Genomic DNA, 109,404 nt, shown 5'->3' with positions numbered 1-109,404 from the left:
CTCCGCCTGGGCCGGGTCGCCGCATGAGGGGCGCATGATCGCGGCTGGCCTTCTGGCGCTCCTGTCCCACTGGCGCCGCCACAAGCTCCAGCTCTTCACCCTCATCGCGGGCCTCGCGCTCGCCACCGCGCTCTGGTCCGGCGTGCAGGCCATCAACGGCGAGGCCCGCGCCTCCTACACCGAAGCCAGCGAGACGCTGGGCGAGGGGCGCCTGTCGCGCCTCCTCCCGCCCGAGGGCGCGACCATCCCCGAGGCGACCTGGGTCGCCCTGCGCCGCGCGGGCTGGCTCGCGAGCCCCGTGGTCGAGGGGCGCTTGGGCCGCGCCCGCCTCCTGGGCATCGACCCCCTGACGACGCCCGTGGACACCGGCCCCATCGAGGAGGCCGACACCGCCGACCTCCAGGCCTTCCTCGCGCCGCAGGGCGCGCTCCTGGGGCGCGAGGAGGTGCTGGCCCAGCTTCCCGACACGGGCGCCACGCTCCTGGCCTCCGAGGAGGCCGCGCCCGGCACGGTCCTGACCGACATCGTGACCGCCCAGCGCGTCCTGGAAATCGACGGCTTCACGAGCCTCCTGCTCGCCCCCGTCCAGCCCCTGCGGCAGGTCCCGCTGGCTGAGGTCGCCCCCGGCCTCCGCCTCCAGGCTCCCGATCAGGGGACCGACCCGGCGGCGCTCACGGACAGCTTCCACCTCAACCTCACCGCCTTCGGGCTCCTGTCCTTCGCGGTCGGGCTCTTCATCGTCCATGGCGCGGTGGGCCTCGCCTTCGAGCAGCGCCGCGCCACCGTCCGCACGCTGCGCGCCATGGGGATGCCGCTCGGCCTCCTGATCGCGCTCATGGCGGCGGAACTGGCGCTTCTCGCCCTCGTCGCCGGGGGGATCGGGCTCCTGCTGGGCTACCTCATCGCCGCCGCGCTCCTGCCGGACGTGGCGGGCACCCTCCAGGGCCTCTATGGCGCCGAGGTCGCGGGCACGCTCCGCTTCCGGCCGCTCTGGGCGCTCTCCGGCATGGCCATCGCGCTGGTGGGCACCGCGGCGGCGGCGGCCAGCGCCTTCCGCCGCCTCGCCACCACGCCGCTCCTCGCCGGAGGCACCCGCCGTGCCGGCGCCCGCTGGGCCGCGCGCCGCGCCATCCGGCAGGGTGTCGCGGGCCTCGTCCTCCTCCTTGTCGCGCTTCTCGTCGGCCTCTGGGGCGGCGGGCTCGTCGGCGGCTTCGTCACGCTCGGCTGCCTGATGATCGGCGGCGCGCTTCTCCTCCCGCTCCTCCTCGACCGCGTCCTCGCGCTGGGCAGCCGCTTCGCCCGCGAGGCGCTGCCCCAGTGGATCTGGGCCGACTCCCGCGCCGAGCTTCCCGGCCTCTCCCTCGCCCTGATGGCGCTGCTCCTCGCCATGGCCGCCAACGTCGGCGTCTCGACCATGGTCAGCAGCTTCCGCCAGACCTTCGTGGACTTCCTCGACCAGCGCCTCGCGCCCGAGCTTTATGTCGGCGTCTCCTCCCCCGACCGCGTGAACGCCTTCCTCGCCGCGCTGCCCTCGGGCACCCGCGTCCTCCCCATCGCCGAGATCGAGCGCCCCCTCGCGGGCCTGCCCGCGCAGGTCCAGATCCTGCGCGACGACCCCACCTACCGCGAGAACTGGCGCTTCCTGTCCGCCGTCCCCGACGCCTGGGACCGGCTCGCGGCGGGGCAGGGGCTCCTCGTCAACGAGCAGCTCGCCCGCCGTGCGGGCCTGTCGGTGGGCGACGATCTCCAGGTCACTGGCGCCGTCACCCTCCCGATCCTCGGCATCTACGGCGACTACGGCAATCCGGTGGGCGAGGCGATCCTGACCGAGGCGCTGTTCCGCCAGACCTTCCCCGAGGTGGTCCCCGTCAATTTCGGCCTGCGCCTGCCCGCCGAAGGGGTCCCGGCGCTGGCCGAGCGGCTGGTGACCGACCTGGGCCTCGACCCAGATCAGGTGGTGAACCAGTCGAACCTCAAGGCCATCTCGCTCGGCATCTTCGAGCGCACCTTCGCGGTCACCGCCGCGCTGAACGTCCTCACGCTCGCCGTCGCGGGCTTCGCGCTCCTCATGTCGCTCCTGACGCTGGCCTCGATCCGCCTGCCGCAGCTCGCCCCCGTCTGGGCGTTGGGCACGCGGCGCGCGACCTTGGGCCGGCTGGAGCTGATCCGCGCCGTGGGCCTGTCGACCCTGACCGCGCTGGCCGCGCTTCCCCTGGGCCTCGCGCTGGCCTGGGTGCTTCTGGCGGTCGTCAACGTCGAGGCCTTCGGCTGGCGGCTGCCGATGTTCCTCTTCCCTTGGGACTGGCTGCGCCTCTTCGCGCTGGCGCTGCTGGCCGCCGCGCTCGCCGCCCTCTGGCCCGCGATCCGCCTCGCCCGCGTGCCGCCGTCGATCCTCCTCAAGGTGTTCTCGGATGAACGCTAGGACCCTCGTCCTTGCCCTCTGCCCCCTGGCCGCCCAGGCGCAGGGCTTCGCGGGCCTTGGCACCTCGGCCGAAGGCTACGCCCTCCCGCAGCCCGGATACGGGTTCGCCTTTCCACGGGACCACGGGGCGCATCCCACCTTCCGCATCGAATGGTGGTACATCACGGCGAACCTGACAGGCCCCGACGGCACCCCCTACGGCTTCCAGTGGACGCTCTTCCGCTCGGCCCTCGCGCCCGGAGGCGCGCCCGAAGCCCAGGTCTGGATGGGCCACGCCGCCGTCACCACGCCCGAGGCGCATTTCGTCACCGAGCGCCTCGCCCGCGGCGCCACAGGCCAGGCGGGCGTCACGGCCGACCCGTTCGAGGCCTGGATCGACGAATGGCGTCTCGCCGGCCCCAACTTCGACACCGCGACCCTCACCGCGCAGGGCCCCGACTGGGGCTACGACGTGACGCTCACCGCCCAGGGCCCCATCGTCTTGCAAGGCGACCAGGGCTACAGCGTCAAGTCCGAGGACGGGCAGGCCAGCCACTACTACTCCCAGCCCTTCTTCGCCGTCGACGGCACCCTGACCCTCCCCGACGGCGAGATCCCCGTGACCGGCACCGCCTGGCTTGACCGTGAATGGTCCTCCCAGCCGCTCGCCGACCGGCAGGTGGGCTGGGACTGGTTCTCGCTGTCCTTCGACACCGGGGAAAAGCTCATGGCCTTCCGGTTGAACGAGGAGGGCGGCGACGCCTTCACCGCCGCCACCTGGATCGCGCCCGATGGCACGCCCACGCCCTTCCCGAACGGCGCCTTCGCCGCCGAGCCGCTGGCGACCTCGGACGTGACCGACGGCGAGGGGGCCCAACGCGAGATCCCCACCCGCTGGCGCGTCCGGCTGCCCGACCGCGGCCTCGACGCGACGGTCGAGGCGCTGAACCCCCAGGCCTGGATGGCGACCTCCGTCCCTTACTGGGAGGGGCCCGTGACCGTCACCGGCTCCCACGCGGGCGTGGGCTACCTGGAAATGACCGGCTACTGACGAAGCGGGGGGTCCTTGGACCTCCCGCTCCGCATCACGCCATGTCGAACTGCAGCGCCTTGACCTGCTGGAACATCCCCGTCCCGCGCAACTGGTCAAGGATCGGCTCGGGCACCGGATCGTCCACGTAGAGTATCGCGATGGCCTCGCCGCCCCGGTGGCTGCGGCCCAGCGTGAAGTTGGCGATATTCACGCCGTTCTCGCCCATGGTCTGCCCCAGCGCGCCGATGATGCCCGGCACGTCCTCGTTGGTGGTGTAGACCATGTTCGCCCCGATCTCGGCGTCCACCGTGATGCCCTTGATCTGGATGAACCGAGGCTTGCCGTCCGAGAACACGGTCCCCGCCACCGACCGCTCGCGCAGTTCGGTCACGACCGTGACCTTGATGTAGCCCTCGAACATGCCCGACTGGTCCTGCCGGGTGGTCGAGATGTGGATGCCCCGCTCCCGCGCGATCACCGGCGCGCTGACGAGGTTCACGTCCGGGTTCGCCCGCCGCATGATCCCCGCGATCACCGCGCAGTTCAGCGCCGCGAGGTTCATCGTGCTCGTGATCCCGTCATACAGCACGTTGATCGCCGTGATGGGCTCGTCCGTCATCTGCCCCACGAAGTTGCCCAGATGCCCCGCAAGCCGGATCCACGGCCCCATCACCCTGGCTTCTTCGGCGGTCACCGACGGCATGTTGAGCGCGTTGCTCACCGCGCCCGTCAGCAGGTAGTCGGCCATCTGCTCGGCCACCTGCAGGGCCACGTTCTCCTGCGCCTCGGTGGTGCTGGCGCCCAGATGCGGCGTCACCACCACGTTGGGCAGCCCGAACAGCGGCGAATCCGTCGCGGGCTCGACGGCGAAGACGTCGAAGGCCGCCCCCGCCACATGGCCGCTCTTCAGCGCCTCGGCCAGCGCCTCCTCATCGACCAGCCCGCCCCGCGCGCAGTTCACGATCCGCACGCCCGGCTTCAGCTTCTGAATCGCCTCGCGGCTCAGGATGTTGCGGGTCTGGTCGGTCAGCGGCACATGGAGCGTGATGAAGTCGGCGCGGCGGAACAGCTCGTCCAACTCCACCTTCTCCACGCCCATCTGGTCGGCCCGCTCCTCGCCCAGGAAGGGGTCGTAGGCCACGACCTTCATCTTGAGCCCCCGTGCCCGGTCGCAGACGATGGAGCCGATGTTGCCCGCGCCGATGACACCCAGCGTCTTGCCGGTCAGCTCCACCCCCATGAAGCGCGACTTCTCCCACTTCCCCGCATGGGTGGAGGCATTCGCCTCCGGGATCTGCCGCGCCACGGCCAGCATCATCGCGATGGCGTGCTCGGCGGTGGTGATGCTGTTCCCGAAGGGCGTGTTCATCACGATGATGCCCTTCTTGGACGCGGCCGGGATGTCCACGTTGTCCACGCCGATGCCCGCGCGCCCGATCACCTTGAGGTTCGTGGCGGCGGCGAGCAGCTTCTCCGTCGCCTTGGTCGCGGACCGGATCGCCAAGCCGTCGTAGTTGCCGATGATCGCCAGCAGGGCGTCCTTGTCCTTGCCGAGCTTGGGTTGGTAGTCGACCTCCACGCCGCGATCCTTGAAGATCTGAACGGCGGCGGTCGAGAGTTCGTCCGAGATGAGCACGCGGGGGGCCATGAGGGGCTCCATGAATGAAATCTGAGGGGGTGGCGGGCCGAATGCCCGCCATGGGATGGGGCAGGGCGGGGTCGCCCCCCGCCGCCGGATCACGCCGCCTGAGCGACCTTGGCGATCTCCTCGTGGAACGCCCAGTCGAGCCAGGGCAGCATCGCCTCGATGTCCGCCCGCTCCACCGTCGCCCCGCACCAGACCCGCAGGCCGGGGGGCGCGTCGCGATAGGCGCCCACGTCCAGCGCCGCGCCCGCCTGCTCCAGCCGCTTCGCCACGGCCTTTGCGAAGGCCGCGCCGTCGGTGATGCGCGGATCGGTGAACTTCAGGCAGACGGAGGTGTTCGACCGCGTGGCCTCGTCCTCGGCGAGGTTCACGATCCAGGGCCGCGCCGCGCAGAAGTCCCACACGGCCTGCGCATTGGCGTCGGCGCGGGCGATCAGCGCCGGCAGCCCGCCGATGGCCTGGCCCCACTCCATTGCCACGATCCAGTCCTCGACGCAGAGCATCGACGGCGTGTTGATCGTCTCGCCCTGGAAGATGCCCTCGATCAGCTTGCCCTTGCTGGTCAGCCGGAAGATCTTCGGCAGCGGCCGGTCCGGCGTGAACGACTCCAGCCGCTCCACCGCGCGGGGCCCGAGGATCAGGACACCATGCGCCGCCTCCCCGCCCATGACCTTCTGCCAGGAGAAGGTCACCACATCGAGCTTGTCGAAGGGCAGCTCCTGCGCGAAGGCCGCCGAGGTCGCGTCGCAGATCGTCAGCCCCTTGCGGTCGGCCGGGATCACGTCACCCGAAGGCACCCGCACGCCCGAGGTCGTGCCGTTCCAGGTGAAGACCACGTCGCGGTCGTAGTCCAGCGCCGCCATGTCCACGATGCGCCCGTAATCGGCGCGATGCACCCGCGCATCGAGCCGGAGCTGCTTCACCGCATCCGTGACCCAGCCTTCGCCGAACGACTCCCAGGCAACCATCTCCACCGGCCGCTCGCCCAGCAGGGTCCACATGGCCATCTCGACGGCCCCGGTGTCGGACGCCGGCACGATGCCGATGCGATGGGTGTCGGGGACCTGCAGGACCTCGCGCGTCAGGTCGATGGCGCGCTTCAGCCGCGCCTTGCCTTCGGCGGCGCGGTGCGACCGGCCAAGGCTCGCGCCGGACAGCGTATCGAGGCTCCAGGTGGGGGGTTTGGCGCAGGGGCCCGAGGAGAAACGGGGGTTCGCAGGCTTGGCCTGCGGCGTCTCGCGCGTCATGATCTACCCTTCCAGGTATATGGCCCCTCGTTGGGGAGGGGTGTCCCAAGGACGCCCCTACGGAACCCCAGTAAAAAAAGCAAGAGACCAGCGGTTCGCCCCTGCTGAACCGTGCTCCAATGTGCAGAACGATGTACCGACCTCGCGGCATCAGCGGCACAAATCTGACACACGCACGTCAGTGCAGGTCGAGCGGCTCAGGCAGATGTCACGGGTCCAGACAAGCAAAAACCCCGGCGCGCTGGCGGGCGCAACCGGGGCTGTTAGCAAGACTGCTGGTCTTCATCATCTGTATGCCCGACCAGGGCGCCTCCGGGCAAGCCTCTTCTTTTGGGATCGTGAGTCCAACAGCGTCGAACGGGTCTACAAATCCGGGGCGGTGCTCGCATGACCATGCATCAACCAATCCTCAGCCTGCGCAATTTGGCGGCTGCTCTGGACGGTGATGTGACCGGTCCCGAGAGCATCAATGCGCCTGGACCCGGTCACAGCCCCAAGGACCGCAGCCTGTCGGTCAAGCTGGCGCCCGACAACCCGGACGGCTTCGTCGTGCACAGTCACGCAGGCGACGACTGGCAGAAATGCCGCGACCACGTGCTCCAGTGCCTTGGCCGGGCGCCTTGGACCCCTCGGGGAGACAAGGAGCGGCAGGGTGGCCCGGGACGGCCGCAGCGCAAAGTCGCGGAATACGTCTACCATCTCGAAGACGGCACGCCCTACCTCAAGGTGACCCGCCTTAAGGACCCCAAGAGCTTCCCGCAGGAGCACTGGACAGGCACAGGCTGGGCCAAGGGCAAGCCCAAAGGTCCGAAGGTGCCCTACAGGTTGCCGGAGCTCCTGGCGTCCCCCCATGCACCTGTGCTGATTGCAGAAGGCGAGAAGGACGCAGACGCGCTGGACCGCCTTGGGCTGGTCGCCACGACCGCCTCAGAGGGGGCTGGCAAGTGGACCTCCGACCTCAACCGGTGGTTCACCGGCCGCATCGTCTATATCCTGCCTGACAACGATGAGGCTGGCCGGGCGCACGCGCGTCAGGTTGCGGAGAGTCTGCTAGAGACCGCAGCCGAGGTGCGGATTGTGGCTCTCCCGGGCCTCCCTGAGAAGGGCGACGTGTCGGACTGGATCGCGTCAGATGGCGACATCGAGGAGCTGCTGAGGCTCTGCCAAGAGACCCAGCCGTGGCGGCCTCAGGAGACGGCGCACAACGAGGCGGCTTCACGGGCCTCGCGCTTCTACTCGGCGGCGAGCCTCAAGGGCAGGCCGGTGCCCGAGCGCCCCTGGCTGGTGCCCGGCCTTGTGCCCGATCGAACCGTGACTCTGTTCTCGGGCGACGGAGGGACCGGCAAGTCACTCTTGGCGCATCAGCTTGGCATCGCCGTGGCCTCAGGCTGCGGCTGGCTCGGGATGGATGTCGCGCAAGGACGGGTCATCTACCTTTCAGCCGAGGATGACGACGACGAGCTGCATCGCCGCACCGACGACATCCTCCGGGCCATCGGACGAACCTATGACGACATCGAGGGTCTGACGCTTCGCAGCCTTGCGGGCGAGGACGCGCTTCTGGCAGTGGAGAGCGGACTGGCCTTGATGGCCTCGGCGCTCTTCCAGGAACTGGAGGCCCGCGCCGCCGACGAGCAGCCGGCTCTTGTCGTGATAGACACGCTCGCGGACGTGTATCCAGCCAACGAGAACGATCGCATGAAGGTGCGCCAGTTCATCGGGATCCTGCGGGGACTCGCGATCCGGCAGCGCTGCGCCGTAATGCTGCTGGGGCACCCGTCGCTCACAGGCCTAACCTCCGGCTCGGGTTCGTCGGGATCTACGGCCTGGAACAACTCGGTGCGCTCGCGGCTCTACTTGTCCCGCATCATCCAGGACGGGCATGAGCCTGAGCCGGACAAGCGGGTGCTCACGACCAAGAAGGCGAACTACAGCCGGGTCGGAGGCGAGATCGGCATGACGTGGCGCGGCGGGGTCTTCGTGGCCGACGTGGCGCCGTCGGGCCTCGACAAGATGGCGGCAGGAGCCAAGGCCGAGCGGGTGTTTCTGAAGCTCTTGGACGAGTTCACGAGCCAGGGACGCCGGGTGAACCATGCAGGCGCCTCGACCTATGCCCCCTCGCAATTCGCCAAGCACCCAAAGTCCGAAGGTGTTACCAAGAACGCTTTCGCGGCTGCGATGAACAGCCTTCTGAGCAACGGCACCCTTGCAATCGGAGAGGAAGGCCCGCCCTCGCGGCGCGTAAAGTTCCTGATGAGAGCGATCCGATGATGCTCACGCGGGCCGCTTCAACCCCCTTCAACCCCAGTTCAACCCACCCTACGGAAGTGGCTTCAACCCTCCCTGCAAACCCCCTTCAACCCCCTAGCCACACACACCCCCATACCCCCTATAGCGCTGCACCCGCCCTGAGAGGCGGGGTGCACGCCTTTCTACTGTTGCCCGAGGGGCTGAGGCCCCGGTGACCGTCATGGCTCTTGGTCGATGCGGACGCCTCTGCCGCGTGCATCAAGAGCCAACATGAATGACGGCGCACCTCTTCCTCGATCTCTGCAACGCCTTCTTGGAGTCACCTATGATTGACGACGCCCCTAGCGATCCCCTTGCGCCCTCTTCGCCATCGCACGCGTTCAGGACGAAGACGTGCCGCTTGGCGTGGCGGAGGCCTGGAAGGAGGCCTACGAGGCCCTTCTGGAGGCAATAGACGAGCGCAAGGCCTTCATGGCCGTCACTGGCGCTGCCATGACGCTGGTCGATGTCTTGGACGCCTATGAGGACGCCCTTGAGGAGGGCAATCAGGAGCGGATTGCCGAGTTGGCTGAAGCCGGCGCTGAGGCCGAGGATACCTTGGTTGATGCACTGAACCAGGTTCACACGCTCATGCAGGATCCACTGGAAACCGCCACCACGGGCGATGGCATGGAGGATGCCCAAGGATGAACGTCGAGGTTCTCAGGCAACTCTACCACGAGATGCAGATTCCCTATGGGAACGCTCTACGACCAACCGGCGGCTTGGCACCAATCGAGTTCGTTTCTGAAGCTGCACAGGGACGGAGGCTTTACCTGGGATCCACATGGCCCAGAGAGCATCTCTCGGAAGAAGAGTTGCTACTCTCCAGTCTCCAATACGCGTGCTCGGTTGTCGCCAGATATGCCGCCGACCGGGGGGTCTACGTGCTCCAACTAGATCCTGCCATGGAGATGCTGGAGAAAGAGGTGGTGCCGTTTCGGATTGAGGGTGGGATTCCTGGAAAGCGCGGATCCTTTGGATACCACTTCCGCGAGTCCCGTGAAGGAGTTTTGACCGAGCTCTTCGACTCAAGCCCCAAAGTGGCTCGTGAGCTTCTCAAGAGGATTGGCCTTAACCTCTGGGAAGGGATCGAAACGCCGGAGGAAGCCAAAAGCTTGGCGTGCGGCGTTCTCTGGGAGTTGGACAAGGTTCGCCGGGAGCCAGCCAACCGGCCGAGCAATGCTCATCGAGACACCCTTCTGGTCGGCATAGCGGATCGGCTCAAGATGGTTGCCGGTTATCCAACGGGCGGTGAGAAGGCTCAGTACTTCCGGGGTGAGAAGCCACCAGTCTGCGGATGCACGATAGCAGCGGCTGCTCTCGATGCTTTCGGTGTCGATGTGGACGCCATACGCGCATTCAAGATTAACCAGGCGGCAAAGACCTACCTGCAGAACGTTCGCGATATTGATGAGCTCTTGCGCCCAAATGGGATGACGGTCTTGAACGCGCAGCAGGGATCGGCATCAGATGATCACGCTGATCCGGTGCTTGCAGCACTCGCCTACTTCTTCGAGAGCATTCCTGGTGGCACCCCCAAAAAGCGCCGAGCTTAATGGGGTTTCCTTTCCGATTCACCGTCAAATAGCGTCGGCCTCACGCAACCAAGCGCGAGACTGATCAAATGACCTTCACCGATCCTCTGATCCGCGACAAGGATGGTGCCGCCATGATCGGCGCATCCGTTGCGACGTTCCGGCGCCGAGTTGCGGATGGCACCATCGCTCCGCCAATCAAGATTGGCGGAATGAGCCGCTGGCGCCGCTCCGACATCGAGGCCGTCATTGCCCGAGCCGAAGCCCGGCGTGAAACGAACGCTGCATAGAAAAACACCCGCAGACCGGATCGGCCTTGCGGGTGTCTGTCTATTTTCGGGTGCTTCGGAATAGATAGCGCATTCGGGTCGATCCTTCAACAAGGATCCCTCTGCCGTGCTTTCTCCCCTTCTCTCCTCCCTCTGGCCTGATGCTCCTGACGGGCACGCCGGGCGTGGGCTCCTTTGCCTGTGCGCCGCCATCCTGCGCCGCCGCTGCGGTCTCGATGACGCCACCGCCCGCTTCCTTGCACCCCTGGTCTTCGGAGACGTCTGCCTGTGAGCGACCCCATCAATCCGACCGTTCTTCCTCCTCGGAAACCCACGCGACAGGAAGCTTGGCGGGAGCGGAACCCGCAGAAGTACTGGGCTCACTCGGCGCTTCGCTCCGGGCTCAAGCGCGGCCTCGTTCAACAGAAGCCCTGCGAGGTTTGCGGTGACCCGAGGAGCGAGGCCCATCACCCTTCTTACGACACGCCCCTTGTCGTCCAGTGGCTCTGCCGGACGCACCACAAGGCGCTTCACGCGATGGAAAAGAAGGACAAGGCGGCATGAACGCCCGCGCCTTCGATCTCGCCGTCAGCAGCCTGCCCTCTGAGATGGCTCGCCTCCATGGCGCTGGCTTCAGCCTCCTGCCACTTGGCCGGGGGGCAGACGGCAAGGCGCCGCTCCTTGGTTTCTCAGGAACGGCGCGGCTGCCCTTGAAGCGTGTCCTCGCGCCGATGCACCGGACTGGCTCGACCTGCTACGGCATCCGGCTGGGTGGCCTCGCCGTTATCGACTGCGACAGTGACGACCCGGCTCTGGTCTCGGTCATGGAGGCGCGGTTTGGCGCGTCACCGGTCCACATTCGGACCCCGAGGGGACGGCACCTTTTCTATCGCGCGCCCAACATCGAGCGACCGGTCTATCCCAACCTCCGCGGCGAAGGGCATGCGGTGGATCTCAAGCGGGGAGCCACAAGCTACGTCATGGGGCCAGGCTCCGTCCGACCTGACGGTGGGGCTTACTTCACGGCCAAGGGCGTGCTCGGCCAGGACGAGTTGCCCGTCATTGCGCTCTCCCGCTCGAAGTCGGCCGCACGACTTCTCGGGGCAGGAGAGCCAGTGCCGGAAGGCGGGCGGCATGATGCACTCCTCAAGGCTGCCATTGCTACGGTCGGGTCGGTCAACAGCCTGATCGAAATGCAGGAGGCGCTGACATCAGTTCGCGATCATCTCTGCGTATCGCCGACCACCCTGCCCGAGGAGGAGGTGCGACGGATCGGCGAATGGGCGTGGCGCTGCCGATTGGAGGGGCATGTGTACTGCGGTCGTGCGAGCGCCTTCAGGGTGGAGCGTCAGGCGCTGGATGCGCTCAAAGGAGCCCCCAACCGCTCTGATGCAGTCGCCCTCTTCATCACGCTCCAGGACCAGCATGGGCATCGGCCGGGCTACGCCTTCGCGCTTGACCACACAGGCATGCTTGAGGCCGGGCACACCGACCTGACGCGTCGTCGCTTCGCTGCTGCCCGCGACATGCTTCTGAGCCGAGGTCTGCTTCAGGTAGCTGCGAACCACTGCGCAGGACGACGGGCCCGGACTTATCGCTTGGCTCGCCCGCTGACCCCCAGCGCGAACGTCACGCCGCTCCATGGGGGCGGGGGGGCAGGGGGAGAGGTCTAATGGTTACATATGTTGACCAGATCTGGCGCGACAGACGGACCTTCGCGCCCGAGGGGCCCAGCAGCGGGGCTGACACATGCGCTGCCGCGGGGCATCCGAGGGCGGAGAGTTCTGCAACCAATACGCGCGCGCGCGAGGCGGAGGCGCCCGAACCGCAAGGTTTGCACAAGGGTCGCGCTCCTGGTGCTGCCTTTGCCACCCTCGCGCGATCCTTTGCGGAGCAGCAGGCCTTTCCGCTGCGGCGCCTCGCGACCCTCCGGGACGCCGCTCTGACCAGTGCCATAGCCTGCACGCTCCATGCCCATAAGGAAGCGGAAGCTGCCCTGTCGGCCGGTGCCATGCTCTGGGAGGCCAAGAAGTTCTGCCCGTCCGCGGCGTGGGGCGATCTGCTGGAGGGCGTCGGGGTGACGGTGTCGGCGGCGGAGGCTTTCGTACATCTGCACCGTGTCGGCCTCGATGCGAACTCCGTCGTGGGGCTGGGCGGATCGAACGCCGCCGCGAACTGGGCGGCCCAGGTCTGCCTGCCAAGCTGGGGTGAGATCCTGGCCATCGCTCCGGCGGGCTATCAGGGCGGACGTCTCGTCTACGTCTGGCGTCAGCCCGAAGGCTACTGCGCGGGCATGATCGATGCAGGCACGCCGGGGTCGCCATCATTCGTGACCCGCAGCCCGCTGACCTGCGAACGCACGCTCTGGCGCATCGTCTGGTCCCTCCTGCGCGGCCAGATCGCCGACGCTTCCTTCCATGTCTTCGAGGGGGACGACCTCCCTGATGAGCTGGAAGGGCACCGCCGGGCCGTCCTGCGGGCTGCCGAGCCCACCATCCACTGATCGCGACGTCTGGAGAGAAGACATGACGAGCCCAGAGACCCCGCTTGTGAAGGACCACAAGGTGCCGAAGCTCAAGCCTGCCGAGGAGCGCGGCGTGCCTCGGCTGGGACTGTCGATGGCAGACGACAGCACCTTACGCACCCAGATCGCGGGCGACTGGACCAGCATCACCAAGGCGGCCGGTGCTCCCGAGGTGTCCCACTGGATCGCCATGCAGCTCGCCGCCTTGGGTGACCATGGGCACCGCGTTAGCGAGACCGTGACGAACTGCGCCCTGACCTTCGTGAGCGAGATGAAGCCGCGCGACCCGGCCGAGCTGCTGCTCGTCACACAGATGGCGGCTGTCCACCAGGCAACGATGACGATGGCCCGCCGGCTCAACCACGTCCAGACCATCCCCCAGCAGGACGCGGCCGAGCGGGCACTTAACAAGCTCGCGCGTACCTTCACGGCCCAAGTCGAGACGCTCAAGCGCTACCGCTCCAAAGGCCAGCAGGTTGTCCGGGTAGAGCGGGTCAACGTGGAGCCCGGCGCGCAGGCCATCGTGGGAACCGTGACCCACGGGGGAGGGTCGGATGCAGAAAGCTGACGACAACCCCATGGACCGGGCGAACGCCGCCCCTCGCTGCACCGCGCACTCAAAACGGACAGGGGAGCCCTGCCGCGTACCGGCCGTCACAGGCTGGAACGTCTGCCACTTCCATGGAGCTGGAGGTGGTCACCCGGCGGGACCGTCTCACCCGACCTGGAAGCACGGCATGCGCTCCCGGGAGTGGGTCGAAAGCCGCAAGCTGGTCAACGAACTCGCCCGCAAGGCACGTGAGACCGAGGCCCTGATCGGATGACGACCTCTCCAGGACACAACCCTGGGCTGCCTGCAGGCGGGCCCCGCCCAACGATCCAAAGAAAGGACACGGCAATGACCATCAAGCAGATAACCAGGGACATCCAATGAACGGCGATGTCTTCCGCTTTCAGCGCCCGGCCGTTGATACCTCGTTCTTCAGGTCCGTCTCCCCGTCGGGCGGCGACCCCTTCACCGTAGGCCTCCAGAACGGGGCCACGATGCGGGAGATCCAGCAGCAGAACGCACTCCGTGGCTGGGCTGACCAGCACGGAGCCAACGCGCTTCGGGGTGACACTGTGGCCATCAACGCGCTTGCGGCGATTGATCCGGAGAGGGCGTCAACGCTGCTCTCGGCGCACCAGACGCGCGACCTTGAGGGCCAGCGGTTCGCGGCTGAACAGGCCGAGGCGCAGCAACTCGAACTGAACGAAGCGGACCAGCGCCTCATGCGCGCCGCCTCGCAGGCGTGGGAAGCGCAGGACCCCGAGGCTTGGACTGCCATCTTCGAGTCGCAGCGGCTTCCCGTGCCTCCCATGGAAGCGTTCCCGTCCATGGCTGCTGCTGCGGGCCTTGACCGCGAGTGGTTCACGCAGCCCGATCCGGAGATCCGCGAGGACCAGAACGGCGTGGCTCGCTACGTCGGCGGCGACACGCACGGTCAGCCGGTGTTCTCGGGCGTCGAAACCGCCGAGCCGCAGATCATCACGGGGGCGCAGGTCGCAGAGATGTATCCCGGCGCCCAGGTAGAGGACCCTGCCGCTCTGTTCACCATAGAGGGCGGAACGCTGTCGCCGATCTCTGGCACCGGAGCGCCTGAGGCGCTGGAGCGGGAGACTGTCATCATGGGTGACCGCCTGCTCGACAGGGGGACGGGCGAGGTGATTGCGGATTATACGCAGCCCGACCCCACAGCCGAACTGGAGCGCCGCCGCCTAGAATTGCAGGTGGAGCAACTGGAGAACCCGCCGCCCGCAGATGAGTATCAGCGGTATGCGGCGGAGGAGAACGCTGCCGGCCGCGTTCCGATGACCCGCATCGAATACGAGCAGGCCATCGACCCGCCGCGCGGCACCACCACCCGCGTCCGTCCTGATGGAACCGTGGAGATTGTGGAAGGACCGACCGGCGCCGAAGCGGGGCGCATCGACCCTGCCTCCGTTCAGTCGATGATCGGCACCATCGACGGCATCCTCAACGATCCGGCGATGGGCTGGTCCACCGGCATGTGGTCGTGGACGCAGGCCCTGCCTGGCACGCCCATGCGCCGTTTCGGGGCGCGCGCACGCCAACTGGAGGGGCAAGCTTTCCTCCAGGCATTCGAAAGCCTGAAGGGGGGCGGCGCCATCACCGAAACCGAAGGCCTGAAAGCCACGCAAGCCATCGGTCGACTCGACACAGCCCAGAGCGAGGCGGACTATCGCGACGCACTGAGCGAACTGCGGGGCATCCTGACCACGGCACAGTTGCGGCTGTCTGGTGGCTCGTCTGCCGATGTCAGCGCTGATCCCGCCCTCACGCCCCCAGCGTCCATCCCTAATGACATGGACGACGACGAGCTCGTGAGGTTCTACATGCAAGGAGGGACGCGCTGATGGCCGACTATGACCAGATCATCCGCGCCCTTCGCAACGCGCATGAAGCCGGGGACACCGCCTCGGCCCAGCGCCTCGCCCGAATGGCGCAGGCTGCGCGTCAAGGCGCCGTAACGCGCGAGCCGCAACCCAGTCAGGACCCCCGCCTGGACATGCCGGTCGGGCAGATGCCTCCGGTCCGTAGCGCTGCGCCGGAAGCCAACGCCCCCCAGTCTTCGGCCGCGTTGCCGTCCGACCCTGACGAAGGTGTGGCGTATGACGCCAATGGCCTGCCGATCCCCGCGCCAGAAGACGTGCCGGAATGGGCTTTGTCGGCCCGTGCCGCCGCTGGGGAGGGTGTGGTGCCCTTTGCCCCGGGAACGTCCCTGCCGGTCAGTCCGGAGGCCCGCAACTGGCTGGCAAGCGCCGGGCGCGAGGCACGGGGCTTCCTGTGGGGCGACAACGACCCGACCACGCTGAATGCAGGCGAGGCCATCGGTGCTGCGCTGAACAAGGCCGGCGAGGCGATGACCTTCGGCTTGGTGGGTGACGAGGCCGCCGGGCGCGTGGATGAACTTCTGGGCCGGGGCTCCTACGAGGAGCGGCGCGACTTCTATCGCGAGCAGGAGGAGCAACTTTGGGATCAGCGCCCTGGGCTGGCCATTGCGGCGGAGATCGGCGGGGGCCTCGTCGGGCCGGGCGGCCTTGCGGCCCGCGTCATCAATGGTGGCGTCGGCTCCTTGGCTCGCATTGGCCGCGCGGCGGGCGTGGGTGCGACCACAGGGGGCATGTACGGCGCCATGGACGGTGTCGGTGGCCTGGACGAAACGGTGGACGACCGGACGCTCGGAGCGGCCTTGGGAGCCGTCACGGGCGGCGTCGGGGCTGCGGCGATCACCGGCATCGGACAGGGCTTCCTGCGGGCCGCTCAGGCGCTCCAGGGCACGCCGGCGGCCGAGACCGTGGCAGGGCTCAAGTCGACAGCCCAGAGCCTCTATGACGCGTCCGACGCCTCGGGTGTGGTCGTGCCTCAGTCCCGGCTGGCGCAGCTCGCCACCGACACTGCCGATGCGGTGCGTCAGGAGGGCTACCATCCGCGCTTGCATCCCCGCCTTGGCGTCGCGCTGGACGAGTTGCAGGAGGTCGCTTCGGGGGATCAGGGCCTCGGGCGCCTGGAACTGGCCCGTCGCGTGGCGGGTGTCGTCGCCCGATCCATCGAGCCTGACGAGCGCCGGCTGGCAAGCCTCGTCATCGACCACATTGACGACGTGATCGAGGGATTGGGGGATGACAGCGAGCCCCTGCGTCTGGCCCGCGAGATCTGGGGGCGTGCCCGCCGCCTGGAGCGCGTAGAGACGATCATCGAGGACGCAAGCAACGCTCAGGGTGGCTTCGAGGCGGCGCTCGCGAGCCGTTTCCGCACGTTCATCCGCAACCCTCGCAACCTGCGCGGCTTCAACGACGTCGAGCGTCAGGCCATGCGGGAGATCGCCCGGGGCACCAATGCCGTGCGGGCGCTGCGGGGCTTTGCCGACCTGTTCTCACCCAAGAGCCTCCAGGGGTGGGCTGCGACGGCGGGGGTGGGCTTCGGGGGCGCCGGACCCATTGCCGCTGCCTTGCCAGTGATGGCTTCTGGAGCGCAGGCCATCGCTGATGCCACGGTGCGCGGACAGGCGCGGGCGCTGCCCCTCATGGTGGGACTGGATGATGCCTCGCGGGCGACGCTCGATGCTTTCCAGCGCCAGCCCAATGCGCTCGCAGCCCTCTCCCAGGGGGCTACGCCCATCGCGACGACCAACTACCTGCGTGGCGGCCGCTAAGCCTCGGTGAGGCTCCTGGCGACCGGCTGGGCCGATTTACTTCCGGTCGCCATCACAACGCCGATTTATCCCCGGTCAGGCTGCCGCCCGATTTAGGTGAAGTCACCACGCCACTGTCATCGCGAGGCCCTGCGCCGGTTCCAATAACACCGGAAAACGGCGTCCTCTTCCACTTGCCCCGCGTGATCGACGGCAAGAGGGTGAGGCAAGCCCCACCACCGAGTCGCACCATGCCCCGCTCTCCCCATGCTATGCTCCGAGCCCTCGTCGCCGGAGCTTTCCTCGATGCGCCTGTCTCTGCCGCCGCAGCCGTCCAAGTTGTGGAGGTCTGCGCCGAGTATGTCGGCACGGGGGCGAAGTATCGCGTTGAGGCCAACATCCTGAGCGGGTCGGATCTGAACCGGGAGACCGGCAGCCTCAGCTACACGCCCTACAGCACGTATGTCGTCATCTTCTGGGGGAGTGGGCAGGCCAGCGTAATCGAACTCGACATTTCATACGGACCTGGGCCGTTGGGATCGCGCGGCGTCGATCAGCAGGGCTACCGCTGGTCCATCTCGACCTCGACCATGTTCTGCAGATGACCTGAGCGGCTGGCGGGGCGTCCTTCACGACGGCCACTTCGGTGGGAGGCTGCGCAGTTCGCGTTTAAAGCCGTCAATTCGAAGCGCGCTGACTTGGTTGTGGATGGAGATCAGCGCAATCACGCCCATCATCACCAATAGCGCTCCGGTCGTGCCGAGGGACTCCTCGTAGCGCCAGATCGCAAGGCCCGCGCAGCCTAAGCCGCTCCAGGTAACCCCGGTCTGCTCCTTCTCGACCATGCGGATGGCCCGCAGCAGATCCGCCCTGGGGCTCGTGTCGTCCTCTGCGGGAAGGCGCCAGTCGCGAGTGCTACGCTTCCAGATCATTCGGCCGCGTCGCCCTTGCCTTTGCGCTCGTCCAGGGCGGCCAATACGGCCCCTGATACCCTCACCCCGCCATCGGGCAGGAACTCCACCCCTCGGGCCTCCAAGACGGCTTGCAGCGCGCCCCGCGTGGCAGCGATGGGCTCCCGCGCGCCCCGCTCGAAGTCCGTGATGGTGCGAACACCCACCTTCGCAGCGGCAGCCAGTTCCTCCCGGGTGATCCCCAGTGCCGCCCTCGCCGCCGTCGCCTGCCGTGCCGTGATAGACATTATTTCGGCGACCTCGCCTGTTTGATGTTGACAGGCAATGTTGCCTGTTTCATGTATATGACATCACACGAGCGAAAGGGAAGTCCTGATGGCCAGCACACCCAAAATCGACCGTCGCCGTTTGATGGCTTTCGCTTGGGCCTGGGCTCGACATACCGCTTGGGCGCGCCGCACCGGCAAGCCCGCGCAATACCTGTCCGAAGCCCTCAAAGCGGCTTGGGCTAACGAGCGCGGCATCCTCGCCTATGAGGCTCAGATGGCGGCCAAGCTGTCCCGCCCGGCCCATGTGATCCGCGCCGAGGTCGAAGATCTGGAGAACACCGACCGCCTTGGCTGGGCGGGGATTCAGCGCCTCGGTACTCTCCGCCTCACCCTCCGCGACGCAGAAGCCATGGCCGCTTGACCTGCCAGCAATCATGGGCAGCCCGCCTGTGTGCTGCCTGCCCATGAACCATCCTGAAGACTGAGGAGACATCCGACATGACTGCCCCGATCACCCGTCGCTCGCTCCTGCGGGCGGCTCCGGCCCTTGCCATGCCTGCCGTCCTGGCCGCCTCCGTGCAGTCCACCACGGACACAGCCATCCTAAGCCTCTACCGCCAGTGGAAAGAGGCCCGCGCCCTTTCCGATGCCGCCCCCCGCGACATGCCCGAGGAGGAGTTCACCGCCCTCGTGGACGTCGCCGTCGATCTGGAGCACGCCATTGCCGACGCGCCGGTGACCTGCCTTGAGGATCTGGCGGCGAAGGTGGCCGTGTGCTCCGGCCGGGGCGAATGGGCCCTGCCTGAGTCCATCTGCCTTGAGTGCGAAACCCTCGTGGCGGGAGTGCTGCAATGACCATGCTTACCACGCGCCGTGCCCTTCTGAGCGCCGCCCCTGCCATGCTCGCATCCACCTTCGTGGCTCAGTCTGTCGCAGCTTCGGCTGTAGCGACGGGCGAGCCCGACCTGTCCACCATCGAGGGGCGTATCGCCGCCTGCTGCGACTGGTTTGGCCTGACGCCTCCAACTCTGACCTACGACGAGGAGGACCCGGCGGGTGGGCCCCTCATGACCGATGCTCTCCTCGACTGGATGCTCGACTCGGGCGTCTCGCTCGACTGGCTCATCTCCGGCGAGGTGAAGGGAATGGCAGCCGTCTTTCGCCGGGCGACACTCAAGGAGAAGGAGTTCACCAACGCTCTGAAGCAGTTCGATGATGTGGAGGTGCGGCTTTTGCACGACGCCGTCAAAGCCAGACTAGAACAAGGCATCCCGCTGGAGCAGGCCCTCGAGGGCTGGAAAGCAGGTGTGCAGGCGCACCGGATGGCCGGTTGACCGTCCGGCGCACAACGTGAGTCGACCAGACACAGGCCCTCGGAAACGGGGGCTTGTTTGCGTTCGGGCTTCCGGCTTGCCATTGCGGTGCAACGCCGCGTGCCTTTGGGCGCACCCCCTACGGGCATACGGTTGGGTGCGGCGGCAGACCGTGCGGACAGATCGCCAAGCCAAGGATGGCAGGCTTGCTCTGACGTCGCACAATACATCGTCGCTGTGTCTGTCGGACGATTTGGCGCTGTCCTGGCCATGCCTTACCGACGGGCGGCAAATAGGCCAGCTCCTTCGGCTCGCCTCGCGATGCCCAGATCTGCCATGATGGTAAGCACTTCTCGCACGCGCTCGCGGCGCTTGGGGGTCAGGCGACCCTTGAAAGCGCGGGCCACATCCTCGGGCGACAGCGCAACCACGGCCTCCTCCAGCAGCACGCGCACCTCGGAGAACTGGTGACGGGGCTCGTCGGGCCACGCACGCGAGTCAGGCAGGTTGGCAGGAAGGGGCACCTCCATCTCGCGCTGCTGCTCGGCGCCGGGAACCTTGGCGCCCAAGCGAGGTGCCTGATAGGCCGGGCGAAGCCAACGGACTTGGCCGCGCGCCTCCTCGGCCCGGCGCTCGGCGTTGAGCGCGACGAGGCGGGCCAGCAGTTCGTTCTCGGCCTCCTCCTGCTCGGGCGACTTGAGGTCGCTGGGGAGCGTCGCGCCGGGTCGGCCCACCAGAGCGGGGGCGAGTTCGTCCCAGCCCCAGGCGCCCAGCGCCGCGCGGTCGAGGTCGTCGTGAAGCTCGGCTAAGATCGAAATATGGGCGCGGGCGTGGTCCTCGCGCTCCTCGTCCGAGAGGTGCGGGCCGCCGTTAAACGCCTCCCGGCAGCGCTCCAGAAGGTTATAGAGGTCCGTCAAGGTGAGTTGGGGGAGAGCTGCTAGCCGCTCGGAGCGGAAGGCCTCCAGGCGCTCGCCAATGTCGCGCAGGCGGTCGCGAAGAGCGGCGGCATGACCGTCGGGCATAGGATCCGTTAGGAGTGTAGGCAAAGGGAAGGGATCAAAAGTCTTTGTCTTGCTGTAACGCGGATCGTTGCCAACCCCGAGCCAGCCACCCGCCGCAATCGCCCAGCCGACATGAACGCGAGAGGACAGTAACGCCAGTGCAACCGCGTCGCTGAGGCCAACAGTGACAAGCATGTTGTCCGGCAGCGTTCCAGTAGGCAGAAAGCGGAAGAGCCGGTGACGGGTTGTCTCGACCGTCACGATAAATCGAGGCAGCGCTTGCGTGAAGGCGCGCAAGTCCGCTCGGGGCTCCCCAAAGGCCCACCACTTATCGCGGTAGCTGTCCCGCTTATTCTCCTCTCGGTGCGGCCTCACATGATCCGTGACGTGCTCATAAACCGACGGAAAGCGGTCCCTAACCTGCTCGGCAGTCAGTCCGTGAAGATCGATCACCATCGCGCCGCGCGAGCGTTGGGCGAGGTCCCGGCCATTGAGGTAGGGGCGGATATGCCGTTCCAGGCCCGGCACGGTGCCTAGTCCCAGCGCCCGCGCCTGTGCAGGTGTGACGATAAAGCCTGCCCCATGAAGCTTCACGCCGGGGCTCGACAGTCCTTCGTTGGACAGAAGCGGTTCGGCCGCCGTCACGTCCGCCCCCAGCGCCAGCCTAGCGCTGATTGTTCCTCGCCCTAATCCCAGCCGGACCACGGGCGCGTCGCTGTCGAGGTCGCTTTGCTCGATGACGCGGCCCAGCACGCCCTCGCGCTTACCCCGGCGCATCACTGTCATGGCGATGCGGACATTGGCCCGATCCGCGCCTTTGACCCAGGGGTGGTCCGCCACCGCGAAAGCGAGCGACAGCGGCTCCTTGCCCCCAAGGTGCCGCTCCACCACGCGGCGGCTGAAGGTTTGGGTGATGCTGTTGGTGGTGATAAAGCCGAAGCGCCGCAGCCGTCCCTTGGTGTCCGCCAGCCGCCGCGCCGCCTCGTCCCACCATTGCATCACGAAGTCGGCCCCGCCCGGCACCTCGGGCCGCGCGCGCCAGAGCGCCTCGGCATAGCCGTCTCCCAGTTCGGCCCGCATGTCCTTGCCGCCGATGAACGGAGGATTGCCCACGATGAACTCGGCCTCGGGCCAGTCCGCCCGGCGCGGCTTGACATAGTCGTAAGCCGCCACGCGCGCGTCGCCGTCGGGCACAGGCAGGCCCGTCACGGGATGCGGCTTCATGGTGATGCGGTCCCAGGCCGTGAGCGGGGCGGCATCCGGCCCCAAGCGTGGGCGCCGGTCGTCCCAGGCCAGAACAGCGTCGCGCTGCTCAATGCTCCGGTGGGCCTCCAGGACCGGATCGGGGATGGCCGATAGGCCCCCGGTGCGGAGCTGCCACTTCAGGTAGCCGACCCAGAGCACCACCTCGGCAATCGCGGCGGCGCGGGGGTTGGTCTCCAGCCCCAGGAACTGTGAAGGGTCCACCGTCTCGCCCGAGAGCTTGAGGCTATCCTGCCCGCCCAGTCCCTCGATGCGCTCCAGCACCTCGCCCTCCAGGCGCTTCATCAGCTCCAGCGTGACATACAGGAAGTTGCCGGTGCCGCAGGCAGGGTCGAGGACGCGCGTGGTGCAGAGCTTATGGTGGAAGGCGCGGGCCTCGGCCAGAGCGCCGGCCTCGTCGCCTCCCTTCACGCGCTCGGAGATGGTGGCCTGCGCGTCGTCCCAGTCCTCCCGCAGAGGGTCGATGACGGTGGCGACCACCAGCCGCTCCACATAGGCGCGGGGAGTGTAGTGCGCGCCGAGGCGCGAGCGCTCGCGGGGGTCAAGGGCGCGCTCCAGCAGCGTGCCGAAGATGGCGGGCTCCACGTCGCGCCAGTCGCGGCTCGCGGCAATCGACAGTTCCGCGATGCCCTCGCGGTCGAGCGGAAGGGCGGTGTTGTCGCGGAAGAGCCCGCCATTGAACCGGCGGAGCTTGGCGCCCAGGGAGCCGTCATAGTGACCCCGGTCCATGTTGGCCCAAAGCGACTCCAGCGCGGGCACAAAGTCGTGGGGCCGGTCGAGGAGGTCCCGCAGGAGGCTGCGGAAGCTGTCTTTGGGCAGAAGGGCCGTGTCCTCCGCGAACATGGTGAAGAGGCAGCGCATAAGGAAGCCTGCCACCTCGCCAGGGTTCTGGCGGGTCTCCAGCCGGGCAGCGACGCGAGCCAAGCGCTCGGCCACATCGCGCGTCACCTCGGCGGCGCGGCGGGCGGGGTTGAGCGCAGCCGGGTCCTGCCAGACAAGGCACAGGGTCTTGCGCATCTCCGGGTCGCGCAGCCGGTCCATGGTGATCTGGAACGAGTTGCGGTCGGGGAACTGGGTATAGTTGCGCCCCTGTCCGCTGAAGTCGGCGTAAAGCTCGATGACGTGGCCCACGTCGACAAGGATGAGGAAGGGCGGCGCGGGGTGGTCCGAGGGCAGGTCGGCCACGTAGCCCTTGGCCTGAAGGAAGGCCCGCCCCATGAGCCGGTCCCACTCGGCCGTCCCACGGGGGGCCTGCGCCTCCGAGGCGTCCAGGCCGAGGTCGGGTTGGTCGGGGTCGGGGGGGCCGCGCTTGATCCTCAGAGAAGATTGCTTCGACTCAAGGATGAAGCGACCCCGGTGGTAGAGGTCGATGAAGCGGGTGGTGCGGATGCCCCGCTCTTCGTGAACCACGGGGCGTTCGAACACATAGTCGCCTTGCGTGTGGCTGCTTGGCCGGTCCACGCCCAAGAGTTCGCACAGATCGAGGAGGAAGGATTGGGAGTTCTGCCGTTCCGTTCCACCAGCACCCACCCACTGCGCGATGAACTTGTTCGCCTCCACAACCCGCCCTCCGCTCCGGGAGGCGTTTCGGCCGCCCCCGTTTTCCGCCAGGCTCAGACGGGTTTCGGGCGGTCACATGGCGGTCTTGCGTTCAGCATTGGTTATTCAGGATCCGAGAAATCCAGTGCTGCCGACTGGGGCGTAATTGTTGCGGAAGCTCGGGTCTCTGTGGTGGCTGCCTCGGGTGCCCGCCGTCGCTGTGTTCCTGTGATGCACCTCCGATCCTTAGATGCCATGGGGCGACCTTCATGCTGACATGGAAATTACAGCGACACCGGCCGGGCTCGGACAGCGGACGACAGCGCTGCCGTTGAGCGTCCGGCCGACGTGGCGGGTGCAGTGCCGGCTCCCCCTCATTCTTCCACCTCCACAAAGAACTTGACCTAGGGGAAGTCGTCGTTACAGAGGGGCATGTCCTATGACTTCCTCCACTCGCGTCTTCCTGACGACCAGCCGATCCTGACGATCGGCCATTTGCGCCGTCTAGAAGCTGATGCCGTCGCGGCGGAGGCGGAGGCGGCTGAGGCAAGCCGGCGAGCACAGGAGCTTCGGAGCAATCTGGAAGCCTTTCGACAGCTCCTCTCGTCTGTCATGTCGTTGCCACTCGTGGACTCGCAGCAGCCTGCACCGAATGGCGCCAACGCAGAAGCCGCACGGTCTGAAAGCGACGACAAGGATGATACGCCTCAAGGCGGCCATCCCTCGTACCGTTCAGAGATCCGCAAAGCTTTGGAACAGTCGCCAAAGGGCTTCCTGTCCTACGCGGATCTGCGTGTGGCTCTCGGAGACTTCGTTGCGAAGCGCGGCTCCTACTCCGATAAGAGCTTCCACGGTGCTCTTTCACGGCTAGAAGCCGCGGAGGTGGTCCGCCGTCATAACGGTCATGCCTTTCTCCTCGCTGCCTATCGAGCACACATGAGGGTTATTACGAAGGGCAAGGCTCCGGATGTGGAGCCTCGGTCACCCCTGCGCGAGGCGCCGACGTCGGACGCGGTTCTCGCCGTACTCAGGTCTGCCGGTGAGCCCCTCACGAGCAGTCAAATTCTTGTTCGTATGTCCCGGTCTCACCCGGAGGTGGCCGCGTCCCTCACGAGGCAGCGCACCGGCCTCTACAATGTCCTGAAGCGGTTCGTGGACCGTGGCCTTCTCGTGAGGGAAGGGGACGAGGCGCTAAGAACATACCGTGTCGCGAACACAACTGATGCTGGAAACGATACTGGGCCAGACGTCGTGGGACCTGGCTGACAGCGCTGGAGGGTGCTCACGCGGGGGTATCGGCGTTGGGTTGCAAGCGCACGACGGCATCCTGCCCCGCTCGGGTTGGTCTGCCCGGCCTGACAGACCTCGTGGTCAGCGCCTTGCTGCATGAGCGCGACCTATCAACAGCACCGCGACAATTCTGCCGGCTGGCGGCATGCCGGGTTACCCTAGTCCCGTGTTACGCTACCAGTTCCACCACCTCACCGACGCCCATGTGGTCAGCGTCCTGCACCACATGCGAGCCGCCATCCTGCGCGACGAGCGGGACGGCTTGGCCCATGTGGACGCGCTGCTGCGGCAGTATGGCGTCGATCCAGCCACGCTGCCGATCCCGCGCAAGGTGCCGAAGCATTTCAAGCGGGGAACGCTGCGGCGAGGCATCCTCGACGCGCTACGGAGCGGGCCACTGACGGCGGCTCAGATCGCGGCGGTGGTGGCGCCTGACTTGCCCCGGCAAGCGGCACGGGCGCGCGTCTCCGGCGCTCTGAGCGATATGAAGGCGGCGGGGTGGGTGAGGCTGGAGGGGATGGCGGGGCGGTATAAGTGGCGGCTAGCCTGAGTCCGCTTGACCAGACTGCGTGGCTCACAGAGGTTTAACCCTGCATGTGCCGTGATCTTGAAGAGCGGGGGACTAAACTGTCCAAGGGAAAGAAGCTACTTGATCGGATGGCTGCTGCCCCTCAAGGGGACTGGACGATTGCGGACGTTCAGACATTATGCAAACAGGAGGGCTTGGAGTTCCGCAAGCCCAAGCGAGGATCTCACCACGTCGTGTCGAGCCCCCACATCCGCGACTCTTTGACCATCCCCAGCGCCAAACCGATCAAGGCGCCCTATATCAGAGAACTGGTGAGTTTTGCCCATGCTCATCGCAACTACACATCACGAAAGGAGGATGCTAATGACTGACTACGTGATCGTCGTTCGCCCCCTCACTGCTGAAGATGGTGGAGGCTTCATGGCCTACTTCCCCGACCTGCCGGGGTGCATGGGCGACGGGGATACTGAGGCTGCTGCTATTGCCGACGCTCGCGAGGCAATGGGTGCTTGGATGGAAGTTCAGTCGGAGCGCGGAGTCCATATCCCGCAGCCTGGGGAAGCCGAGGCTGAAGTGCGCGCAATGCTGAACCGAATGAATGAAACCATCGCCCGTCAGACCGAGGAGATTGCCAGCCTCAAGGCCGCCTTAGCGGCGAAGGGCAAGGAGCCAGCAAAGACTCGTTGGCGCAGCTTGGGCGAGACTCCGGTGGATATGCCCATCGGGGCTATAATGCTGAGTAAGCAGAGCGCCTGCTAGAGCCGCCCGAACCGTTGCCCGTCGCGTCTTTGCGGATTGGGCAGCGGCGGGGATGAGCATCACGCCGCCCGCTGCCAGTAGCCCTTCCGCCTCACCGGGCGGCGTGTCACGCTGCCTCATCGTCAACTGCGGAGACTAAGATGGTGAGTTTAGGCCTAGGGCTTGGCATTACGCACATCAGGCCGCCCGCCCGCCCCAACGACCCTGACACCAAGGACATCGAGACAGCACTAGCTGAACGACGCCTCATCAATGCCAAGCATGAGAGCAGCGATCTCGTGCTAGCGCCTTACGCGCTCTATCGGGGCGAGGATGACAGGGACGTCCTGCTCCTGGCCGTGGTGCTACGCACGTCAGGCGTTCCGTTGAACGCTTGGGAGCCTCGGCCTTTTGAAGTGAGGAAGCTGGCTCAAGTCAGCGTGCGCGCAGACACGTTCTTCCCGAGCCATGCCTTTGACAAGTCAGTTTACGGCGACCGCCTCATTGAGGCGGTGCATCTGAGCCAGGACTGACTGGATAGCCCTTAAGTGGATCTGGGCCGTATCGCCCGCCAAGTGCGGGGAAAGAGTCTCAAACGCTCCTAGTCCAGCCGCAGCCTCCCAGCTAAGCCGGCCTAGAAAGTGAGAGAGCTGAGCATCGGTTAACCTCATAGGTATCATAATACCCCAAGGCTTGAGGTATGTAAATACCTCAAGCCGCCCGCTGCCAGTAGCCCTTCCACGCCCGGCTGACCGGCGAAGCCATCGCGCAGCCACCAAGACCCATGGCGAGCGCCCCGTTGCTGCGGCGGCGGTTGCCCTCCAGCCGCGCGGCACCACCAGCTTGCTGACTGAGGCGCAGCGACTTGCCGGAGCGATACCGGACCATGGCACGCGTTTACACACTCACGATTTGGGACTGCAGGCGCGCAACAAGTCCCCGAGGCGCAGAGGGCCGCGAGACGACGAAGAAAGTCGAACCGCATTCCAGAAAGTCTTGCAGAGTTCTAAATCGAATGATATTCGAGTTCCATGTCTGGAACCGTGAAGCAAGCACATGAGTGGATGGTTGACGTGCTGGGGGGCGACGTTCCTCGCGCGAACTCCATCATCAAAGTGGGGCAGGCGAGCAAGCTCCTGTCTGCATCCCTCGGGCGGGGTTCGGCGGCACTCAAATCGTCTGACTTTCCTGCTCTTCTAGGTCTCACCCTGACCCCAGAGGGTCCGACGAAGGCTCCCGAAGCCGTTCGGCGGATGTGGAGCCTGCCACTTTGGCTCCTGGCGTTCGACCCAGGCGACGGTCACGTGAGAGATGTGCTTTTCCCCGTACCCGAGCGAAATCTGCCGAGAAGAGACGAGCAGATTAGGGAAGCTGAAGAGGTCCTGTCGAGGCGGTGCCTGCGTGTTCACTACGACGCTGGGCGAACCGAAACGACCTTCCTTGATATCTTGCACCAACTGTTTCTCGAGTACGCGCCTCACCATGAATTTCTGGAGTTCGACCAGATCGAACTTCGTGACCAAGGTGGCAGGATGACCGCAGGGGTGAAACTCAAGGGGCCAAGTTGGGAAACAGAAGATCTCCCCAGGGGCACGGGCGAGGGCAACTACGCTATCATCCTTGGCTTCATGCAACGCTCGACTGCATCCGACGCCTCGTATGAGCCGACACGCTGCCTGGAAACGACGCGGACGCTGGGGGCTGCTGGCCTCAACGCACTGGCTCGCTTGACGCCTAACTGCACAAAAGAGGCCCGCGATGTCGACCCGTCCTGACATGCTGCGGGACTACGTGACTCCCGAGGACTTCGCTGGTCATTACGGCTTCTCCGAACGCGCTGTCCGGCAACGTGCACGGGCGCTGGGAGCCTGCTGCATCTGGGGCAAACGCATGGTGCTCCTACCTCATCACTGCGACATGCTGCTGGAGGACGCGCGGCCATGCCCGTCAAACTCTACCGCCGCGGCCAAATCTGGCACTACCGCGGGACCGTCGCCGGTCGGAGATTACGAGGCTCTACGGGCACGACGGACAAAACCCTTGCCCAGCGCATCGCGTCGGACGCCGAGTCCCGCGCCTGGAAAGGTCATCTCGATGGGCCGGCCGCGCACCTGACCTTCGCGCAGGCGGCCATAGCCTATCGCGAGGCTGAGAAGCCGACACGTTTCCTGGACAAGATCGAGGACCACTGGCGCGACACACCCGTCCGCCAGATCACAGCCGAGGCCATTCGCCAGAGCGCACGCAAGCTCTACCCCAACGGGAAAGCGGCGACCCGGAACCGACAGGTCATCAAGCCTACGGTGGCCATCATCAACTTCGCGGCCGAGTTGGGCTGGTGTCCGCCCATCAAGGGTAAGAGGTTCAAGGAGGAGACGGCGCCCAAGCGCCCGGCGACAAAAGAATGGGCAGAAGCCTTCGCGGCGCATGCGTCTCCGCATCTCGGGGCGCTCTGCCTCCTCATGCTGGGAACGGGAGCCCGCATCAGTGAGGCGATGGCCATCACCTGGGGAGACGTGGATCTGACGCGTCGCCTGGTGACCATTCGGCAGAACAAGGTGCTGGACACTCGCATCGCCCACTTGCCCCCGCCTGTACTTGCCGCGCTCGCCAATATTCCATCGAACCGGCAGCCTGAGACCAAGGTCTTCCCCTGGGCAGCGCGGGACAGCGTTCGGCAGACGTGGAACAACGTATGCGAACGCGCGGGCATTGAGCGCCTCACCCCGCACTCCTGCCGCCATGGCTTCGCCACGACGCTCCTTAGAGCCGGGAATGACGTCAAGACGGTGGCCAAGCTCGGGGGCTGGAAGGATGCCACCACGGTCCTGCGGACCTATGCCCACGCGATAGACGATCCGACCCTCACTGATGCGATTTTTGGCACGCCAGTGACACAGGTCAGCAACGAAGGATTTGCAACATACTTGAAAGGAAGGGAAATCTCGTGACAGCCCACAACCCTCGTTGGGGAGGGGTGTCCCACCGACAGGTGTAGGGAAGCGGACCGGGGTTCCGCAAGTCGCGTTTTGCGGCTAATCCGCCGCGAACGCGCCGCCACAAGGGCGGCCGCGACTACGATCGGAAACTTCGGATGCACGTCGTCACCCTGATCGCCCCTCCGGGCGGGCTCCCCGACTCGCTCATCGAGGACCTCCGCGCCCGCTGGACCGGCGGTCCCCTCCGCTGGCTCGCCGCGCGGGAGGCCGCCGAGTTCGAGGTCGCCGCCGAGCCCGCCGACCTCTGGGCCGCCTGGGAGACGTGCCAGGGGCAGGGGGTCGACCTCCTGCTGCAGCCGGCCGTGAACCGGCGCAAGCGGATGCTCCTCGCGGACATGGACTCGACGATGATCCGGCAGGAATGCATCGACGAACTCGCCGCCGTGGCCGGGGTGGGGGACCGGGTCGCCGCCATCACCGCCCGCGCCATGAACGGCGAGATCGGCTTCGAGGGCGCCCTGCGCGAACGGGTGGGGCTCCTCAAGGACCTCCCCGAAACCGTCATCGTCGACGTCCTGCGCGACCGCATCACCTACGTGCCGGGCGGGAGGGAGCTTCTGGCCACCATGAAGGCCCAGGGCGCGCACGCCGTCCTCGTCTCGGGCGGCTTCCTCGGCTTCGCCCGGCCCGTCGCCGCGCATCTGGGCTTCCACGAAGCCCGCGCCAACACGCTCCTCGCCCGCGACGGCCGCCTCACCGGCGAGGTGGCCGAGCCGATCCTGGGCCGCGAGGCCAAGGTCGCCGCGCTGGAGGAGGTGACGGCCCGCCTCGGGATCGGCCCGCAGGACGTGCTGGCCGTGGGCGACGGCGCGAATGACCTCGGGATGCTGCGGCTCGCGGGCGCGGGCGTGGCGCTCCATGCCAAGCCGGCGGTGCAGGCCGAATGCCGCCTCCGGGTCAACCACGGCGACCTGACGGCGCTCCTTTACCTCCAGGGCTACGCACGGGACGACTTCGCCACATGATCTCCGACCTCCTGCCCATCGCGCCCGAGATCCTCGGGCTCCTCGTCCTCGCGGCCTTCGCCGCCGGCCTGATCGACTCCATCGCGGGCGGCGGCGGCCTCCTCGCGCTGCCCGCGATCCTCCTCGCGGGGGCCCCCCCGGTGACGGCGCTCGCCACCAACAAGCTCCAGGGCACCTTCGGCACCGCCTCGGCCGCGATCCACTACGCGCGCGCCGGTCAGGTGGACCTGCGGACCCAGACAGGACCCGCTCTCCTCGCGGCCCTGGCCGCAGGCGGCGGCTCCCTCCTTGCGGCCCAGCTCCCGGCCGAGGCGATCCGCGCCGTCCTCCCCATCCTCCTCATCGCCGTCGCGCTCTACTTCGGCTTCCGCAAGGGCCTCGACGACGAGGACCGGGCCGAGCGCATCCCGCCCCGGACCTTCAACGCCACCGCCGTTCCCGGCCTCGCCTTCTACGACGGCATCCTCGGCCCCGGCACCGGCAGCTTCTACATGCTGGCCTTCGTGTCCCTGCGCGGCCACGGCCTCCTCAAGGCCACCGCCCACACAAAGCTCCTGAACTTCGCCTCCAACCTGGGCTCCCTCCTGGTCTTCGCCCTCGTGGCGCAGCCCTGGTGGCTCGTGGGCCTCTGCATGGGCGCGGCGCAGTTCGCCGGCGCGCAGGTGGGCTCGCGCCTGGCCGTGCGCGTGGGGGCGGGGCTCATCCGCCCGCTTCTCGTCGTCGTCTCGGTCGCGCTCGCCCTGCGGCTCCTCTGGCAGGCGTGGTCCGGCTGACGTAAAGGACGGGCACCCCGCACGAGGAGCGCCCGCCCATGCCCTTCCGCCAGCCCCATCTCCTCGGCATCGAGCCCCTGCACCCCCAGGAGATCGCGACCCTCCTCGACCTCGCCGACACCTACGCCGAACGGAACCGCAAGGGCCTGCCCGGCGGCGACGCGCTTCAGGGCCTCACGCAGGTCAACATGTTCTTCGAGCCCTCGACCCGCACGCAGTCCTCGTTCGAGCTCGCGGGCCGCAAGCTCGGCGCCGACGTGATGAACATGGGCGTGGCCGCGTCGTCCGTGAAGAAGGGCGAGACGCTGATCGACACGGCACTGACGCTCAACGCCATGCGCCCCGACCTCCTCGTGGTGCGCCACCCCCAGTCCGGCGCCGTGGACCTCCTGTCGCAGAAGGTCCAGAACTGCGCCGTCCTCAACGCCGGCGACGGCCGGCACGAGCATCCGACGCAGGCGCTTCTCGACGCGCTCACCATCCGCCGCGCCAAGGGCCGGCTCCACCGCCTGTCCATCGCCATCTGCGGCGACATCGCCCACAGCCGCGTGGCCCGCTCCAACATCCTGCTCCTGCACAAGATGGAGAACCGCATCCGCCTCGTGGCCCCGCCCACGCTCATGCCCCCCGGCATCGACGCCTTCGGCTGCGAGGTCTTCCACGACATGGAGGAGGGGCTGAAGGGCGTCGACGTGGTGATGATGCTGCGCCTCCAGAAGGAGCGGATGGACGGCGGCTTCGTCCCCTCGGAGCGTGAATACTTCCATCGCTACGGGCTCGACGCCGAAAAGCTCGCCCACGCCGCCCCCGACGCCATCGTCATGCATCCCGGCCCCATGAACCGCGGCGTGGAGATCGACGGCACCCTCGCCGACGACATCAACCGCAGCGTCATCCAGACCCAGGTCGAGATGGGCGTCGCCGTGAGGATGGCCGCCATGGACCTCCTCGCCCAGAACCTCCGCGCGGCCCGGGGACGCGCGGCCCTGGGCGAGGCCTAGAGCCCCATCAGCCCCAGCGCCGCCCGCCCGTTGACGCCGTAAGGGTTGCCCAGCGTTTCCCACATGTCCTGGTGGAAGTAGTCGCGCCCCACGGCCAGCGTGACGGGCTTGCCCGCCGCCTCCAGCGCCGCGGCGAACTCCTCGGCCTGCCGCTGGAACTCCGGCGTCTCCAGCGTGCCGTAGCTCACCACCACCGGCGCGGTGATCCGGTCCAGATGCCGCTGCGGGCTCATCGCCTCCTCCATCGCGTCGGTGAAGGCGATGTAGTTGCTGCGGTAGGACAGCCGGACGGGCTCCAGGTCGTACATCCCGCTCATGAGGAGCCCGCCCTTCACCGCGTCCGGGGGCAGCCCGAAGGCGGTCCAGTCGGTGGTCAGCGCCACGGCGGCGAGGTGCCCGCCCGAGGAATGGCCGCCGATATAGACCCGCCCGGGGTCGCCGCCGAAGCTCCCCGCGTTCCGCACCACCCAGGCGATGCCGCGTCGCACCTGGTCGGCCAGGACACCCAGGTCGTTGTTGGCCTCGCGCACGTCCGAGAAGTCGAGGGCCACGAAATGCGCGCCCCGGTCCATGAACATCTCCGCCTCGAAGCCGGACTCGCCCGCATTGCCGTAGCGCCAGGTTCCGCCGTGGACGAAGACGAAGACCGGGGCACGCCCGGCCGCGGCGCGGTAGATGTCCATCCCCTCGTCGGGGTGCTCGCCATAGGTCGCCCGCTCGGGGTAGCCGCGCCGGAGCCGCAGCTCGAAGCTGAGGGCCGCGATGCGCGCGTTCGTCTCATCAAGGAGGGGATGGTACACCTCCTGGCGATAGGCCGCGTCGAGTTCGACCTGGTCGAGGTCGCGCCAGACCGGCGGCCCCTTCACGTGTCCAGGGGGAAGGCCGTACTGGCAGCCGTCCTGCGCGAGCGCCGGGGCGGCCAGCAGGCCCGCCCCCGAGGCAAGAACGGCACGGCGGCTCAGGGTCATGGGCTCACCTCGGTCAGGCGGGAATCCCGGCAGGTACCGCCATCCTGCCTGAAACCGGTCCGCCTGTCGCGTCCGATATGACCCTGCGTCCGGCTCATTGCTCCCCGCCGGGGTGTTGCGCGAAGCGGGGGAGGACCGTTCGGTGGTGTGAGGATCTGTTAACCCTCGCCTGAGAGCCTGTTCCTTGCGACGGGTGCCGGAACACAGGCTCCGCCCCGCGCCCCCGGTGCCCGGCCCTTCAGGGCCGATGAGAACCGCCCGCCGGGTGACATGCTCCTTGAGGACCGGGACGGGGTCCGCTGGTGCCATGCCAGCCGCCGCGCGTCGTGGACGCGCCCCCTGCGCCCGGACTGGCACCCCCGGCGCAGCGCCGGAGACCGTCCGCCCCGTGCCCCCAGACGCGGCGGAAACGCTCCGGCCCTTTACCCGGCCCCAAAAATCCCGGGGGCTTCCGAGCGCCCGGACGACAGCCCGGGGCCTGTCGTCCGCGAGGAAGGCCGCGAGCGCCTGCGAGCGGCAGACGCCGCAAGCGCGGGGGGCAGAGCCCCCCATCGTCCTCAATCGTGCTTCAGCCGGGGCGACTCGGCCTTCAGCCGGTCGATCATCTCCGAAGCCTGCGCCTTGCTCAGCCCCTCGTCGAAGTTCTCGCCCGTCTCCTCGCAGAGCGTCCTGAGGTAGCTCGCCTGCGCCCCCGTCATCGGCTCGTCGCCCGTCACCCAGTCCTTGGGGTCCTTCTCGGCATTGCCTTCGGGGTGCTGCTTGGTGTTCGCGTCCGTCATCGGTCCGGTCCTTTCGGTGATCGTTCACCTAATGTTCTGATGCCGTCCCGAGTTCCCGCCCTTGCCGCCGCCCTCACGGCAGGGTTACAGGGACGGCGGCAGCCAGCAGGGGGCGACCGGCATGACCACGCTGATCCACAACGCCGTCCTGATCGACCCCGAGGCCGGCACCGAATCGCCCGGCGCTCTGGTGCTCAGGGACGGGGTCCTCGCCGACGTCCTGCCCGCCGCGCCCGAAGCGCTCGACCGCTTCGCTGAGGTGATCGACGCCCAGGGCCGCCATCTCGCCCCCGGCCTCGTCGATTGGGGCGTGAAGGTCTCCGAACCGGGCGAGCGCCACAAGGAATCCTTCCGCACCGCCGGGCTCGCCGCCGCCGCCGGGGGCGTGACCACCATCGTCACCCGCCCCGACACCCATCCGGCGATCGACACGCCCGAGATCCTCGAATTCGTCGCCCGCCGCGCGAGCCAAGACAGCCCCGTCCGCGTCCTCCCCATGGCCGCCCTGACCAAGGGCCGCGAGGGACGCGAGATGACCGAGATCGGCTTTCTTCAGGACGCGGGCGCCGTGGCCTTCACCGACGCCGACCGCGTGACCGAGGACACGCGCGTCCTCGCCCGCGCGCTGACCTACGCGCGCAGCCTCCAGGCCCTCGTCGTCACCCATGTCCAGGACCCCGGCCTGTCGCGCGGCGCGGTGATGACCTCCGGCAAGTTCGCCTCGCTCCGCGGCCTTCCCGCCGTGAGCCCGATGGCCGAGCGTCTGGGCCTCCAGCGCGACCTTTCGCTCGTCGAGATGACCTGCGCCCGCTTCCACGCCGATCAGGTCACGACCGCCGCCGCATTGCCCGCCCTCGCGCAGGCCAAGGATCGCGGCCTCGACGTGACGGCGGGCGTCTCGGTCCACCATCTCACGCTCAACGATTTCGACGTGGGCGACTACCGCACCTTCTTCAAGCTCGTGCCCCCCCTCCGGCAGGAGGAGGACCGGGAGGCCGCCGTCGAGGCCCTGGCCTCGGGCCTCATCGACGTCCTCTGCTCGCAGCACACGCCGCAGGACGAGGAAAGCAAGCGCCTCCCCTTCGAGGCCGCCGCCGCCGGCGCCGTGGGCCTCGAAACCCTGCTGCCCGCGAGCCTCCGCCTCGTCCACGGCGGCCGCCTGTCGCTCCCGCAACTCTTCCGGGCCTTGTCGCTGAACCCGTCCCGCCGCCTGGGCCTGCCTACGGGCCGTCTCGCGAAGGGCGCGCCCGCCGACCTCGTGCTTTTCGACCTCCACGCGCCCTTCGTGCTCGACCGCTGGACCATGCAGTCCAAGAGCAAGAACACCCCCTTCGACGGCGCGCGCCTGCAGGGCCGCGTCCGCGGCACCTGGGTCGCCGGCCGCCGCGTCTGGCCCCTTCCCAAGGACCTCTGAATGCCCGAGATCGTCTCGCCCGGTTCCGTGCTGCTCCTTTGGGCCGCCTTCGGCTACCTCCTGGGCTCGATCCCCTTCGGCGTCCTCGTCACCCGTGCCCTGGGCCTGGGCGACGTGCGCGCCATCGGCTCGGGCAACATCGGGGCGACCAACGTGCTGCGGACGGGCAGCAAGGGCGCGGCCGCCGCCACGCTCCTCCTCGACGGCGGCAAGGGCGCGCTCGCCGTGGTTCTGGCCCGCGCGCTCGCGGCCGAGGACGCGGTGCAGGTCGCGGGCTTCATGGCCTTCCTGGGCCACTGCTTTCCGGTCTGGCTGGGCTTCAGGGGCGGCAAGGGCGTGGCGACCTTCCTGGGCCTTCTTCTCGCCGCCGCCTGGCCGGTGGGCATCGCCGCCTGCCTGACCTGGCTCGCCACCGCCGCCGCGCTTCGCATCTCCTCGCTCGCGGCCCTGGTCGCCGCCGTGCTGTCGCCGCTCTGGGCCGTGCTCCTCGGCCGGCCCGAAATGGCGGCGCTGGCGCTGGGCCTCGCGCTCCTGATCCTGATCCGCCACTGCGCCAACATCACCCGCCTGCTCGCGGGGACCGAGCCGCGCATCGGCCGGCGGTAGAACGGATTTGCCGTGGCGCTCCCATGCCCTAGGTGGCGTCCTGGTGGGGACGGGACAACCGGGCGGGGACATGACGGAACGAGCAGCGGGGCCCTCGGGCCAAGGCGCCGCGACGCTGCGGCCGCCGCCGGTCCGATCCCCGGACAGGCTTGCGACGATGGAGAACAGGGAATGACGGACGAGGGGACCACCGGTGGCTTGCAGGGCAAGCGCATCCTGGTGGTGGAGGACGAGGTGATCGTCGCCATGCTGATCGAGGACATCCTGACCGACATGGGGGCGACCGTCGTAGGCCCCGCCGGGCGCGTCGGCAAGGCGCTGGATCTCCTGGGGGCCGAGGACGTGGACGCCGCGCTCCTCGACGTGAACCTCGCCGGCGAGATCACGACCCCCGTGGCCGAGGAGCTGCGCCGCCGCGGCATCCCCTTCGCCTTCGCGACCGGCTACGGCGCGGGCGGCCTGCCCGAAGGCTTCGCCGCCCAGCCCATCCTGCAGAAGCCCTTCCAGGAGCGCGACCTGGGCCAGATCATGGCCCAGGTGCTGGCGGCCTGACGGGGGCTCAGTCCCGCAGCAGCTCGTTGATCCCGGTCTTGGCGCGCGTCTGCGCGTCCACCCGCTTCACGATCACCGCGCAATAAAGGTGGATGCCGTTCGAGGACGGCATCGACCCGGCCACCACGACGGAATAGGGCGGCACCTCGCCGTACATCACCTCGCCCGTCGCGCGGTCCACGATCTTGGTGGACCTGCCGATGAACACGCCCATGCCGAGGACGGACCCCTCGCGCACGATGCAGCCCTCGACCACCTCGGACCGGGCGCCGATGAAGCAGTTGTCCTCGATGATCGTCGGCCCCGCCTGCATGGGCTCCAGCACGCCGCCGATGCCCACGCCGCCCGATAGGTGCACGTTGGCCCCGATCTGCGCGCAGGAGCCCACGGTCGCCCAGGTGTCCACCATCGTCCCTTCGCCCACATGGGCGCCCAGGTTCACGAAGGACGGCATCAGGATGGCGTTCTTCCCGATGAAGGCCGACCGCCGGACGATCGCGCCCGGCACTGCGCGGAAGCCCGCCTCGCGCCAGCGGTTCTCGCCCCATCCCTTGAACTTGGTGTCGACCTTGTCCCACCAGCTCGACCCCTGCGGGCCTCCCTCCATGGGCTCCATGTCGTTGAGCCGGAAGCCCAGCAGCACCGCCTTCTTGGCCCACTGGTTGACGGTCCACTGCCCGTCCGCGCCCCGTTCGGCCACCCGCAGCGTGCCGCCGTCCAGGGCATCGAGCGTCGCCTCCACGGCGTCGCGCGCCTCGCCCCGCGTCTGCGGGGTCAGGGAGGCGCGGTCCTCCCAGGCGGCTTCGATGGCGGCTTCCAGGGCGGCGTGGGACATGGGGCGATCTCCGGCGTTGACGTTGCGGGCCTCATAGGGCCGCGCCCGGGGCCGCGCAATCGGGGCGGGAGGCCGCGGCAGGTTTGGTTTTCCGCCGATCCGTGCCATCTCCCTCGGGACCACCACAGGACGCCCCCCATGAACGACGACGCCCTTCCCGGCCCCGACGCCCCGCTGACCGCCGAGCCGGCGCTCCGCCACCCCATGCGCGACAGCGTCGAGGACCGGGAGACCGTGGCCCAGATTCCGGTCACGCCCCAGACGCAGGCGCCCTCCTACCGCCTGGCCTTCGCCGACGAGGACTTCCTCCTGCGCGAGGAGTTGCGCCCCGTCCGCCTGCAACTGGAGCTTCTCAAGCCCCAGCTCATGCTCGACGAGGCGGGAGTCGAGACGACCGTGGTGCTCTTCGGCGGGGCGCGCATCCCCGACGCGGCCCATGCGGGGCAGGCGCGCACCCCCACGCTCGCCGCGCTGTCGAAGTACTACGAGGAAGCGCGCCGCTTCGCCTATCTCGTCACCGAAGCTTCGCTGTTCGAAAGCCGGGGCCGGCGCGCCGTGATCGCCACCGGGGGCGGCCCCGGCGTGATGGAGGCGGGCAACCGCGGCGCGCAGGACGCGGGCGGGCGCAGCGTCGGGCTCAACATCGTGCTCCCGCACGAGCAGGCCCCCAACGCCTACGTGACGCCGGACCTGTGCTTCAACTTCCACTACTTCGCCATCCGGAAGATGCACTTCCTGATGCGGGCCGAGGCGGTCTGTGTCTTTCCCGGCGGCTTCGGCACGCTCGACGAAATGTTCGAGGCCCTGACCCTGATCCAGACCGGCCGCATGGCCAAGGTGCCCTTCCTGCTCTTCGGCAAGGACTTCTGGGAACGGATCATCGACTGGCAGGCGCTGGCCGAGGCGGGCACGATCGCCGCCGAGGATCTCGACCTCTTCCGCTACGTCGAGACCGCCGACGAGGCGATGGAGGCGATGCGGACCTGGTCCGGGCGCGGCCGCAAGCGCGACCAGATCCCCGGCCGGACGGCCGACGCCCCCCGGCCGGGGATGCCCGACCAGCCGGGGGACGGAAGCTGAGGGCCGGGACGAACCCGGCCCCCGAAAGGGTCAGCGGGCGACCCAGGTGCCGCCCGCGCCCGACGACCGCTGGCAGGCCTCGATGAACCACATCCCTTCGAGCCCCGAATCGATGTTCGGGAGCAGCGCGCCGTCCCCGACGCCTCCGATCAGGTCGGCCGCGTCGGTGTAGATGGTGGCGAAGCCTTCGAGATAGCCCTCGGGGTGCCCCGGCGGGATGCGCGTCCAGCGCCCCGCGCCGCCGCCCAGCCCCGCGCCGCCCCGCGTGACGATCCGCTTGGGCTCTCCGAGCGGCGCGAAGGTCATGACGTTCGGGTTCTCCTGGTGCCACTCGATCCCGGCCTTGGTGCCGTAGACCCGCAGCCGCAGCCCGTTCTCGTTGCCCGGCGCCACCTGGCTGGCCCAGAGCATCCCTCGCGCGCCGCCGCCGAAGCGCAGCAGCACATGGCCGTTGTCGTCCACCTGCCGCCCCGCGCCAAAGCTCTGGAGATCGGCCAGCAGCGATTCGCACCTCAGCCCCGTGACGAAGGACAGGAGGTTGAAGGCGTGGGTGCCGATGTCCCCCAGCGCGCCCGCGCCCGCCATCTCGGGGTTGGTGCGCCAAGCGGCCTGCTTGTTGTCGCCCTTCTCCACCGACTCGGTCAGCCAGTCCTGCGCGTACTCGGCCTGCACCAGCCGGATCTCGCCCAGCTCGCCCCGCTCGATCATCTCGCGCGCCTGCCGGATGAGCGGGTAGCCCGTGTAGTTGTGGGTCAGGATGAACCGGGCCTTGGCCCCATTCACCGCCTCGGCGATCCGCCGCGCCTGCTCGGGCGTCGCCGCCAGCGGCTTGTCGCAGATGACGTGGATGCCGGCTTCAAGGAAGGCGATGGCCGGCTCGGCGTGCATGTGGTTCGGGGTCACGATGGACACCGCGTCGATGCCGTCCGCCCGCGCCGCCTCGGCCCGCGCCATCTCGCGGAAGTCCGAATAGGCCCGGTCGGGCGCGATGTTCAGGTCCTCGGCCGAGGCCCGCGCCCGCTCGGGGTCCGAGGACAGCGCCCCCGCCACCAGCTCCCAGCGGTCGTCGATGCGGCTGGCGATCCGGTGCACCGCCCCGATGAAGGCCCCCCGGCCTCCGCCCACCATGCCCAGTCTCAGGCGTCGTTGCGCCATGATGCGTCCTCCTGTCCCGTGATCCTCAAAGCCCCAGCATCGCCTTGATGGCGGCTTCGTCGCGCTCCCCGCCCGCGAAATCGTCGAAGGCCTTCGCGGCCCGCTCGATCAGATGAGACGCGATGAAGGGCGCGCCCTCGGCCGCCCCTTGCTCAGGCGACTTGATCGCGCATTCCCATTCCAGCACCGCCCAGCCATCGAAGCCGTGCTGCGTGAGCTTGGAGAAAATGCCGCTGAAGTCCACCTGCCCGTCGCCCAAGCTGCGGAACCGCCCCGCGCGGTTGATCCAGGACTGGTAGCCCGAATAGACGCCCTGCCGCCCGTCCGGGTTGAACTCGGCGTCCTTGACGTGGAAGGACGTGATCCGCTCGTGGTAGATGTCGATGAAGGCGAGGTAGTCGAGCTGCTGGAGCAGGAAGTGCGACGGGTCGTAGTTGATCGTCGCCGCGACGTGCCCGCCCACGGCGTCCAGGAACATCTCGAAGGTCGCGCCGTCGAAGATGTCCTCGCCCGGATGGATCTCGTAGCCGTAGGACACGCCGTTCTCGGCATAGACGTCGAGGATCGGCCGCCACCGGCGCCCCAGCTCGGCGAAGGCTTCCTCGATCAGTCCCTCGGGCCGCTGCGGCCAGGGATAGAGATAGGGGAAGGCGAGCGAGCCCGAGAAGCCCACGTGCCGGTCGAGCCCCAGCTTGCGCGAGGCGATCGCGCCCTTCTTGACCTGATCGACCGCCCATTCCTGCCGCCCCTGCGGGTTCCGGTGCAGCCGCGCCGGCGCGAAGGCGTCGAAGGCGAGGTCGTAGGCCGGGTTCACCGCCACGAGCTGCCCCTGGAGGTGCGTGGACAGCTCGGTGATCTCCACGCCGGCGTCGGCGCAGATGCCCTTCACCTCGTCGCAGTAGTCCTGGCTCTCGGCCGCGCGGTCGAGGTCGAAGAGCCGGGCGTCGAAGGTCGGGATCTGCACGCCCTTGTAGCCCAGGGACGCCGCCCATCCGGCGATGTCCTTCAGCGAGTTGAACGGCGCCGCGTCGCCCGCGAACTGCGCGAGGAAGATCGCCGGGCCCTTGATCTGGCTGGTCATGTCGGTCCTTTCACTGGTCGTCGTCCTGGGGAGTCTCGAGGTCCTGGAGCGGCGGTGCCCCCGGCTCGCGGATCGCGCGCATCGCCGCGCGCGCCAGCACCGCGCCCGCCCGTCCCACATCCTCCCGGATCGCGATGATCTCGCGACGGAACAGGGAAAGGAAGGGGATGGCCTCCTTGGCCACGAGATCGATCTCGCGCCCGAGCCGCAGCCCGAGCGACTCGAGCGCCGCCACAGTGGCCATGGCCGAGTTGGTCGAAGCGCAGATCACGCCGTCGACCCCCTCGGGCAGCACCTGCGCCATGCGCTCCTGCACCACGGCCGAGGCGGCATCGCTGGTGAGCTGGGGCAGGATGCGCACCTCGACGCCCGCCTCGGCGGCGGCGAGGGTCGCGCCCGCCACGATGTCCTGGGCGTAGTTCTGGTCGAGCGGAGGCGCGATCACCGCGATCCGCCGCCGCCCCGCCCGCGCGAGCCGGCGCACCGCGATGGCCCCGAAGGCCAGGTTGTCGAAATCCGCCCAGGCGTGCCGGTCGGCCCATCGGGTCCGTCCATGCGTCGCGAAGGGAAAGCGCCGCTCCATGAGCCAGGCCACGCGGGGATCGTCGGGCAGGGTCTGGTTGAAGATCACCGCATCGGCCAGCCCCGTCTCCACGATGTGCCGGATCGGCTTCAGCAGGTCCTCGCCCGGAAAGAAGTAGCTGACGTTGAGGTGGTAGGGCGTCTCGCGCAGCGTCCCGGCCAGGGAGGAGATCAGCCGCGCCGTGTTGTTCATCATGTCGTGCTCGGGCGACATGGCGAGCGCGATCACCTGCGTGCGCCCGGTGCGCAGCCGCAACCCGGCGCGGTTGGGGACATAGCCCAGCTCGTCCGCCACCTTGCGCACCAGCGCCTTGGTGTCCGCCCGCAGGTCCGGGGCGTCGGCCAGCGCCCGCGACACGGTCGCCACGGCAAGGCCCGTCATCCGCGCGATGGTCTTGAGCGTCGGGGTCTCTCCCCGGTGTCCGCCAGCGGAGGGCAGGGGCCCTTCGGCCGCCGTGTCGCTCACGTTTTCTCTCCTCCCAGAGGCGGCGCGCGAATCCCGCTTGTCAGCCGCGTTTGATTCGTTCTACTCCTAAATCGTTATAGGAAACGAGACGGTTTCCGCACGGGAGGAGAAAATCGTGAAACTGACCACCAGCTTGCTGGGGGCCACGGCCCTCTGCGCCGCCACGGCCGCCCATGCCGTCGACCTCGAGGTGACCCATTGGTGGACCTCCGGCGGCGAAGCCAACGCTGTCGCCAAGTTCGCCGAGGCGCTGAACGCGACCGGCACCCACACCTGGGTGGACGGCGCCATCGCCGGAGGCGGCGATACGGCCCGCCCGATCATGATCTCGCGCATCCTGGGCGGCGACCCGATGGACGCGTTCCAGTTCAACCATGGCCGCCAAGCCGAGGAGCTGATCGAAGCCGGCCTCCTGCTCGACCTCACCGACGTGGCCGAGGCCAACGGCTGGAAGGACCTCGTCAATCCGTCGGACCTCCTGGACGCCTGCACCTACGAGGGCCGCATCTACTGCGTGCCGGTCAACATCCACTCCTGGCAGTGGATGTGGCTGTCGAACAAGGCCTATGAGGACGCGGGCCTGGCCGTGCCGACCAACTGGCAGGAATTCGTGGACACCGCCGACGAGCTTCGCGCCGCCGGCAAGATCCCGCTCGCGCTGGGCGGACAGCCCTGGCAGTCGGGCGGCGCCTTCCAGGTGATGGCGGTCGCGCTCGCCGGCGAGGAGGCCTGGCTCAAGGTCTACCGCGACAAAGACGCCGAGGCCGTCATGGGCCCCGAGTTCACCTCCGTCTTCGAGGCGGCCGCCCAAGCGCGGGAGTTCGCGCAGGGCTCGAACGTGCAGGACTGGAACCAGGCCACCAACCTCGTCATCACGGACCAGGCCGGCGCGCAGATCATGGGTGACTGGGCCCAGGGCGAGTTCGCCCTCGCGGGCGAGGTCGCGGGCACCGACTACACCTGCCTTCCCGGCCTGGGTGTGACCGAGGTGATCTCCACGGGCGGCGACGCCTTCTACTTCCCCGCCCAGGACGACCCCGAGGTCACCCAGGCGCAGAAGGATCTGGCCCAGCTCCTGATCTCGCCCGAGGTGCAGGTGAGCTTCAACGCCGCCAAGGGCTCGCTCCCGGTGCGCGGGGACGTGAACCTCGAGGACGTCAACGACTGCACCCGCAAGGGCCTGGACATCCTGGCCGCCGGAAACATCGTCCCGGCGACCGAGCAGCTCCTGTCGCCCGACACCGCGCAGCAGATCAACGACCTCATGACCGAGTTCTGGGCCTCGACCGACATGAGCGCGGCCGACGCGCAGCAGCGCTTCTCCGACATCATCGCCAACGCCGACTGACGGACCGTCCGGCCGGGGCGCGCCATCCGTCGCGCGCCCCGGCCCCCCTCAGGGAGGACTTCCCAATGGCCACCACGCACGAGGCGTCCGCCATCGCCGAATCGCGGGCCGCCCCCGCCCGCCGCCCGATGCGCCTGTTCCGCAACCTGAGCGCCAAGATCGCCTCGCTCCCCATGGTCCTGGTCGCGGTCGTCATCTTCGTCGGCTGCACGGTCTGGACCGTGGTGCATTCCTTCACGAACTCGCGCCTGCTGCCCAAGCTCGAATGGGACGGGCTCTCGCAATACGAGCGGCTCTGGTCCACGCCCCGCTGGTACGTGTCGATCGAGAACCTCGCGATCTTCGGCATCCTGTCGATGATCTTCACCCTGGCCATCGGCTTCGTCCTGGCAGCCCTGCTCGACCGCAAGATCCGCGGCGAGGACGTGATCCGCACCATCATCCTCTACCCCTTCGCGCTGTCCTTCGTGGTGACGGGCCTCGTCTGGCAATGGATCCTGAATCCCGAGCTGGGCCTGCAGTCGGTCGTGCGCTCCTGGGGCTGGCAGAGCTTCACCTTCGACCCGCTCTACGACGCGGACATCGTGATCTACGGCATCCTGATCGCCGCTCTCTGGCAGGGCACCGGCCTCATCATGTGCATCATGCTCGCCGGCCTGCGCGGCGTGGACGAGGAAATCTGGAAGGCCGCCAAGATTGACGGCATCCCGACCTGGAAGACCTACACCCATGTCATCATCCCGATGATGCGGCCGGTCTTCGTGACCTCGCTGGTGCTGATCGCCTCGGGCATCGTGAAGGTCTACGACCTCGTGATCGCGCAGACCGGCGGCGGTCCCGGCGGCTCCTCCGAGGTGCCCGCGAAGTACGTCATGGACTCCATGTTCGCCGCGCAGAACCTTGGGCAGGGCTTCGCCGCCTCGACCATGATGCTGCTCAGCGTCATCATCATCCTGATCCCCTGGGCCTATCTCGAGTTCGGAGGCAAGAAGCGTGGCTGATCCCGCAAGCCTGAACACACTGGCCGCCCTCGACCCGGTCCACGAACGCACCGGCAGCGTGGGCGACATGACCGGCCCGCGCGGCCGCCGCCCGCGCCGCGCCTTCTCCCGCGCCAACATCTTCCTCTATGGCACGCTGATCCTCGTCTCGGTGTACTACCTGCTGCCCCTCTGGGTCATGGTGATGACCTCGCTCAAGGGCATGCCCGAGATCCGCATGGGCAACATCTTCGCCCCGCCGATGGAGGTGACCTTCCAGCCCTGGGTCAAGGCCTGGGCCGAGGCCTGCACCGGCCTCAACTGCGAGGGCCTGTCGCGCGGCTTCTGGAACTCGGTCCGCATCCTGGTGCCCTCGGTGATCGTCTCCATCGCCGTGGCCTCGGTGTCGGGCTATGCGCTCGCGCGCTGGCGCTTCAAGGGCAGCGAGACCTTCTTCGCCATCCTGCTGATCGGCGCCTTCATCCCCTACCAGGTGATGCTCTACCCGATCGTGATCCTGCTGCGGGAACTGGGCCTCTACGGCTCCCTCTGGGGCCTCGTGCTGGTGCACACCATCTTCGGGATGCCCATCAACGTGCTCCTGTTCCGCAACTACTTCGCCGCGATGCCCGAGGAACTGTTCAAGGCCGCGCGCGTCGACGGGGCGGGTTTCTGGCGGATCTTCCTCCAGATCATGCTGCCGATGTCGCTGCCGATCTTCGTGGTGTCGATGATCATCCAGGTCACGGGCATCTGGAACGACTTCCTGTTCGGCGTCGTCTACACCCGGCCCGAGAACTACCCGATGACGGTGCAGCTCAACAACATCGTCAACTCGGTCCAGGGCGTGAAGGAATACAACGTCAACATGGCGGCGACGCTGCTCACCGGCCTCGTCCCCCTGATCGTCTACTTCGCATCCGGCAAGCTCTTCGTGCGCGGCATCGCCGCGGGCGCCGTGAAAGGCTGATCCATGCTCGTTCCCAACCACTCGGTCCGCATCCGCGACCTGACGCTCACCTACGGCGCCATCACGGTCCTCAGGGACCTCAACCTCGACATCCACGACGGCGAGTTCCTGGTGCTCCTGGGCTCCTCCGGCTGCGGGAAGTCCACGCTCCTCAACTGCATCGCCGGGCTCCTGGAGCCCACCGACGGGCAGATCTTCATAAAGGGTCGGAACGTCACCTGGCTGGAGCCTTCCGAGCGCGGCATCGGCATGGTGTTCCAGTCCTACGCGCTCTATCCGCAGATGACCGTGCGGGGGAACCTGAGCTTCGGGCTGAAGAACGCCCGCATGGCGCAGGCCGAGATCGAAGCCCGCGTCGCCAAGGCCGCCAGGATCCTGCAGATCGAGCCGCTCCTCGACCGCAAGCCCGCCGCGCTCTCGGGCGGGCAGCGCCAGCGGGTGGCCATCGGACGGGCGCTCGTGCGCGACGTGGACGTGTTCCTCTTCGACGAGCCGCTGTCGAACCTCGACGCCAAGCTGCGCGCCGACCTCAGGGTGGAGATCAAGCGCCTCCACCAGGACCTCGACAACACCATGATCTACGTGACCCACGATCAGGTGGAGGCGATGACGCTCGCCGATCGCATCGCCATCATGCGCAGCGGCAAGGTCATGCAGCTCGGCACCCCGGACGAGATCTACAACCGCCCCCAGAGCAAGTACGTGGCCGACTTCATCGGCAGCCCGTCCATGAACTTCCTCGACGGCCACTACGAGCGCGGCACCTTCCGAGCTGAAGGCTTCCAGATCGACATGGCGGGCTACCAGCTCGGCGCGCCCCAGGTGGCCGACCGCCCCGCCATCCTCGGCATCCGGCCCGAGCACGTCGCGACCGGGGCCCTGGTGAACGCCGCCCCGATCAAGGGCGAGGTCACGGTCGATCTCGTGGAGCCCATGGGGGCCGACACCCTGGTCTGGGCGCAAGTGGCCGGAAAACCCTTCCGCATCCGAATGGACGGCCAGGCACGGGTCGTCCGGGGCGACCGCTTGACCATCGGCATCGACCCTTCCAAGGCTTCGATGTTCGACGCCAAGACGGAAGAGCGGCTGTGACCATTCCCCCTTCGGCGATCCAGGACCTGTGCGGGTCCTGGTCGCTCACCGACGACACCGGAGAGTACTCCTGCCCCATGCGCGTGCCCGGCGACGGGATCACCGCATTGCACGAGGCGCGCCTGATCGCCGAGCCCTACTGGGGCCGCAACGAGCTTCGCCTCCGCTGGATCGCCGAACGGGAATGGACGATCCGGCGCGTGGTCGACCTCGCCGAGCCCGGCGTCGTCCTGGCCGTCGAGGGGCTCGACACTGTGGCGACCGTGCGGGTGAACGGCGTGGAGGTCCTGCACGCGGCCAACGCCTTCCGCACCTGGCGCGTGGACCTGACCGAGGTTGCCCAGCGGGGGCGCAACGAGATCACCGTCACCTTCCACTCCGCCCCGAAGGAGGCCGCCGCCCGCGCGGCCGCCCAGCCCTTCCCGGTGCCCTACATCCACCAGAACAACCCGATCCCGCACGGCAACATGCTGCGCAAGGTGGCCTGCGACTGGGGCTGGGACTGGAACATCGCGCTCTGCCCCTTCGGGATCACCGGCGGCATCTGGCTCGAACGCGCCGAGGCCCCGCGCATCGAGCGGGTCGCCGTCGCGCAGGAGCACGAGGGGGGACGCGTCGCCGTGACGGTCACCGCCTGGGCCGAGAACGCCGACGGGACGCCCTTCCGCATCACCTTCGCCGGCCAGACCGCCGAGGGCCTCCTCGAGGACGGCGGCGTGGCCGTCATCTTCGACGTGGAGAATCCCTCCTTCTGGTGGCCCGCGGGCATGGGGCCGCAGACGCTCTACGATCTCGAGGTGCAGATCGGCGGCGACGTCGCGCGCCGTCGCATCGGCCTGCGCCGGATCGAGCTCGTCACCGAGCCCGACGCCGCAGGCCTGAGCTTCGGCTTCCGCGTCAACGGCCGCCCCGTCTTCGCCAAGGGCGCCAACTGGATTCCCACCGACGCGCTCGCCGGGCGGATCACCGAAAAGGCCACGCGCGACCTCCTGCAGTCCGCCGTCGACGCCAACATGAACATGATCCGCGTCTGGGGCGGCGGGCGCTACGAGCCCGACAGCTTCTACGACGCCTGCGACGAGCTGGGCCTGATGGTCTGGCAGGACTTCATGTTCTCCTGCAATCTCTATCCCTCCACGCCCGACTTCCTGGCCGAGGTCGAGGCCGAGGTGCGCGAGAACGTCGCCCGCATCCACCACCATGCCTCCCTCGCGCTCTGGTGCGGCGACAATGAACTCATCGGCGCGCTGAACTGGTTCGAGGAGTCGCGCAAGGACCGCGACCGCTACCTCGTCAGCTACGACCGCCTGAACCGCACCATCGAGACGGCGCTCAAGGCCACGGACCCCACCGCCAACTGGTGGCCCTCCTCGCCCTCGCCGGGCTACCTCAACTTCCGCGACGCCTGGCACGAGGACGGCTCGGGCGACATGCACTTCTGGAGCGTGTGGCACGAGGGCAAGCCCTTCGAGCACTACCGCGACGTGGCCCCGCGCTTCTGCTCCGAGTTCGGCTTCCAGTCCTATCCGTCCATGGACGTGATCCGCCGCTTCGCCGGGCCCGAGGACTGGAACATCGCCTCGCCGGTGCTCGAATCCCACCAGCGCAACAACTCGCCGGATGGGGGCCCGGGGGGCAACCCACGGATCGCGGCGACGATGTTCCGCTACTTCCGCTGGCCCGAACGGTTCGAGGACTTCGTCTGGCTCAGCCAACTCCAGCAGGGCATCGCGATCAAGACGGCGGTCACCGACTGGCGCGCCAAGAAACCCCATTGCCAGGGCGCGCTCTACTGGCAGCTCAACGACACCTGGCCGGTCTGCTCCTGGTCCTCGCTCGACCACGGCGGCGGCTGGAAGGTCCTGCACCACATGGCGCGGAGCTTCTTCGCTCCTGTCACCGTCAGCGCCGTGCCGGGCCCGGAGGGCATCGCGCTCGTGGGCGTCAACGACCGTCCCGACCCCGTGCGCCTGACCGTGACCGCCTACGCCACGCAGATGAGCGGCGCCGCGCGCGAGATCGGGCGGGGGCAGGGGACGGTGGGCGAGACATCCGAGCGCCTGTTCCTCGTTCCCTCCGACGCGCTGGGCGAGGGAGAGGTGCTGACCTTCGGCTGGGAAGCCTCGGATGGCTCCAAGGCGGGCGACATCTTCGCGCCCCGGCCCTGGAAGGCCTACGACCTCCCCGAGCCCGGGCTCCAGCACAAGGTGGAGCGGGACGGCAACCGCTGGACCCTCGCCGTCACCTCGCGCGCCATGGCCTTCTTCGTCACCGCCGAGGCCGACCGCCCCGGCCGCTGGGACCGCAACGCGGTCCATATCGGCCCCGGCGTCACCTCGCGCCTGACCTTCACGCCGGAGGAGGATGGGCGCGAGCCGCGCTTCACCCTTCGCCATCTCCAAGGGGCGACCGCCGCCCGAACGGACCAGAGGACATCATGACCACGATTGCCTACCAGCTCTACTGCTCGCGCAACTTCCCGCCGATCGAGGACACGCTCTCCATGCTGTCCCAAGCCGGCTACACTGCCGTCGAAGGCTATGGCGGCCTTTACGGCGACCTCGGCGCGCTCAAGGCAGGGCTGGATGGCAATGGCCTCACGATGCCCTCGGGCCATTTCGGGCTCGACATGGTCGAGGGCGACCCCAGCCGCACGCTGGAGGTCGCCCGGACCCTGGGCGTCCAGAAGGTCTTCGTGCCCTGGGTCGCGCCCGATCTGCGCGGCACCGACCTCGAAAGCTGGCGCGCCTTCGCACGGCGGCTGGCCACGGCGGTCGCGCCGATCCGCGACGAAGGGTTCGTCGTCGGCTGGCACAACCACGACTGGGACTTCGCCGACCTGGGCGGCGCCACGCCCATGGACCTGATCGTCGAGGCCGGGCTCGACCTCGAGCTCGACCTGGGCTGGGTCACGCGCGCGGGCCTCGACCCCGTCGAGACGCTGCGCCGCTTCTCGGGCCGCGTCCGCGCCGTCCACGTCAAGGACATTGCGCCCGAAGGCCAGAACGCGGACGAGGACGGCTGGGCCGACGTGGGCACCGGCACCCAGAACTGGGCCGCGATCAGGCAGGAACTCGATGCGCAGGGCATCGACCACTTCGTCATCGAGCACGACAACCCCTCGGACCACGCGCGCTTCGCGCGCCGCTCGCTCGAAGCGGTCAAGGCCTGGTAAGGAACGACAACATGGCAAAGCTCGGCGTCGGCATCATCGGCTGCGGCAACATCTCCGCGGCCTATCTCAAGCTCGCTCCCTCGTTCAAAGCCCTCGACCTGAGGGCCGTGGCCGACATCAACATGGAGAACGCGCGGTCCCGCGCCTCCGAGTTCGGCGTGCGCGCCGACACGGTCGAGGATCTGCTCGCGGCCTCGGACATCGACGTGATCGTGAACCTCACCGTCCCGGCGGTTCACTACGAGGTGTCGCGCCAGATCCTCGAAGCCGGCAAGCACGCGTACTCGGAAAAGCCGCTCGTCCTGTCTCTGGACGAGGGCGAGCAACTCCGCGACCTCGCCGCCTCGCGCAACCTCCGCGTGGGCTCGGCGCCCGACACCTTCCTGGGGGGCAGCCACCAGCAGGCGCGGGCGGCCATCGACGACGGCCGCACGGGCCGCATCCTGGGCGGCACCGCCCATGTCATGGGCCATGGCATGGAGAGGTGGCACCCGAACCCCGACTTCTTCTTCGCGCCCGGCGGTGGGCCGATCCTGGACATGGGGCCCTACTACATCACCAACCTCGTCCAGCTCATCGGACCGGTGAAGTCCGTGACGGCCATGGCCAAGGCGGGCCTGCCGACCCGCACCATCCAGAACGGCCCCCGGAACGGCGAGGTGCTGCAGGTCACGACGCCCACCGACATCCACGCGATCCTGGAGTTCCGGAACGGCGCAACGGTGACGCTGGGCGCCTCCTGGGATGTCTGGAAGAACCGCCACGCCAACATGGAGCTTTACGGCGAGACGGCCTCACTCTTCGTGCCTGACCCGAACTTCTTCGGCGGCACGGTGGAACTGGGCGGCGAGGGCGACATCGAGGCGCTGCCCGCGACCGATCACCCGTTCGCACAGGCCAACTTCACCACCGGCGATGGCCGCACGCTCGCCAACTGGCGCGGCGCGGGCCTCGCGGACATGGTCCAGGCCATCGAGGAAGGGCGCAAGCACCGCTGCGACATCGACCTCGCGGTCCATGTGGTCGACGTGATGACCGGTATCCTGCGCTCCGGCGAGGAGCGGCGCTTCGTGGACATGACCACGACCTGCGAGCGCCCCGCCGCGCTCTCGGCCGAGGAGGCGCAGGCTCTCCTCGCCTGACTCTTGGGGCCGGGGACGCCGCGTCCCCGGCCCGACCCTGCGGGAGGCCCTCATGAGCGACGACCGACCCGACGCGATGACCGGCGGCTGCTAATGCGGCGCCATCCGCTTCGCCCTCGACGCCCGGCCCGAGAACGTCCACGTCTGCCACTGCCGGATGTGCCAAAAGGCGGTGGGCGGGCCCTTCGCCACGATCTGCCCGGTGCCCAAGGCCGCCTTCCGCGTCACCCGCGGCGCGATCGCCTGGTTCGCCAGCTCCGCCCTCGCGCGCCGGGGTTTCTGCCGGGACTGCGGCACGCCCCTGATCTTCGACTACCCCGAGGACGACGGGTTGGGTGTCATGGCCGGCGCGCTGGACCGCCCGGACCTCGTGCCTCCCGTCGTCCAGTACGGGACCGAAAGCCGCCTGCCCTGGTTCGGGCATCTGCCCGACCTGCCGGGCTCGCCGACCGATGCGGACGACGAGCGGGGCTACATCCCCCGGATCGCCGCCACCAACCGGCAGCATCCCGACCACGACACGGCGGACTGGCCGCCCGCGCACCGCGGCTAAGGCCGAACGGCCCAGCCGAAGGGCTGGGCCATCGAAGACGCTGGATCGAGGTCAGGCCGCCTGCGCGGGCTTCGGCTGGAGCACCTTCCACTCCGCCCCGAGCCGGCTGACCGTGGCCCGGCGGGGGTCGTCGATCGCGAGATCGGCGGGCTTCAGGTCGCCCAGCTCGGCCTGCATCTCCATCAGGCGCTTGGCCACGGCCATGCGGCGCATGGTCATGGCGGCCTGCGTGCCCGGCGGGAGGATGTAGCCCGGCCGCACCGAGCCCGGATGCAGGGCGCCCTCGACCGGCTCCCGCGTGACATGGGCGAAGGTGACGATCCCCGGCAGGAAGACGAAGGCCGACAGGTTGCGACCGGCGTTGGCCAGCTCCAGCACCGAGAAGTCGCTCTGGAGCAGGATCGTGTAGTCGGTCTTGTCGTTGAGCGGCGCGAAGGCCTCGAAGGGGATCTTGCGCCGGGGCACGCCCGTGACGCGGGCCACGGCCTGCATCACCTGCCCGAAGGTCTTGGCCCCCACGGCTTCGAGGATGCGCTCGCCCATCTTCTGCGTGGGCCCGTCGGCCTTCTGGGGCCCCACGCCGTTCAGGCCGGGCTTGGCCACGAAGACGCTCACGCCCATGGGCATGGCCAGCGACTGGTCGGGCAGGGGGTCGACGGCGTAGGTGCCCTTCTGCGCGGCCTTGTCCCAGCTCCAGACCGGGCGCAGCGCGGCCCGCTTGATGGCCGGGTCCGCGAGCAGCGCCCCCCGCAGCGGCGCGCCCACCGGCTTCACGTCGAAGGCGATCTTGTTGAGCGTGATCTGCATGGCCGTCCCTCCCCTGATCGAATTGCTTCTATCGAAGGGAGGGTCGCCATGCCAGCCCTCAGGCCTGCGTGACCCCCGCCTCGGCGGCGATCTGGGCGCGGGACTTGCGCGCCCGCTCGGTCGCGGACTTGAGCTGCCCGCAGGCCGCCATGATGTCCTCGCCGCGCGGCGTGCGGATGGGCGAGGCATAGCCCGCCTTGTAGATGATGTCCGCAAAGGTCCGGATGCGGTTGTTCGAGCTGCGCCTGTAGGGCGCGCCGGGCCATTCGTTGAAGGGGATCAGGTTGATCTTGGCCGGGATGCCCTCGATCAGCTTCACCAGCCGCCGCGCGTCCTCGTCCGTGTCGTTCACCCCGTCCAGCATCACGTACTCGAAGGTGATCCGCTCCGAGTTCGACAGGTTCGGATACTCCCGCAGCGCATCGAGCAGCGTCGCGATGTTCCACTTCTTGTTGATGGGCACGAGCACGTCGCGCACCTCGTCGGTCGTCGCGTGGAACGACACGGCAAGGTTGCAGCCGATCTCGGTCGCGGTCCGCGCGATCTCGGGCACCACTCCGCTCGTCGACAGCGTGATCCGCCGCCGCGACAGGGCGATCCCCTCGCCGTCCATGGCGATCCGCATCGCGTCGCGCACGGAGTCGAAGTTGTAGAGCGGCTCGCCCATGCCCATCAGCACGATGTTTGACAGAAGCCGCGTCTCGTCCTTGGGCGCGCCGGGCACCGGCCATTCGCCCAGGTCGTCGCGGGCCAGCAGGATCTGACCCACGATCTCTCCGGCGGTGAGATTCCGCACCAGCTTCTGCGTGCCCGTATGGCAGAACGAGCAGGTCAGCGTGCAGCCCACCTGGGACGACACGCAGAGCGTGCCCCGATCCTCTTCCGGGATATAGACCGTTTCCACTTCGTGACCGCCCGCGATGCGCACGAGGTACTTGCGGGTGCCATCCGACGAGACCTGCCTGGACACGATCTCGGGGATCTCCACCACGAAGTGCCGGGCCAGGAGCGCGCGGTAGTCCTTGGCGAGGTTGGTCATCTGGGTGAAGTCGCGCACGCCCCAATGGTAGACCCATTGCCAGACCTGGTTCACGCGCATCTTCGCTTGGCGATCGGGCGTGCCGGCGGTGACGAAGGCCTCGCGCATCTGATCGCGCGTCAGGCCCACGAGGTTCACCGGCCCCTCCGGCAGCTTGCGCGGAATGGTGTGGACGTCCTGCGTGATGGGGGCGGAAAGCGTCATGGCGGCCTCGGAAGGGAAGGTCCCGCACATAGCAACGAAAAGGCCGGCTTCCAAGGGAAACCGGCCCGGATCTCTTGCGACCGCTGGCCGCGCGTCAGCCGGCGCAGCGGCCCTGCGCCTCGTCCACCGCCGAGGTGAAGCCGAGAAGCGAGAAGGTGTCGCGCGTGACGGTGCCGCGGCCCGACTGGCCGGTGAGCGTCGCCTCCGAGCCGCCCTTGAGCGCCTCGACGATGCGAGTGTCCTCCTCCGGGGTCGCGGGCCATGCCCATTCACCCTCGGTGAAGAGCTGATACTGCGTGCCCGCAATGTCCAGCGTCACCGTCGAGCTCGCCGCGAAGGGGTAGCCGCCGGTGAAGGTGACCTGCCCGTTCACGCCCTCGGAGGGGCGATAGAAGACGAAGAGCAGCGTCTCGCCGCGCGACACCTCGACCGGCTGTCCGTCGCGGGTGTTCTCCTGCGCCTTGGGCGCCGAGACCGCGAAGCATTCGGTCGGGTCGGTTTCCTGGAACACGGACCAGTCGGTGCTGGCCGCCACGCGGTTCGTGCTCTGCTCCTGCGCCCAGGCGCCGCCTGCGACGAGGGCGGCCAGGGCGATCGTCCCGAGCCGCGAGAGGGTCTTGGTCATTGTTCGTCTGCCTCCAGTCCACATTCCCGCCGCAGCCCGGGGCCGCCCGGCGCGGCTGCGTGGCGCCGTTTGCGGCTGGCGGGGGCTCATCCAACCCGATAGGAGCCCCCATAGCACCCGCGGACCGAAGGGGCAAACCCCAGTGCGGTCACGTCTTGGCGGGGCAGGTCAAGGGCGGAGAACGGCATGGCGGCGGTCGATCTGGTGGAGATCTGGCGGGGCGATCTTCTCGAATCGGTCCACAAGGGCCACGCGGTCGTCTGCGACGGCACGGGGCAGGTGGTCGAGGCCTGGGGCGACCCTGACGCGATCGTCTATCCGCGCTCCTCCTCCAAGATGCTCCAGGCGCTGCCGCTCGTGGAGTCCGGCGCCGCCGACGCGCGGGGCCTGACCCCCGAGCATCTCGCGCTGGCCTGCGCCTCCCACCAGGGCGCGCCCATGCACACCGACCGCGTCGCGGCCTGGCTCTCGGACCTCGGGCTCTCCGAGGCCGACCTGCGCTGCGGCGCGCACATGCCCTCGGACCGGCCCACGGCCGAGGCGCTGGTGCGCGCGGGCGAACGGCCCTGCCAGATCCACAACAACTGCTCGGGCAAGCACGCGGGCTTCCTGACGCTGGCCCGGCACCTTGGCGCCGGTCCCGAATACGTGGAGATCGACCACCCCGTGCAGCAGGCCTGCCACGCCGCCTTCGAGGAGACGGCCGGCGAGGCCGCCGCCGGCTGGGGTGTGGACGGCTGCTCGGCCCCTAACTTCGCGGGGACGCTCGCCGGCCTCGGCCGGGCCATGGCCGCCTTCGCCTCCGCCGGGGCCCGTGGCGGTGCCCGCGCCGGGGCCATGCAGCGCCTGACCCAGGCGATGATCGCCCATCCCGAGCTGGTGGCCGGAGAGCGGCGCGCCTGCACCGACCTCATGCGCGCCTGCGAGGGCCGCGCCGCGATCAAGACCGGGGCCGAAGGCGTCTTCGTGGCCATCCTTCCCGAGCGCTCCCTCGGCGTCGCGCTCAAGATCGCGGACGGCGCGACCCGCGCCTCCGAGGCCACGATCGCCGCGCTCCTCGTGCGGCTGGGCGTGCTGGACGCGGGCCACCCCGTCGCCGAGCGCCTCACCGCCGGAGCCCAGCGCAGCTGGCGTGGAATCGAGACCGGGCGAACCCACACCCTCCTGTGACGGGCGACGTTAAGGCTTTGGTAAAGGCCTTCCGGTAGCCTGCCGCCCAAGGACGGAAGCGGGCGAACCGGTGATCTCGATGGCGGCCACCCTCAAGGACATCTCCGGCAGCATCGCACTCATCGCGCTGCTGGCGGTCGCCTATGGCTCGGTGCTGCGCCGATTCGGCGGCTCCGCAGGCAGCCGCGCCGCCCTGGGGGTGCTCTTCGGCCTCGCGGCGATGCTGGCGATGCAGGACCCCATCCTGGTGGCCGAAGGGGTCTTCGTCGACCTGCGCCATCTACCCGTGACCTTGGCCGGGGCTTTCCTGGGCTGGCGCGGCTCTCTGGCGGCCGTGGGGCTGGCCGCCGCCATGCGGCTCGACATCGGCGGGCAGGGCGCACAGGTGGGCGCGCTGGGTTTGATCCTCGCGGGCCTTGCGGGATATCTCTGGGACCGCTGGACGCTCGGGTCCGGGTACCGCGGGCTTCGGGCGATGATCGCCTTGGCGCTGCTCAGCAGCCTTCATCTCCTGGCCCTCCTCCTGCTCCCCGGCCCGCTCGCCATCCAGGTCCTCGCTGCCATGGGGCCCGTGCTCCTGCCGGTCCACATCGCGGGCGTCCTGGTGGTGGGCTCGCTGATCGAGCGGGAGCGCTGCGCCCATGCCACCCGCGCGGCGTTGCTGCGCGACGCCTTTCACGACCCCCTGACGGGCCTCCTCAACAGGCGCGGCTTCCAGGAGGCCATGAGCCGCCTCCCGGCCGGCCAGGACGGAGCGCTCCTGATTATCGACATCGACCACTTCAAGCGGATCAACGACCGGTATGGCCATCCCGCGGGCGACGTGATCCTGCGCAGCCTGGGCGCGCGCCTCGCGGCGGTCCTCCGTCAGGGCGATCTCCTCGCCCGGCTGGGCGGCGAGGAGATCGGCGCCTTCCTTCCGGGCCTGGCACCCCCGGGTGCCAGCGTCGCCACCCGCCGCCTGTGCGAGGCCATCCGCGCCGAACCCTTCACCCTGCCCGGGGGCGGGACCGTCGCCGTGACCGCCAGCCTCGGGGGCGCCTATGGTCCGCCGGGCATGCTGGACGCGCTCACCGCCCGCGCCGACGCCGCGCTCTATGCCGCCAAGCACGCCGGCCGCAACCGCTGCCTCTTCGCGCCCGATGCCGTGATCCGTCCGGGGTCGCCCAACCGGCCGTCGCCAACCTGTGAAGGCTGCGGCCTCGATCAAGCCTGCGCCGGCCCGCGCCGGAACCCCGGCGACCGGTCCGACGTCCCCCGGCCCGCTCCCGCCTGACCCTTTCAGCCGAGTTGCATCCTCCGCCCCGCTTCGCCATATCCCCTCCTCGATCCAGCGGGAGAGCGCCCATGAACTACCTCGAATTCGAGAAACCCCTGGCCGAGATCGAGGGCAAGGCCGAGGAGCTGCGCGCGCTGGCCCGCTCGAATCCCGGCATGGACGTCGAGAAGGAGGCCGCAGGCCTCGACCGCAAGGCCCAGGAAATGCTCGCGCAGATCTACGGCGGCCTCACCGCCTGGCAGAAGGCGCAGGTCGCGCGCCACCCCGACCGGCCCCATTGCAAGGACTATTTCGAGGGCCTGCTCACCGACTACACGCCCCTCGCCGGCGATCGCAACTTCGCGGACGACCACGCGGTGATGGGCGGCCTCGCGCGGCTCGGCGCGCAGCCCATCGTGGTGATCGGCCACGAGAAGGGCCACGACACGAAAAGCCGCATCCATCACAACTTCGGCATGGCCCGGCCCGAGGGCTATCGCAAGGCGATTCGCCTCATGGACCTCGCGCACCGGTTCGGCCTGCCGGTCGTGACGATCGTGGACACGCCCGGCGCCTACCCCGGCAAGGGCGCCGAGGAGCGTGGCCAGGCCGAGGCCATCGCCCGCTCGACCGAGAAGTGCCTGGAGGTCGAGGTCCCGGTGGTCAGCGTCGTCATCGGCGAGGGCGGCTCGGGCGGCGCCGTGGCCTTCGCCACCGCCAACCGCGTGCTGATGCTCGAACATTCGATCTATTCGGTGATCTCGCCCGAAGGCTGCGCCTCGATCCTCTGGAAGGACAGCGAGAAGATGCGCGAGGCGGCCGAGGCTCTGCGGATGACGGCCCAGGACCTCGATCGTCTGGGCGTGATCGACCGGATCATCCGCGAGCCCCTGGGCGGCGCACACCGCGACAAGCACGCCACGATCCAGACCGTGGGCGAGGTGGTGGGGCAGGCGCTGGCCGACCTCGTGGGCAAGCCCGGGCGCGAGCTGCGCGACGGCCGTCGCCGCAAGTTCCTCGGCATGGGGGCCAAGGGCCTCGCGGCCTGAGGCTCAGGCCCGGAACCCCGCCTCGGCCATCAGCCGGTCCGAGGCGGGCTCCACCTCCGCCTCCAGCCGCCTGAGGAACTCGGCCGAGGGCAGGCCCGGCGGGATGGGCTCCAGGAACTCCACCACGGCCCGGCCCGGCCGCAGCGCGTGGCCGGCCCGCGGCCAGAATAGCCCGACGTTGCAGGCCACTGGCACGCAGGGCTGGCCCAGTTCGCCATAAAGCGCTGCCGTTCCCGGCTTGTAGGGCGCCTTGACCCCGGGGGCGAGCCGCGTGCCCTGCGGGTAGATGATGAGCTGCCCCGGATCGGCCCGCCCCGTCGCGACATCCGCCAGCATCTTGCGAATCGCCTGCCCTCGCTTGCCGCGGTCCACGGGAATGCAGCCGATGCGAAGCGCGAACTGGCCCAGGATCGGCATCCAGACCAGCTCCTTCTTCATGATGAACTTGCCGCGCGGCACGGCGCCGTAGATCAGGATGATGTCGAGGAAGCTCTGGTGCTTGGCCGCGACCAGCACCTCGCTTGTGGGCGGCGTGCCGCGCACCTCCGTCTCAAGGCCCACGATCACGCGCGCGGCCCAGCGGACGATGCGGCACCAGGCGTGGCAGGCGGCCACTGCGCCCTCGCGGCTGGCCAGCGCCCAGGGCAGGTAGGCCAGCCCGACGAAGGGCATGGCCGCGTAGATGACCAGCTTGAACAGGAGGCCCCGGACGGGGCGGGCAGGTGCGGTCACGATTGCGCTCTCAGGCTGCGGAGCGCGGCGGCCCGCGTGGCGGCGAAGGCCATGACGGCCACGAGGACGGGGATGAGGAGCGGCGCGAGCCACCCCGCCCCCTGGAAGCCTAAGCCCGTCAGGAACCCGCCCGCGGTGTCGGCCGAGGGCAGGAGCCAGACCGCGACGATCCCGGCCAGTGTCCCCGCGCCAGCGCCCCAGGCCGCCCGCAGCGTGAATCGGCGCACGAAGGCGCGCGCGATGTAGATGTCGCGCGCGCCCACCAGCCGCAGAACCCGGATCACCTGCGCATTGGCCGCGAGCGCCGCCTGCGCCGCCAGTGTGATCATCGCCCCCGTCGAGGCGGCGATGAGCAGGAGCGACAGCACCCCAAGCCCCCGAAGCCGCCCCGCCGCCTCGATCAGCGGCGCGCGCCAGCGGGTATGGTCGTCGAGCACCGCGCCCGGCACCTCGGCCTCCAGCCGCGCGCGCAGGCCTGCGGCGTCGAAGTCCCCGCCGTCCAACGTGATCTCCACCAGTTGCGGCACGGGCAGGCTTTCAAGGGGCAGGTCGGGGCCGAGCCAAGGCTCGAGCAGCGCCTGGTTCTCCTCGGGCGTCAGGGCCCGCGCCTGGGCCACGCCGGGGGTCTGCTCCAGCACGCGCAGCGCGGCGGCCGTCTGCGCGGCCAGCTCCTCGCCGGGGGCGGACAGCCGCAGCGTGGCGGTCTGCGCCAGCTCCGCGCCCCAGCGGTCGGCCAGTCGGTCGGTGGCCAAGGCCAGCGCCAGGGCGAAGACCGCCAGAAAGGCCATGGCCCCGGCCGTCAGCAGCGTGAGCCAGGCGGTGAAGCCCGTGGGCGGCACCGCGCGGTCGGCCTGCGGGTCCCCGGCGAGGAAGGCCAGGGCCCGCCGCCCGTGCCACGCCGCCCGCGCGGGCAGCTGCCCGAGCAGGGCGAGGGTCGTCCGCAGGATCGGCGCAAGGCGATTCACAGGTCCGCCCCCGCCTGCTGGAGCCGGCCGTCGCGCAGGCGCAGGATGCGCGTCGCCACCTGCGCCTTGGCGGCGCGGATCAGGTTCAGGTCGTGCGTGGCGATCAGCACCGCCTTGCCCATCCGATTGAGTTCGATGAGCAGCGTAAGCAGCCGTTGCGACATCTCCCAGTCGAGGTTGCCCGTGGGCTCGTCGGCCAGGATCACGTCGGGCGAGGTGATGACGGCCCGCGCCAGCGCCGCGCGCTGCCTCTCGCCTCCCGACAGCTCGGGCGGAAGCTGCCCGGCCTGCTGCGTCAGCCCCACCCAGGCCAGAAGCTCGCGCAGGTTGGCGTCTCCCTCGGCCTGCCGGCCCGCCACGGTCAGCGGCAGGAGGATGTTCTCGGCCACCGGCAGGTGGTCGAGGAACTGGCAGTCCTGGTGCACGATCCCGATGCGCCGCCGCGCCAGGGCCACCGCATCGCGATCCATGGCACCGGCGTTCCGGCCCCATAGCATCACCCGGCCCTGCGGCGCCACCAGCTCGCCGTAGCAGAGCTTGAGCAGCGTGGTCTTGCCCGCGCCCGAAGGCCCCGTCAGGAAATGGAAGGAGCCGGGCGCAAGCGCCATCGACAGGCCCTGGAACAGCGTCCGCCCGCCATAGCCGTAACCGACGCTCTGGAACTCGATCACCGGGCCGCCCCCTCGCCCTTGGGGCCCCATCGCCCGCTGGCCCTTCTGCCGCAGGTCGCGCGGGGTTTCAATGCGCGCCTCGGCCTCTCCTTGGCCTTGCCGCAATGCCCCGTTAAGGCTGGCGCCGGCGTAAGGAGAAGGGGACACGCGATGCGGCTGACCTGCCCGAATTGCAACGCGCAGTACGAGGTGCCGCCCGACGCGATCCCGCCAGAGGGGCGGGACGTGCAATGCTCGGCCTGCAGCCATCGCTGGCACGAGCCGGGCGCCGCGGCGGCCCCGGCGCCCGAGCCTTGGGATGAGGTGCCCCGCGCCGATGACGACGGCGAGGAGGCCGACGACATCGCCGATGTCGAGGCCGCGCCCGTGCTCCAGTCCCCGCCCCGTCCCGCGGCCTCGCCCATGGCCATCGAGATCCTCCGGGCCGAGGCCCAGCGCGAGGCCCGCGCCCGCGCCGAGGAGGCCTCCGCGCGGGGCGCTCCGACGGGGCCGTCGGCCGAGGTGGCCCGCATCGCTCTTACCGACCGCCCCCCCGCCGCCCTGCCCGAGGATGGCCCCGACGCCATCGGGGCCGCGCTCCGTCGCCGCCCGCCCGTGGCCGAGCCGGCGCCCGAGCCCGCCGCAGAGCCCGCCACTCCGGCTCCGACTCCTGCCCCGGCTCTGGCGGCCGTGACCGTCGCCGCCACGCCGCGTCCTCCGCGCCGTCCCGAGCGCCAAGTCGATCCCGAGGCGATGAACGCGACCCTGCGACCCACGACCGAGCGGCGCAGCGACCGCCTCGCGCCCTTCGATCCCCCGCGCCGGCGGCGGTCGAGCTTCGCCTCGGGCTTCTGGTCGGCGCTCGTGGTGCTGCTGATCCTGGCAGGCCTCTACCTGCTCCGGCCGCAGATCGTCGAGGCGCTGCCTGCCTCGGCCACGGTTCTCGACCCCTACGCCGAGGCCGTGGACCGCGGGCGCGACTGGCTCGACGGACAGGTCGAGAGCTTCCTGACCTCGGGCCTGCCGCCCGAGGCCCAGCCCGCCGCCGCGGAGTGAGCGGTCAGAACCGCTCCAGCAGCCGCTTGAGATAGTCGAGCTCGACCTTCGGACGCTCCTGCTCGGCTGCGCGCCGCCGGATCTCGGCCAGAAGTTCCTCGGCACGGCGGTAGACGTCCTCGCCGTCGGTCATCTGCTCGTCCGTGCCGATGCCGGGGCCTTCGCCCAGTTGCCGCCCCAGCGGGTCGCGGCGGCCGGGCACCGGACGGCCGCCTTCCTCACCCTGGCCGGCCTGCTGGTTCGGCTCCTCCTCGGCCCGCCCGTTCTCGGCCAGCGCCTGCCCGAGGTTGCGCATCCCTTCGCGCAGCGAATCCATCGCTTCGGCCTGCTGGTCGAGGGCCTCGCCCAGGTCGTCCTGCCGAAGCGCCTCCTCGGCCCGGTCCATCGCGCCCTCGGCGTCCTCCAGCGCCCGCCGGGTCGCCTCGGCGGCGTCCCCGGTCAGGCCCGGCAACTCCCCGCGCTGGCGCGCGATCTCGTTGCGCAGCGCCTGCTGGCGGTCGGCCAGTTGCCCGGCCGGGTCGTCGCCCTGGCCCTGACCTTGGCCCGGCTGGTTGCCGTCCGGCTGGCCCCGGCCGTTCTGCCCCTGCTGGCCGGGCTGCTGGCCTTGCTGCTGCCCCGGTTGCTGGCCGGGCTGCCCCGGTTGCTGACCTTGTTGACCCTGCTGGCCCTGCTGCTGGCCGAACTGCTCCTGCAGGTCGCGGAAGGCCTCGTCCGAAAGCTCCTGCTGCTCGCGCAGCGATTCCTGCAACTCCTGCATCGACTGCTGCCCGGGCGTCTGCGGCCCGTCGCCTTGACCCTGGCCCTGCGTGACCTGCAGGTTCTGCATGAGCTGGTTGAGCTGCTCCATGAGCTCGGCCGCCTCGGCCATGCGGCCCTCTTCCATCAGCTCCTGGATGCGGTCCATGAGCGCCTGGATCTGGTCCTGCGTGACCTCCTGGTTCTCGCCCTGCGCGCTCTGCGGCTGGTCGGTGCCGTCGCCTTCCTGCGGCTGCGCGTTCTGCGCCAGCATGGACAGGTACTGCTCGGTCGCATCGCGCAGCTCGTCCATGAGCTGCTGGATCTCCTCCTGCGAGGCGCCGTTCCGCATGGCCTCGGCCAAGCGCTCCTGCGCCCGCTCCAGCCGCTCGCGCGCGTCGCGCAGCGTGCCGTCCTCAAGCTGCACGGCAAGATCCCAGAGCGCCTTGGCGATCTCGTCCTGCTCCTCGGGCGTCATCGTGCCGGCATCGGCCCGCGCGTCGAGCCGGCGGATGGTGTAGCTCAGCCGCAGGTAGACGGCGCGGTCGGGAAACAGCTCCTCGGGCCGGTGGGCGATGGCCCGCAGGACCTGCGTCACCCGCCGGGCGTTGTCGCGCGACCACAGCAGGTCGCGCCGCTGCTCGATCACCGCGCGGGCGACCGGCTGGAAGAAGCGCCGCCCCGGCAGGGTCATGGCCACCGGCTCGGCCTGCGCCTCCTGGCCCGCGACGTCGGTCACGCGCAGCGTCAGCGTGACCGGCAGGTTGGCAAAGGGATGCTCGGACAGGTTGTCGACGAGGCTTTCCTCGAACTGCGCCCGGTCGCCCGTGAAGGGCATGGGCAGATCCAGCACCAGAGGCTCCCGCGCGTCGGGCTCGGCCACGAGGCCATGCTCGCGCGCCACCGCGTCCACGTCGAGAGCGATCGTCGCCGTGCCGGCCGCCACGCCGTAGTCGTCGGAGGCGCGGAAAGGCTGGGCCATCTCGCCCATGGCGTCGGCTTCCACCGGCCCCGCGACCTCGACCGAGGGAAGGGCATCGGGCAGCAGGCGCACCTGCCACTCGGCCCCGCCGCGCCCCTCGATGGCGATGGTGCCCGGCTGGACGATGTCGAAGGCCTGCTCGGGCGCGGTGGCCGTCTCGACCTCGCCCGTGCGGCCCGACACCGTCTCGTCGAGCGCCAGCGCCCCCACCTCGCCGTAGAGGCGAAGGGTCACGCGGCTGCCCTGCGGCACCTCGATCACGCCGGGCGCCAGGTCCGCGAGGTAAAGCTGCGGCTTGCCCGTATAGGCGGGCGGCGCGATCCAGCCCTCCCAGACGGGTCCCTGCGCGAGGTCCTGGCCCCCGCCGACGCCGCCCAGCCCCGGCACTTCGGCCGCCTTCCAGGCCGAGCCGAACAGGAGCCCCGCCGCGAGCAGGATCGCCGCCACGTAGCGCAGGCCATAAGGGTCGCGCGCCGCGAGCCGCAGGTCGGGCGAGGGGGCCTTCGCGCCCTCGGCCCGCCGGGCCATCCGCGCGAGGTGCGCCTCCCAGACCGCGCGCGAGGCCGGATCGTTCGCCCCCACCGCCTGCGCATCGCGCAGCGCGGCCAGGGGGCGGCCCGGCATGGTGGCGTCGAGCCGCTCCATCGCCTCGGCCCGCGTGGGCACGCGGAAGGACCAGATCCCCCAGGCCAGGGCCGCGCCCGCGCCCAGCGCCAGCGCCACCGACCCGCCCCAGACCGCCTCCAGCGGCAGATCGTCCTGCCAGCCCGTCATCAGCCCCGCGGCGACCAGCGCCAGCACCGTCCAGAGCGGCCAGAAGGCGCGAGCGAAGCGCTCGGCCGTCAGCCCGAGCCGCGTCAGCCGCAACTGCCGGGAGAGGCGAGGGAGGGCATCCGGGGCGGAACCCCGGTCCGGGCGGGAGGACGGGCCTTGGGGCGCTAGAGCCATGCGGGGATGCTATCCCTCCCGATCATCTCGTCATAGCTCGTTCGGGCGCGTATGACGGCGAATTGATCCCTCTGGACCAGCACCTCGGGGATCAGCGGGCGCGAGTTGTACTCGCTCGCCATCACCGCCCCATAGGCCCCCGCGGACCGGAACGCGACGAGATCCCCTTCTCGGAACGCGGGCAGCGTCCGCGCGCGGGCGAAGGTGTCACCCGTCTCGCAGACCGGCCCCACGACGTCGAAGGCCCGCAGGCCATCGCCCGCCGCGGGCTCGCGCACCGGGACGATGTCGTGATGCGCGTCGTACATCGCGGGCCGCACAAGGTCGTTCATCGCCGCATCCAGGATCAGGAAGTCGCGCCCTTCTCCCTCCTTCACGTAGATCACGCGCGACAGAAGCACACCCGCGTTGCCGGCGATCAGCCGCCCGGGCTCGATCTCGATCTCGCAGCCCAGGTGCCCGACCGTGCGCCGGATCACGTCGCCGTAGTCCGAGGGCAGCGGCGGCACCTCGTTCGAGCGCGTGTAGGGGATGCCGAGGCCCCCGCCCAGATCCAGCCGCGTGATCTCGTGCCCGTCCGCGCGCAGCACCTCCGTCAACTCCGCCACCTTGCGGTAGGCCGCCTCGAAGGGCGCGAGGTCGGTGAGCTGCGAGCCGATATGGACGTCGATCCCCACGACCTTCAGGCCCGGCAGCGAGGCCGCCTCGGCATAGGCCTCGCGTGCCTTGGCGATGGGGATGCCGAACTTGTTCTCGCTCTTGCCCGTGGCGATCTTGGCGTGGGTCTTCGCGTCCACGTCCGGGTTCACACGGATCGCGACCGGCGCGACCACGCCCAGCGAGGTCGCCACCTCGCTCAGCGCCCGCATCTCGGGCTCGGACTCGAGGTTGAACTGCCGGATGCCGCCGATCAGCGCCGTCCGCATCTCCCCGCGCGTCTTGCCCACGCCGGAAAAGACGATCCGCTCGCCCGGCACGCCGGCCGCGCGGGCCCGGCGGTACTCGCCCTCGGACACCACGTCCATGCCCGCGCCCTCGTCGCCCAGAAGCTTGAGAACCGCGACGTTCGACAGCGCCTTGACTGCGAAGCAGACGAGGTGCGGCATCCCCTTCAGCGCCTCGTCGAAGAGGCTCAGGTGCCGCAGCAGCGTGGCCGCGGAATAGACGTAAACTGGAGTGCCCACGGCCGCGGCGATCTCGGCCAGCGGCACGTCCTCCGCCCAGAGCTCGCCGTCACGATAAAGGAAATGGTCCATGGGGGTGCCTCCGTCGCGGGCCTCTTAGCCCGCGCGGACGGCAGGCGGAAGCGGCGCCAGAGCCGCAGGACCGCCCTAGAGGTTCACCCCCAGCGAGACGCCGCCCCCGAAGGACACGCCGCTCCCGCCCGTTCCGACCGAGGCGCTCGCGCCGGGCCGGACCGGGGGACCGTCCGCCCCGCAGGCGGCCAGCGCAAGAAGGGCGAGAAGAGCGAGGCGCGTCATCCCAGAAGCTCCGTCCAGCGGGCGATCTGCTCCCTCACCCGCTCGGGCGAGGTGCCGCCATAGGAGGTGCGGCTGCGAACCGAGTTGTCCACGCCCAGCACGGCGAAGACATCCTCCGTGATGCCGTCGTGGACCTCCCGCATCTCATTCAGCGTCAGATCCGACAGGTCCACGCCCTTGCCCTCGGCCTTGGCCACCAGCGACCCCGTGACATGGTGCGCCTCGCGGAAGGGCATTCCCTTGGCGCGCACCAGCCAGTCGGCGAGGTCCGTCGCCGTGGCGAAGCCCGCCCCCGCCGCCGCGCGCATCTTCTCGGGGTCGGGCCGCAGGTCCTCCATCATGCCGGTGGTCGCCGCCAGTGCGAGCATGAGCGAGTCCGCCGCGTCGAAGACCTGCTCCTTGTCCTCCTGCATGTCCTTGGAATAGGCCAGCGGTAGCCCCTTCATGATCGTGAGCAGCGCCACGGACGCGCCGAACACGCGCCCCGTTTTGGCTCGCACCAGCTCCGCCGCATCGGGGTTGCGCTTCTGGGGCATGATCGAGGAGCCCGTCGAGAAGCGGTCCGAGAGCCGCACGAAGCGGAACTGCGCTGTGGACCAGATCACCAGCTCCTCGGCCAGACGGCTCAGGTGCATGGCGCAGATCGAGGCTGCCCCCAGGAACTCCAGCGCGAAGTCCCGGTCCGACACGGCATCCAGAGAATTCGCCATGGGGCGGTCGAAGCCTAGCTCCCGCGCGGTCATCTCCCGGTCGATGGGGAAGGACGTGCCCGCCAGCGCGGCGGACCCCAGCGGGCTTTCGTTCATCCGCCGCCGCGCGTCCGCGAAGCGGCCCCGGTCGCGGCCCAGCATCTCGACATAGGCCATCATGTGGTGGCCCCAGGTGACGGGCTGCGCCGACTGGAGATGCGTGAAGCCAGGCATCACCCAGTCCGCGCCCTGTCCGGCCTGCGCCAGCAGCGCCCTCTGGAGCGCCTTCAGCGACTCCTCCGCCGCGTCGCACTGGTCCCTGACCCAAAGGCGAAAGTCGACCGCCACCTGATCGTTTCGCGACCGCGCCGTGTGGAGCCGCTTGGCGGGCTCGCCGACCAGCTCGCCCAGCCGCGACTCCACGTTCATGTGGATGTCCTCCAGCGCGGTCGAAAACCGGAACGTCCCCGCCTCGATCTCCGACAAAACGGTGAGGAGCCCTTCCCGGATCGCCTCGGCATCCCTATCCGTAAGGATGCCCGTGGCGGCCAGCATGGCGGCATGGGCCCGCGAGCCCGCGATGTCCTGCGGCGCGAGTCTCTGGTCGAAGCCGATCGAGGCGTTGATCGCCTCCATGATGGCATCGGGGCCCGAGGCGAAGCGCCCGCCCCACATCGCGTTCGCGGATTTGTCGGCCATAGGGGAGGTCTCTCATGCGTGCTCTTGTCGCGGCTCTCTACACGGCGGCGCTGGTCGCCGCAAACACGGCGGTCGCCCAGGACCTCGCCGCCCTGCAGGAGGGCGACATGCGCAAGCTCGCGATCCACGAGGCCCCGCAGGAGGTTCCCGCCGTGGCCTTCACGGGCGAGGGCGGGGCCGAGACGACGCTCCAGGACCTCGCGGGCGAAGTGGTGGTCGTGAACTTCTGGGCCACCTGGTGCGCCCCCTGCCGCGAGGAGATGCCGACGCTGGCGAAGCTCCAGGAGGAACTGGGCGACGAAGGCGTGCGCGTAGCCACCATCGCCACGGGGCGCAACGATCCCGTGGAGCTCGACCGCTTCCTGACCGAGGTGGGCGCGGGCAATCTGCCCCAATGGCGCGACCCCCGGCAGGATCTCGCGCGCGCCATGGGCGTTCTGGGCCTGCCCGTCACCGTGATCCTGAACCGCGAGGGGCAGGAGGTCGCGCGCCTCACCGGCGACGCCGACTGGGCAAGCGAGAGCGCCCTCGCGATCCTGCGGGCGCTCGCGGCCGAGGAAAGCTAGGCGTGCCCGGCGCTCGAGGACAGGCCCTGCGGGTCCACCCCGATGGCCTTGAGCGCCGCGTTCCACTTGTGCTCGTTGGCGCGGCCGAACAGGATCTCGCTCCGCGCCGGCCCCGTGAGCCAGGCGTTCTGCGCGATCTCCGCCTCCAGTTGCCCCGGCCCCCAGCCCGCATAGCCCAGCGCCAGCATCGAGGACCGGGGTCCGCCCCCCGACGCGATCCGGCGCAGGATGTCGAGCGTGGCGGTCATCGACACCTCCTCGTCGATCTTCAGCGTCCCGCCATCCGCCGCATAGTCCGAGCTGTGCAGCACGAAGCCCCGCCCCCCCTCGACCGGCCCGCCGAAATGCACGCGGATGTCGCGCGCGCCCTTCTCGGGCCGGGGAATGCCCAGTTGCTCCAGCAGGTCGCCAAAGCGCAGCTCGGTCACCGGCTTGTTGACGATGAGGCCCATGGCCCCGTCCTCCCCATGCGCGCAAAGGTAGACGACGCTGCGCTCGAAGCGCGGGTCGCCCATGGCGGGCATCGCGATCAGGAGCTTTCCGGTCAGGGGCGTGGGATCGGTGGTCATGACCCGATAGTGGTCCTGCGGCTCCCCCTCTTCAAGGGCGCCGCGCGCCGGCGGGCCGGGTCGCGCGAAGGTGACTTCGATTCCGCCTCCGGCTCTGCGACGACTCTCGCATGATGCGCACCCTCCTTCTCCTGCCCGCCCTGGCCTGCCTCCTCGCCCCGCCTCTCCGGGCCGAGACCCTGCCCGACGACCTCGTGACGCTGGAGGTGCTGCCCGGCTGGCGCAGCGCCGAGGGGCGGCACATGGCGGCGCTGCGCCTCACCCTCGCGCCCGGCTGGAAGACCTACTGGCGCGCGCCCGGCGCCGCGGGCCTCGCGCCCCTCCTCGACTTCGACGCCTCCACGGGCGTCAGCGCCGCCGAGCCGCGCTGGCCGGTGCCCGAGGTGTTCCATTTCAACGGGATGCGCTCGATCGGCTACCACGACGCGGTGACGATCCCGCTGGACCTCACGCTCGACGGCGGCCCCGCCCGGCTCGCGGGCGAGATCGAGATCGGCGTCTGCGACGAGATCTGCGTCCCCGTGCGCCTGCCCTTCGCGGTGGACCTGCCCGAGGCCGGCGACCGCGACCCCGCCATCGCCGCCGCGCTCGTCGACCGTCCGCTCACGGCCGAGGAAGCCGGCGTTCAGGCCACCTGCGCCGTGGCGCCCGGCGCCGACGGGCTGGGGCTCACGGTCCACCTCGCGCTGCCCCCGCTCGGCCCCGACGAGGCGGTGGTGATCGAATCCGCCGACCCCGGCCTCTGGGTCTCCGAGACGGCCATCACGCGCGACGGCGGCACGCTGGTCGCCATCGCCCAGGCGCTCGCGCGCGACGGAGGGGCCCCTTCGCTCGACCGCTCGCGCCTGCGCATCACCGTGCTGGGCGAAGGCCGGGCCGTGGACATCCAGGGCTGCCAGGCGGGCTGAGGCTGGCCCGGCCTCGCGCGCGGGGGTCGGGGCCGAGAACGGTCCGCCGGACCGTTCTCCCGGCGCGCCTCAGCCCGACCGCCCCTCGCCCAGGCGCGGCATGATCTCCACGAAGTTGCAGGGCCTGTGCCGGCTGTCGAGCTGCAGCTTCAGGATGCGGTCCCAGGCGTCCTTGCAGGCCCCCGGGCTGCCCGGCAGGGCGAACAGGTAGGTCCCGTTCGCCACGCCCCCCGTGGCGCGGCTCTGCACCGCGCTCGTGCCGATCGTCTCATAGGAGACCAGCGCGAAGATCGTCCCGAAGGCCTCGATCTCCTTCTCGTAGACGTCCCGGTGCGCCTCCACCGTCACGTCGCGCCCCGTGAGCCCCGTGCCCCCCGTCGAGATCACCACGTCGATCTCGGGGTCCAGAACCCAGTGGCGAAGCTGCCCGGCGATCTGCCCCCGCTCGTCGGGCAGGATCGCCCGCGCGGCCAGCACGTGCCCCGCCTCGCTGATGCGCCCCGCCAGCGTGTCGCCCGACCGGTCGGTGCCCGGCGTGCGGGTGTCCGACACTGTGAGGAGCGCGATGCGCACGGGGTGAAAGGGCAGGGATTCGTCGATCCGGGACATGGAGGCTCCGTCAGGAGGGAGGGCGCAGCCGCGCCAGAAGGCTCAGGAGATCCGCCCAGGCCTCGCGCTTGGCGGGCGGGTTGCGCAGCAGGTAGCTCGGGTGGAACGACGGCAGGGCGGGCCGCCCCACGGCCTCGGCCCACTGTCCCCGGATCTGCGTGATCCCCGCCCGGTTCAAGAGCGCCATGGCCGGCGAGTTGCCCAAAACCAGCACGACGCGGGGGGCGGCCAGCTCGACGTGGCGGCGCAGGAAGGGCCGCCAGCGGTCGATCTCGGGCGTCTCCGGGCGGCGGTTGCCGGGCGGCCGCCAGGGCAGGACGTTGGTGATGTAGGCCGACCGGGCCGGGTCCGGGTCCGCCCGGTCCCGCCCGATGGCCGAAAGCATCCGGTCCAGAAGCTGCCCCGCCGCGCCGACGAAGGGCTTGCCCTGGATGTCCTCGTCCCGCCCCGGCGCCTCGCCCACGACCATGAGCGGGGCTCCGGCCGTCCCGTCGGCGAAGACGAAGCGCCGCGCGCCGGGCTTCAGCTCGCAGTCGAAGGCCTCCATCGCCTGGGCCAGCGCGGGCAGGTCCCGTGCCTCCGCGGCCAGTTCCTGGGCCACCGTCACCGGGTCCGCCGGACGGGCCAGCACCGGCGCCGCGAGCGGCGCCGCCGCGGCGGCCGGGGCCGCGGCCTTGGCGGTCAGTTCGTAGCGGTTGACCGGCATCTCCCCGATCGCCTCGTCGGCGCCGAGCTCCAGAAGCCAGTCGAGCGCGGAGCGCGCATGGAGAAGGGCGGGGTCCATGCCTTCTTCTAGCGGAACGGGTCGGCAAAGGGCAGGGGCCTGCGGCGGCCCAAGGGGCGTTCATCTTCCCTTAAGGGCACCGTTCGGTCCTCCTACCAATCGTTAACCCTTCTCCCGTAGAACGGGGGTCACGTCGCCATCGGGGATCGCCATGACCTTTTCCGCCGCCATCGAGAGCTTCCCGCTCGCGCAAGCCTTCACCATCAGCCGGGGCTCCAAGACCGAGGCGCGGGTGGTGACGGCACGCGTGACGCGGGGCGGCGTGACGGGGCAGGGCGAATGCGTCCCCTACGCCCGCTACGGCGAAACGGCCGAAGGCGTGGCCCAGGCCATCGCCGCGCTGCCGCCCGACGCGATGCTCGCGGACCTGCCGGGCCTCCTGCCCCCCGGCGCCGCGCGCAACGCCGCCGACTGCGCGCTCTGGGACCTCGCGGCCAAGCAGGCGGGCGTCCGCGTCTGGGATCTCTTGGGGCTGCCCGCGCCCGGACCCGTGGTCACCGCCTTCACCCTGTCGCTCGATGCCCCCCACGCCATGGAGGCGCAGGCCCGCGCCAACGCCCACCGCCCGCTCCTCAAGATCAAGCTCGGCACCCCCGACGACATGCCCCGGCTGGAGGCCGTGCGCCGCGGCGCCCCCCGCGCGCGCCTCATCGTGGACGCCAACGAGGGCTGGACGCCCGAGTCCTATGCCGATCTCGCCCCCCATCTCCTGCGCCTCGGGGTCGAGCTGGTGGAGCAGCCCCTCCCCGCCGACGCCGACGAGGCCCTGGCCGACATGCCCCGTCCTGTCTCGGTCTGCGCTGACGAGTCCTGCCACGACCGCGCCTCGCTGCCGCACCTGAAGGACCGCTACGACGCCATCAACATCAAGCTCGACAAGACCGGCGGCCTGACCGAGGCGCTGGCGCTGCGCGACGAGGCGCGCGCCCTGGGCCTCCGCCTCATGGTGGGCTGCATGGTCGGCAGCTCCCTCGCCATGGCCCCGGCGGTGCTGGTCGCGCAGGGATGCGACCTGGCCGACCTTGACGGACCCCTGCTTCTGGCGCAGGACCGCCCGCGCCCGCTCGGCTACTCTGAGGCGGGGGTCCATCCGCCCGGGGCGGAGCTGTGGGGGTGAGCATGAGCCGCATCGTCTACGTCAACGGCGACTACCTGCCGGAATCCGAGGCCAAGGTCTCGGTCTTCGACCGCGGCTTCCTGATGGCCGACGCCGTCTACGAGGTGACCTCCGTCCTCGGCGGCAAGCTGGTGGACTTCGACGGCCACACCACGCGCCTGCGCCGCTCGCTCTCCGAGCTCGACATGCCCTCGCCCGCCACCGACGAGGATCTGCTCGCGATCCACCGCGAGCTGGTCGCCCGCAACGGGATCGAGGACGGCATGGTCTATCTTCAGGTCACGCGCGGCGCGCCGTCCGAACGCGACTTCGCCTACCCCGACGCCTCGGTGCCGCCGACGCTGGTGCTTTTCACGCAGGCCAAGCCCGGCCTCGCCGACAGCCCCCTGGCCCGGACCGGCATGGCGGTGATCTCCATCCCCGACCAGCGCTGGGCGCGGCGGGACATCAAGACGGTCCAGCTCCTCTACCCGTCGATGGGCAAGATGATGGCCAAGGCCCAGGGCGCCGACGACGCCTGGATGATCGAGGATGGCGTCGTGACCGAGGGCACCTCGAACAACGCCTACATCGTCAAGGGCGACACGATCGTGACCCGCGACCTGGGCCCGCACATCCTGGCGGGGATCACCCGCGCCGCCGTGCTGCGCTTCGCGGCGGAATCCCAGATGAAGGTGGAGGAGCGTCCCTTCACCCTCGACGAAGCCCTGGCCGCCGACGAGGCGTTCATCACCTCCGCGACGACCTTCGTCATGCCCGTGGTGCGGATCGACGGCCGCGATCTCGGCGCCGGGCGTCCGGGTCCCGTCGCGATCCGCCTGCGCGAGATCTACATCGAGGAGAGCCGCCGCGCCGCGATCTGATCCCGGTCAGCGCGCCATGCCGTAGCGCGCCCGAACCTCCCGCTCCTCGTCCGCATCCAACGGCCAGACATCGAAGAGCTCGTCCAGGATGCCGGCGAAGGAGGGGGGATCGTCATCAAGGCCCTGCGCCCGCGACAGGGGCAGCGCGGCCAAGGTGGCGACGAGGGAGGTGAGGAACATGACACGCCTGACTGACTATGAACGACCGAAGTGGCCCGCGCGACACACGAACCTTCTGATAAACGTTCCAGCTCAGAAACAGTTCCATCCCAGTATCGCGCGGCCGGAATTTTCCATGCCGCGCGGCAAAGCCCTGCGAGCCTTGGCTCAGGTGTCCTTCCGGGGTCCAGCGTTCGCAGCGAAGGCGACCTCGAAGGCCGCCTGCGTCTCTGCGGTGGCCGGGGTCTGGTGAAGGCTGACCCACTCGGCATAGGGCATGCCGTAGAACATCTCCCGCGCTTCGTCCTTGCCCAGCGCGAGGCCCCGTTCGGCCGCCGCCTCCTGCATCCAGCGCGACAGGCAATTGCGGCAGAACCCCGCCAGGTTCATCATGTCGATGTTCTGCACGTCGGGACGGGCCTCCATCAGGTGGCGCCGCAGGGCGCGGAAGGCGGCGGCCTCGATCTCGGTGCGGGTCTGGTCATCCATGGTCGGTCCTCCGGGCGTCGAGAAGGGAAGCGGCAAGAAGCGGCGCCAGCCGGGCGGCCCAGGCCTCCTGGTCCTCGGGCGTGGCGATCAGATCGTTGCGCAGCTCGACCAGCACATTGAGCCGCCCCCGCCGCAGCGCGTGCCGGTCCACCGAGTCCCCGGGCAGGTGCCCCGAATAGGGCTCGTTGTCGCCCACGCAAAGGTCGCTCTCGCGACCCAGCCGCTCCAGCACCGGCCGCGCGAGCCGCTGGTCGAGATGGGAATGCAGCACCGCCACCTGCCAGGGCCGGGGCGCGCGGCCCTTGAGCTGCGGCGTGAAGCTGTGAACGGCAAGGATCGCGGGATCGCGCCGCCCGTCCAGCAGCGTCTCGACCGCGCCGTGGTACGGCCGGTAGAGCCGGTCGAGCCGCGCCCCGACCTCGGCCGGCCCCAGCCGCCGGTTGGCCGGGATCACCGAGCCATCGTAAAGGCGCATGACCAGGGTCGGGTCGTCCTCGCCCCGGTTGGGGTCGATCACGAGGCGCGAAAAGCGCGCCAGGATCGCGGGGCTCTCCAGATGCCGCGCCAGCACCCGCGCCAGCCCCGCCGCGCCGACATCATAGGCGATGTGCCGCGCCATATCCCAGGGCGGCAGGCCCAGGTCGCCCCCGGCGATCCAGTCGGGCACCGCGTTCGAGGCGTGGTCGCAGGTCACGACCCAGGGACCTGGCGCCTCGGGGTTCATGATTTCGTAAGCCGGATGCGTTAAGGCGGGAGCGGCGTGCAGCGTCATGGCCTTTCCCCATAGGCCAGTTGCCGCGCGAAGGAAACCGCGCCATACACCGCCCCGCAGAAGGCTGCGCCGTTAGCGCTATCACGCCGCCCGGGCCGAAGGAGATCCGCATGAGACGCCACCGCAAGGTCAAGATCGTGGCCACGCTGGGCCCCGCCTCCTCCAGCAAGGAGATGATCCGCGCGCTCCACCAGGCCGGGGCCGACGTCTTCCGTCTCAACATGAGCCATGGCGCCCACGAGGACGTGGCCGCCCGCCACCGCTTCATCCGCGAGGTCGAGGCGGAATCGGGCCAGCCCATCGCCATCCTGGCCGACCTTCAGGGGCCCAAGCTCCGCGTCGGCACCTTCGGCGGCGAGGGTGCCTTCGACCTTCAGGTGGGCTCGCCCTTCCGGCTCGACCTCGATCCGGCGCCGGGCGACGCGACCCGCGTCCAGCTTCCGCACAAGGAGATCTTCGACGCGCTCGAACCGGGCGCCTCGCTCCTGGTGAACGACGGCAAGATCCGCCTCAAGGTTGTGGACTGCGGCCCTTCCCACGCCGACTGCACCGTCACCGTGGGTGGCACCATCTCGAACCGCAAGGGCGTGAACGTCCCCGACGTCGTGCTGCCGCTCGCCGCGCTCTCGGAAAAGGACCGCCGCGACCTCGAGTTCGTCTGCGATCTGGGCGTGGACTGGCTGGCGCTGTCCTTCGTGCAGCGCGCCGCCGACGTGGAGGAAGCGCGCCGGCTGGCTCGCGGCCGCGCCGCGATCCTGTCCAAGATCGAGAAGCCCGCCGCCGTGAAGGACTTCGACGCCATCCTCGCCGCCTCGGACGGGATCATGGTGGCGCGGGGCGACCTCGGGGTGGAGCTGCCCGTCCAGAACGTGCCGCCCATCCAGAAGCGGCTCGTGCGCAAGTGCCGCGCCGCGGCCAAGCCGGTGATCGTGGCGACGCAGATGCTCGAATCGATGATCGAGTCCCCCGTGCCCACCCGCGCCGAGGTATCGGACGTGGCCACCGCCATCTACGAGGGCGCCGACGCCATCATGCTCTCGGCCGAATCCGCCGCCGGCCAGTATCCGGTCGAGGCGGTCTCGACCATGGACGCCGTCGCGCAGGAGGTGGAGACCGACCCCACCTACACCCAAATCATCGAATCCTCGCGCATGGCCCAGCGGACCACGGTGGCCGACGGCATCGTCTCGGCCGCCCGCGAGATCGCCGAGACCACCGACGTCAAGGCCATCGCCTGCTTCTCCGAGTCCGGCACCACCGCGCTTCTCGTCGCGCGCGAGCGGCCCCGCGTGCCGATCATCGCGCTCACCTCCGTCGAGGCCACGGCGCGTCGGCTGTCGCTCACCTGGGGGGTGGACTGCGTGGTGTCGGACCCGGTGGATCGCTTCAAGCACGCCGTGCTGGCCGCCATCCACGCCGCGGTGGCCCAGGGCTACGCCCAGCCGTCCGACCGCATCGTGGTGACCGCGGGCGTGCCCTTCAACACGCCGGGCTCGACGAACATCCTGCGCGTGGCCCCCTGCCAGGAACGCCTGATCTACGAAGGCGAGCCCGAGTAGGGGCTTGCCCTGCGGCCCGCGCGCCCGTATAGGGCGCGCTCTCACTATCGCACGGATGGCCAAGTGGCATTGCCTCCCCGTGCGCCACGCTCGCAAAGGAGCCGAAAATGCCCAAGATGAAGACCAAGTCGAGCGCCAAGAAGCGCTTCAAGGTGACCGCCTCCGGCCTGATCAAGGCCGGCCAGACCGGCAAGCGTCACGGCATGATCAAGCGGACCACCAAGTTCATCCGCCAGGCGCGGGGAACCACGGTCCTGTCCGAGCAGGACACGAAGATCATCAAGTCCTACATGCCCTACGCGCGCTGAAGGGGAGCCTGAACCATGTCCCGCGTTAAGACCGGTCCCGTCACCCACCGCCGCCACAAGAAGGTCATGGACGCCGCGAAGGGCTACTACGGCCATCGCTCGCGCACCTTCAAGGTGGCCAAGCAGGCCGTCGACAAGGCCAACCAGTACGCCACGCGCGACCGCCGCGCCCGCAAGCGCGACTTCCGCGCCCTGTGGATCCAGCGGATCAACGCCGCCGTGCGCGCCTTCGACGCTTCGCTGACCTATTCGCGCTTCATCAACGGCCTGTCGCTGGCCGGCATCGAGGTCGACCGCAAGGTCCTCGCCGACCTCGCCGTGCACGAGCCCGAGGCGTTCAACGCCATCGCCGACAAGGCCCGCGCCGCCCTCCCGGCCTGAGCGCGACCCACCTGACCCATCGCAGCGGGCGCCGGTCCTTCCGGCGCCCGCTGGCGTTTTCAGCGCAGCGCCGCCGGTGCGGCCAGCGCCGGAATGGCCCTCTCCTCTGCTTCGGGCCGCAGAAGGCTCACCGCCACGCTCGCAATCAGGCCGAGCTGCCCTCCTACCACATACAGCAGCGCCGCCGCCCAGAGCGGAAGCCCCGCCATCACCGCCATTGCGGCGGCCGCGATCCCGCCCGCCAGCGCCATCAACAGATGTGCCGCCATCCTTGCCGATCTCCCAAACCCACCGGGCCCCCCGGCCCATGAGTCCTGCAATCGACCGGCATCCGTTAAGGCGGCCTTAAGATTCGATATTTATCGATTAAGCCCGTCGGGTTCCGCGCGCGAGCGCAGGGGCAGGTCCAGGGGCCGATCAGGCGGCCCCGCGGCCCTGGGGCGCAGCGCCGTCGCCGTCACCGACAGGCTGCCGGCCAGCGAATAGGCCAGCGCCACCCGCCAGAGCGGCTGACCCGCGGCCGCCAGCGTCCCCGAGGCGAAGCCCCCGACCAGGACGCCCAGAACAAGATGACCCAAGGCCATCGCATCCTCCTCCACCGCGCCTCCGCCGGGTCTTCGCCCGGTCGAAGGCCGATCACGGTCGCCGCTCCGCCATGCGGCACCGTTCATTCCGTCAACCTCCACGTGTGGCAGCTTGTTCCCCCGGCCGCATCCCGCTTGCGTGACCTGTGCTCCGGCGGTAACTCGCCGCGACGGCCCGAAGGGGGATGAGCATGGACGACCTGCGCGACAAGTATCTGGGGGCCATCGCCTCCGCCGCCGACGAGGCGGGCCTCGAGGAGGTGCGCCTCGCCGCCCTGGGCAAGAAGGGCGAGATCGCGCTGCGGATGCGCGAGCTCGGGACCATGCCGCCCGAGCAGCGGATGGCCGTCGCCCCCGCGCTCAACGGCCTGCGCGACGAGGTCGCCTCGGCCATCGCCGCCCGCAAGGCCGCGCTTCAGGACGCCGCGCTCGACGAACGGCTCCGCGCCGAATGGCTCGACGTCACGCTGCCCGCCCGGCCCCGCCGCGCCGGCACGATCCACCCGATCAGCCAAGTGACCGAGGAGGTGACGCAGATCTTCGCCGCCCTGGGCTATGCCGTGGCCGAGGGCCCGCAGGTCGAGGACGACTGGCACAACTTCGACGCGCTCAACATCGCGCCCGAGCATCCCGCCCGGCAGGAGCACGACACCTTCTACATGGCCCGCGCCGAGGGCGACAACCGCCCCCCTCACGTTCTGCGCACCCACACCTCGCCCGTCCAGATCCGCGCCATGCAGGCGCAGGGCGCGCCGATCCGCGTCATCGCCCCCGGCCGCGTCTTCCGCGCCGACTACGACCAGACGCATTCGCCGATGTTCCACCAGGTCGAGGGCCTCGCCATCGACCGCGACATCACCATGGCGAACCTCAAGTGGACGCTTGAGGAGTTCATCAAGGCCTTCTTCGAGGTCGACCGCGTCGACCTGCGCTTCCGCGCCTCGCACTTCCCCTTCACCGAGCCCTCCGCCGAGGTCGACGTCCGCTGCTCCTGGCAGAACGGCACGCTCAAGCTGGGCGAGGGCGACTCGTGGCTGGAGATTCTCGGAAGCGGCATGGTCCACCCCAAGGTCCTGCAGGCGGGCGGCATCGACCCGACCGAGTGGCAGGGCTTCGCCTTCGGCATGGGCATCGACCGGATCGCGATGCTGAAATACGGCATCCCCGACCTGCGGGCGTTCTTCGAGAGCGACCTGCGCTGGCTGCGGCACTACGGCTTCGGGGCGCTGGACGTGCCGACGCTGGCGGGCGGTCTGTAGGTGCTTGCATGTTGCCACTGCTGATCGGGTTTCTTCTTGTAGTTACTTTATCCATCGTAAATTTCGTTGTGGTTCGAGAGTTTCGGGCTACTCCTAGGTCGCTCATAGTTCAGCGACTTCAAAACTACGCTGATATGCATGACTGTGGGGTGAGCAAGTCGGATCTATTATACAAGATTTCGCGCCCCGCTAGGTCCGATGATGATCTGCTGACCGGCAAACAGCATAAGATCCTACTTGGAATACTTAAGAAGGTTGAAGCTAAGAATTCAACATTGGCGCGAATATTCACCTTCCTTGGCGCTCCATGCGTCGCCTTAGCCTTCAATCCAAATCTAGGTGCATATCGCCAACTTGCGCTTCTCGCCGTTGCCTACATAGGTATGTTCCTCTTTTCAGCTATTAGGGGGATGCATCAGATTGATCAAAGGTCAACTTGGGGGGCAGGGCATTAGGGAAATGCAGGATGAGCTCATCAAGGATATGCTCGAGAAAGAGGCAGAGCTTCGATATTGCTTGTTCGGTGCAAACTTTGGCATACTTTTGCTGGGATTTTCTGTTCCGGTGATTTTAGTTCTTGGCGGCGGATGATCTGATAGGTCGGCGCAAATATAGCAAGAGTTGAGTGTGCTCAGGTGCTACTCCGCACTGCAACGCCGGCATTGGTGTGATTGGACAACTCTGCTCAGTTATCATGATGGCTCGGAACTGTATTTCCACCGGCCTGCGCCTCCGCGTCCGCGTCACCCCGAACGCCAGCGCCGACCGCATCGATGGCCCCGAGACCCTCTCTGACGGCACAACGGTTCTACGTCTCCGCGTCCGGGCTGTCCCCGAGAACGGCAAGGCGAACGCCGCCGTGATCGCGCTCCTCGCGAAGCACCTCGGCGTCCCGAAATCCGCCATCACCCTCGTCGCGGGCGACACCGCCCGGCTCAAGACGCTGCACATCGACGGCGACCCGGCCCACCTCGCGGCCAAGCTGTCGTAGGGCGGCCCTCACCGCGATTCGCGCCGGGCCCTAGCACGGCCCGCCGGGGTGTTGCGCGAATCGGGGTTGGACCGTTCGGTGCCCCAACTTGTCGTTAACTTCCCCACGCGATAGTGGACGGCGACCCGACAGAAAGCCCGACCCATGAAGCTCACCCTCTCCTGGCTCCGCGACCACCTCGACACCACGGCCTCCGTGCCGGAGTTGGCCGAGGCGCTCACCGATCTCGGGCTCGAGGTCGAGGGCATCCACGATCCGGCCGCGCAGCTTCGGGCCTTTTCCGTCGCGAAGGTTCTCGACGCCCAGCAACACCCGAACGCCGACAAGCTCCGCGTCTGCCAGGTGGAGACCGACGACGGCGTGAAGCAGATCGTCTGCGGCGCGCCCAACGCGCGGGCCGGGATCACGGTCGTGCTGGCCAAGCCCGGCACCTACGTCCCCGGCATCGACACCACCATCGGCGTGGGCAAGATCCGGGGCGTCGAAAGCTTCGGCATGATGGCCTCCGAGCGCGAGCTGGAACTGTCGGACGAGCACAACGGCATCATCGAGCTGCCCTCGGGCGAGGTCGGCCAAAGCTTCGCCGACTGGCTTGGGGCGAACGACCCCGCCCGCGTGGACCCGGTCATCGAGATCAAGATCACCCCGAACCGCCCCGACGCGCTGGGCCTCCGCGGCGTGGCCCGCGACCTCGCCGCGCGGGGGCTCGGGACCCTGAAGCCGCTCCCCGCCGTGGCGGTCGAGGGCACCTACGACAATCCCGTCCCGATCACGCTCGACCCCGCGCTCGACGGCGGCTGCCCGCTCTTCGCCGCGCGCCTGATCCGGGGCGTGACGAACGGCCCGAGCCCCGACTGGCTCCAGGCCCGCCTGCGCGCCATCGGCCTGCGCCCGATCAGCTTCCTCGTGGACGTCACCAACTTCTTCACCTTCGACCTCAACCGCCCGCTGCACGTCTTCGACGCGGACAAGATCGCGGGCGGCCTGACCGTGCGCCCCGCGCGCGAGGGCGAGACGCTCGTCGCGCTCGACGGCAAGACCTACACGCTGGCCGAGGGTCAGATGGTCATCGCCGACGACACAGGCCCGCAAAGCCTCGCCGGCATCATGGGCGGCGAGGAGACGGGCGTGACCGAAGGCACGACCAACGTTCTCGTCGAGAGCGCCCTCTGGGACCCGATCCGCATCGCCGCCACGGGCCGCGCGCAGAAGATCGTCTCGGACGCCCGCTACCGCTTCGAGCGCGGCGTAGATCCCGCCTTCGCTGAGGAGGGTCTCGACCGCGCCGTGGCCATGATCCTGTCCGTCGCCGGGGGCGAGGCCTCGCACCGCACCACCGCCGGCTCGGTCTCCGACACCTCCCGCGCCTACCGCTTCGACCCCGACCGCCTGCGCACCCTCGTCGGCCTCGACCTGCCCGCCGAAGACCAGCGCCGCATCCTTGAAGCGCTGGGCTTCCGGGTCGAGGGCGAAAGCGCCCATATCCCCTCCTGGCGTCCCGACGTGCAAGGCGACGCCGACATCGTCGAGGAGGTCGCGCGTGTGGCCTCCCTGACGCGCCTTCAGGGCGTGCCGCTGGCGGCCAAGGGGCCGGCGATCCCCAAGCCGGTGCTGACCCCAGCCCAGGTGCGGCTCGGCGCGGCCAAGCGGACGATGGCCTCTTTGGGCTACAATGAATGCGTGACCTACGCCTTCATCGACCGGCCCTCCGCCGCGCTTTTCGGTGGCGGGGACGAGGCGCGGCGCATCGGGAACCCGATCGCCTCCGACCTGTCGGACCTGCGCCCCTCGCTGCTGCCCGGCCTCCTGCGGGCCGCGGCGCGCAACCAGGCCCGGGGCTTCGGCGACGTGGCCCTGTTCGAGGCCTCCGAGTCCTTCACCGGGGGCGATCCCGGCGAGCAGCGGGCCGAGGTCGCGGGGCTTCTCGTCGGCCGGGCGCATGCCAAGGGCGTCCACGGCGCCGCCCGTCCTTATGACGTCTTCGACGCCAAGGCCGATCTCGAGGCGCTGCTCTCGACGCTCGGCGCCCCGGCCCGGCTCCAGATCCGCCGCGACGGCGCCGCATGGTGGCATCCGGGCCGGCACGGGGTCGTGACGCTTGGCCCCAAGACGGTTCTGGCGGAGTTCGGCGAATTGCACTCCCGTGTGCTCAAGGCGCTGGACGTGAAGGGCCCGGCGGTGGCCTTCGTGCTCTGGCCCGACGCGATCCCGCAGCCCCGGTCCGCCGGTCGGGCCCGCCCCCGGCTGGAGACGAGCGACTTCCAGGCGGTCGAGCGCGACTTCGCCTTCGTGGTGGACGCGAAGGTCGAGGCGCAGGCGCTGGTCCAGGCCGCGCTCGGTGCCGACAAGGCGCTGATCACCGAGGTCCGGGTCTTCGACGCTTTCCAGGGCGGCAGCCTGCCCGAGGGACGCAAGTCGCTCGCGCTGACGGTACGCCTCCAGCCCAAGGCCGCCACGCTGACCGAGGTCGAGATCGAGCAGGTCAGCGCCAGGATCGTGGACAAGGTGTCGAAGGCCACAGGCGCCACGCTGCGGACCTGATCCGGTCGCGGCGTTCGAAAGGGGGGACGCGTCCCCCCTTTCTTCGGTCAGCGCGGCGGGATGTTGCGCGCCGCCTGCGCCGCCGGTCGCTCGAAGAAGCGGTCCACGTAGGCCGGCACGTTCGTCAGCCCGTCCCATCCGACCAGCGGCTTGGCCCCGTAGAAATCCAGCGTCCCGAGCCAGGGCCCGATGGCCATGTCCGCGATGGAATAGTCGCCGGCGACCCATTCCTTCCCATCGAGGGCGCCGTCAAGGACGTTGAGGAGCCGCTTCGCCTCGGCGACATAGCGTTCGCGCGGGCGGGGGTCCTCGATGTCCTTGCCGGCGAACTTCACGAAGAAGCCCATCTGCCCCAGCATCGGCCCCAGGCCGCCCATCTGCCACATGACCCATTGGATGACCTGGGCCCGGTCGGCCGGGGTGGCGCCCAGGAATTGGCCGGTCTTCTCGGCCAGGTAGATCAGGATCGCTCCGCTTTCGAACAGGCCCAGCGGCTGGCCGCCAGGGCCGTCAGGGTCGATGATCGCCGGGATCTTGTTGTTGGGATTGAGCGACAGGAACTCGGGCGACCGCACGTCGGCGTCGGCCAGCGTCACGCGATGGGCCTCGTAGGGCAGCCCGGTTTCCTCGAGCATGCACGAGATCTTCTGTCCGTTGGGCGTGGGATAGGAGAAGAGCTGGAGCTTGGCCGGGTTCTCCACGGGCCATTTCCGGGTGATGGGGAAGTCGGACAGGTCGGCCATGAGCGCGCTCCATTGGGGTCATCCTCGCGCGACGGACCTAGCGTCGGGCCAACGGGCCGAAAACTGTGGAAAAGCGAACAGCGGCCCTGCACATTCGCCCCGGTTCAAGCGAGGTGCACCATGATACGAGAATTCCGCGATTTCATCGCCAAGGGCAACGTGATGGACCTGGCCGTGGGGATCATCATCGGGGCTGCCTTCACCGCGATCGTCAACAGCCTTGTGGCGGATATCGTGAACCCGATCCTAGGCCTCGTCATCGGCGGGATCGACTTCACGAATCTTTACTGGGTGATGTCCGGCGCCGTGCCCGAGGGCGCAGGCCTGCAGACCGCGAAGGACAGCGGCGCGGCGGTCTTCGCCTATGGAGCCTTCCTGACGGCGGTCATCGAGTTCCTGATCGTCGCCTTCGTGGTCTTCCTGCTGGTCAAGGCCGTGAATCGAATCAAGGATGCGGCTGTGCGCAAGGGCGAGGTCGTGCCCTCCGCGCCCCAGGGCCCCACCCAGGAGGAACTGCTGATGCAAATTCGCGATCTGCTGGCCCGTGACCGGGGCGCCACCACACCAGCCGAATGAGCCAATCAGCCGCCCTGTGGCCCGGCCACATGTGGCGCAAGAAAACTCCCACCGCACGGTGGCCTAAGGTTTCATTTACCCTCGGCTGGCAGACTTGCGGCAAGTCGCGCCGGAGTCTGCCATGCCGATCTGCCTCGTTCTCATGGGTTCTGCCGTCCCTCCCAAGGGACGGCGCGCCAGCCCTCGCCCGGCGTCAGGCCGCAAGGACCTCCGTGGCCGGCAGCAGCCCTTCGCCCAGTGCGGCCGCGACGGCGGGATGCGTGATCCGGCCGGCATGCACATTGAGACCGTTGCGCAGATGCGGATCGGCCGCGAGCGCGTCCTTCCACCCCTTGTCCGCCAGCGCGAGAAGGAAGGGCAGGGTGGCGTTTCCGAGGCCCAGGATGGATGTGCGCGCGACAGCCCCCGGCATGTTGGCCACGCAGTAGTGCATAACGCCATCCACCTCATAGATGGGATCTTCGTGGGTAGTGGCCCGCGAGGTCTCGAAGCAGCCGCCCTGGTCGATGGCCACGTCCACGATCGCCGCCCCGCGTTTCATGGTCGAGAGCTGGTCACGGGTGACGAGCTTGGGGGCGGCCGCCCCGGGGACCAGCACCGCCCCGATCACGAGGTCGGCCTCGGCCACCGCTTCGGCGATGATGCCGGCGCTCGCATGGGCGGTGCGGAAGTCGCGCCCGAAGACCTCGTCAAGATGGCGCAGGCGCGGCAGCGAGCGGTCGAGCACCAGCACCTCGGCGCCCATGCCGGCCGCCACGCGCGCGGCCTGCATGCCGACCACGCCGCCGCCGATCACCACCACCTTGCCCGGCGCCACGCCCGGGATCCCGCCCAGCAGCACGCCCCGCCCGCCATTGGCTTTCTGCAGCGTCCAGGCGCCGACCTGGGGCGCCAGCTTGCCGGCCACCTCGGACATGGGCGCCAGAAGCGGCAGGCCGCCCTGCGCGTCCGTCACAGTCTCGTAGGCGATGCAGGTCGCGCCCGACGACATCAGGTCGCGCGCCTGCTCCGGGTCCGGGGCAAGGTGGAGATAGGTGAAGAGCACCTGCCCCTCGCGCAGGCGCTGGCGCTCGATGGCCTGGGGCTCCTTGACCTTCACGATCAGGTCGGCGGCCGCAAAGATGTCCTCCGCGCTGTCGACCAGTTGCGCGCCTACCGCCGCGTAGTCCGCGTCCGTGAACCCAGCGCCCAAGCCTGCGCCGATCTCCATCATCACCTCGTGGCCATGTGCGATAGCCTCTCGCGCAGCATGGGGGGTGAGCCCCACCCGGAACTCCTGGGGCTTGATCTCCTTCGGGCAGCCGATGCGCATAGATGACCTCCTTCTTTTGTAAGGATCCTTGTCCCTGGGCTTCACAAGAGGGTGGCAAGGTTGCCTTGCCAAAGGATACGGTGACGCAGAAACTGCGGTACAACACAACTGTTGCCGGAGATTCTTGCGCCATGCCGCTCGACGCCATCGACCGCCGCATCCTTGAGACGCTCCAGAAGCAAGGGCGGCTGTCGAACCAAGAACTTTCCGAGCGCGTTGGCCTGTCGCCCTCAGCCAGCCACCGGCGGGTGCAGCGTCTGGAGGAGGACGGCTACATCAAGGGTTATGTGGCTCTGCTCGATCCCCGCAAGTTGGGACGTACCACCACCGTGTTCGTGGAGATCACACTGGCCGGTCAGGCCGACGAGGTGCTCGACTCCTTCGAGAAGGCCGTGGCCCGCATCCCCGAGGTGCTGGAATGCCATCTGATGTCCGGGTCGGCCGACTACCTGCTCAAGGTGGCTGCCATCGATACGGAAGATTTCGCCCGGATTCACCGCCGAAGCCTCGCAACCATTCCCGGCGTGCAGGGCATCCAGTCCAGCTTCGCGCTACGCACCGTCCGGCAGACTACGGCGCTGCCCGTCTGAGGCCGAACCGCGATCGGGTCCAGGTACCGGATAGCAGGGCAGCCGGACGGCGCCCTAGGCCTTTGCCTTAAGACCGATACACCCAAAGTTTATGGGCCTTCGCAGCGACAGCATATGTGCTGGCCAGCAAGGGACGCCATGACGCGCCGCGCTGCCGCTCAGGTCTGCCGCACAACTGATATCGCAGGCCCGTCCGGCTTGGGCTCGTCTTGGCGCCACCACCGCTTGGGAGGCTTTCATGTGGAAGAGCGACTGGCTCGCCGAACAGACCCGTGTCGTCCTCAGCATGCTGCTGGCGCTGGCATCGGTGAGTTCCGCCTATTTCGGCATCGTCTACTGGGCCGTGAACGGCTGGCTTTGGGGCGTCTTCCTGTCCGGTCTCGTCCCGGGATTCGGAGCCGTGTCCACTTGGATGGCCCTGTCGCACTGATGACCTGCGGGCGTTTGGAGTCGACGCCGCAGCGTGACCTAGACGACCAAGTGGATCAGGACCTGAACCGTTTCCGACGGCCTCGTTTCTAGGAACACTACGGAGCGTCGATGCCTGACGAAGAGGAGCTGGCTCCACGACACTGTGCGGCTGTTCGGAAATTCGCGCCTGCCTGTCCGGCGGCAGCTTCGCTCCATGTTCCGTCGGCAAGCCTTTGGCAGGGTGTCGGCTCATGCCCGTTCGGCGCCCCCGATTCGCTGACCGATCTGCGCGCGCGAGTTCAGGTAGAGGACCGGACCAAATTCAGGCGGGTGACGATATTCGGGAGAGCAACGATGGCACTCCTCGTTCGTCAGAAGTTGGCCTGCACGCACAGGTCACACCGGCGGAGACGGGGTGCCTTGCGCAGACCTATGTGATGCTTGGTCGACTTGCCGGTTCAATAGCAGCCTGTGATCCGTCAGTCCGGACCCGCGCCTCGACCTTGCGTCGTGTGGCTAGCGGTCCTATATGCGGCCCCGAGAGGTTGGCGCGGGCAGGCGCCTCGCCAACCCGGTCAGGTCCGGAAGGAAGCAGCCGCAACGAGCCCCGCTTGGGTCGTGTCCAGCCTCTCACCCGATGAACCCTGCCGAGGGAGGCTGTCGATGGAGATTGCCGTCGCCCTCCGGGCCGGTCGCCGTTAAGGGCGACCGCGGCCCGATGCGAAGCCACCTTGCGCCCGGCGCAAGGTCATATTCCTTCGTCATGGGACATCCACCTTGATCGAGACCGATCTGTCCAGCCTGGGCTGGACTTCTCACTTTGCCCGCCAGATTGACGCGGCCGAGTCCCTGTCGCCGGCCCGCGTGGCCGAGGTGCAGCGCAGCCACTTGACCGTTCTGCCTGGCTCTCTCCGCCTGCAGGCGCCCGAAGGCACCGGGCGCTTCGCCGTCGGTGACTGGCTGCTTCACGACGGCGAGCGCGCCTTCCGCCGTCTCGACCCGCTTACCGAGATCGCCCGCAAGGGCGCAGGCGAGGGGGCCGAGAAGCAACTCATCGTTGCAAATGTCGACACGCTGGGCATCGTCACGTCCTGCAACGCCGACTTTTCGCCCGCGCGGCTCGAACGCTATCTGGCCGTCGCCATGACGGCTGGGTCTCCTCCCCTCGTGATCCTGACCAAGGCCGATCAGGCCGAAGACCCCGAAGGCTATCTGCGCGAGGCGCGACGCCTGTCGCCGCTCGTCACGGCCATCACGCTCAATGCCACGGACCCGGAGGAGGTTGCGCGCCTTCACCCGTGGTGCGGGTCGGGTCGGACCTTGGCTCTTGTGGGCTCGTCGGGCGTGGGCAAGACCACGATCCAGAATGCCCTGACCGGGGTGGAGGCCGCGACGCAGGCCATTCGTGAGGACGACGCCCGGGGGCGGCACACGACCACCGCGCGTTCCCTGCGCCTCACGCTTGCGGGGGGCTGCCTGATCGACACGCCCGGCATGCGCGAGCTGGGGATGCTGGAGGCGGCCGAGGGCATCTCGGCCGTCTTCGCGGATATCGAGGAGCTTGGGGCCGGCTGCCGCTTCCGCGACTGCGCGCACGAGGCCGAGCCCGGCTGTGCCGTCCAAGCCGCCATCGCTGCGGGCGAACTCGATGCCAACCGGCTTGAGCGCTATCGCAAGCTGGAGCGCGAGGACCGGCTCCACACCGAGTCGCTCCACGAGAAGCACGCCCGCAGCCGCGCTTGGGCCAAGGCCACCTTGAACGGCTCGGCCCGCTCCAGATGGAAGCGGCGGGGACCCGAGGAGGACTGAGGGAACCCTTCGCTCCGCTTCCGGCTTGTGACCGCGTGCCGAGAGCGGAGCTTTCCATGTTCGAACCCAAGCCCCGCGAGGGGATGCCCAGTCCCCAGCTCGACCGCGCCGCCTTTGAGGCGCGGTTCAGGTCCCAGTTCATGGGCCATGCCTTCGATGCCTTGCAGCCCGAGCTCGACCGCATGGCAGCGGCGGCTTGGGCCGAGTATTCGGCGGGGAACAAGGCCCCGCACACTCGCAAGGCGGGGCCGGGCTACGCTGACCCGGATTACGACCTCGCGGTGGACTGGATCGCCGCCAGGGCCGCCGTGGACAAGGCCCAGGCGCGGCACGAGGACCGATCGCGGCCCGCGCGCATCCTGCTCGTCAACGCCTCCACGCGGAGCGAGCACACCTGCCCCGGCGAGATGTCCAAGACCTGGCGCCTCGTGGAGCTCGCCCGCGGGGTGCTGCTGGACGGCGGGGCCGAGGTGGAAGTGCTGGACCTGTCGCGCCTCGCCTCCGAGTACGGGCGGCACATCCACCCCTGCAAGGCCTGCTTCTCCACCGCCGCCGCGCTCTGCCACTGGCCCTGTTCCTGCTACCCGAACTACAGCCTGGGCCAGACCCAGGACTGGATGAACGAGATCTACCCCATGTGGGTCGAGGCGCACGGGATCATGATCGTGACCCCCGTCCACTGGTACATGGCCTCCTCGCCGCTCAAGCTCATGATGGACCGCATGGTCTGCGCCGACGGCGGCAACCCCGATCCGACCGCGACCCATGGCAAGCACGCCGCCGAGGCCAAGAGGCTGGAGCTGAAGGGCTGGCCCTATCCGCGTCATTTGGAGGACCGGCTGTTCGCGGTGGTCGTGCATGGCGACGTGGAGGGGGCCTCGGGCGTTCGCCGGGCCCTGTCGGACTGGCTCACCTTCATGAGCCTGCGCCCAGCCGGCGGCATGGCCGAGGTGGACCGCTACATCGGCTACATGGGGCCCTACGCCACGAGCCACGACGCGCTCGACAAGGACAGTGCCATGCAGGAGGAGACGCGCAACGCCGCTCGCACGCTCCTGAACGCTGTCGATCTGTGGCGCGCGGACCGGCTCCCCGTGACCGACGGCGACCTGGAGGAACCGCGGCCTAAGTGACGTTGAACGCCGGAGCCGGGGGCCCTAGGTTGGGGCATCCCTTCCCGGAGCCCCCTTCGTGCCCGACGACATGCCTCTCGACGCGTCCACCTCGTATCGGGTCCTCGCGCGCAAGTACCGGCCCGAAACCTTCGCCGACCTCGTGGGACAGGAGGCGATGGTCCGCACGTTGCGCAATGCCTTCAAGGCGGGACGGATCGCTCAGGCCTTCATCCTGACCGGCATCCGGGGTACCGGGAAGACCACCACGGCGCGCATCATCGCCAAGGGCCTGAACTGCATCGGTCCGGACGGGCAAGGTAGTCCCACGACCGAACCCTGCGGGGTCTGCGTCCATTGCCGCGCGATCAGCGAAGGCCGCCACGTCGACGTGCTGGAGATGGACGCGGCTTCCCGCACGGGCGTGGGCGACATCCGCGAGATCATCGACTCCGTCCGTTACCGGGCGGCAGAGGCGCGCTACAAGGTCTACATCATCGACGAAGTGCACATGCTGTCCACCAACGCCTTCAACGCGCTGTTGAAGACGCTGGAGGAGCCGCCCGAGCACGTGAAGTTCATCTTCGCCACCACCGAAATCCGCAAGGTTCCGGTCACGGTGCTGTCGCGCTGCCAGCGCTTCGATCTCCGTCGCATCGAGCCCGAGGTGATGATGGGTCTCCTGCGCCGCATTGCGACCGCCGAAGGGGCCGGGATCGAGGACGGCGCACTGGCGCTCATCGCCCGCGCGGCCGAGGGCTCGGCCCGCGATGCCACCTCTCTCCTCGATCAGGCCATCGCCGGTGGCGGCCCCGCCACGGCCGAGCAGGTCCGCGCCATGCTGGGCCTCGCCGACCGTGGGCGGGTGCTCGACCTCTTTGACTTCATTCTGAAAGGCGAAGCGGCTGCGGCGCTGGAGGAACTGGGTGCCCAATACGCCGACGGCGCCGATCCGGTGATGGTCCTTCGCGACCTCGCCGAGATCGCGCATTGGATTTCGGTCCTGAAGGTGTCTCCGACGGCCGCCGATGATCCGACACTTTCGCCCGACGAGCGCGCGCGTGGGCAGGCCATGGCGTCCGCGATCCCCATGCGGGTGCTGGCGCGGTTCTGGCAGATGCTGCTCAAGGCATTGGAAGAGGTCGCCGTCGCTCCCAATGCCATGATGGCCGTCGAAATGGCGATAATTCGCCTGACCCACGTAGCTGACCTGCCCAGTCCCGAGGAGCTTGTTCGCCAGCTGCAGGGCGCGCGAGGAGCGCCCGCGATGGGGCAGGGCGTGCCTGGGCCGGCTCCGCGCGCACCCGTCCCGCAAGCCTCGCGAGCCGTGCACGGCTTGGCGCGAGCGGGCGGGCTCGCGGCAATGCCCGCCGGCCATCCTCACCCGCTCGACCGCTTCGCACGATTCGAGGACGTCGTGCAGCTCGTCCGCGATCAGCGCGATATCGGCCTTTTGATGGAGGTCGAGACCGGCGTGCGTTTGGCGCGGTACCAGCCCGGCCGGATCGAGTTCGAGCCGGCATCCATGGCGGCTCCTGACTTGGCGCAGCGCCTCGGGCAGAAGCTCCAGCAATGGACAGGCACCCGCTGGGGCGTCTCGGTGGTCAGCGAGGGCGGCCAGCCCTCAATCCGCGAGGCTCAGGCGGCCCACGCCAATGCGCTCGAGGCCGAGGCCATGGCGCATCCCTTCGTGCAGGCGGCGCTCAAAGCCTTTCCGGGCGCCAGGCTTCGGGTCCAGTCGCGCGAGGAGAAGTTGCAGGCGGCCGAAGCCGAGGCCCTGCCCGAAGTCCCTGACGAGTGGGATCCCTTCGAGGAGTGAGGCCTTGCCCGTCATGCACCTCGTGAATATCTCCACCTCATTCAATCGAAAGGGCGCGCGATGCTGAAGGGATTGGGCCTCGGAGGCCTGGGCGACATGGCCAAGATGATGAAGGCCGCCCAGGAGATGCAGGGCAAGATGGCAGAGATGCAGGCGTCGCTCGACACCATCACTGTCGATGGGCAGGCTGGCGCGGGCCTCGTGACGGTCACGGCTACTGCGAAGGGCGACCTCAAGTCCCTGTCCATCGATCCTTCGATCTTCCGCGCGGAGGACCGCGAGATGGTCGAGGACCTCATCCTGGCCGCGATCAAGGACGCGCAGGCGCGGGCGGCGGACCGCGTCAACCAGGAGATGCAGCGGATTTCCGAGGAGTTGGGCTTGCCGCCGGGCATGAAGATGCCTTTCTGATGGCCGACGCCCCTGCCGACATCGAGAGCCTCATCGCGCTGATGGCGCGTCTTCCGGGCCTTGGGCCCCGGTCGGCGCGTCGCGCGGTGCTGCACCTCGTCAAGAGGCGGGGGACGCTCCTGCTCCCTCTTGCTGACGCCATGCGCGAAGTCGGGACGACGGCACGGGAATGCGTGAACTGCGGCAACATCGGCCAGCACGACCTTTGCGCCATCTGCGAGGACGATCGGCGCCGCAACGGCCAGATCTGCGTGGTCGAGGACGTCGAGGATCTCTGGGCCATGGAGCGGACCGGGGCCTTCCGGGGGTGCTATCACGTCCTAGGCGGCACGCTGTCGGCGCTCGACTCGATCGGGCCGGACGAACTGCGCATTCCGCACCTCGTCCGGCGCGTGGAAGATGAGCGCGTCTCCGAGGTGATCCTTGCGCTCGGGGCCACGGTCGATGGCCAGACGACGGCCCATTACATCGCGGATCGGCTCGCCGGGGTGCAGGTCACGACGCTTGCACAGGGCGTTCCGGTCGGTGGCGAACTCGACTACCTCGACGAAGGCACCATCGGTGCAGCTCTGCGAGCACGGCGGGCCCTTTGAGGGGCCGTGGCGCTCTTGGCATCTCCTGCTACATAGGCGCCGGATTTCTCAGCGGAGCGAGCGCATGGACTACGGCCTGACTGTCAACCTCCACCTTGCGGCGATGGTGGTCTGGATCGCGGCCATGATCGCCGCTCCGCTGACGCTCCGGGGGGCAGGCGACACCGCGACGGCCCGGAAGATCCTGCGCGGTGTGGCGACGCCGGCCCTGATCCTGACCTGGCTGCTCGGCATCTGGCTGGCTGTCCAGATCGGCGCCTTCACGCAGGGCTGGCTTCATGTGAAGCTGCTCTTCGTGCTCGCCCTCACCGCCCTGCACGGGATCGCGCTCGGGCGGCTGCGGCGGATGACCCCGGGGGGAAGCGTCCCGGGGCTTTTGCGGGCGCTTCCCTGGGTCACGCTGCTGTTGGCGGCCGTCGCGGTGTGGCTCGCCTGGCAAAAGCCCTTCTGAGGCTCAGCGACGGCTGGGCTGGTCGTCCTCGCCGTCCTCCTCGTCGCCGCCCGCCGGCAGATTGAAGAAGGCGTCGGCGTCGCGGATGTCGGGCAGGGCCTCGTCCTCGGCGGGCGCGTCGTCACCCTGCGGGTCGCGGGCCGAGAGCGAGAAGGCTTCCAGCCCCGAGATGGCCGACGGCATCCGCGGCTCGGTCGGCATCGACAGCGACACCTGCGTGGAGACCAGCTTGCGCCGCTCGTCGTCGCTCATCACGCCGCCCTCGTGGGCCTTCTTCTCGATCGCCTTCTGGATCGCGGCGTCGAGCTCGGACTGCTTGCAGAGCCCCAGGGCCACCGGGTCGATCGGGTCGATGTTGCCGATGTTCCAGTGGGTCCGCTCGCGGATGGCCTGGATCGTGGGCTTGGTCGTGCCGACGAGCTTGGAGATCTGGCCGTCCGACAGCTCGGGGTGGAACTTCACCAGCCAGTAGATCGCCGCCGGGCGGTCCTGCCGCTTGGAGAGCGGGGTGTAGCGGGGGCCGCGGCGCTTCTCCTCGCCCACGGAGGCGGGGTTGAACTTGAGCTTGAGCCGGTGGAGCGGGTTCGCCTCGGCCTTCTTGATCTCTTCCATGGTGAGCTGGTTGTTGGCGACGGGATCGAAGCCCTTCACGCCCTGCGCCACCTCGCCGTCGGCGATGCCCTGTACCTCGAGCTCGTGCAGGCCGCAGAAGTCGCCGATCTGCCGGAAGTTGAGGGTCGTGTTGTCCACCAGCCAGACGGCGGTGGCGCGGGCCATGAGCGGCTTGTCGGACATGAGGGTCACCTCGCTGGTCAAATCTCTCCCGTGGCCCCGCGGGGGGGCGCCCCAGAATGGGGCCGGTTCACGCTGTCGGGGAACACCGAGCGTATATAGCGAGGTCCCTTGCGGAAGGAAAGCGTCCTGCAAGCCCCCGCGCGCGGGGGCGGGACGGAACCGCCGCCAGCCGATCCGGTTGGGCCCGGGAAGCGGAGGAATGACCTGCCATGAACGACCAGCCCCCGGCCGAGGCCGACCGCGTCGGGAGCCCCGGACGGACCCGCCCCGACCTGCGCCCCCTGCTGCTGGCGGTGATCGCGGTCGTGCTGGTCGGCGCGGCGGTTCGGGCGCTGGCGCCGGTGCTCATGCCGCTGACGGCCGCCATCCTGGTGGCGCTGGCGGTGATGCCGGTGCGCGACTGGGTCGCGGCCCGCGTCCCCGGAAAGCTGTCCTGGCTGGGCATCCTGGCGGCCATGGCGACCGTCCTGCTGGTCCTGGCGGTCTTTGTCGGCGTCCTGGTGATCGCCGCGCAGCAGATCGTGAGCCAGGTGCCGGTCGGCGCGGGCGAGGTCGTCCAGATGATCCAGGGTGACGAGGAGGAGGCCGGCAGCGACGGGGAGGACTCGGGCAGCGACGGGGAGGACGACGGGAGCTCCTCGGTGGCCGAGGCGGCCCAGGCCGGCGCCTCGCGCACCTTGGGCGACGAGGACGCGGCCGGAGCCGCGGAGGGCGGCGGGAACGGAGAGGGCGCCAGCGACGGCAACGGGGGCGGGGCCGGGTTCCCGGGAGACTCGACGGCCGAGACCCTGCGCGAGCTGGGGCAGCAGGCGCTGGGCGCGGCGGGCGGCGTGGCGACGGCGATCCTGAACTCGACGCTGTCGGTGGTGGGGGGCCTCGTGCTGGTGTTCTTCCTCACGCTCCTGCTCCTGTCGGAAAGCGGGGACTGGCGGAAGAAGGTCATCAAGGCGCTGCCCTGGCCCGACGACTGGCGGCTGAGCGAATCCGCCAACGTGATCGCCAGCAAGATGCGCGCCTACCTGCTGATCCAGGCGGGGATCGGGTTCCTGTCGTCCATGCTCTATCTCGGCTGGCTCTGGTTCTGGGGCGTGGGGCTGCTGCTGGTCTGGCCGCTGCTGATCTTTGCGCTGAACTTCATCCCGACCATCGGCTCGATCGTCGGCGGTACGCTGCCCGTGGCCTACACGCTGCTCACGCAGGGGGTCTGGCCCGCCGTCGGCGTCGGGCTGGGCATCCTGGTGATCGAGAACATCATGGGCAACCTCGTGCAGCCCAACCTCCAGGGGCGCAACGTGGCGCTGTCGCCGCTGGTGCTGCTGGTGTCGCTGGTGTTCTGGGGCTGGGCCTGGGGCATCGCCGGGGCGCTGCTGGCCGTGCCGGTCACCATCGCGCTGGTGGTCCTGGGCGCCCATGTCCCGATCCTGCGGCCCTGGGCGCTGATGCTGTCGAACCGGACGAACTGGGCCGAGCTCGACGAGGCCACGCGCCCGCAGTGAGCGGAGCGGTCCCAGCGGGCGGTCGCGCCGATGCTCGGGCGGGAGCGCGGCGTCGAGGGCGGCGCGGCGGGCCCAGGCGGGCAGGAAGGGGCGCGGGCCTTCGGTGGCGTATACGTTCCAGTCGAGGCCCAGATAGGCCGAGGTGAAGGCCCGAAGCTCCTGCTCGACCCCCTTGGCCAAGGCCGCATCGGTGCAGGGCGAAGCGGCCAGAGCCAGCGCGGCCAGAAAGGCCCCTTCGGCCCGCATCCGCGCGTCGGGGCGGCCCTGACCTAGTTCGGCCAAGCGGCCGTGCAGCCGGTGGAGCGGCTGGCGCCGGGCGAAGGGAAGGCGCAGGGGGTCGCGGAGGAGGGCGTCGGGGTCCATGGGGCATCCGGGATCTGGGTCGGGATCAGGATGCGGGAGATGGGTTAACGAATCCTTGGACCACCGAACGGTCCCCTGCCGGTTCGCGCAACACCCTTCGTTGTGAAGTCTGCGCGTGTCAGAGCCCGCAGGCGGAGGGGGCGGCGCAGGTGCCCGGGCGAAGCCCAAAGAAGGTTTCGGTCACGAGGCCGCGCAGGTCGTTGCCTACGAGCGAACTGACCATCACGGCCGCAACATCGCGAGTTCCGTAGTGGAAGGTCACCGCAACAAGCGGAGGAAAGGCGATTGCCTCGGGCAAGGACCCCTGCATGGCCCCGTGGCGGTCGCCCGCGCCGGCGCCGAACCGATCGCGCAGCGCGGCATCCATTCCGGCTGCGAGATCGGTCGCACGGGCTGCGCAGGCCGCCACGGCAGGGTCGAGGCTCCGGTCGTCCAGGATGAGCCAGACCGTGCGGCCCTCGATGGGCTCGGCCATCCCGCCCGGCACGACCGTCAGGGCGGGGCGTCCGACCACGCCCGACCGCAGGACGCTCCGAAGGGTTTCGGCGGTGACGGCGCTGAGGCCCGAGCAGACCGCGATCCGGTCGGCCGCAAGGACGGCCTGTGCGCCGAAGCCGTTCGGCTCCAGCGGATCGGGCGCCTTCTCGGCCGAGACCGCCCGGGCGGCGAGCAGCGCGGCGAGAAGGACGCGACGGCTCAGGTCCGCACGCCCGCGAAGCGTTGCTGCCAGTCGGCCCGTTCCTCGTCGGTGATCTTGCGGAAGCTCACCTCGGGCACGGTGAAGGCGTGGCCGGGGGGGAGGGCGTTCAGCGCGGCTTCGACGTTGTCGGGCCAGGACCAGTCGGTGGAGCCCATGGCCTCCATCATCTGCGCGGAGGCGTCGGGGATGAAGGGCTGCGACAGGACCGCGTAAAGGCGGATGAGGTTGAGGCCCAGGCGCGTCTGCATCGCGGCCTGCGCGGGGTCGGTCTTGAAGGTCGTCCAGGGGGCGGCGGACTGGAGGTATTCGTTGCCGAGCACCCAGATTGCCCGAAGCTCCTGCGCGGACTTGCGGACCTCGATCTGGTCCATGGCCATCTCGTAGGAGCGGACGCGCTGGTCCAGCTCGTCGAGGAGGGCGCGTTCCTTCTCGCCCGGGGTGCCGCCTTCGGGGACGGTCTCGCCGAACTTGCTCCGGCAGAACTTGGTGATGCGGGACACGAAGTTGCCCAGCACGTCGGCGAGGTCCTTGTTCACGGAGGCCTGGAAGTTCTCCCAGGTGAACTCGGAGTCGGAGGACTCGGGCGCGTGGGACAGGAGCCACCAGCGCCAGTAGTCGGCGGGCAGGATGGAGAGCGCCTGGTCCATGAAGACGCCGCGGCCCTGGGAGGTCGAGAACTGGCCGCCGTCGTAGTTCAGGTAGTTGAAGGACTTGATGTAGTCGACGAGCTTCCAGTCCTCGCCCGAGCCCATGATGGTCACGGGGAAGCTCAGGGTGTGGAAGGGCACGTTGTCCTTGCCCATGAACTGGGTGTAGCGGACGTCGGCGGCGCCGTGGTCCGTGCGCCACCAGCGCTCCCAGTCGGAGTCGGGACGGCCCGCCGCGTCGGTCCATTCCTTGGCGCAGGCGATGTATTCGATGGGGGCGTCGAACCAGACGTAGAAGACCTTGCCCTCCATGCCGGGCCAGGGCTGGTCGCCCTTGCGGACGGGCACGCCCCAGTCGAGGTCGCGGGTGATGCCGCGGTCCTGGAGCCCCTCGCCGTCGAGGAGCCACTTCCTCGCGATGGAGGTGGTCAGGATCGGCCAGTCGGTCTTGGAATCGATCCACTGGAGGAGCCGGTCCTTCATCGCGGACTGGCGCAGGTGGAGGTGGGTGGTCTCGCGGATCTCGAGGTCCGTCGAGCCCGAGATGGCGGAGCGCGGGTTGATGAGGTCGGTGGGGTCGAGCTGCTTGGTGCAGTTCTCGCACTGGTCGCCCCGGGCCTTGTCGTAGCCGCAGTTGGGGCAGGTCCCCTCGACGTAGCGGTCGGGGAGGAAGCGGCCGTCGGCGTGGGAATAGACCTGCCGCTCGGGTACCTCGGCGATCAGGCCCGCCGCGTCCAGTTGGCCCGCGAAGTGCTGGGTCAGGCGGTGGTTCTGCGGCGAGGACGACCGGCCGAAGTGGTCGAAGCTCAGGCGGAAGCCGTCCGCGATCTCGCTCTGGACCTTGTGCATGCGGGCGCAGTAGTCGGCGACGGGCTCTCCGGCCTTTTGCGCGGCGATCTCGGCGGGGGTGCCATGCTCGTCGGTGGCGCAGAGGAACAGCACTTCGTGGCCGCGCCCGCGCAGGTAGCGGGCGTAGAGGTCGGCCGGCAGCTGGGAGCCCACGAGGTTGCCCAGGTGCTTGATGCCGTTGATGTAGGGGATGGCCGAGGTGATGAGGTGGCGTGCCATGGGAGCCCTTTCGCGTTGGGCTCCCATGTAACGAGCCCCGTCCGGGACCGCCAGACCGTCACTGGGCGGTGTAGGCGCCGTCCACGAGGTGGTAGCTGCCGGTGATGAAGCTCGCTTCCTTGCTGAGAAGGAAGCAGGTGAGGGCCGACACCTCCTCGGGGGTGCCGAGGCGCTTGACCGGGTGGGCGGCCGCGATGGCGGTCAGGGCCTCCTCGCCCAGGGCGTCGAGAAGGGGCGTGCGGATGAAGGCGGGGCCCACGGAGTTCACGCGGATGCCGCGGGTCGCGTATTCCATCGCGGCGTTCTTGGTGAGGCCCACCACGGCGTGCTTGGCGGCGACATAGGCGGGGGCGTTCGCGAAGCCCACGGTGCCGAGGATCGAGGCGATGTTGACGATGGCGCCGCCGCCTGAGGCCTCGATGGCGGGGATGCCGTAGCGCATCCCGTAGAAGACGCCGTGGAGGTTGACGCCCATGACCTTGTGCCAGCCGTCGAGGGGATAGTCGCCGGTGGGCGCCGAGGGGCCGCCGATGCCCGCGTTGTTGACGAGGAGATGGAGGCCGCCGGTCCGTTCCACGGCAAAGGCGACGAGAGCCTCGACCTGGGCGGCGTCGGACACGTCGCAGACCTTGATGAGCGCGTCGGGGTGGCCGTCGGTGACGCGGGCCAGCGTCTCTTCGGAAAGGTCGCTCAGAACCACCCGCGCCCCGCCCGCCGCGAGGTCGCGCGCGATGGCGAGGCCGATGCCCGAGGCGGCGCCGGTGACGATGGCGGTCTGGCCGGAAAAGTCGTGCGGCATGGGAAGCCCCCTTGTTGCGGTTGCCCGGAGAGTGGCGGCGGAGCGGGGTCGGTGCCTTGTCCTGGATCAAGCCGCGCACGCCTTGCCGGTCCCGGCCGGGCGACTATCTCGGGCCCATGATGTTCATGTCCACCTTCTTCCCGCTGATCTGAACGGTCCTTGGCCGTGCGGCGCCGCGCGCGCCGGATCAGTGTGAGCGGCCTCGGCCTTTGGCGAGCGCCGACAGGAGAGCATGACATGCCCAATCTTGAACACGAGGGCCTGAGCGGGGCTCAGGTCGAGCACTTCATCGAACGGGGGTTCGTCCGGCTCGATGGCGCCTTCAGCGGCGAGATCGCGGAGTGGTGCCGCAACGAGCTTTGGGCCGCGATGGGGCTTTCGCCCGACCGGCCCGAGACCTGGACGCGGCCGGTCGTCCGCATCGGGCAGATGGCCTCGCCGACCTTCGTCGCGGCGGCGAACACGCCCCGGCTCCACGGGGTCTATGACGCGCTCGCGGGGGAGGGGCGCTGGCTGCGGCCCGAGGGCTTGGGCACCTTCCCGGTCCGTTTCCCCTCCTCCGAGCCACCGGGCGACGATGGGTGGCACGTGGACGTGAGCTTCGGGACCGAGGACCCGGATTTCCTGGAATGGCGGGCCAACGTGACGAGCCGGGGGCGGTCGCTGCTGATGCTGTTCCTGTTCTCGGACGTGGGGCCGGAGGATGCGCCGACCCGCATCCGGGCGGGCTCCCACGCTGCCATCGCGCGGGAGCTGCTGCCCCATGGCGAGGCGGGGCTCACGCTGCGGGAGCTGTCGGCGGAGGGCTACGCCTCCACGATCGGCTGCGAGGAGGCGCTGGCCACGGGGGAGGCGGGCACGGTCTACCTGTGCCACCCGTTCGTCGTTCACGCGGCGCAGGCGCACCGGGGGAGACGGCCCCGCTTCATGGCGCAGCCGCCCCTGCTGCCCCGGGGCGGGTTCGATCCGGCGCTGCCGCCGTCGCCCGTGCAGGTCGCCATCCGGCGAGCCTGCGGGCTGGCCTTCTGAGGGCCGAGCCCGGCGGCGGGCGCTTGCCGCCGCCCCGCGGCGCGTTAGGGTCCGCGCGGTTCAGGCGAAGGGGACGGGGATGCGGAAGGTGCAACTGGGGCGGTCGGGGATCGCGGTGTCGGAATGGGCGCTGGGGACCATGACCTATGGCAACCAGACGCCCGAGGAGGACGCGGGGCGGCAGATGGACATGGCGCTGGAGGCGGGCGTCACTCTCTGGGACTGCGCCGAGATGTACCCCGTGAACCCCGTGACCAAGGAGTCGGCCGGGCGGAGCGAGGAGTTCCTGGGCCGCTGGTTCGCCCGGACGGGGCGGCGGGGCGAGGTCGTGCTGGCCACCAAGATCGCGGGGCCGCGCAACGTGATTCGCGGGGAGCAAGGGTTCACGGGCGGCACGGTGAAGGCCGCCTGCGAGGCGTCCCTGCGGCGGCTGCGGACGGACGTGATCGACCTTTACCAGCTTCATTGGCCCGAGCGGGCGCATTACCATTTCCGCCGCAACTGGACCTATGACCCGTCGTCCCATGACAAGGCGGCGACCATCGCGCAGATGGACGACGTGCTGGGGCATTTGTCCGACCTGCGGGCCGAGGGCAAGATCCGCGAGTTCGGGCTGTCGAACGAGACGGCCTGGGGCACGACGCGCTGGCTCGACCGGGCCGAAGCGCTGGGGGCGCCGATGGTCCGCACGGTGCAGAACGAATATTCGCTGCTCGCGCGGCTGTGGGACACCGACATGGCCGAGATGGCGGTGAACGAGGGCGTGACGCTGCTGGCCTTCTCGCCGCTGGGGGCGGGGCTGCTGACTGGCAAGTATGCGGGGGGCGCGCTGCCCGAGGGGAGCCGGAAGGCCATCAACGGGGATCTCGGCGGGCGGGCGAGCGCCCGCGTGGATGGGGCCGTCGCCGCCTATCACGAGGTCGCGCGGGAGGCGGGAATGGACCCGGTGCACATGGCGCTGGCCTGGCACCGGACGCGGCCGTTCCATTCGCTGCCGATCTTCGGGGCGACGAGCGTCGAGCAGCTTTCGCGCATCTTGGCGGGGGTGGAGGCCAGCGTGGGGCCGGACCTCGCGAAGCGGATCGACGAGGTGAACAAGGCGCATCCGCTGCCCTATTGACGCAAGGCGCGCGGCGGACCGGGCTTGCCGGGCCCACCGATCTTGGGCATCGCCGGGGGTGGCCGCTTCCCTCGGGCGCGCGACCGAACCGGCCGGAGGAGGGCCGCCGCATGAAGAGACCTGGCCTTTTGCTGCTTCTGGTCCTGGCCGCCTGCGGGCGGCCCGAGCCGGTGGCGCCGCCGCCCGCCGCCGCGTCTTTCCGCCAGCCGGGGACGATGATCGCCTCGACCCTGCGGGGGGATGCGCAGGACCTGTCGGGCGAGTGGGTGATCGCGGAGTCCTATCCGGGGGCGCCCTTCGCCGCGCCGGGCACGCGGGTCGCCGTCGCGCCCACGGACGGGGGCACGCTTTGGCGCTTTGCCGGGCCGGGCGGGACGGCCGAATTCCTGACGGTAACGGAGGTTCCGGGGCGCTACCGGGCCGAGGGCGGGCCGGAGCTGTGGGTCCTGTGGGTGGACGACGACTTCCGCACGGCGGCCGTGGGCACGCCCGACGGGCGCTTCGGCTGGATCATGGACCGGCCGGGGCAGGCGTCGGAGGACCGGACGCGGGCGGCGCGGGAGATGCTGGACTTCAACGGCTACGACCTGGGCGGTCTGGACGGGGCGTGACCCGCCCGGCGCCTCCCCTGCGCCGGGCGGGTCGTCCGCGCGCCTCAGCCCAGGGCGACGGCGCGGGTGTCCTCGTCGATGAGTGATTCGAACTTGGCGAAGTTGGCGGCGAACATGCCCACGAGCTTGCGGGCCGCCGCGTCGTAGGCCGCGGGATCGGCCCAGGTGCCGCGCGGGTCGAGGAGGCGGGCGTCCACGCCCTCGACCGAGGTGGGGACCTCGAAGCCGAAGAACGGGTCGCGGCGGAAGCGGCCCTGGGACAGCTCGCCCGAGAGCGCCGCCGACAGGAGCGCGCGGGTGGCCTGGATCGGCATCCGCGAGCCGGTGCCGTAGGCGCCGCCGGTCCAGCCGGTGTTCACGAGCCAGCAGTCCGCGCCGTGGCGGGCGATCTTGTCGGCCAGGAGCTTGCCGTAGGCCTCGGGGCGGCGGGGCAGGAAAGGGGCGCCGAAGCAGGCCGAGAAGGTGGGCTCGGGCTCGGTCACGCCGCGCTCGGTGCCGGCGACCTTGGCGGTGAAGCCCGACAGGAAGTGGTACATGGCCTGCGCGGGCGTGAGGCGCGCGATGGGCGGCAGCACCCCGAAGGCGTCGCAGGTCAGCATCACGATGTGGCGCGGATGGCCCGACAGGCCCGTCGCCGAGGCGTTGGGGATGGCGTCGAGCGGGTAGGCGCAGCGGGTGTTGGCGGTCCTGGAGCCGTCGGTGAAGTCGAGCTCGCAGGTTTCCTCGTCGTAGCCCATGTTCTCGACGACCGTGCCGAACATGCGGGTGGTCGCGTGGATCGCGGGCTCGGCCTTGGCGCAGAGGTTGAGCGTCTTGGCGTAGCAGCCGCCCTCGAAGTTGAAGAGGCCGCGGTCGGACCAGCCGTGCTCGTCGTCGCCCAGAAGCACGCGGGACGGGTCGGCGGAGAGCGTCGTCTTGCCGGTGCCCGACAGGCCGAAGAACACCGCCGCGTCGTCCGGGTCGCCGGGCGCGTGGTTCGCGGAGCAGTGCATGGGCAGCACGCCCTGGTCCGGCAGGAGCCAGTTCAGGATGGTGAAGACGGCCTTCTTGTTCTCGCCCGCGTATTCGGTGCCGCCGATCAGCACCCACCTGGTGTCCCAGTCGATCGCGATCACGGTCGAGCTGCGGCAGCCGTGGCGCGCGGGGTCGGCGCTGAAGGAGGGCACGTTGAGCACCGTCCATTCGGGGACGAAGGAATCGAGCGCCTCGCGCGGGGGGCGGCGCAGCAGGTGGCGGATGAAGAGCGCGTGCCAGGCGCGTTCCGTCACGGCGCGCACGGGCAGGCGCAGCGATTGGTCGGCCCCGCCCCAGAGGTCCTGCACATGGACCGAGCGGCCCGCGAGATGCGCCAGCATGTCGGCGCGGAGCCGTTCGAAGGCGTCGGGGGACATCGCGGCGTTGTTGTCCCACCAGACCTCGGCCTCGGTCGAGGGGCGGCGGACGACGTGCTTGTCCTTGGGCGAGCGGCCGGTGAACTTGCCCGTCTCGACCAAGAGCGCGCCGCCCTGGCCCAGGCGGCCCTCGCCGGCGGCAAGCGCGGACTGCACGAGATCGCACTCGGGCAGGTTGTAATAGACGGCCGCGAGACCCGCGAAGCCTTGCGCCCCGAGGGGCTGAGCCGGGTTGACGCGTCCGTGATCCATCGTCGCTGCTCCTGTTGTCGGGTGCCAAAGCGGCACCTAAGAAGCACATAGCAGGGTCTTTCCGGGAAAAAAGCCTGTTAGCGCAAGCGCTTGCGATGTTAGCGCAACCAGGGGCGCAGACGGAAAAAAGCTGCCGAAGGAACACGCTTGTCCGAAACTTCGCGGTTCCCGCCATAGATTGGCCAGAGTGTGGCGTCAGTGTTGCACTCAGGGGTTGATTCGTTGCCTAGGACGTGACAGAGCGACCCCACCTCACAACCGGCCCGTTGGGCTTGAAACTGATCGTTCGAGGGATAGGCGGATGTCGAAGATCGCTTTGGTGGATGATGACAGGAACATCCTGACGTCCGTCTCCATGACCCTGGAGGCCGAAGGCTTCGAGGTCGAAACCTACAACGACGGGCAGTCCGCGCTGGACGCCTTCAACAAGCGCATGCCCGAGCTGGCGGTGCTGGACATCAAGATGCCGCGCATGGACGGCATGGATCTCCTGCAGCGGCTGCGCCAGAAGTCCGCGATCCCCGTGATCTTCCTCACGTCCAAGGACGACGAGATCGACGAGGTCCTGGGCCTGCGCATGGGCGCGGACGACTACGTCAAGAAGCCCTTCTCGCAGCGCCTGCTGGTGGAGCGCATCCGCGCGCTGCTGCGCCGCGCCGAGGCCGGCCCCGCCGACGCCGCCGAGCCCGAGGCCGAGACGCGCATCATGGTGCGCGGCAACCTCGTCATGGACCCGCTGCGCCATGCGGTGAAGTGGAAGGGCAAGGACGTCTCGCTGACGGTGACCGAGTTCCTGCTGCTGCAGGCGCTCGCGCAGCGGCCGGGCTTCGTGAAGTCGCGCGACCAGCTCATGGACGTGGCCTACGACGACCAGGTCTATGTCGACGACCGCACCATCGACAGCCACATCAAGCGCCTGCGCAAGAAGATGCGCGCCGCCGACGAGGAGTTCTCGGCCATCGAGACGCTCTACGGCATCGGCTACCGCTACAACGAAGAGTGAACCCATGGCCGCGCCCCGGGGCGCCCCGACCAAGGTCGACGTCCGCGACCTGAACTCGGTCCGGGAGGCGCTCCGCGCCTCGGGGGGGCGGATCGACGAGGGCGAGGTGATCCTGGGCGACGACTGGGTGGCCCCCGAGGGCCGCCTGCCGCGCACGCGCCTGAAGAGCCTCGTGACGCTCCAGCGCTCGCCGCTGGCGCGCAAGATCGTGGTCTTCAACCTCGTGGGGCTGATCCTGCTGGTGGGCGGGATGCTCTGGCTCGCCCCCTCGCGCGAGAGCCTGGCCACGCAGCGCGCGCGCGGGCTGGTGAGCGAGGCGGAGCTGGTGGCCGAGCTGGTCGCCGCGCGTCTGGAGCCCTCGGCCGACGTGGGCGGCGAGGGGAGCCGCGAGGCGGGGGCGGCCTTCGCGCGGCTGCGGCTGCGCAACGGCGCGCAGGCCTTTCTCTTCGATGCCGAAGGGCGGATGGTCGCCATGGCCGCGACCCGGTCCGGGGACCGACCGCCCGCGGCCGCCATCCCCATCGGCACCACCGTCGTCACCGACCTGCTCAACACCGTCTGGGAAGGGATCGCGCGGGTGCTCTCGCCCGCGGCGGGGCCCTTCGGCGAGGAGCGGCACGGCCGCCTGTCGTCGCCGCGCTACCTGGTGGACCGCTCGCTGGGCGCGGGCACCCTGGTCGAGGCGGTGGCCGACGAGGAAGGCCGCACCGTCATCACGGTGGCCGCGCCCGTGGCCACGGGGGAGGGCCGGGTGGGCGTCGTGGCGCTGCGCAGCGCCGCCGGCGAGATCGACGCCCTGGTGCGGCTGGAGCGCGAGCAGGTGCTGCGCATGTTCGTGGTGGGGGTGGCCGTGTCGATCGGCCTGAGCCTCGTGCTGGCCTCGACCATCGCCAACCCGCTCTCGGACCTCGCCGCCGCCGCCGAGGCCGGGCGCGACCGTGATTCGCGCCACGTCTCGCCGTCGCGGGTGCGCATCCCCGACCTGACCGCGCGGCCCGACGAGATCGGGCGGCTGTCGGCGGCGATGCGGGGCATGGTCGCCGCGCTCTACGAGCGGATCGAGGCCAACGAGCAGTTCGCGGCCGACGTGGCGCACGAGATCAAGAACCCGCTGGCCTCGTTGCGGTCCGCCGTGGGCAGCTTCGCCTTCGCCAAGCGCGACGACCAGCGCCAGAAGCTTCTGGACATCATCGAGCACGACGTGCGCCGGCTCGACCGGCTGGTGTCGGACATCGCCAGCGCCTCGCGGCTGGACAGCGAGCTGGTCAAGGAGGAGGAGAAGCCCTTCGACCTTCTGAAGATGCTGACGGGCCTCGACGAGGCGCTGGGCGAGGAGGCACGGGCCCGGGGGATCGACTTCCTGTCGGACCTGCCGTCCGCGCCCGTCATCCTGCAGGGGCTGGAGGGGCGGCTCGCGCAGGTCTTCGTGAACCTCATCTCGAACGCCATCTCGTTCTGCGAGGACGGCGACGCGATCCGGGTCTGGGCGAGGAAGCGCGACAACCGTGTGCTGGTCGTGGTCGAGGACACCGGCCCCGGCATCCCCGAGGACGCGCTCCAAAAGATCTTCCAGCGCTTCTATTCCGAGCGGCCCGAAGGGCAGTTCGGCAACAACTCGGGGCTGGGGCTCGCCATCTCCAAGCAGATCGTCGAGGCGCATGGGGGCGTGATCTGGGCCGAGAACATCCGGCCGACCGAGGCCGACCCCGATTCGGCCCCCCTGGGCGCGCGCTTCGTCGTGGGCCTGCCGGTCTGAGGCGGTGACGCTGGTCGTCCACGCGACCACCGTGGCCTGGCGCGGGCGCGGGGTGCTGATCCGCGGCGCCTCCGGCGCGGGCAAGTCATCGCTGGGGCTGGAGCTGATGGCCGGGGGCTGCCGGCTGGTGGCGGACGACCGGACGGAGTTGCGGGCGGAGGACGGTCGCCTTCTCGCGCGCTGCCCTCCGGCCATCCGGGGCTTGATCGAAGCGCGCGGCGTGGGCCTACTGGCGGCGCGCAGCCTGGAGGAGGCCCCCGTGCGGCTGATCGTCGACCTGGACCGGACCGAGACCGAGCGGCTGCCGCCTTGGCGGGGCGAGGCGGTCCTGGGCGTGACGCTGCCGTGCCTTCACAAGCCCGCGACAGGCCATTTTGCGGCCGCGGTCCTTCAATATCTCAAGGCGGGCCGGATCGAGCCGGCCGCCCCGAGGTTCCCATGACGCGCCCGCTCGCGCCCCATCCCCTGACCGCGGAGGGCACCCACCGCATCGTCCTGGTCACCGGCCCCTCGGGGGCGGGGCGCTCCACCGCCGTGCGGGCGCTGGAGGACCTGGGCTACGAGGTGATCGACAACCTGCCGCTGTCGTTCCTGCCGCGCTTGGCCAAGGGCCCGCCACTGGAGCGGCCGCTCGCGCTGGGCATCGACGTGAGGAACCGTGATTTCGCCGCCGACGCGGTGCTGAAGGCGCAGGAGCGGCTGTCGGCGATGGCGGGCGGGCCGGTCGAGATCCTGTTCCTCGACTGCTCGGGAGAGGTGCTGCTGCGGCGCTTCTCCGAGACGCGACGGCCCCATCCGCTGGCGCCCGACGGCCCCCCCGCTGCGGGAATCGCGGCCGAGCGGGGGCTGCTCGCGCCCCTGCGGGCGCGGGCGGACGTGCTGATCGACACTTCGGCGCTGAGCCCCCACGAGCTGCGCGCCGAGGTGGAGCGCTGGTTCGCGCCCGAGGGCGGGCGCACGCTGGCGGTGACGGTGGAAAGCTTTTCCTACAAGCAGGGCCTGCCGCCGGGGCTCGACATCGTGATGGACTGCCGGTTCCTGCGGAACCCCCACTGGGACGAGGCGCTGCGCCCGCTCGACGGGCGGGACGCGGCGGTGGCGGCCTATGTCGCGGCCGATGCACGGTATTGCGACTTCTTCGCGCGGCTTCGGGACCTTGTGGGAACGCTCCTGCCTGCCTACCGTGAGGAAGGGAAGGCGCATCTGGCGATCGGCCTGGGCTGCACCGGCGGACAGCATCGTTCCGTCACCGTGGCCGAAAGCCTCGCCCAGGCCCTTGCGGAGGAAGGTTGGCGCGTGTCTATACGGCACCGGGAACTGGAACGGCGGGCCAAGGCCGGAGGCGCGGTCCGAGGGCAATGACAGACTCATTCTGGACGGACCGCGGTCCGCGACGGACGGCCGGCACATTCCGCATCGGGGCTCCTGGCCCCGAGGGGCGGCGCCGATGATCGGGATCGTGATCGTGGCGCACGGGGGCCTGGCCACCGAATATCTGGCTGCGGTGGAGCACGTGGTGGGCCGACAGCCCGGCGTGCGCGCCATCACCATACAGCCCGAGGACGACCGGGCGATGAAGCAGGCCGAGATCTGCGACGCGGCCGACGCCGTGGACGAGGGCGACGGCGTGGTGGTGGTGACGGACATGTTCGGCGGCTCGCCGTCGAACCTGAGCTTGCGGGCCTGCGGGCCCTCGAACCGGCGCATCCTGTACGGGGCGAACCTGCCCATGCTCATCAAGCTCGCCAAGTCGCGGCGCAAGTCGGTGCCCGACGCGGTGGCGGCGGCGATGGACGCGGGGCGGAAATACATCGACAGCCAGGTGGTCGGCGAGGACCTGGGCCGGGCCGTGGGCACCTGAATGGCGCATCAGCGACTTCGCATCCAGAACATCAAGGGCCTGCACGCCCGCGCCTCGGCCCGCCTCGTGGAAGTGGTGGAGGCCCACGACGCGCAGGCCACCGTCAGCAAGGACGGGATGTCCACCTCGGGCGACAGCATCATGGGGCTCCTGATGCTGGGGGCCGGGATCGGCAGCGAGATCGAGGTCGAGACCGAGGGGCCCGAGGCCGACCGGCTGGCCCAGGCCATCGCGGCGCTGGTCAACGACAAGTTCGGCGAAGGGGACTGACGAGGGCGGCCTCGGGGCGATCCGGCATGGCCAACCCTGGCGCAGGGGACGCCGGGCTCCTCCTTGAAAGGACGGGAGCCCTGCCGGGCTCAGGCGCCCGGCTTGCGCAGGATCACGAGGTCCTGCATGCCGATCGGAACCTCGAAGCTGCCGGACCACAGGCCGGGCACGGGCTCGCCCTCGACCTCCAGGCCGACCTGCTCGGCCATGCTCCGGACGAGGCTCAGGCGGTAGGCCGTCATCCGCTCGGGATCGGAGGGGACGACGGTGGCAAAGTCGTCACCGTACTCGGCCAGACGGTGATCGAAGTCGAAGTGGGGCCGGGCGAAGCCGAGCGGGCGGGTCCGGCCGGGCACGTAGTGATCCAGAAGGAAGAAGCTGAACACGCAGCGCCCGCCCGGCCGCAGGACGCGCGAGGCTTCGCGGAAGTAGTGAAGCGTGTTCTCCGGCAGCATGTGCGTGAAGACCGAAGCCTCGTACACGATGTCGATGGAGGCATCGGCGGCGGGCACGGCGTACTGAGCCGTCGTCAGCGTCCCGTTCGGATTGTAGAAGGTGTTGTTGAGATCCGCCAAATGGAAGCGGAAGTTCGGGTGCACGCTCTGGAAGTTCCTCTGGAGGAACTCGATGGGAGCGCGCCGGATGTCGAAGCCGTCATAGGTCCCGCTGGTCAGGACCTGGAGAAGCGCGTAGGCGATCCGGCCGCAGCCGCAGCCGATCTCGAGGACGCGGCTCTGCGCTGTGATGCGTCCGTAGACGCGGAGCAGCATGCTCCACTCCTCGGCCCAGCGGAACCAGTGCTCCAGAAGCTCGACGCCCTCCTCGATCATGAGCTCGTGCGGCGCCAGGACCTCCGGCTCGTGAGCCACCCAGGCGGGCCATTTCTGGACCGGGAACGAAGGGGGCGGGTCGGGCCGAGCGAAGGGGTTCCGCATGGCGACACTCGTTCTGGCTGACGGACGTCCTGGCTGACATACGTTCTGGCAGGTGGAGATTACCAGTCTGCGAGCGGTCTGGCGACTCCGACGGACGTCGCATCCGCCACGCCGCCCGGGATTCGGGGGCTGGCGATGCGGTACCGTGGTCGGGAGGCGGGGACGGGCCGCGACCGTGGACCAGTCCCTAGCGCGAAGGGACCGGCGTCTCGCCCCGGTAGTCGTAGAAGCCGCGCTTGGCCTTGCGGCCCAGCCAGCCGGCCTCGACATAGGTGCGCAGGAGCGGGCAGGGGCGGTACTTCGAATCGCCCAGGCCGTCGTGCAGGACGGTCATGATCGACAGGCAGGTGTCGAGGCCGATGAAGTCCGCCAGCTCCAGCGGGCCCATGGGCTGGTTGGTCCCGAGCTTCATCGCCGTGTCGATGGAGACGACGTCGCCCACCCCCTCCATCAGCGCGAAGGCGGCCTCGTTGATCATCGGCAGCAGGATCCGGTTGACGATGAAGGCCGGGTAGTCGCGCGCCACGGCGGCCGTCTTGCCCAGCCGCTTCACCAGTTCCTCGGCGGCGGCGAAGGTCTCGTCGGAGGTGGCGAGGCCGCGGATCAACTCGACGAGCTGCATCACCGGCACGGGGTTCATGAAATGGACGCCCAGGAACCGCTCGGGCCGGTCGGTGCGGGCGGCGAGGCGCGTGATGGGGATGGAGGAGGTGTTGGTCGCCAGGATCGTCCGGGGCGCGAGATGGGGGACCAGCGACTCGAAGATCGCGATCTTGACCGCCTCGCGCTCGGTCGCGGCCTCGATCACCATGTCGCATTGGCCCAGCAGCGAGAGCGAGGGCGTGGGGCGCAGGCGCTTGAGCGCGGCGTCGCGGTCGGCGCCCGAGACCGTGCCCTTGGTCACCTGCCGGTCCATGTTCCTGGCCACCGTGCGGGGCAGGGCGGCCAGGGCCTCGGGGCTCGTGTCGGTCACGAGCACCTCGTAGCCCGAGAGCGCCAGCACATGGGCGATGCCGCTGCCCATCTGGCCCGCCCCCACGACGCCCACCCGCCGGATCTCCATCGCGCGTCCCCCGTTGATGCCGCCCCGCAGCATGGGCGAGGGGCCGTGCGCCTGCAAGGGCCGTGCGGCCTTAACGGTTTGGCAAGGCGTTGCCGCGATGCTGCCCCAGAGAAGGTTTGCGGGGGACGCCATGAAGCACGACAAGTTCCTGGGGGTGGAGCCCGGCCGGCCCGTGCGACCCGCGCTCCGGTTCCGGGACCCGGAGCGGAGGCCGCCGGGGGGGCATGTGGTCTTCCTGGGCGGGGCCGAGACGCGGGGCGAGGTGCTGGAGCGCCCTTTCCCGGCGCTGGTCGAGACGGCGCTGGGCGTGCCCTGCCTCAACCTCGGGGTGGCGCAGGCCTCGGCCGAGGCCTTCCTGGCCGATCCGGAGGTGGTCGGGACCTGCCGGGGCGCGGCCCTGACGGTCATCGAGGTGATGGGGGCGGCGAACCTGTCGAACCGGCTTTATGCCGTGCATCCCCGACGGAACGACCGATTCCTGCGCGCCTTGCCCGCGCTGGAGGCGATCGTGCCGGGCGTGGACCTGTGCGGGGTCTGCTTCACGCGGCACCTTCTGCGCGAGCTGCGGGCGGCGGCGCCCGACCGCTTCGACCTGGTGCGGGAGGAACTGCGCCTGGCCTGGCGCGCGCGGATGCGGACGCTGATCGAGCGGGTGGGCGGGCCGGTGCTGCTCTTGCGGCTGCCGCCGGAGGAGGGGGACCCGGTGCTGGGGCCCGACCCGCTGTTCGTCACGGATGCGATGGTGGAGGCGCTGCGGCCCTGGGTAGCGGGCATCGTCGAGGTGCCGGCCGGCGCGGGGCGCTGGACGCCCGAGGAACGGGAAGCGGCCGCGCACCGGGAGGTGGCGGCCGCGCTGGTCGGTCCGGTCCGGGCCGCCCTGGCGGCCCAGGAGAGGGTCAGAGCTTCTCGGTCAGCTCCGGGACGGCGGTGAAGAGGTCCGCCACGAGGCCGAAATCGGCGACCTGGAAGATCGGCGCCTCGGCGTCCTTGTTGATGGCGACGATGAACTTGGAGTCCTTCATCCCCGCGAGGTGCTGGATGGCGCCGGAGATGCCGAGCGCGACGTAGAGGTTGGGCGCGACCACCTTGCCGGTCTGGCCCACCTGCCAGTCGTTGGGAGCGTAGCCCGCGTCCACCGCGGCGCGCGAGGCGCCCACGGCCGCGCCCAGCTTGTCGGCGAGCTTCTCGACGATCTCGAAGCCTTCCTTCGAGCCGATGCCGCGTCCGCCCGAGACCACGACCGGGGCCGAGGTCAGCTCGGGGCGGCCCGAATGGGCGGTGCGGTCCTCGATCCACTGCGACAGGCCCGGGTCGGTGGCGCCGGGGGCGGCCTCGATCGGGGCGGCGTTGCCCAGGGGGGCGGCGTCGAAGCCCGCGGTGCGGATGGTGGCGACCTTGATCGCGTCCGAGGAGGTCACCGTCTGGATGGCGTTGCCCGCGTAGATGGGCCGCTCGAAGGTGTCGGCGTCCACGACGCCCGAGACGTCCGAGATCACCATGACGTCGAGAAGGGCGGCCACGCGGGGCAGCACGTTCTTGGCGTCCGTGGTCGCGGGGGCGACGACATGGGAGTAGCCGGAGGCGAGGCTCACCACCAGCGCCGCCGTGGGCTCGGCCAGGCGGTGGCCCAGCGCCGGGTCCTCGGCCACGAGGACCTTCGAGACGCCCTGGATCTGGGCCGCCTGCTCCGCCGCGCCACGCGCCGAGGCGCCGGCGCAGAGGACATGGACCTCGCCCAGCTTGGCCGCCGCCGTGACCGCCTTGGCGGTCGAGTCGAGGCCGAGCTGGCCGTCCGTCACTTCACCGATGAGAAGAACCGCCATCACACGACCCCCGCGCCCTTGAGCATGTCCACCAGTTCCTCGACCGACTTGGCCATCACGCCCGCCTTGCGCGACGCGGGCTCGGTGGTCTTCACGACCGACAGCCGCGGGGTGACGTCCACGCCGTAGTCGGCGGGGGTCTTCTCCTCCAGGGGCTTCTTCTTGGCCTTCATGATGTTGGGGAGCGAGGCGTAGCGCGGCTCGTTCATCCGCAGGTCCACGGTGACCACGGCCGGCATGCGGACCTTGATCGCCTGAAGGCCGCCGTCGACCTCGCGCACGACGGTCGCCTCCTCGCCCTCGACCTTGAGCTCGGAGGCGAAGGTCGCCTGCGCCCAGCCCAGGAGCGCCGCCAGCATCTGGCCCGTCGCGTTCATGTCGTTGTCGATGGCCTGCTTGCCGCAGAGGACGAGGCCCGGGGCCTCCTCCTTGACGATGCCCGCCAGGATCTTGGCGACGGCCAGCGGCTCGATGTCCTGGTGGACGTCCTCGGAGGCCAGCACCAGGATCGCGCGGTCGGCACCCATGGCGAGCGC

The 109,404-nt window shown here is 69.5% G+C and carries 112 protein-coding genes, 1 other RNA gene and 1 pseudogene (1 of these 114 only partly in view); 73 read left to right on the top strand and 41 right to left on the bottom strand.

The window, feature by feature from the left end:
- The 3 genes in view from FHG71_RS24170 to FHG71_RS02945 are tightly spaced (at most 7 nt apart) and all read left to right on the top strand, a layout consistent with a single transcriptional unit that may run on beyond the window.
- A protein-coding gene (locus tag FHG71_RS24170) for an ABC transporter ATP-binding protein (RefSeq protein ID WP_139080129.1) crosses the window boundary here: on the top strand, window positions 1-27 show its end. It extends 642 nt beyond the left edge of the window; only the last 27 of its 669 coding nucleotides appear in the window; its start codon lies beyond the left edge, outside the window; its stop codon occupies window positions 25-27.
- A 7-nt stretch (window positions 28-34) separates the two neighbouring features.
- Window positions 35-2,422 carry an FtsX-like permease family protein gene (locus FHG71_RS02950; RefSeq protein WP_139080128.1) on the top strand — a complete coding sequence of 796 codons (2,388 nt, stop codon included), beginning with the start codon at window positions 35-37 and terminating at the stop codon, window positions 2,420-2,422.
- Window positions 2,412-3,452, top strand: coding sequence for a lipocalin-like domain-containing protein (locus FHG71_RS02945; RefSeq protein ID WP_139080127.1), 1,041 nt, complete (start codon window positions 2,412-2,414; stop codon window positions 3,450-3,452). The genes FHG71_RS02950 and FHG71_RS02945 overlap by 11 nt, the downstream gene beginning before the upstream one ends.
- 34 nt (window positions 3,453-3,486) lie before the next feature.
- Here the strand turns inward: FHG71_RS02945 and serA are convergent, their stop codons facing one another.
- A complete protein-coding gene (gene serA, locus FHG71_RS02940) occupies window positions 3,487-5,082 on the bottom strand; it encodes a phosphoglycerate dehydrogenase (protein WP_139080126.1) in 1,596 nt (531 codons plus the stop codon).
- Between the two features lie 89 nt (window positions 5,083-5,171).
- Window positions 5,172-6,326, bottom strand: coding sequence for a phosphoserine transaminase (locus FHG71_RS02935; RefSeq protein WP_139080125.1), 1,155 nt, complete (start codon window positions 6,324-6,326; stop codon window positions 5,172-5,174).
- 387 nt (window positions 6,327-6,713) lie between these two features.
- Here FHG71_RS02935 and FHG71_RS23920 point away from each other — a divergent pair, with 387 nt between their 5' ends.
- The 10 genes from FHG71_RS23920 (at window position 6,714) to FHG71_RS02880 (ending at window position 17,747) form a co-directional block, all read left to right on the top strand.
- Entirely contained in the window at window positions 6,714-8,597 is a 1,884-nt protein-coding gene (locus tag FHG71_RS23920) for an AAA family ATPase (RefSeq protein ID WP_246045321.1), read from the top strand.
- Window positions 8,598-8,969: 372 nt separating this feature from the next.
- Window positions 8,970-9,266: a hypothetical protein gene (locus tag FHG71_RS02925; protein WP_139080124.1), complete on the top strand. Its 297-nt coding sequence runs from the start codon at window positions 8,970-8,972 to the stop codon at window positions 9,264-9,266.
- On the top strand, window positions 9,263-10,174 hold the full coding sequence (locus tag FHG71_RS02920; RefSeq protein WP_139080123.1) for a hypothetical protein: 912 nt from the start codon (window positions 9,263-9,265) through the stop codon (window positions 10,172-10,174). Before FHG71_RS02925 ends, FHG71_RS02920 begins: the two co-directional genes overlap by 4 nt.
- A 68-nt stretch (window positions 10,175-10,242) precedes the next feature.
- On the top strand, window positions 10,243-10,443 hold the full coding sequence (locus FHG71_RS02915; protein ID WP_139080122.1) for a helix-turn-helix transcriptional regulator: 201 nt from the start codon (window positions 10,243-10,245) through the stop codon (window positions 10,441-10,443).
- A 539-nt stretch (window positions 10,444-10,982) separates the two neighbouring features.
- A complete protein-coding gene (locus tag FHG71_RS02905; protein ID WP_139080121.1) occupies window positions 10,983-12,095 on the top strand; it encodes a bifunctional DNA primase/polymerase in 1,113 nt (370 codons plus the stop codon).
- A 161-nt stretch (window positions 12,096-12,256) separates the two neighbouring features.
- Complete coding sequence (locus FHG71_RS02900; protein WP_139080120.1) at window positions 12,257-12,925, top strand: hypothetical protein; 669 nt, start codon at window positions 12,257-12,259, stop codon at window positions 12,923-12,925.
- A 22-nt stretch (window positions 12,926-12,947) separates the two neighbouring features.
- Window positions 12,948-13,514 carry a hypothetical protein gene (locus FHG71_RS02895; protein ID WP_139080119.1) on the top strand — a complete coding sequence of 189 codons (567 nt, stop codon included), beginning with the start codon at window positions 12,948-12,950 and terminating at the stop codon, window positions 13,512-13,514.
- A gap of 362 nt (window positions 13,515-13,876) precedes the next feature.
- Complete coding sequence (locus tag FHG71_RS02890; protein WP_139080118.1) at window positions 13,877-15,364, top strand: hypothetical protein; 1,488 nt, start codon at window positions 13,877-13,879, stop codon at window positions 15,362-15,364.
- Window positions 15,364-17,163, top strand: a complete 1,800-nt coding sequence (locus tag FHG71_RS02885; protein ID WP_139080117.1) for a hypothetical protein — start codon at window positions 15,364-15,366, stop codon at window positions 17,161-17,163. The genes FHG71_RS02890 and FHG71_RS02885 overlap by 1 nt, the downstream gene beginning before the upstream one ends.
- A gap of 230 nt (window positions 17,164-17,393) precedes the next feature.
- The gene (locus FHG71_RS02880) at window positions 17,394-17,747 is read left to right on the top strand and encodes a hypothetical protein (protein WP_139080116.1); all 354 of its coding nucleotides are present in this window, start codon (window positions 17,394-17,396) and stop codon (window positions 17,745-17,747) included.
- A gap of 24 nt (window positions 17,748-17,771) precedes the next feature.
- Here the strand turns inward: FHG71_RS02880 and FHG71_RS02875 are convergent, their stop codons facing one another.
- Window positions 17,772-18,074 carry a hypothetical protein gene (locus tag FHG71_RS02875; protein WP_139080115.1) on the bottom strand — a complete coding sequence of 101 codons (303 nt, stop codon included), beginning with the start codon at window positions 18,072-18,074 and terminating at the stop codon, window positions 17,772-17,774.
- Window positions 18,071-18,340: a helix-turn-helix domain-containing protein gene (locus tag FHG71_RS02870; RefSeq protein ID WP_139080114.1), complete on the bottom strand. Its 270-nt coding sequence runs from the start codon at window positions 18,338-18,340 to the stop codon at window positions 18,071-18,073. The genes FHG71_RS02875 and FHG71_RS02870 overlap by 4 nt, the downstream gene beginning before the upstream one ends.
- A gap of 88 nt (window positions 18,341-18,428) precedes the next feature.
- Between FHG71_RS02870 and FHG71_RS02865 the strand changes: the two genes are divergently transcribed.
- From FHG71_RS02865 to FHG71_RS02855, 3 genes are all read left to right on the top strand, one after another.
- On the top strand, window positions 18,429-18,743 hold the full coding sequence (locus FHG71_RS02865; RefSeq protein WP_139080113.1) for a hypothetical protein: 315 nt from the start codon (window positions 18,429-18,431) through the stop codon (window positions 18,741-18,743).
- A 77-nt stretch (window positions 18,744-18,820) separates the two neighbouring features.
- Window positions 18,821-19,177: a hypothetical protein gene (locus tag FHG71_RS02860; RefSeq protein WP_139080112.1), complete on the top strand. Its 357-nt coding sequence runs from the start codon at window positions 18,821-18,823 to the stop codon at window positions 19,175-19,177.
- A complete protein-coding gene (locus FHG71_RS02855; RefSeq protein WP_139080111.1) occupies window positions 19,174-19,656 on the top strand; it encodes a hypothetical protein in 483 nt (160 codons plus the stop codon). Before FHG71_RS02860 ends, FHG71_RS02855 begins: the two co-directional genes overlap by 4 nt.
- A 254-nt stretch (window positions 19,657-19,910) precedes the next feature.
- Here the strand turns inward: FHG71_RS02855 and FHG71_RS02850 are convergent, their stop codons facing one another.
- The gene (locus FHG71_RS02850; RefSeq protein ID WP_139080110.1) at window positions 19,911-23,459 is read right to left on the bottom strand and encodes a class I SAM-dependent DNA methyltransferase; all 3,549 of its coding nucleotides are present in this window, start codon (window positions 23,457-23,459) and stop codon (window positions 19,911-19,913) included.
- A 411-nt stretch (window positions 23,460-23,870) separates the two neighbouring features.
- Here FHG71_RS02850 and FHG71_RS02845 point away from each other — a divergent pair, with 411 nt between their 5' ends.
- From FHG71_RS02845 to FHG71_RS02825, 4 genes are all read left to right on the top strand, one after another.
- On the top strand, window positions 23,871-24,704 hold the full coding sequence (locus FHG71_RS02845) for a hypothetical protein (protein ID WP_139080109.1): 834 nt from the start codon (window positions 23,871-23,873) through the stop codon (window positions 24,702-24,704).
- A gap of 190 nt (window positions 24,705-24,894) precedes the next feature.
- The gene (locus FHG71_RS02840; protein ID WP_176559258.1) at window positions 24,895-25,278 is read left to right on the top strand and encodes a helix-turn-helix domain-containing protein; all 384 of its coding nucleotides are present in this window, start codon (window positions 24,895-24,897) and stop codon (window positions 25,276-25,278) included.
- Window positions 25,279-25,620: 342 nt separating this feature from the next.
- Window positions 25,621-26,016 carry a type II toxin-antitoxin system HicB family antitoxin gene (locus FHG71_RS02830; RefSeq protein ID WP_139080107.1) on the top strand — a complete coding sequence of 132 codons (396 nt, stop codon included), beginning with the start codon at window positions 25,621-25,623 and terminating at the stop codon, window positions 26,014-26,016.
- Window positions 26,017-26,156: 140 nt separating this feature from the next.
- Window positions 26,157-26,528, top strand: a complete 372-nt coding sequence (locus FHG71_RS02825; RefSeq protein ID WP_139080106.1) for a hypothetical protein — start codon at window positions 26,157-26,159, stop codon at window positions 26,526-26,528.
- 178 nt (window positions 26,529-26,706) lie between these two features.
- Here the strand turns inward: FHG71_RS02825 and FHG71_RS02820 are convergent.
- Window positions 26,707-26,850 (bottom strand): annotated as a pseudogene (locus tag FHG71_RS02820) (IS1595 family transposase); the annotation flags it as partial.
- 209 nt (window positions 26,851-27,059) lie between these two features.
- On the opposite strand from FHG71_RS02820, the gene FHG71_RS02815 reads away from it, so the two are divergent.
- The 5 genes from FHG71_RS02815 (at window position 27,060) to FHG71_RS02795 (ending at window position 31,733) form a co-directional block, all read left to right on the top strand.
- Window positions 27,060-27,770: a hypothetical protein gene (locus FHG71_RS02815; protein ID WP_139080105.1), complete on the top strand. Its 711-nt coding sequence runs from the start codon at window positions 27,060-27,062 to the stop codon at window positions 27,768-27,770.
- Between the two features lie 165 nt (window positions 27,771-27,935).
- Window positions 27,936-28,946, top strand: coding sequence for a tyrosine-type recombinase/integrase (locus FHG71_RS02810; protein ID WP_139080104.1), 1,011 nt, complete (start codon window positions 27,936-27,938; stop codon window positions 28,944-28,946).
- Between the two features lie 143 nt (window positions 28,947-29,089).
- The gene (serB, locus tag FHG71_RS02805) at window positions 29,090-29,959 is read left to right on the top strand and encodes a phosphoserine phosphatase SerB (RefSeq protein ID WP_139080103.1); all 870 of its coding nucleotides are present in this window, start codon (window positions 29,090-29,092) and stop codon (window positions 29,957-29,959) included.
- Window positions 29,956-30,732 (top strand): TSUP family transporter, encoded by a 777-nt coding sequence (locus tag FHG71_RS02800; protein ID WP_139080102.1) that lies wholly within the window; start codon window positions 29,956-29,958, stop codon window positions 30,730-30,732. Before serB ends, FHG71_RS02800 begins: the two co-directional genes overlap by 4 nt.
- A 38-nt stretch (window positions 30,733-30,770) precedes the next feature.
- Complete coding sequence (locus FHG71_RS02795; protein WP_139080101.1) at window positions 30,771-31,733, top strand: aspartate carbamoyltransferase catalytic subunit; 963 nt, start codon at window positions 30,771-30,773, stop codon at window positions 31,731-31,733.
- Here FHG71_RS02795 and FHG71_RS23365 read toward each other — a convergent pair.
- Both FHG71_RS23365 and FHG71_RS02785 read right to left on the bottom strand, forming a co-directional pair.
- On the bottom strand, window positions 31,730-32,701 hold the full coding sequence (locus tag FHG71_RS23365; protein WP_176559256.1) for an alpha/beta hydrolase: 972 nt from the start codon (window positions 32,699-32,701) through the stop codon (window positions 31,730-31,732). The genes FHG71_RS02795 and FHG71_RS23365 overlap by 4 nt on opposite strands.
- A gap of 557 nt (window positions 32,702-33,258) precedes the next feature.
- Window positions 33,259-33,480 carry a DUF3072 domain-containing protein gene (locus FHG71_RS02785; protein ID WP_139080099.1) on the bottom strand — a complete coding sequence of 74 codons (222 nt, stop codon included), beginning with the start codon at window positions 33,478-33,480 and terminating at the stop codon, window positions 33,259-33,261.
- Between the two features lie 121 nt (window positions 33,481-33,601).
- Here FHG71_RS02785 and pyrC point away from each other — a divergent pair, with 121 nt between their 5' ends.
- The 3 genes from pyrC (at window position 33,602) to FHG71_RS02770 (ending at window position 36,052) form a co-directional block, all read left to right on the top strand.
- Window positions 33,602-34,894 (top strand): dihydroorotase, encoded by a 1,293-nt coding sequence (pyrC, locus tag FHG71_RS02780; RefSeq protein WP_139080098.1) that lies wholly within the window; start codon window positions 33,602-33,604, stop codon window positions 34,892-34,894.
- Window positions 34,895-35,500: a glycerol-3-phosphate 1-O-acyltransferase PlsY gene (gene plsY / locus FHG71_RS02775; RefSeq protein ID WP_139080097.1), complete on the top strand. Its 606-nt coding sequence runs from the start codon at window positions 34,895-34,897 to the stop codon at window positions 35,498-35,500. It abuts the gene before it with no gap.
- A 171-nt stretch (window positions 35,501-35,671) separates the two neighbouring features.
- Entirely contained in the window at window positions 35,672-36,052 is a 381-nt protein-coding gene (locus FHG71_RS02770) for a response regulator (protein ID WP_139080096.1), read from the top strand.
- Window positions 36,053-36,059: 7 nt separating this feature from the next.
- On the opposite strand, the gene dapD is transcribed toward FHG71_RS02770, so the two are convergent.
- Window positions 36,060-36,887, bottom strand: a complete 828-nt coding sequence (dapD, locus tag FHG71_RS02765; RefSeq protein WP_139080095.1) for a 2,3,4,5-tetrahydropyridine-2,6-dicarboxylate N-succinyltransferase — start codon at window positions 36,885-36,887, stop codon at window positions 36,060-36,062.
- Window positions 36,888-37,025: 138 nt separating this feature from the next.
- Between dapD and FHG71_RS02760 the strand changes: the two genes are divergently transcribed.
- Entirely contained in the window at window positions 37,026-37,967 is a 942-nt protein-coding gene (locus FHG71_RS02760) for an LOG family protein (RefSeq protein ID WP_139080094.1), read from the top strand.
- A gap of 30 nt (window positions 37,968-37,997) precedes the next feature.
- On the opposite strand, the gene FHG71_RS02755 is transcribed toward FHG71_RS02760, so the two are convergent.
- From FHG71_RS02755 to FHG71_RS02745, 3 genes are read right to left on the bottom strand one after another with little or no spacing between them, the layout of a single operon-like run.
- Window positions 37,998-39,122, bottom strand: coding sequence for a Gfo/Idh/MocA family protein (locus tag FHG71_RS02755; protein WP_246045320.1), 1,125 nt, complete (start codon window positions 39,120-39,122; stop codon window positions 37,998-38,000).
- Between the two features lie 25 nt (window positions 39,123-39,147).
- A complete protein-coding gene (locus FHG71_RS02750; protein WP_139080093.1) occupies window positions 39,148-40,203 on the bottom strand; it encodes a sugar phosphate isomerase/epimerase family protein in 1,056 nt (351 codons plus the stop codon).
- Between the two features lie 10 nt (window positions 40,204-40,213).
- The gene (locus FHG71_RS02745) at window positions 40,214-41,251 is read right to left on the bottom strand and encodes a LacI family transcriptional regulator (RefSeq protein ID WP_246045319.1); all 1,038 of its coding nucleotides are present in this window, start codon (window positions 41,249-41,251) and stop codon (window positions 40,214-40,216) included.
- 115 nt (window positions 41,252-41,366) lie between these two features.
- Between FHG71_RS02745 and FHG71_RS02740 the strand changes: the two genes are divergently transcribed.
- The 8 genes from FHG71_RS02740 to FHG71_RS02705 all read left to right on the top strand — a co-directional run bounded on the left by FHG71_RS02740 (window position 41,367) and on the right by FHG71_RS02705 (window position 50,511).
- The gene (locus tag FHG71_RS02740) at window positions 41,367-42,599 is read left to right on the top strand and encodes an ABC transporter substrate-binding protein (RefSeq protein WP_139080092.1); all 1,233 of its coding nucleotides are present in this window, start codon (window positions 41,367-41,369) and stop codon (window positions 42,597-42,599) included.
- Window positions 42,600-42,664: 65 nt separating this feature from the next.
- On the top strand, window positions 42,665-43,600 hold the full coding sequence (locus FHG71_RS02735) for a carbohydrate ABC transporter permease (RefSeq protein WP_139080091.1): 936 nt from the start codon (window positions 42,665-42,667) through the stop codon (window positions 43,598-43,600).
- Between the two features lie 67 nt (window positions 43,601-43,667).
- Window positions 43,668-44,549 carry a carbohydrate ABC transporter permease gene (locus tag FHG71_RS02730; protein ID WP_218014026.1) on the top strand — a complete coding sequence of 294 codons (882 nt, stop codon included), beginning with the start codon at window positions 43,668-43,670 and terminating at the stop codon, window positions 44,547-44,549.
- A 3-nt stretch (window positions 44,550-44,552) separates the two neighbouring features.
- On the top strand, window positions 44,553-45,641 hold the full coding sequence (locus FHG71_RS02725) for an ABC transporter ATP-binding protein (protein WP_139080089.1): 1,089 nt from the start codon (window positions 44,553-44,555) through the stop codon (window positions 45,639-45,641).
- Window positions 45,638-48,082, top strand: coding sequence for a beta-mannosidase (locus FHG71_RS02720; protein ID WP_246045318.1), 2,445 nt, complete (start codon window positions 45,638-45,640; stop codon window positions 48,080-48,082). The genes FHG71_RS02725 and FHG71_RS02720 overlap by 4 nt, the downstream gene beginning before the upstream one ends.
- A complete protein-coding gene (locus FHG71_RS02715) occupies window positions 48,079-48,816 on the top strand; it encodes a sugar phosphate isomerase/epimerase family protein (protein ID WP_139080088.1) in 738 nt (245 codons plus the stop codon). Before FHG71_RS02720 ends, FHG71_RS02715 begins: the two co-directional genes overlap by 4 nt.
- 11 nt (window positions 48,817-48,827) lie before the next feature.
- Window positions 48,828-49,958, top strand: a complete 1,131-nt coding sequence (locus FHG71_RS02710; protein WP_139080087.1) for a Gfo/Idh/MocA family protein — start codon at window positions 48,828-48,830, stop codon at window positions 49,956-49,958.
- A gap of 103 nt (window positions 49,959-50,061) precedes the next feature.
- Window positions 50,062-50,511 (top strand): GFA family protein, encoded by a 450-nt coding sequence (locus FHG71_RS02705; protein ID WP_281281944.1) that lies wholly within the window; start codon window positions 50,062-50,064, stop codon window positions 50,509-50,511.
- 51 nt (window positions 50,512-50,562) lie between these two features.
- On the opposite strand, the gene FHG71_RS02700 is transcribed toward FHG71_RS02705, so the two are convergent.
- The 3 genes from FHG71_RS02700 to FHG71_RS02690 form a co-directional block, all read right to left on the bottom strand.
- Complete coding sequence (locus tag FHG71_RS02700; protein ID WP_139080086.1) at window positions 50,563-51,318, bottom strand: hypothetical protein; 756 nt, start codon at window positions 51,316-51,318, stop codon at window positions 50,563-50,565.
- A gap of 58 nt (window positions 51,319-51,376) precedes the next feature.
- Entirely contained in the window at window positions 51,377-52,561 is a 1,185-nt protein-coding gene (gene rlmN / locus FHG71_RS02695; RefSeq protein WP_139080085.1) for a dual-specificity RNA methyltransferase RlmN, read from the bottom strand.
- 94 nt (window positions 52,562-52,655) lie between these two features.
- Window positions 52,656-53,186, bottom strand: a complete 531-nt coding sequence (locus FHG71_RS02690; RefSeq protein ID WP_139080084.1) for an invasion associated locus B family protein — start codon at window positions 53,184-53,186, stop codon at window positions 52,656-52,658.
- A 186-nt stretch (window positions 53,187-53,372) separates the two neighbouring features.
- Between FHG71_RS02690 and FHG71_RS02685 the strand changes: the two genes are divergently transcribed.
- The 3 genes from FHG71_RS02685 to FHG71_RS02675 all read left to right on the top strand — a co-directional run bounded on the left by FHG71_RS02685 (window position 53,373) and on the right by FHG71_RS02675 (window position 56,663).
- Window positions 53,373-54,356 (top strand): asparaginase, encoded by a 984-nt coding sequence (locus FHG71_RS02685; protein WP_139080083.1) that lies wholly within the window; start codon window positions 53,373-53,375, stop codon window positions 54,354-54,356.
- 79 nt (window positions 54,357-54,435) lie between these two features.
- A complete protein-coding gene (locus tag FHG71_RS02680) occupies window positions 54,436-55,632 on the top strand; it encodes a diguanylate cyclase domain-containing protein (protein ID WP_139080082.1) in 1,197 nt (398 codons plus the stop codon).
- A gap of 71 nt (window positions 55,633-55,703) precedes the next feature.
- Complete coding sequence (locus FHG71_RS02675) at window positions 55,704-56,663, top strand: acetyl-CoA carboxylase carboxyltransferase subunit alpha (protein WP_139080081.1); 960 nt, start codon at window positions 55,704-55,706, stop codon at window positions 56,661-56,663.
- Window positions 56,664-56,666: 3 nt separating this feature from the next.
- On the opposite strand, the gene FHG71_RS02670 is transcribed toward FHG71_RS02675, so the two are convergent.
- The 3 genes from FHG71_RS02670 to FHG71_RS02660 are packed head-to-tail and all read right to left on the bottom strand — an operon-like array spanning window position 56,667 to window position 59,031.
- On the bottom strand, window positions 56,667-57,335 hold the full coding sequence (locus FHG71_RS02670) for a lysophospholipid acyltransferase family protein (RefSeq protein ID WP_139080327.1): 669 nt from the start codon (window positions 57,333-57,335) through the stop codon (window positions 56,667-56,669).
- 56 nt (window positions 57,336-57,391) lie between these two features.
- Window positions 57,392-58,309 (bottom strand): cell division protein FtsX, encoded by a 918-nt coding sequence (locus FHG71_RS02665; RefSeq protein WP_139080326.1) that lies wholly within the window; start codon window positions 58,307-58,309, stop codon window positions 57,392-57,394.
- 47 nt (window positions 58,310-58,356) lie between these two features.
- Complete coding sequence (locus FHG71_RS02660) at window positions 58,357-59,031, bottom strand: cell division ATP-binding protein FtsE (RefSeq protein ID WP_139080080.1); 675 nt, start codon at window positions 59,029-59,031, stop codon at window positions 58,357-58,359.
- A gap of 150 nt (window positions 59,032-59,181) precedes the next feature.
- On the opposite strand from FHG71_RS02660, the gene FHG71_RS02655 reads away from it, so the two are divergent.
- Entirely contained in the window at window positions 59,182-60,066 is an 885-nt protein-coding gene (locus tag FHG71_RS02655; RefSeq protein ID WP_176559255.1) for a zinc-ribbon domain-containing protein, read from the top strand.
- A 4-nt stretch (window positions 60,067-60,070) separates the two neighbouring features.
- Here FHG71_RS02655 and FHG71_RS02650 read toward each other — a convergent pair whose 3' ends face one another.
- From FHG71_RS02650 to argH, 4 genes are all read right to left on the bottom strand, one after another.
- A complete protein-coding gene (locus FHG71_RS02650) occupies window positions 60,071-62,731 on the bottom strand; it encodes a DUF4175 domain-containing protein (RefSeq protein WP_139080078.1) in 2,661 nt (886 codons plus the stop codon).
- Window positions 62,722-63,987 (bottom strand): diaminopimelate decarboxylase, encoded by a 1,266-nt coding sequence (gene lysA, locus FHG71_RS02645; RefSeq protein ID WP_139080077.1) that lies wholly within the window; start codon window positions 63,985-63,987, stop codon window positions 62,722-62,724. The genes FHG71_RS02650 and lysA overlap by 10 nt, the downstream gene beginning before the upstream one ends.
- Window positions 63,988-64,062: 75 nt before the next feature.
- Window positions 64,063-64,212 carry a hypothetical protein gene (locus FHG71_RS23360; RefSeq protein WP_176559254.1) on the bottom strand — a complete coding sequence of 50 codons (150 nt, stop codon included), beginning with the start codon at window positions 64,210-64,212 and terminating at the stop codon, window positions 64,063-64,065.
- Window positions 64,209-65,600, bottom strand: a complete 1,392-nt coding sequence (gene argH, locus FHG71_RS02640) for an argininosuccinate lyase (RefSeq protein ID WP_176559253.1) — start codon at window positions 65,598-65,600, stop codon at window positions 64,209-64,211. Before argH ends, FHG71_RS23360 begins: the two co-directional genes overlap by 4 nt.
- A 14-nt stretch (window positions 65,601-65,614) precedes the next feature.
- Between argH and FHG71_RS02635 the strand changes: the two genes are divergently transcribed.
- Window positions 65,615-66,166: a TlpA disulfide reductase family protein gene (locus FHG71_RS02635; RefSeq protein WP_139080076.1), complete on the top strand. Its 552-nt coding sequence runs from the start codon at window positions 65,615-65,617 to the stop codon at window positions 66,164-66,166.
- On the opposite strand, the gene FHG71_RS02630 is transcribed toward FHG71_RS02635, so the two are convergent.
- Entirely contained in the window at window positions 66,163-66,735 is a 573-nt protein-coding gene (locus tag FHG71_RS02630) for a YqgE/AlgH family protein (RefSeq protein ID WP_139080075.1), read from the bottom strand. The genes FHG71_RS02635 and FHG71_RS02630 overlap by 4 nt on opposite strands.
- 110 nt (window positions 66,736-66,845) lie before the next feature.
- On the opposite strand from FHG71_RS02630, the gene FHG71_RS02625 reads away from it, so the two are divergent.
- Window positions 66,846-67,643, top strand: coding sequence for a protein-disulfide reductase DsbD domain-containing protein (locus FHG71_RS02625; RefSeq protein ID WP_246045316.1), 798 nt, complete (start codon window positions 66,846-66,848; stop codon window positions 67,641-67,643).
- 69 nt (window positions 67,644-67,712) lie between these two features.
- On the opposite strand, the gene moaB is transcribed toward FHG71_RS02625, so the two are convergent.
- Complete coding sequence (moaB, locus tag FHG71_RS02620; protein ID WP_139080074.1) at window positions 67,713-68,252, bottom strand: molybdenum cofactor biosynthesis protein B; 540 nt, start codon at window positions 68,250-68,252, stop codon at window positions 67,713-67,715.
- Window positions 68,253-68,262: 10 nt separating this feature from the next.
- The gene (locus FHG71_RS02615) at window positions 68,263-69,036 is read right to left on the bottom strand and encodes a uracil-DNA glycosylase (RefSeq protein ID WP_139080073.1); all 774 of its coding nucleotides are present in this window, start codon (window positions 69,034-69,036) and stop codon (window positions 68,263-68,265) included.
- 151 nt (window positions 69,037-69,187) lie between these two features.
- On the opposite strand from FHG71_RS02615, the gene dgcA reads away from it, so the two are divergent.
- Together dgcA and FHG71_RS02605 are read left to right on the top strand one after the other, a co-directional pair.
- Window positions 69,188-70,153 carry an N-acetyl-D-Glu racemase DgcA gene (gene dgcA / locus FHG71_RS02610; RefSeq protein WP_139080072.1) on the top strand — a complete coding sequence of 322 codons (966 nt, stop codon included), beginning with the start codon at window positions 69,188-69,190 and terminating at the stop codon, window positions 70,151-70,153.
- A 2-nt stretch (window positions 70,154-70,155) separates the two neighbouring features.
- Complete coding sequence (locus FHG71_RS02605; RefSeq protein ID WP_139080071.1) at window positions 70,156-71,016, top strand: D-amino-acid transaminase; 861 nt, start codon at window positions 70,156-70,158, stop codon at window positions 71,014-71,016.
- A gap of 6 nt (window positions 71,017-71,022) precedes the next feature.
- On the opposite strand, the gene FHG71_RS23355 is transcribed toward FHG71_RS02605, so the two are convergent.
- The 3 genes from FHG71_RS23355 to FHG71_RS02595 form a co-directional block, all read right to left on the bottom strand.
- Window positions 71,023-71,196, bottom strand: coding sequence for a hypothetical protein (locus tag FHG71_RS23355; RefSeq protein WP_176559252.1), 174 nt, complete (start codon window positions 71,194-71,196; stop codon window positions 71,023-71,025).
- A 147-nt stretch (window positions 71,197-71,343) separates the two neighbouring features.
- Entirely contained in the window at window positions 71,344-71,664 is a 321-nt protein-coding gene (locus tag FHG71_RS02600; RefSeq protein ID WP_139080070.1) for a DUF1244 domain-containing protein, read from the bottom strand.
- Complete coding sequence (locus FHG71_RS02595; protein ID WP_139080069.1) at window positions 71,657-72,436, bottom strand: N-formylglutamate amidohydrolase; 780 nt, start codon at window positions 72,434-72,436, stop codon at window positions 71,657-71,659. The genes FHG71_RS02600 and FHG71_RS02595 overlap by 8 nt, the downstream gene beginning before the upstream one ends.
- Before the next feature lie 110 nt (window positions 72,437-72,546).
- Between FHG71_RS02595 and pyk the strand changes: the two genes are divergently transcribed.
- From pyk to rplT, 3 genes are all read left to right on the top strand, one after another.
- A complete protein-coding gene (gene pyk, locus FHG71_RS02590; RefSeq protein WP_139080068.1) occupies window positions 72,547-73,995 on the top strand; it encodes a pyruvate kinase in 1,449 nt (482 codons plus the stop codon).
- A 107-nt stretch (window positions 73,996-74,102) separates the two neighbouring features.
- Window positions 74,103-74,303: a 50S ribosomal protein L35 gene (rpmI, locus tag FHG71_RS02585; protein ID WP_139077809.1), complete on the top strand. Its 201-nt coding sequence runs from the start codon at window positions 74,103-74,105 to the stop codon at window positions 74,301-74,303.
- A 15-nt stretch (window positions 74,304-74,318) separates the two neighbouring features.
- The gene (gene rplT, locus FHG71_RS02580; protein WP_139080067.1) at window positions 74,319-74,684 is read left to right on the top strand and encodes a 50S ribosomal protein L20; all 366 of its coding nucleotides are present in this window, start codon (window positions 74,319-74,321) and stop codon (window positions 74,682-74,684) included.
- A 59-nt stretch (window positions 74,685-74,743) separates the two neighbouring features.
- Here rplT and FHG71_RS02575 read toward each other — a convergent pair whose 3' ends face one another.
- On the bottom strand, window positions 74,744-74,953 hold the full coding sequence (locus FHG71_RS02575) for a hypothetical protein (RefSeq protein ID WP_139080066.1): 210 nt from the start codon (window positions 74,951-74,953) through the stop codon (window positions 74,744-74,746).
- Window positions 74,954-75,043: 90 nt separating this feature from the next.
- Complete coding sequence (locus FHG71_RS02570; protein WP_139080065.1) at window positions 75,044-75,268, bottom strand: hypothetical protein; 225 nt, start codon at window positions 75,266-75,268, stop codon at window positions 75,044-75,046.
- Between the two features lie 191 nt (window positions 75,269-75,459).
- Here FHG71_RS02570 and pheS point away from each other — a divergent pair, with 191 nt between their 5' ends.
- The 4 genes from pheS to pheT all read left to right on the top strand — a co-directional run bounded on the left by pheS (window position 75,460) and on the right by pheT (window position 80,059).
- On the top strand, window positions 75,460-76,527 hold the full coding sequence (gene pheS / locus FHG71_RS02565; protein WP_139080064.1) for a phenylalanine--tRNA ligase subunit alpha: 1,068 nt from the start codon (window positions 75,460-75,462) through the stop codon (window positions 76,525-76,527).
- A 459-nt stretch (window positions 76,528-76,986) separates the two neighbouring features.
- Entirely contained in the window at window positions 76,987-77,118 is a 132-nt protein-coding gene (locus tag FHG71_RS24530; RefSeq protein ID WP_281281936.1) for a hypothetical protein, read from the top strand.
- A 103-nt stretch (window positions 77,119-77,221) separates the two neighbouring features.
- Window positions 77,222-77,518 carry a DUF167 family protein gene (locus tag FHG71_RS02560; protein WP_139080063.1) on the top strand — a complete coding sequence of 99 codons (297 nt, stop codon included), beginning with the start codon at window positions 77,222-77,224 and terminating at the stop codon, window positions 77,516-77,518.
- Window positions 77,519-77,662: 144 nt separating this feature from the next.
- A complete protein-coding gene (pheT, locus tag FHG71_RS02555) occupies window positions 77,663-80,059 on the top strand; it encodes a phenylalanine--tRNA ligase subunit beta (protein WP_139080062.1) in 2,397 nt (798 codons plus the stop codon).
- A gap of 47 nt (window positions 80,060-80,106) precedes the next feature.
- On the opposite strand, the gene FHG71_RS02550 is transcribed toward pheT, so the two are convergent.
- Window positions 80,107-80,802, bottom strand: a complete 696-nt coding sequence (locus FHG71_RS02550) for a glutathione S-transferase family protein (RefSeq protein ID WP_139080061.1) — start codon at window positions 80,800-80,802, stop codon at window positions 80,107-80,109.
- Between the two features lie 120 nt (window positions 80,803-80,922).
- Here FHG71_RS02550 and mscL point away from each other — a divergent pair, with 120 nt between their 5' ends.
- Entirely contained in the window at window positions 80,923-81,378 is a 456-nt protein-coding gene (mscL, locus tag FHG71_RS02545) for a large conductance mechanosensitive channel protein MscL (protein ID WP_139080060.1), read from the top strand.
- Between the two features lie 193 nt (window positions 81,379-81,571).
- Here mscL and ald read toward each other — a convergent pair whose 3' ends face one another.
- Entirely contained in the window at window positions 81,572-82,690 is a 1,119-nt protein-coding gene (gene ald / locus FHG71_RS02540) for an alanine dehydrogenase (protein WP_139080059.1), read from the bottom strand.
- Window positions 82,691-82,821: 131 nt separating this feature from the next.
- Here ald and FHG71_RS02535 point away from each other — a divergent pair, with 131 nt between their 5' ends.
- The 9 genes from FHG71_RS02535 to FHG71_RS02495 all read left to right on the top strand — a co-directional run bounded on the left by FHG71_RS02535 (window position 82,822) and on the right by FHG71_RS02495 (window position 89,886).
- Window positions 82,822-83,280, top strand: a complete 459-nt coding sequence (locus FHG71_RS02535; RefSeq protein ID WP_139080058.1) for an Lrp/AsnC family transcriptional regulator — start codon at window positions 82,822-82,824, stop codon at window positions 83,278-83,280.
- Between the two features lie 238 nt (window positions 83,281-83,518).
- Complete coding sequence (locus tag FHG71_RS02530; protein WP_139080057.1) at window positions 83,519-83,710, top strand: hypothetical protein; 192 nt, start codon at window positions 83,519-83,521, stop codon at window positions 83,708-83,710.
- Between the two features lie 519 nt (window positions 83,711-84,229).
- An RNA gene (gene ffs, locus FHG71_RS02525) (signal recognition particle sRNA small type) lies at window positions 84,230-84,327 on the top strand.
- A 141-nt stretch (window positions 84,328-84,468) separates the two neighbouring features.
- A complete protein-coding gene (rsgA, locus tag FHG71_RS02520; RefSeq protein ID WP_139080056.1) occupies window positions 84,469-85,500 on the top strand; it encodes a ribosome small subunit-dependent GTPase A in 1,032 nt (343 codons plus the stop codon).
- A 56-nt stretch (window positions 85,501-85,556) separates the two neighbouring features.
- Entirely contained in the window at window positions 85,557-86,633 is a 1,077-nt protein-coding gene (locus FHG71_RS02515; RefSeq protein WP_139080055.1) for a flavodoxin family protein, read from the top strand.
- A gap of 70 nt (window positions 86,634-86,703) precedes the next feature.
- Window positions 86,704-88,431: a DNA polymerase III subunit gamma/tau gene (locus FHG71_RS02510; RefSeq protein ID WP_139080323.1), complete on the top strand. Its 1,728-nt coding sequence runs from the start codon at window positions 86,704-86,706 to the stop codon at window positions 88,429-88,431.
- A 60-nt stretch (window positions 88,432-88,491) separates the two neighbouring features.
- Window positions 88,492-88,842, top strand: coding sequence for a YbaB/EbfC family nucleoid-associated protein (locus tag FHG71_RS02505; RefSeq protein WP_139080054.1), 351 nt, complete (start codon window positions 88,492-88,494; stop codon window positions 88,840-88,842).
- Window positions 88,842-89,435, top strand: coding sequence for a recombination mediator RecR (recR, locus tag FHG71_RS02500; protein WP_139080053.1), 594 nt, complete (start codon window positions 88,842-88,844; stop codon window positions 89,433-89,435). The genes FHG71_RS02505 and recR overlap by 1 nt, the downstream gene beginning before the upstream one ends.
- A gap of 64 nt (window positions 89,436-89,499) precedes the next feature.
- Window positions 89,500-89,886 carry a CopD family protein gene (locus FHG71_RS02495; RefSeq protein WP_139080052.1) on the top strand — a complete coding sequence of 129 codons (387 nt, stop codon included), beginning with the start codon at window positions 89,500-89,502 and terminating at the stop codon, window positions 89,884-89,886.
- A 3-nt stretch (window positions 89,887-89,889) separates the two neighbouring features.
- On the opposite strand, the gene FHG71_RS02490 is transcribed toward FHG71_RS02495, so the two are convergent.
- Entirely contained in the window at window positions 89,890-90,681 is a 792-nt protein-coding gene (locus tag FHG71_RS02490; RefSeq protein ID WP_139080051.1) for a DUF1013 domain-containing protein, read from the bottom strand.
- Window positions 90,682-90,890: 209 nt separating this feature from the next.
- On the opposite strand from FHG71_RS02490, the gene FHG71_RS02485 reads away from it, so the two are divergent.
- The gene (locus FHG71_RS02485) at window positions 90,891-92,177 is read left to right on the top strand and encodes an AI-2E family transporter (RefSeq protein WP_139080050.1); all 1,287 of its coding nucleotides are present in this window, start codon (window positions 90,891-90,893) and stop codon (window positions 92,175-92,177) included.
- A 481-nt stretch (window positions 92,178-92,658) separates the two neighbouring features.
- Here FHG71_RS02485 and FHG71_RS02480 read toward each other — a convergent pair whose 3' ends face one another.
- The 3 genes from FHG71_RS02480 to FHG71_RS02470 form a co-directional block, all read right to left on the bottom strand.
- Window positions 92,659-93,054, bottom strand: coding sequence for a hypothetical protein (locus FHG71_RS02480; protein ID WP_139080049.1), 396 nt, complete (start codon window positions 93,052-93,054; stop codon window positions 92,659-92,661).
- Window positions 93,055-93,236: 182 nt separating this feature from the next.
- The gene (gene metG / locus FHG71_RS02475; protein ID WP_139080048.1) at window positions 93,237-94,955 is read right to left on the bottom strand and encodes a methionine--tRNA ligase; all 1,719 of its coding nucleotides are present in this window, start codon (window positions 94,953-94,955) and stop codon (window positions 93,237-93,239) included.
- Window positions 94,956-95,013: 58 nt separating this feature from the next.
- Window positions 95,014-95,754 (bottom strand): SDR family NAD(P)-dependent oxidoreductase, encoded by a 741-nt coding sequence (locus FHG71_RS02470; RefSeq protein WP_139080047.1) that lies wholly within the window; start codon window positions 95,752-95,754, stop codon window positions 95,014-95,016.
- Between the two features lie 237 nt (window positions 95,755-95,991).
- On the opposite strand from FHG71_RS02470, the gene FHG71_RS02465 reads away from it, so the two are divergent.
- The 3 genes from FHG71_RS02465 to FHG71_RS02455 all read left to right on the top strand — a co-directional run bounded on the left by FHG71_RS02465 (window position 95,992) and on the right by FHG71_RS02455 (window position 98,514).
- The gene (locus FHG71_RS02465; RefSeq protein ID WP_139080046.1) at window positions 95,992-96,783 is read left to right on the top strand and encodes a phytanoyl-CoA dioxygenase family protein; all 792 of its coding nucleotides are present in this window, start codon (window positions 95,992-95,994) and stop codon (window positions 96,781-96,783) included.
- A gap of 79 nt (window positions 96,784-96,862) precedes the next feature.
- Entirely contained in the window at window positions 96,863-97,903 is a 1,041-nt protein-coding gene (locus FHG71_RS02460; protein ID WP_139080045.1) for an aldo/keto reductase, read from the top strand.
- 110 nt (window positions 97,904-98,013) lie between these two features.
- On the top strand, window positions 98,014-98,514 hold the full coding sequence (locus FHG71_RS02455) for a lipocalin family protein (RefSeq protein WP_139080044.1): 501 nt from the start codon (window positions 98,014-98,016) through the stop codon (window positions 98,512-98,514).
- Between the two features lie 44 nt (window positions 98,515-98,558).
- On the opposite strand, the gene FHG71_RS02450 is transcribed toward FHG71_RS02455, so the two are convergent.
- Entirely contained in the window at window positions 98,559-100,157 is a 1,599-nt protein-coding gene (locus tag FHG71_RS02450; RefSeq protein ID WP_139080043.1) for a phosphoenolpyruvate carboxykinase, read from the bottom strand.
- Between the two features lie 301 nt (window positions 100,158-100,458).
- Here FHG71_RS02450 and FHG71_RS02445 point away from each other — a divergent pair, with 301 nt between their 5' ends.
- From FHG71_RS02445 to FHG71_RS02420, 6 genes are all read left to right on the top strand, one after another.
- A complete protein-coding gene (locus tag FHG71_RS02445) occupies window positions 100,459-101,160 on the top strand; it encodes a response regulator transcription factor (protein ID WP_139080042.1) in 702 nt (233 codons plus the stop codon).
- 4 nt (window positions 101,161-101,164) lie between these two features.
- A complete protein-coding gene (locus FHG71_RS02440) occupies window positions 101,165-102,916 on the top strand; it encodes a sensor histidine kinase (RefSeq protein ID WP_139080041.1) in 1,752 nt (583 codons plus the stop codon).
- 4 nt (window positions 102,917-102,920) lie between these two features.
- Window positions 102,921-103,358, top strand: coding sequence for an HPr kinase/phosphorylase (locus FHG71_RS02435; RefSeq protein WP_139080040.1), 438 nt, complete (start codon window positions 102,921-102,923; stop codon window positions 103,356-103,358).
- Window positions 103,355-104,278, top strand: a complete 924-nt coding sequence (gene rapZ, locus FHG71_RS02430; protein WP_139080039.1) for an RNase adapter RapZ — start codon at window positions 103,355-103,357, stop codon at window positions 104,276-104,278. The genes FHG71_RS02435 and rapZ overlap by 4 nt, the downstream gene beginning before the upstream one ends.
- Window positions 104,279-104,363: 85 nt before the next feature.
- Complete coding sequence (locus FHG71_RS02425) at window positions 104,364-104,777, top strand: PTS sugar transporter subunit IIA (protein ID WP_139080038.1); 414 nt, start codon at window positions 104,364-104,366, stop codon at window positions 104,775-104,777.
- Window positions 104,778-105,047 carry an HPr family phosphocarrier protein gene (locus tag FHG71_RS02420; protein ID WP_139080037.1) on the top strand — a complete coding sequence of 90 codons (270 nt, stop codon included), beginning with the start codon at window positions 104,778-104,780 and terminating at the stop codon, window positions 105,045-105,047.
- Between the two features lie 89 nt (window positions 105,048-105,136).
- Here the strand turns inward: FHG71_RS02420 and FHG71_RS02415 are convergent, their stop codons facing one another.
- Both FHG71_RS02415 and FHG71_RS02410 read right to left on the bottom strand, forming a co-directional pair.
- Window positions 105,137-105,982 carry a class I SAM-dependent methyltransferase gene (locus tag FHG71_RS02415; RefSeq protein WP_139080036.1) on the bottom strand — a complete coding sequence of 282 codons (846 nt, stop codon included), beginning with the start codon at window positions 105,980-105,982 and terminating at the stop codon, window positions 105,137-105,139.
- 187 nt (window positions 105,983-106,169) lie between these two features.
- Window positions 106,170-107,045, bottom strand: coding sequence for a 3-hydroxybutyryl-CoA dehydrogenase (locus FHG71_RS02410; protein ID WP_139080322.1), 876 nt, complete (start codon window positions 107,043-107,045; stop codon window positions 106,170-106,172).
- A gap of 130 nt (window positions 107,046-107,175) precedes the next feature.
- Between FHG71_RS02410 and FHG71_RS02405 the strand changes: the two genes are divergently transcribed.
- Window positions 107,176-107,976, top strand: a complete 801-nt coding sequence (locus FHG71_RS02405) for a DUF6473 family protein (RefSeq protein ID WP_139080035.1) — start codon at window positions 107,176-107,178, stop codon at window positions 107,974-107,976.
- Here the strand turns inward: FHG71_RS02405 and FHG71_RS02400 are convergent.
- Both FHG71_RS02400 and FHG71_RS02395 read right to left on the bottom strand, forming a co-directional pair.
- Window positions 107,942-108,868: an electron transfer flavoprotein subunit alpha/FixB family protein gene (locus tag FHG71_RS02400; protein WP_139080034.1), complete on the bottom strand. Its 927-nt coding sequence runs from the start codon at window positions 108,866-108,868 to the stop codon at window positions 107,942-107,944. The genes FHG71_RS02405 and FHG71_RS02400 overlap by 35 nt on opposite strands.
- On the bottom strand, window positions 108,868-109,404 hold a 537-nt coding region (locus tag FHG71_RS02395; RefSeq protein ID WP_139080033.1), incomplete at its 5' end, for an electron transfer flavoprotein subunit beta/FixA family protein. The genes FHG71_RS02400 and FHG71_RS02395, both read right to left, overlap by 1 nt.

Origin of the sequence: Rubellimicrobium roseum (genome assembly GCF_006152145.1) — a bacterium.
Lineage (GTDB): Bacteria > Pseudomonadota > Alphaproteobacteria > Rhodobacterales > Rhodobacteraceae > Rubellimicrobium > Rubellimicrobium roseum.
This window is presented reverse-complemented; position numbering and strand designations above follow the sequence as displayed.

Excerpts from the sequence above, each read along its gene's own strand:
- FHG71_RS02950 (WP_139080128.1), top strand. The coding sequence starts at position 35 with ATGATCGCGGCTGGCCTTCTGGCGCTCCTGTCCCACTGGCGCCGCCAC.
- FHG71_RS02945 (WP_139080127.1), top strand. The coding sequence starts at position 2,412 with ATGAACGCTAGGACCCTCGTCCTTGCCCTCTGCCCCCTGGCCGCCCAG.
- serA (WP_139080126.1), bottom strand. The coding sequence starts at position 5,082 with ATGGCCCCCCGCGTGCTCATCTCGGACGAACTCTCGACCGCCGCCGTT.
- FHG71_RS02935 (WP_139080125.1), bottom strand. The coding sequence starts at position 6,326 with ATGACGCGCGAGACGCCGCAGGCCAAGCCTGCGAACCCCCGTTTCTCC.
- FHG71_RS23920 (WP_246045321.1), top strand. The coding sequence starts at position 6,714 with ATGACCATGCATCAACCAATCCTCAGCCTGCGCAATTTGGCGGCTGCT.
- FHG71_RS02920 (WP_139080123.1), top strand. The coding sequence starts at position 9,263 with ATGAACGTCGAGGTTCTCAGGCAACTCTACCACGAGATGCAGATTCCC.
- FHG71_RS02915 (WP_139080122.1), top strand. The coding sequence starts at position 10,243 with ATGACCTTCACCGATCCTCTGATCCGCGACAAGGATGGTGCCGCCATG.
- FHG71_RS02905 (WP_139080121.1), top strand. The coding sequence starts at position 10,983 with ATGAACGCCCGCGCCTTCGATCTCGCCGTCAGCAGCCTGCCCTCTGAG.
- FHG71_RS02895 (WP_139080119.1), top strand. The coding sequence starts at position 12,948 with ATGACGAGCCCAGAGACCCCGCTTGTGAAGGACCACAAGGTGCCGAAG.
- FHG71_RS02890 (WP_139080118.1), top strand. The coding sequence starts at position 13,877 with ATGAACGGCGATGTCTTCCGCTTTCAGCGCCCGGCCGTTGATACCTCG.
- FHG71_RS02885 (WP_139080117.1), top strand. The coding sequence starts at position 15,364 with ATGGCCGACTATGACCAGATCATCCGCGCCCTTCGCAACGCGCATGAA.
- FHG71_RS02880 (WP_139080116.1), top strand. The coding sequence starts at position 17,394 with ATGCCCCGCTCTCCCCATGCTATGCTCCGAGCCCTCGTCGCCGGAGCT.
- FHG71_RS02875 (WP_139080115.1), bottom strand. The coding sequence starts at position 18,074 with ATGATCTGGAAGCGTAGCACTCGCGACTGGCGCCTTCCCGCAGAGGAC.
- FHG71_RS02870 (WP_139080114.1), bottom strand. The coding sequence starts at position 18,340 with ATGTCTATCACGGCACGGCAGGCGACGGCGGCGAGGGCGGCACTGGGG.
- FHG71_RS02865 (WP_139080113.1), top strand. The coding sequence starts at position 18,429 with ATGGCCAGCACACCCAAAATCGACCGTCGCCGTTTGATGGCTTTCGCT.
- FHG71_RS02860 (WP_139080112.1), top strand. The coding sequence starts at position 18,821 with ATGACTGCCCCGATCACCCGTCGCTCGCTCCTGCGGGCGGCTCCGGCC.
- FHG71_RS02855 (WP_139080111.1), top strand. The coding sequence starts at position 19,174 with ATGACCATGCTTACCACGCGCCGTGCCCTTCTGAGCGCCGCCCCTGCC.
- FHG71_RS02845 (WP_139080109.1), top strand. The coding sequence starts at position 23,871 with ATGTCCTATGACTTCCTCCACTCGCGTCTTCCTGACGACCAGCCGATC.
- FHG71_RS02830 (WP_139080107.1), top strand. The coding sequence starts at position 25,621 with ATGACTGACTACGTGATCGTCGTTCGCCCCCTCACTGCTGAAGATGGT.
- FHG71_RS02825 (WP_139080106.1), top strand. The coding sequence starts at position 26,157 with ATGGTGAGTTTAGGCCTAGGGCTTGGCATTACGCACATCAGGCCGCCC.
- FHG71_RS02815 (WP_139080105.1), top strand. The coding sequence starts at position 27,060 with ATGGTTGACGTGCTGGGGGGCGACGTTCCTCGCGCGAACTCCATCATC.
- FHG71_RS02810 (WP_139080104.1), top strand. The coding sequence starts at position 27,936 with ATGCCCGTCAAACTCTACCGCCGCGGCCAAATCTGGCACTACCGCGGG.
- serB (WP_139080103.1), top strand. The coding sequence starts at position 29,090 with ATGCACGTCGTCACCCTGATCGCCCCTCCGGGCGGGCTCCCCGACTCG.
- FHG71_RS02800 (WP_139080102.1), top strand. The coding sequence starts at position 29,956 with ATGATCTCCGACCTCCTGCCCATCGCGCCCGAGATCCTCGGGCTCCTC.
- FHG71_RS02795 (WP_139080101.1), top strand. The coding sequence starts at position 30,771 with ATGCCCTTCCGCCAGCCCCATCTCCTCGGCATCGAGCCCCTGCACCCC.
- FHG71_RS23365 (WP_176559256.1), bottom strand. The coding sequence starts at position 32,701 with ATGACCCTGAGCCGCCGTGCCGTTCTTGCCTCGGGGGCGGGCCTGCTG.
- FHG71_RS02785 (WP_139080099.1), bottom strand. The coding sequence starts at position 33,480 with ATGACGGACGCGAACACCAAGCAGCACCCCGAAGGCAATGCCGAGAAG.
- pyrC (WP_139080098.1), top strand. The coding sequence starts at position 33,602 with ATGACCACGCTGATCCACAACGCCGTCCTGATCGACCCCGAGGCCGGC.
- plsY (WP_139080097.1), top strand. The coding sequence starts at position 34,895 with ATGCCCGAGATCGTCTCGCCCGGTTCCGTGCTGCTCCTTTGGGCCGCC.
- FHG71_RS02770 (WP_139080096.1), top strand. The coding sequence starts at position 35,672 with ATGACGGACGAGGGGACCACCGGTGGCTTGCAGGGCAAGCGCATCCTG.
- dapD (WP_139080095.1), bottom strand. The coding sequence starts at position 36,887 with ATGTCCCACGCCGCCCTGGAAGCCGCCATCGAAGCCGCCTGGGAGGAC.
- FHG71_RS02760 (WP_139080094.1), top strand. The coding sequence starts at position 37,026 with ATGAACGACGACGCCCTTCCCGGCCCCGACGCCCCGCTGACCGCCGAG.
- FHG71_RS02755 (WP_246045320.1), bottom strand. The coding sequence starts at position 39,122 with ATGGCGCAACGACGCCTGAGACTGGGCATGGTGGGCGGAGGCCGGGGG.
- FHG71_RS02750 (WP_139080093.1), bottom strand. The coding sequence starts at position 40,203 with ATGACCAGCCAGATCAAGGGCCCGGCGATCTTCCTCGCGCAGTTCGCG.
- FHG71_RS02735 (WP_139080091.1), top strand. The coding sequence starts at position 42,665 with ATGGCCACCACGCACGAGGCGTCCGCCATCGCCGAATCGCGGGCCGCC.
- FHG71_RS02730 (WP_218014026.1), top strand. The coding sequence starts at position 43,668 with ATGACCGGCCCGCGCGGCCGCCGCCCGCGCCGCGCCTTCTCCCGCGCC.
- FHG71_RS02725 (WP_139080089.1), top strand. The coding sequence starts at position 44,553 with ATGCTCGTTCCCAACCACTCGGTCCGCATCCGCGACCTGACGCTCACC.
- FHG71_RS02715 (WP_139080088.1), top strand. The coding sequence starts at position 48,079 with ATGACCACGATTGCCTACCAGCTCTACTGCTCGCGCAACTTCCCGCCG.
- FHG71_RS02710 (WP_139080087.1), top strand. The coding sequence starts at position 48,828 with ATGGCAAAGCTCGGCGTCGGCATCATCGGCTGCGGCAACATCTCCGCG.
- FHG71_RS02700 (WP_139080086.1), bottom strand. The coding sequence starts at position 51,318 with ATGCAGATCACGCTCAACAAGATCGCCTTCGACGTGAAGCCGGTGGGC.
- rlmN (WP_139080085.1), bottom strand. The coding sequence starts at position 52,561 with ATGACGCTTTCCGCCCCCATCACGCAGGACGTCCACACCATTCCGCGC.
- FHG71_RS02690 (WP_139080084.1), bottom strand. The coding sequence starts at position 53,186 with ATGACCAAGACCCTCTCGCGGCTCGGGACGATCGCCCTGGCCGCCCTC.
- FHG71_RS02685 (WP_139080083.1), top strand. The coding sequence starts at position 53,373 with ATGGCGGCGGTCGATCTGGTGGAGATCTGGCGGGGCGATCTTCTCGAA.
- FHG71_RS02680 (WP_139080082.1), top strand. The coding sequence starts at position 54,436 with ATGGCGGCCACCCTCAAGGACATCTCCGGCAGCATCGCACTCATCGCG.
- FHG71_RS02675 (WP_139080081.1), top strand. The coding sequence starts at position 55,704 with ATGAACTACCTCGAATTCGAGAAACCCCTGGCCGAGATCGAGGGCAAG.
- FHG71_RS02670 (WP_139080327.1), bottom strand. The coding sequence starts at position 57,335 with ATGCCCTTCGTCGGGCTGGCCTACCTGCCCTGGGCGCTGGCCAGCCGC.
- FHG71_RS02655 (WP_176559255.1), top strand. The coding sequence starts at position 59,182 with ATGCGGCTGACCTGCCCGAATTGCAACGCGCAGTACGAGGTGCCGCCC.
- FHG71_RS02650 (WP_139080078.1), bottom strand. The coding sequence starts at position 62,731 with ATGGCTCTAGCGCCCCAAGGCCCGTCCTCCCGCCCGGACCGGGGTTCC.
- lysA (WP_139080077.1), bottom strand. The coding sequence starts at position 63,987 with ATGGACCATTTCCTTTATCGTGACGGCGAGCTCTGGGCGGAGGACGTG.
- FHG71_RS23360 (WP_176559254.1), bottom strand. The coding sequence starts at position 64,212 with ATGACGCGCCTCGCTCTTCTCGCCCTTCTTGCGCTGGCCGCCTGCGGG.
- argH (WP_176559253.1), bottom strand. The coding sequence starts at position 65,600 with ATGGCCGACAAATCCGCGAACGCGATGTGGGGCGGGCGCTTCGCCTCG.
- FHG71_RS02635 (WP_139080076.1), top strand. The coding sequence starts at position 65,615 with ATGCGTGCTCTTGTCGCGGCTCTCTACACGGCGGCGCTGGTCGCCGCA.
- FHG71_RS02630 (WP_139080075.1), bottom strand. The coding sequence starts at position 66,735 with ATGACCACCGATCCCACGCCCCTGACCGGAAAGCTCCTGATCGCGATG.
- FHG71_RS02625 (WP_246045316.1), top strand. The coding sequence starts at position 66,846 with ATGATGCGCACCCTCCTTCTCCTGCCCGCCCTGGCCTGCCTCCTCGCC.
- moaB (WP_139080074.1), bottom strand. The coding sequence starts at position 68,252 with ATGTCCCGGATCGACGAATCCCTGCCCTTTCACCCCGTGCGCATCGCG.
- FHG71_RS02615 (WP_139080073.1), bottom strand. The coding sequence starts at position 69,036 with ATGGACCCCGCCCTTCTCCATGCGCGCTCCGCGCTCGACTGGCTTCTG.
- dgcA (WP_139080072.1), top strand. The coding sequence starts at position 69,188 with ATGACCTTTTCCGCCGCCATCGAGAGCTTCCCGCTCGCGCAAGCCTTC.
- FHG71_RS02605 (WP_139080071.1), top strand. The coding sequence starts at position 70,156 with ATGAGCCGCATCGTCTACGTCAACGGCGACTACCTGCCGGAATCCGAG.
- FHG71_RS23355 (WP_176559252.1), bottom strand. The coding sequence starts at position 71,196 with ATGTTCCTCACCTCCCTCGTCGCCACCTTGGCCGCGCTGCCCCTGTCG.
- FHG71_RS02600 (WP_139080070.1), bottom strand. The coding sequence starts at position 71,664 with ATGGATGACCAGACCCGCACCGAGATCGAGGCCGCCGCCTTCCGCGCC.
- FHG71_RS02595 (WP_139080069.1), bottom strand. The coding sequence starts at position 72,436 with ATGACGCTGCACGCCGCTCCCGCCTTAACGCATCCGGCTTACGAAATC.
- pyk (WP_139080068.1), top strand. The coding sequence starts at position 72,547 with ATGAGACGCCACCGCAAGGTCAAGATCGTGGCCACGCTGGGCCCCGCC.
- rpmI (WP_139077809.1), top strand. The coding sequence starts at position 74,103 with ATGCCCAAGATGAAGACCAAGTCGAGCGCCAAGAAGCGCTTCAAGGTG.
- rplT (WP_139080067.1), top strand. The coding sequence starts at position 74,319 with ATGTCCCGCGTTAAGACCGGTCCCGTCACCCACCGCCGCCACAAGAAG.
- FHG71_RS02575 (WP_139080066.1), bottom strand. The coding sequence starts at position 74,953 with ATGGCGGCACATCTGTTGATGGCGCTGGCGGGCGGGATCGCGGCCGCC.
- FHG71_RS02570 (WP_139080065.1), bottom strand. The coding sequence starts at position 75,268 with ATGGCCTTGGGTCATCTTGTTCTGGGCGTCCTGGTCGGGGGCTTCGCC.
- pheS (WP_139080064.1), top strand. The coding sequence starts at position 75,460 with ATGGACGACCTGCGCGACAAGTATCTGGGGGCCATCGCCTCCGCCGCC.
- FHG71_RS24530 (WP_281281936.1), top strand. The coding sequence starts at position 76,987 with ATGCAGGATGAGCTCATCAAGGATATGCTCGAGAAAGAGGCAGAGCTT.
- FHG71_RS02560 (WP_139080063.1), top strand. The coding sequence starts at position 77,222 with ATGATGGCTCGGAACTGTATTTCCACCGGCCTGCGCCTCCGCGTCCGC.
- pheT (WP_139080062.1), top strand. The coding sequence starts at position 77,663 with ATGAAGCTCACCCTCTCCTGGCTCCGCGACCACCTCGACACCACGGCC.
- FHG71_RS02550 (WP_139080061.1), bottom strand. The coding sequence starts at position 80,802 with ATGGCCGACCTGTCCGACTTCCCCATCACCCGGAAATGGCCCGTGGAG.
- mscL (WP_139080060.1), top strand. The coding sequence starts at position 80,923 with ATGATACGAGAATTCCGCGATTTCATCGCCAAGGGCAACGTGATGGAC.
- ald (WP_139080059.1), bottom strand. The coding sequence starts at position 82,690 with ATGCGCATCGGCTGCCCGAAGGAGATCAAGCCCCAGGAGTTCCGGGTG.
- FHG71_RS02535 (WP_139080058.1), top strand. The coding sequence starts at position 82,822 with ATGCCGCTCGACGCCATCGACCGCCGCATCCTTGAGACGCTCCAGAAG.
- FHG71_RS02530 (WP_139080057.1), top strand. The coding sequence starts at position 83,519 with ATGTGGAAGAGCGACTGGCTCGCCGAACAGACCCGTGTCGTCCTCAGC.
- FHG71_RS02515 (WP_139080055.1), top strand. The coding sequence starts at position 85,557 with ATGTTCGAACCCAAGCCCCGCGAGGGGATGCCCAGTCCCCAGCTCGAC.
- FHG71_RS02510 (WP_139080323.1), top strand. The coding sequence starts at position 86,704 with ATGCCTCTCGACGCGTCCACCTCGTATCGGGTCCTCGCGCGCAAGTAC.
- FHG71_RS02505 (WP_139080054.1), top strand. The coding sequence starts at position 88,492 with ATGCTGAAGGGATTGGGCCTCGGAGGCCTGGGCGACATGGCCAAGATG.
- recR (WP_139080053.1), top strand. The coding sequence starts at position 88,842 with ATGGCCGACGCCCCTGCCGACATCGAGAGCCTCATCGCGCTGATGGCG.
- FHG71_RS02495 (WP_139080052.1), top strand. The coding sequence starts at position 89,500 with ATGGACTACGGCCTGACTGTCAACCTCCACCTTGCGGCGATGGTGGTC.
- FHG71_RS02490 (WP_139080051.1), bottom strand. The coding sequence starts at position 90,681 with ATGTCCGACAAGCCGCTCATGGCCCGCGCCACCGCCGTCTGGCTGGTG.
- FHG71_RS02485 (WP_139080050.1), top strand. The coding sequence starts at position 90,891 with ATGAACGACCAGCCCCCGGCCGAGGCCGACCGCGTCGGGAGCCCCGGA.
- metG (WP_139080048.1), bottom strand. The coding sequence starts at position 94,955 with ATGGCACGCCACCTCATCACCTCGGCCATCCCCTACATCAACGGCATC.
- FHG71_RS02470 (WP_139080047.1), bottom strand. The coding sequence starts at position 95,754 with ATGCCGCACGACTTTTCCGGCCAGACCGCCATCGTCACCGGCGCCGCC.
- FHG71_RS02465 (WP_139080046.1), top strand. The coding sequence starts at position 95,992 with ATGCCCAATCTTGAACACGAGGGCCTGAGCGGGGCTCAGGTCGAGCAC.
- FHG71_RS02460 (WP_139080045.1), top strand. The coding sequence starts at position 96,863 with ATGCGGAAGGTGCAACTGGGGCGGTCGGGGATCGCGGTGTCGGAATGG.
- FHG71_RS02455 (WP_139080044.1), top strand. The coding sequence starts at position 98,014 with ATGAAGAGACCTGGCCTTTTGCTGCTTCTGGTCCTGGCCGCCTGCGGG.
- FHG71_RS02450 (WP_139080043.1), bottom strand. The coding sequence starts at position 100,157 with ATGGATCACGGACGCGTCAACCCGGCTCAGCCCCTCGGGGCGCAAGGC.
- FHG71_RS02445 (WP_139080042.1), top strand. The coding sequence starts at position 100,459 with ATGTCGAAGATCGCTTTGGTGGATGATGACAGGAACATCCTGACGTCC.
- FHG71_RS02440 (WP_139080041.1), top strand. The coding sequence starts at position 101,165 with ATGGCCGCGCCCCGGGGCGCCCCGACCAAGGTCGACGTCCGCGACCTG.
- rapZ (WP_139080039.1), top strand. The coding sequence starts at position 103,355 with ATGACGCGCCCGCTCGCGCCCCATCCCCTGACCGCGGAGGGCACCCAC.
- FHG71_RS02425 (WP_139080038.1), top strand. The coding sequence starts at position 104,364 with ATGATCGGGATCGTGATCGTGGCGCACGGGGGCCTGGCCACCGAATAT.
- FHG71_RS02420 (WP_139080037.1), top strand. The coding sequence starts at position 104,778 with ATGGCGCATCAGCGACTTCGCATCCAGAACATCAAGGGCCTGCACGCC.
- FHG71_RS02415 (WP_139080036.1), bottom strand. The coding sequence starts at position 105,982 with ATGCGGAACCCCTTCGCTCGGCCCGACCCGCCCCCTTCGTTCCCGGTC.
- FHG71_RS02410 (WP_139080322.1), bottom strand. The coding sequence starts at position 107,045 with ATGGAGATCCGGCGGGTGGGCGTCGTGGGGGCGGGCCAGATGGGCAGC.
- FHG71_RS02405 (WP_139080035.1), top strand. The coding sequence starts at position 107,176 with ATGAAGCACGACAAGTTCCTGGGGGTGGAGCCCGGCCGGCCCGTGCGA.
- FHG71_RS02400 (WP_139080034.1), bottom strand. The coding sequence starts at position 108,868 with ATGGCGGTTCTTCTCATCGGTGAAGTGACGGACGGCCAGCTCGGCCTC.